This window comes from Acaryochloris sp. 'Moss Beach', assembly GCF_021497025.1.
Lineage (GTDB): Bacteria > Cyanobacteriota > Cyanobacteriia > Thermosynechococcales > Thermosynechococcaceae > Acaryochloris > Acaryochloris marina_A.
Map to the genome: position 1 here is coordinate 57672 of NZ_CP071720.1, position 115343 is coordinate 173014.

Genomic DNA, 115343 nt, shown 5'->3' on the forward strand with positions numbered 1-115343 from the left:
AGGGATCCAACTCAGACATTCACTAGCTACCCCTCTCAGCTTTGACTTCAAGGGGCGAATACCTTCTTCATTAACCGCAGAACAAACCATAGTTTTGTCTATCACCAATGAGGCAAATACTCTCTCAAAGTGTCTGGTGATTGCCCCTGGAATTGGATTGATCCGAGTGGGGAAATATATGGGCTCCTCCACTACAACATTGGCCAGCAACTGCAAAACCTCTACATTATGATTTCTACAATCTCAGAAATTGTGACTACCCATATACCGTTTTCTGCCCAAGACAAGAGAATCCATCAGGTCTCTAATACGTTGAAGAATACTAATAATCAAGGGTTTACTTTGGTTGAGCTACTGGTCGGCATGGTGGTGACCAGCATATTCCTAATCTTTGCAGGGTCAGGGTTAATTTCAATTTTGCAAAGCCATCGCCAATCAGAGGCTGAGGTGGATCAGCATACTAAATTGAATCGTGCCATAGACTTTATTGCTGATGACATCAGAGAGGCTAAGGCAGTGTCTACTACGGCACCGTCAGGTTGGACGGTCCCTACCGACTATAGTGCGATTCTATACCTCACAAAGCCGGATGACACCATAGTTGCTTACTACACATTTGATACTTCTTCTGGATCTGACTGGCAAGGACCACAGGTGATTTACCGAGCAACAGTCTCTAATACCGCAGGCAATCCATTAGTAGATCGAGTGTCTAATGCCTCTCCAGGATGTTCTGGTTCAGGGACATCAGGGTTTGAAGTATCGCCTGCTCCTCTAACGCCGACCAATCGATCCGTCAAATTATGTCTCTTAGGCGATTTACCCAATGGGACCACCGAACTTGCGGAAAGTACAGTGACACTTAGAAGCAATGAGATATAACCGACTCCATAACTTAGATGGGGCAGGGGGATGTAGTTTAAAGAATACTTGTTGTACATTTCTTATACACAAATTTCTTTTGCGAAGACATCATATTAAACATCCATATTCCATAATAGATTTATAAGCTAGATACAAAATATTGACTAGCCATATATTGTGAATTATCTTGAATTTTGCATGACAAATTTTTTATTAATAAACTCAAAATTTTTAATCTTAATTAGCTGCACAAAAATACATCTATACATGTACAGCATTAAGAGCTTGAAACTAATTTAAGTAAAATAATATTTATCAGATTATATATAAGTTTCCTATACCTGGATCGATCTCAATGTTTATAACATTGAGATTTTTTTTAAATATTTGAGATTAATATCAAAGTTAGCATCAAATTTACCTGACTAATTTAGTTAAGTTGTCATGCTCTAAAAATCCTTGGATGACTTATGGATAGATAATTCCACAGTCTATTAGATTTTATGTAGGCTGTCGTTTTTAGATGTTTTAAGGGTTAAGACTCCGAGATGTCATATATCGAGGAGCTGGCCTCCTATATGAAAAAAAAGTAAATCTAGGAAGAAATAGAGAGTTGATCGCGAAGCTAATATATACCTAAAAAAGATATTCTTAGATCTCGCGATATCTGACACTAAATGAAATCTTGAAATTATTAAAATCTTGAAATATTGTCGTGAAAAGAATCTTGAGAGATCAGAAGAAGACATAAGTTTTTCTTATTAAGAAGTTCCTTGACATTCAAGGTAGCTACAACGATTAGTCTGTATTTAAGTTCGAGTCAAAAACAAATCAATTTTTTGCCACACTGCCTAGATGAATTACATCAGATATTACGTGCTCTCCGCTAGAGCATGAATTCTAAATCAATCATCACTGCGATAGCTCTCAAAAAGCTCTTGATATAAATTTGGCAATCCTTTTGGCTTCTTGCCCAAAGCATCAACTTTCAGGGAGAAGCCAGCCACTCTAATTGATAGTGACTGACTTCACCATTCATAAATTTCGTTTACACACAGGAGTGCCATCATGCCTAAGTCCACAACTAAAGGAAACAAAGGTCAATCTAAACTGGGCATGGGACAACCCGATGCTTTAGACCTCACCTCAAACCAAGGAAACTTGGGTTTGACCTCTAATCCCGTTTCCTCACCTAGCAATACAGGCATCGATACCTCTAATTCCACACCAACAACACTATTCCCTGGAAAAGGGAAGGGCTTAGGCTTAGGGAATGGCTTCACTCCTCCTGGACTAGACAAGCCCAAACCTGAAAACTGGCAGCGAGGCCACAGCATCAAAGGCCAAGGGTGGGAAAAGAACTTTGGGGATGGTGTCACCGTTGATGATGATCTCGACACTGGGATTCATCCTGACTCTAAAGCCAACTGGAGCATGGTCTTTAATGATGAATTCAATGGTACAGAGCTAGATCGCACCAAGTGGGACACCGAGTACTACTACGGCAGCCGCACCAACTCCTTCAATAACGAACTGCAATATTACACCGACGGCGGTAACTTCGAATTCAATGACGGTGTAATGTCCATCGTTGCTAAAGAAGAAACCGTCGAAGGAGAGACCTGGTTTGACTCTGGTAAAACCTTTGACTATACCTCAGGCATGATTTCCGGCCATGACAGCATGTCTTTCACCTATGGTTACTTTGAAATCAGTGGCCAATCTCCTACGGGGCAAGGACTATGGCCAGCCTTCTGGATGCTGCCCGAATCTGGTGAGTGGCCCCCCGAAATTGACATCATGGAAATCTTGGGCGACGACACCAGCACAGCCTACACCACTGTTCATTATCAAGATCCCAGTCAGCCCGGTAATCACGGCATGGAAGGTAGCTGGTTTAGTGGCATTGACTTTGCGGATGGCATGCACACCTTTGCAGTGGACTGGCAACCCGGTGAATTGACTTGGTTTATCGATGGCATGGAAGTCTTCAATACGACTGAGAACGTTCCTGACCAACCCATGTATATGTTGGCGAACTTAGCCGTAGGTGGCAACTGGCCCGGATCTCCTGATGATACTACCGAGTTTCCCAGCAGCTTTGATATTGACAATATCCGGGTTTACCAAGATTCAACCTCTGCTGCGAGTGGTTTGACGGGTGGTTCCGCTGATGACACCCTTTCCCGTGTCGGTGAAGGATTCCTAGAAGGTCGTGGGGGAGATGATACCCTCATCGGTGGAACGGGTTCTAACCGCCTAGTGGGTGGTACAGGTAACGATACCCTGATTGATTTAGAAGGGTATGACACCTTCACGGGTGGAATCGGCAATGATCTGTTTGTCTTAGGAGATGCCAGTGGCTCTGCGTATGACTCTCCTGTTTATGATGGATTTGCTGTTTTAACGGACTTCAATGCGGCTGACGATATGATTCAGCTAAGCGGCAATGCCAACAAATACAGCTTAGGAGCAGCCTCTGAAGGTGACGTCTCTGGTGCTGGTATCTATCGTGGCAATGATCTAATTGCCATTGTTGAAAATACAGCTGTGGAATCCCTGAATCTAGATGCATCCTATGTGAGCTATGTCTAATCACTAAGTAGTCAAAAAAGGCCCAAAGTCTCGAAAACAGATTTTTGGGCTTTGAGGGGATCGAGAATTGAGGAACAAGTCATGGACTCTTTTACGGGGAATTTACCCCGACTAGATTCAAACCAATGCCTGCATAGAACAGGCTCAGAATGGCTGATTATCAAGAAGGAAGCGAAATAGTAAATACACTGCCTTGCCCCATCTCACTATCAAGGGCAAGTTGCCCCCGGTGCCGTTGCACAATTGCTTTAGCAATGGCAAGTCCTAACCCCATACCCCCAGTTTTACGAGAGCGATCGCTGTTCACTCGATAAAAGCGTTCAAAAACATGGCTTTGCGCTTCTAGAGGAATGCCAATTCCCGTATCTTTGACGGCAATAGTGGCAATACGATCGTGAGCAGCTAAACACACCATGACCGAACCACCTGGTGGCGTGTACTGAATCGCATTGGCCATCAGGTTAGACACCAGGCGATAGAGTTGCGATTCCTGACCCATGATGCGGATTTCGATATCGGGTATCTGATGATTGAGATGGATTTGGGTTGTGGCAGCTAACTCTGCAAATTCCTCTGTCAAGTCGGCAACGATATCGTTCAAGCAGCAAGGTTGGGGCGGTTGTGCCGTAGTATTTTGCTCCAGACTGGTCAACAAGAGAAGATCGGTCACAAGCTGACTTAAACGATGACCCTGACGCTCCACCGTTTTCAACAACGTTGGCACTTGTTCCGACTGTGTTGGTGGTAGACGGAGAATAGCTTCTACCGTAGCAAGAAGGCTGGCAAGGGGCGACCGCAACTCATGGGCAGCATTGGCGGTAAACTGCTGCTGCTGTCGGTAGGACTGATAAATCGGCTGCATTGCCCTACCCGATAGCCACCAACTCGAAACGGCAACCAACCCCAATGCCAAGGGTAAGCCCCCAATTAAAATCCACTGCAACCGCTGCCGTTCTGCATCAAAAGCGGCAAGGGTCCGTCCCACCTGAAGATATCCCCAGGAGGGAGCTTTGTGAGGTTCCTCATCGAGAGCATGGGTGTGGGCCGCACCGTGAAGAATGGTGGTGAACTGGTGATAGCGTTGGCTATCTTTGGTTTGTAGGGTTTGCCAGGTATCGGGGTTTAGGGTGGAAGACAGCGATTCTGGCTGATTGGGGGAATAGGCCAGCAGGTTTCCCTGGTTATCGAATAGGCGAATGTAATACGTGGTCCGATCGCTAATTCCTAAGGTGTGGCGTTGAATCAGAGATGGATTAGGTTCACAGGGTTGCTCTACTACACACAGATCAGGAAAGATTTGCTGCAGCACCCCTGTCGGGTCTTGTGCAGGGGGCAGCATTGGTTCTAGGCTATCGTGCAACGTCCCCGCACTGGACTCAATTTCACGCTCTAGTGCGGCCCAGTTCGCTTGCACCAGAATGTGGGCCATTCCCGAGCCCAATAGGCCCAAAATCCCTCCCATGACCAGGGCATACCAGGCGGCTAACCGCAGGCGACTCCGACGAAAAAGCTGTTGGCTATTCATGGGGATATCCTAAAGCGATATCCCTGCCCCGGTACTGTTTCGATGGGACAATCGCAGTCATAGCGGTCAAACTTGCGGCGCAACAGGCGGATCTGAGCGGCGACGACATTACTGATGGGTTCTTCGTCAATGTCCCATAACTGGGAGCGTAGCTTACTGCCGGGGATGATACGATCACAATTTTCCATCAGGTAGGCCAACACCTGAAACTCTTTCAGTGTGAGAGGAATCTCCTGGACAGGCTGATCGGGGAGGTCGATTTGAAGCAGCGTGTTAGCATCATCTAGGGTAAAAACACCCACGGTTAACTGTTGGGGCTTTAACTGGGGAGATCGCCGCTGTAAGGCCCGCAGTCGTGCTAACAGTTCCTCCATGACGAAGGGTTTCACCAAATAATCGTCGGCTCCCGCATCCAGCCCAGCGATGCGATTTTCAGGTTGCCCCAAAGCAGTCAGCATCAGCACCGGGAGTGGATTTTGGCGGGCTCTGAGTCGCTGACATAGCTCTAAGCCGGAGAGTTCTGGCAGCAGCCAGTCAAAAATTGCAAGCGTGTAATCCGTCCACTGGCTTTCCAAGCAGTGCCACGCTTGTGCCCCGTCAGTAACCCAGTCCACCACATACTTTTCCCCGACCAGCACTTGCTTAATCGCCAGTCCCAAATCTTCTTCGTCTTCTACCAGTAGAATCCGCATAGCACCGAAGCTATCCACCACGAAGCCGATTCTACCGGAGTCGTGCTCATTTCATCTGATTTTCATCTGCCCTGTGGCATCCTGTTGGGGATTTTGCTGCGTGCTGTCGAAAATTGCGAGGAAATACCATGAAGCAGTTGCCCTTATTGAGTTCTATTCTAGCCTTGAGCCTTGCTATGAGCACACCTGCTGCCATGGCCCACGTGGGTCATGGCGATGAGTTCCAGGCTGAAGGCGGCGTGAATCGTGTCGAGGTCAACACTCAAACCGATTCGTTGCTCGGCATTAAGGTCACCTCTATTGAGCCTGCCGCTGATGCTAGTGGTACTGTCATGATTCCCGTGACTGCTCTGGTCGAAGATAACGGTCGGCAATTGGTATTTGTGCAGTACGAAAATTTCTATGAGCCGGTGCCCGTCACCACAGGAGCAACCAAAGGCGAAATGGTCGAAGTTTTAGAAGGGTTATCGGTTGATGAGCAGCTAGTGACTGAGGGCAGCTTGTCTCTGTATGCTGAGTCTCGCAAAACTCAAGCTACAGAAGCAGCGCCTGCAACCAATGAAGCTCATGCTCAGGCCGACGAGAAAGGCGATATGGTCAAAGGCGATCCCAGTGAAGCTGCCACCGCTGAAAAATCTGGTGGTATGCCTAAGACTCTGCTGGCTGCAGTGGGAGGCGGCATTGGGTTATCTGTCGTGGCGATTGTGTTGATCAGCAACGGTCGTAAAAAGAAAAACACCCTCTCATAAGACACCTATTCCAACAGTTAGGGGAAATTCTCGATAGATGCTGAATGCACTTCTGAATCAAATTCTCAAAAATTCCATTGCTCAGCGATGGTTCATTGTCGCGGGGGCGATCGCGGTCACGATTTGGGGTATCTTCAGCGTCACCCAAATGCCACTGGATGTGTTCCCATCCTTCGCCCCGCCCCAGGTAGATATCCAGGTGGAAGTCATCGGCCTAGCCCCTGAAGAAGTGGAAACTCAGATCACCGTGCCCATTGAGAGTTCGGTCAATGGCTTGCCAGGGGTAACGACGGTGAGATCGTCCTCAAAGGTGGGTCTGTCGATGGTCAGCGTCGTGTTTGATCAAGATGCCGACATCTATCAAGCACGCCAAGCCGTGACTGAACGCTTGCAACAGGTCACCAGCCAACTCCCCGAAAATACTCATCCGCCAGAAATCTCACCGTTGGTGTCACCGTTGGGCACGATTTTGCAGTACGCCTTCACCGTTGATGGTCAAGGACAGACGTCCATGATTGATCTGCGTCGCCTGGTAGATGTCACCCTGAGAAACCAGATTCTCTCAGTCCCAGGCGTTTCCCAGGTGACGATTTATGGGGGTGATGAGCGACAGGAACAGATCCTGATTGATCCTGCAAAGCTGAGGGATCTCAACGTATCCCTCAATGAAGTCACTACTGCTGCTACCGGTGCCAATTCCAATGCGCCAGGTGGCTTCTTGATTGGAGGGGGCCGGGAACTGCTAGTGCGAGGCATGGGGCAAATTCAATCCATTGAGGACTTGCAGGGATCGGTCGTCAAGATACAGAATGACCAGCCGATTTTGCTACGGGATGTGGCCACTGTGCAGACTGGAGCCGCTCTGAAGCGGGGTGATGCCAGCCTGAATGGTCAGCCAGCGGTGGTGTTGATGATTAATAAGCAGCCAGCAGTGGATACACCCACCGTCACTAAAACAGTTGAGGATGTGATCGCTGATTTGCGACCCACCTTCCCAGGAGATGTGCAGGTGACCCGCACGTTTCGGCAGGCTAACTTCATTGATTTGGCTATTCGCAATGTCAGCGGCTCTCTCCTCCAGGGGGTGGTGATCGTATCGGTGATCCTGTTGCTGTTTTTGATGAACTGGCGCACGGCGATTATCACCCTCAGCGCCATTCCTCTATCGCTGCTGATTGGCCTACTGTTCATGAAAGCCTTTGGCCTGGGCATCAACACGATGACCTTGGGGGGGCTCGTAGTTGCCATCGGCTCGGTGGTGGACGATGCAATTGTGGATATGGAGAACTGCTATCGTGGTCTGCGCCAGAATCAGGCCCAGGGCAATCCCAAACCTTCTTTTCAAGTGGTGTTTGATACCTCAGTTCAGGTACGGCTAGCAGTGATTTTTTCCACGGTGATTATTGTCGTCGTGTTTGCTCCTATCTTTAGCTTGACTGGGGTGGAGGGTCGCATCTTTGCCCCAATGGGACTGGCCTATCTGTTCTCAATTCTGGCTTCCACTCTAGTGGCGATGACCTTATCGCCTGCCCTCTGTGCCATTTTGCTAGCAAATCAGAATTTGCCCCAGGAAGGTACGTTCGTGTCACGATTGGCCGAACAGCTCTATCGACCGCTTCTGAGGTTGTCAATGCGAGTCCCTCAGCTTATTCTCGCCCTGGCTCTAGCGGCCTTGGTGGCAGTCGCAGTGATCGTGCCGTCATTGGGGCGGGTGTTTCTGCCAGAGTTTCAGGAAACATCTCTTGTAAATTCAATGGTGCTGTTTCCCGGCATCTCGCTGGATATCACCAATGGTGCGGGCAATGCCCTGGCCAACTCTTTGAAGGACAATCCTCTGTATAAATGGGTTCAGGTAAGGGCTGGTCGTTCTCCGGGCGATGCTGATGGTGCGGGTGTGAACATGGCCCACGTCGATATCGAACTCAGCGACCAAGCCTTGAAGGATCGGGACGCTAGCGTTAAGCAACTGCGAGAAGCATTCCTGAAACTGCCTGGGGTCGCGCCTAACGTGGGTGGGTTTATCTCTCACCGGATGGATGAGGTCCTCTCTGGGGTACGGAGCGCAATTGCGATCAAAATCTTTGGTCCGGACCTGGCCGAACTTCGGAGTATTGGTGAACAGGTACGCGATACCGTCGAACCGATTGCAGGGATAGTGGATTTACAGCTTGAGCCTCAACTGCCCATTCGCCAGGTGCAGATTCAGTACGATCGGAAAGCCGCAGCGGGCTATGGTCTGACGATGGCCCAACTCTCGACCGTGGTGGAAACGGCCCTGAACGGTCGGGTTGTTTCTCAGGTGCCAGAAGATCAGCAGTTGATTGATATTACCGTCACATTGCCCGAATCGGCTCGCAGTAGCTTGGATGCCATCAGTGCCATTCCCCTTTCGACATCAACAGGAGAAGTGATTTCACTAGGTGATGTGGCTAAGGTTGGCTATGGTATGGGGGCAAATGTCGTCAACCGCGAAGATGTGTCTCGCCTGATTGTGGTGTCGGCAAACGTTTCTGATCGAGATCTGGGCAGCGTCGTTAGTGATATCCAAACCCAGATCCAAGAGAAGGTGCAATTGCCCAAAGGCTACTTCATTCAGTATGGTGGGCAGTTCGAGGCAGAGCAAAGCGCCACTAATAATCTGTTGGTGTACAGCATTCTGGCGGCGATTGCGATTGCGGTGCTGATGTTCCTCTCCATCAAATCCCTCCCTGCAACCGTGGCGATCATGATCAACCTACCCCTAGCACTGGTAGGGGGAATCGTCTCTATCCTATTGACAGGTGGTGTTATGTCAGTAGCCTCATTGATCGGTTTCATCACCCTGTTTGGGGTGGCCGTTCGCAATGGTTTATTGCTGGTGGACAATTACAACAGCAAGTTTGCTGAGGGATTGCCACTCCAGAAAGCGGTGTTCCACGGTTCACTAGAACGAGTAAACGCCATTCTGATGACAGCCTTGACCTCAGCCCTGGGGATGTTGCCCCTGGCAATCACCAACGGTGCAGGCAACGAAATCCTCCAGCCATTGGCGATTGTTGTCCTGGGAGGGTTGTTCACCTCCACAGCTCTCACTTTGCTGGTGATTCCGGCCCTCTATGCCCGGTTTGGTCGCTGGTTTATGCCCAAGCCTATCCGGACAGATATAAAGACAGCACAGGCCCATAACAGTGCATCAATATCGAAAGTCATTGACTGATAGTACTCCCGTATTTTGCTGAACTGAGGTCGGGATTGGTTTCAGGCAAGGAGATGTGATTGCGCTTTTCAATGAGCAAGATGACAAGTTTGATCTTTAGATGATTTTTCTTCTGCTGTTTAGGGCAAAATACTGGCTAATTCCAGAGCACTAAATTAACGAGGGTTTTCTTAGCAAATTCCAATATCGCGATCTTGAAGCTATGCAGGAAAAGGATTTCAAGTAAAAGCGCAACTTTCTGTTTAAATGCGCCCGCTGGCCCAACTTACAGCTCTGGAAAAGTACCGCAAAGGTAGTCTCTTACCTTAACTGGTTCTGGGCTTGCATTTTGCCTTTATGTGCTTTTGCAATGGCATTTGCAATCACTAACTCAGAGCCTAAGCCGCTGGTCTCTCCTAGCCCAATCTAGTGACTACTGCTAAGAATTTTGTCGTATTCACGATGGGGACCAATCCAAAACCACACGTAAGCATCATCACGTTTGACTGCTAAGGCCCGGTAATCATCGTTGACCCTTGCCGACCACAGTTTGCTAACGGGTTTGAATCGTAAAGATGGATGTTGTGGATGACGTCGAAGCAGTCGATACTGTTTGCGGGCTTGGCGTTGCAGGTCAGGAGACAGCTTGTTATACAGCTTCCAAAAGGTCTTTGTCGCACGATGCTTCAAGATTGATTGTCTCTCCTGCTTCATCTTCAGCGATAACATCAGCAATGAGCTGATCGAACTGCCCCGCTTCTACATCAGTACGCAGTCGTCGTTCAAAGTCATCATCGCTCTGTTCCAGCCAACCCAAAACAGCCTCCAGCTTCTCTTGAGGCTGTTGCTGTAATAAGTGACTAATCGTTTGCAGCATTTCTTGACGTGTCATGCCCGAATCCTAGCATAGGGGGTACTTCGTTGCCTGGGGAAGGTAAACTCGAAAAGAACAACCTTGACCTAATCGGCTCTGGACCTGGATCTTGCCTCTATGCGCTTTTGCAATCGCCTGAGCAATCGCCAGCCCCAAACCCGAGCCGCCCGTTTGTCGGTTGCGATCGCTATTCACGCGATAAAAGCGGTCAAAGATTTTTGATTGGTATTCAGGGGTAATCCCTACTCCCGTATCTTGCACCTGTATCACCGCCTGCTGGTCTTTCTTCTCTAGCGAAAGTGTGACTTTGCCCCCTTCAGGAGTATGCTGAATCGCATTGATCACCAGATTGAAGACGAGGCGGTACAACTGTGCTTCATCCCCATTAACCCGCAGCGGCTGATCAACCTGAATATCAGTTTGGAGTTGCACCTGTTTATTCAAGGCCAGAGCTGCCAACTCTTCAGCAATATCATTCACCAAATCTTGAAGACAACAGGACTGCTCCGGGCTGGTTTGGGCCTGACGATCCAATCGCGTTAGCAACAGCAAGTCTTGAATCAGTTGTGACAAGCGCTGGTGTTGACGATCCAGAACTTTAAGTGTCTCTCGCGTCTCGGTTTCCGAAAGGTGAGGAGCGTCTAAGACGGATTCTACCGTTGCTTGTGCTGCGGCAATGGGCGTCCGCAACTCATGGGCGGCATCGGCGGTGAACTGCTGCATCTGCTGATAAGACTGATGAATTGGGCGCATCGCCTGCCCTGCTAGCCACCAACTGGCCACTCCCACAAAAGCTAGTGTTAAGGGGAAACCGATAAAAAATGCCAATCTCACGGACGCCAGATATTGGTCAGAGACTTCCAGAGAACTACCCACTTGCAAATATCCCCATAGGGGTACATTTGAATTCTGTAGCGGTAGAGTAATTTGGCGATAGCGGATTTTTGATTGGTCCTTGAGAAATTGCCATGGTTTCGTCGGTGAGGTCATGGGCAACCCCTGAGTCTTGAGTCCAGCCATGGCTAAGAGTTCTTCGGTAGGACTGAGCAGTCGAATGTAGTAGCCACCTTGGAATACCTCTCCAGGTGAGTGATTGGCAACAATAGCCGTTGAGCATTGATGGAAACCAACACAAGAATTTGGTAAGAAACGCTTTGCAGCGTCTGAGATAATACCCGGCTGCTGTAACGTGGGTTCTAGGTTGTCATGTAGTCGGCCTGCAATGGACTTTAATTCTCGATCTGCGGCAATCCGGTGGGCATGATCAATGGCTTCATAAACTCCCAAAGCGCTTAGGGCAAGAATGATGCCCATTACGCCTGCATACCAAGTTGCCAAACGCCAGCGCGTCTGACGAAATAGCTTTATCTCATTCATAGGCTGAGACGATAGCCAACACCATAGATCGTCTCAATGGCATTTTCACAGCCCTGTTCAGAAAGCTTGCGCCGCAGTTGACGCATGAGGGCGGCCACCACATTACTAACAGCATAAGCATCAGCCCCCCAGAGCTGGTTGAGGATCTGATCGCGGGTCACAATCTGCGTTGGATGCTGCATGAAATATTCTAGGAGTTGAAATTCTTTGTGGGTCAGGAGAACACTTTGCGGGACTTGCCCATCTACGTCCGCGATAGAGACGTTGTGAGTCCCATAGTCTAAGGTTAGCCGTCCTACCTGGAGTTGCTGAGGTTGAAAGTAGGGGGAACGTCGCTGCAATGCTCGCAGTCGGGCCAAAAGCTCAATCTTACGAAAAGGCTTGACTAAATAATCGTCGGCTCCCGCATCTAAGCCTTCGGCGGTGTCTTCCGGGCGATCTTTTGCTGTCAACATCAATATAGGTAGGGGGCTATTCTGAGTGCGGAGGCGTTGACACAGCTCCACGCCGGAGAGTCCTGGCAATAGCCAATCAAAAATGGCGAGAGTATATTGTGCCCACTGACTCTCCAGGTAGCCCCAAGCCTCTAAACCATCTTGAACCCAATCAACGATATAGGCTTCTTGGGTGAGAGTGCGCTTGATGGCAGCGCCTAAATCTGGTTCATCTTCGACCAGTAGAACTCGCATAAACGTTACAAGGAAACCGTTGCAATCAGAGGGCAGATATCATCGGTTTGAGGTCGAGGCTGGTTGGTCGCCCAGCGATCTCGATAGTGTTCCAATTCGGATTTAAAGGTGATCATCTGCTGGATTTGATGATCAAGCTGTTCAATCTTATCTTGCAGCAGGGATTGAACCCATTCACAAGGAATATCTCCTTGTTGGTGAATGTTGAGGATTTCCCGAATCTCTTCTAGGGAGAAACCCAAGGTTTGTGCTTTCTTGATAAACTGCACCTGCCGCACAGTCTCTTGGGGATAGTAGCGGTAGCCATTGTCTCCGCGTTCTGAGTGGATTAACGCCAAGCTTTCGTAATATCGCAATGCCCCAACAGCAACCCCAGTTTGCCGTCGAACCTCACCAATTTTCAGGCGTATGGCTGTTATCATCTTTCCGTTTGGTTGAAAACTACCTTCACTTTAAACCCTACAGTTGACTATAGGGTCAAGTTGATAATCCAGGTAAGCGATGTTGGCCCCTTGACTCTCTAGTCAACTGTAGGGTTTAGCTTAAGAATGACTCTAATCGCACAGAGTAGGTGAGTTATGACGACCTTAAACACAACCCAGACAACTGTTAGACTCTATCGAATGTCTACCCCAGACCATGACTGTCCCTGGGGCCTGAAGGCCATCAATTTGCTCAATGAGCAAAGCATTGAGTATGAAGACCACCAATTGCGCTCTATGGAAGAGGTGGAGGCATTTAAAGCAAAATATGACGTTCCCACCACGCCGCAAATTTTTTTTGGAGAGGAACGTATCGGCGGCTATACCGATCTGGCCCAACATTTTGGTGTGGAAGTTGAGTCTGCTGACTACTCCTACACACCTGTGATTGTCCTCTTCTCCACGGCTGGTTTAATTACCCTTGCAACCTCGTTAGGAATGACAGGTTTTATGGGGGTATCACTATCGATGCTGGCATCCCTGAAGCTGATGGATCTAGATGCCTTTGTCGAAGGATTTCAAAAGTATGACCTTATTACCAAAACATTCAAACCCTATGGTAGAACTTACCCCTTTGCGGAACTGCTGATTGGCCTAGGTTTCTTATCTGGAGTGGCACCACTGTTAACCGGAATTAGTTCTCTGTTGATTGGAGTCAATGGTGCTATCTCAGTGTTCAAGGCAGTTTATATCGATAAGCTGGCGTTGAATTGTGCCTGCGTGGGCGGTAATACCAAGACACCACTGGGTATCATCAGCTTTGCTGAAAACGCGCTTATGGCTGGTATGGGAGCGTTCCTGATCTTCGCAGCAACTACTGAAGGTAAGCCAGAATCTACTCGCTTGCCAGAGCCATTACCCTCTGCCATTGTTCAACTTCATAATGAAATAGCTTGACCTGAGACAGTAACAACCCGATCCAGATAATGTTCTTGATTGGTTTGTCACAACCATTTAGTTGATTTGGCCATTGCAAGGGAAACGAACAATCCCCATTAGATTGAGTTTTTTTCTATTGTTTGGATCTCAGCTATCTCATCCTGATTTCATAATTGGTATTTATGCTTGTGTAAGCAAGCGTTTATTCAGTTCAGCTAGGCAAATTCAGTAAAAAAATGCCCCAAGAAAGCGTCGAGCCGAACCAAGCTGAGTCGGAAATATCTGTTTCTTCGCTAGCCAAAGCCAAGGAGACTGAGGCCGATGCGTGCGAGGATAATGACTCTCAGGTCGCCTCGATCAGCCATTCCCTTGGCTTTCGTCCGTTCCGAAGCTTATTGGCGTTGGGCATTTTCATTGTCCTCTCAGGTAGCATCTGGTTTGCTGTCAAACATTTCGGTGGGATGGCGATGTCAGATACAGAGCAGGGAGCAATGGATCATGGGGGTATGTCCCATGATGAGATGATGGCCGTGGATGGGGCATTCAATGCAGTCCCCGTTCAGGTAGAGGAAATCCGTCCCGGTTTGGTTCAGGAAACGGTTCAGTACACAGGCTCGGTATATCCCTATCTTGAAGTCACGGTGTACCCGCGCATCGCGGGGCAGCTCAAGGACTACTCAATTTATCCGGGCGATCGCGTTAAAAAGGGTCAAGTGATTGTCCAACTCGATGCTTTAGAGCGACGAACTGATTTGGTCGAGGCGAAGGCTGAGAGGGACGTCATGCGTGAGATTTTGGTCGCCAACAGTATGCAGTTAGAGGAACAACAACGTGAGATTGACCGTATGGCTGCTGAACTGGATTACATGAAGCTCAAGGCCAAACGTTTTAAAGCTCTGGTCGCAGGTGGGGCCATCTCCCAAAACGACTATGACCTCGTTGCATCAGAGGTGACAGCCAAGGAGTCGGCAATTTCGGGAGCAAGAACCAAGTGGGTGCGAATGAAGGCAGAGCTAGGGCGAGACCGTGCCAAGATCAACCAATTCCAAGCAAAGGCAAACACAGCGGTTGTCATGGAGCGCTATACCAATCTCACCGCTCCCATTAGCGGGATTGTACAGTCTCGGATGGCCGATCCGGGGGTAGTGGTTCAGCCCGGAATGGGAGTGCTCAAAATTGGGGACTATAGCCGGGTAAGGCTACGAGCAAATGTCGCTCAGGCTGATGCGGTCGGCATTGGTAAAGGAACCCGCGTCAAAGCCGTGATTCCGGGTACGAAGATGCCACCGATTACAGGCAAAATCACCAGCATTTTCCCCAGCGCGGATCCCCAAACCCGCACAGTCACAGTGGAAGCAGTGGTGAATAACCCCAGCGATCAACTACTGTCGGGGCAGTTTCTAGAAATGCAGATCATCAAAGCCAGTAAACCCGCAACACTGTCCGTCCCCCAGACGGCTTTGCATCAGTTTCGGGGGCAGCCAGCGGTGTGGGTGGTGCAGGGTAGTGGCGAAGAGGCAGTTGCAGTGCGGCGCAGGATAAAACAGGGACTCGTGAGTGGTGATCGCGTTGAAATATTTAAGGGCTTGAAGTCTGGCGATCGTGTCATTACAACGGGCACTTCGCGATTGTTAGAGGACTCAAAGGTTGCGGTCGTCAACGCGGCTGGTGAGCCCGTGGCTTCATTGTCTACACCGACAGCAGGAAATGTCTCAATTCAGCTGGTCAGTCCCAAGACGAAAACTGTGAAGGCCGGAACCGAGGAGTTGATTTTGCAAGTGGTCGATGCGGCCACTCAATCCCCCTTGGCCGTTAAGCAGCTCGTAGTGGATGTGACGATGCCCATGAAAAATATGGCTCCTATGACTGCCATGGTAGACCTCAAAGCTTTGCCGAAACCGGGTCAGTTCCGGGTTAAGACCCACTTTGGGATGAAGGGAGACTGGGTGATTAAGGCCCAAATCAAGGATGCCGAGCATCAAGGACGCGCCCAGTTCAAGCTAACGGCTCAATAGAGCGCCTTTCGAGGAATTGAATTGACCTCAAACAATATCAACAGCATTCATTATGAGGACTGATATGAAGAAATTATTTTTGGCGATCGCTCTCGTGAGCACATTTCTATTTTCCTGTAGTGCGCAATCAGGAGAACAAGCTACAGAGACACCGGACAGCGCAGAAGCTCCCACAGAGCAGGCAAAATCCAAGTCCGATGGCGATAGGGAAGACATGGGCCACAGCCAAACTTCAGGCACAGAGCAGGCAAAACAGTCCAAGGATATTCATTTGGTGAGTCCTAAATCCGCCGAAATGCCCATGGGCGATGCCGAACTTGTGGTCCACGTTGAAAAGGAGAATCTCACACCAGATGATGTCTCTGTCCAAGTCTCAATGCCTATGGAAGGCGAAGCAGATATGACCTCCCTGGCCATTGTGGAACCCGGAGATAAAGCCCAGGAGTTCAAAATTAAAACCAACTTTGGGATGGCAGGTCCTTGGACAGTTCAGGTGAAGGCCAAGGATGCTGAACCTGCAACCCTAGCCTTTAACATCAAGTAACTTTAGTGAAAGAATTCCTTACCCGCTGGTCTATCAAGCATCCAGTCCTAGTGACTGCATTCTATATCGGCATCTTGATCCTGTCACTACTGGTTTTACTGGGGCTGCCAGTGAGGATGATGCCCTACGTGGAAAGTCCGCTGGTAGCCGTCATTACCCAGGCCCCTGGATCTTCACCGGAGGAAGTGGAAGCCTATATTACCAAACCTCTGGAACAGCGAATGACGGTACTGGAAGATGTCCGGTTCGTGCGTTCAACCTCCCAGCAAAATCTATCCATAGTAACGATCCAGTTTGGCTGGGGCGGCAACATTAACCGGGCAGTGCAGTCCGTCCAAAGCCTTATGAACGCAGCGGAAGGAGATACTGAACTGCAAGGACTTAACGCCCGTTCCTACTGGGTGTTGCCCATTGACCCCTTAAACCGCCCTGTGTTGACCTTGGCCCTGATGGGGGATCAATGGGACCCGGTGCAGTTACGGGAGTTTGCCGATAATACCCTAGTGGATCGACTCACCCAAGTGGAAAATGTCCAGGCAGTTTCGATCCTTGGTGGTTACCGCCGACAGCTCCAAGTGATTGTCGATCGCCAAAAGTTGGGAGCCTATGGGCTATCTATTGTAGAGGTGCGTGATGCTCTGGATCGGAATAATTTGAGTCAAGGCTCTGGCATCCTAACTCAGGGGGACACAGAAATCCTCGTGCGCACTGATGAGCGGGTGCAAAATGCAGCAGCATTGCTGGCCTATCCACTTCTAGAGCGCGATGGCCAAGTGGTCTATCTTCGGGATGTGGCGACGGTTGAGGATACCTTTGAAGAACGGCGCAGCAGTTACCGCTACAACAGCCAAGCGGCCCTCGCTGTGAACATTATTCAAAAGCCGGACTCTAGTTCACCTGCAGTGATTAAACGGGTGCGTGCAGAACTAGAGAAGATTAAACAGGAATATCCAGGATTGGAATTTCAAGAAGCTTATGACAACTCCTTCCTGGTCGATATCATTTTGCAGAGCACGTTTAAGGAATTGCTCATCAGTGTTCTTCTCGCTGGGGGAGTTATTTTACTCTTCCTAGAAGATTTTCGTGCCACAGCATTGATCATGATTTCTATTCCCATGTCGCTGGCGCTTTCAACATTACCCTTTGGCCCCATGCAGATGTCCCTCAACTCTTCGACATTGATTGGCATGATGATGGCGATCGGGAAGTTGGTGGATGACTCCATTATTGTGATTGACGCCATCGAGCAAAAAATCCGCCAGGGATTCCGTCCGCTAGCAGCGGCTATTCGGGGAACTGGTGAAGTCTTTTTAGCCAGTGTTGCAGCCAGCTGTGTGATGGTAGCTGCCTTGCTGCCGAGCATGCTGTCTGGTGGTCTGACAGGACTCATGTTTGTGGGCCTTGTGTGGCCGATGATTTTTGCATTTGTGGCGTCGGTAGTGGTGTCGGTCACGCTGGTACCACTCCTGGCAGCATTCTTTTATCGCACCTGGCCTCCAACCCGTCACAAAACTTGGTTACAAAAACTGCTGACCCCCATTAGCTATAGTTTCCGACAATTAGAACGCGGTTATAGCTGGCTCTTACAGCTAACGCTTCGCAACCGGGAAGTGACTTTGGCCGTCATCGCTTCTACGGTGGTGCTGGCAATCTCGCTCTATCCGCTCGTACCTCAGGAAATGATGCCCCTAGGCGATTCCGGGCAGTTTATGGCTTCACTAGAAATGGAGGCAGGTAGTTCCTTTGCTAAAACCGATTCCAGTACTGCCCAGCTAGAAGCGCTGTTACTCCAACAGCCTGAGGTGGAAAAAGTCTCCTCCCAAGTGGGCTTTGAACTTACCCGAAATAGCACCTACTTCACGGGCTACAGTATGGGCAATGCCAATACTGCCTCGCTCACCGTGACGTTGAAGCTGAATCGTAAGCGTGACATCTGGCAAGTGATGGATGAGGTTCATGCCGAGGCAATGGCAACGATTTCCGGTATCCGACGGCTGGCGCTCAAAGAAATGGGTGTGGATGTAATGGCTACCTCCGCTGCACCCGTTCAGCTAGCGATCTATGGCAATGATCTCGATATCCTCCACAAACTGGCGAACAACGTGTTGCGGATTGCTGAAGAAACACCGGGACTAATGATGGCTCACACCAGCGCAGCCATGACTCAGCCAGAGCTAATGCTAAATATTGATCGCCGCCGTGCCCAGGAGTTGGGTTTGAATGTAGAAGCCATTGCCACCCAAGCCCGATTTGCCCTTAATGGCGGTATGACCCAGCGTTCTTACAACCGACCAAATCTAAGACAAAATTCAATTTTAGTACGCTATGACGAAGTGGATCGGGGAACAGTCCAAGATTTAGAAAGCACCTACCTGACAACATCCTATGGCAAACAGGTTCCCATGAATACACTGGTGCAGCTCGACTATCGTCAAGGACCAACGTTGATTGAACATGTCAACGGCAAGCGGGTGGTTTATGTCAATGGTTACTACCGCCGTCAGGGTCCTGCTTCAATGGATCTGAGTATGGCGATCGCCATGCGTGCTGGAGCTGAGTTAGAGATTCCACCTGGCTATGGGATTGACTCCATGGGTGATATGACCGATATGATGACTGAGTTCACACGCCTGCTCGATGGTCTAGCCATTTCGCTAGTGCTGATTTATATCATTCTGGTCATCCAGTTCAATTCCTTTATTCACCCCTTGGTGATGATGCTATCGGTACCGTTGCAACTCGTGGGTGTCTTTGGTGGGTTGATTCTCGCCAATCAAACGCTGTCCACGGTCTCAATTCTGGGGATTATCATTCTCTCGGGACTGTCTTTGTCAGCAGCAATTTTGCTATTGGAGCTGATTATAACCAAGCGAAAAGAAGGTATTTCCAGAGAGGAGGCGATCTCACAGGCTGGACCAGTACGGCTAAAAGCAATTGTGATGACTACACTGACCACACTAATTGTTGTAGTTCGGCTGGCCTTCTTCCCTGAAATTGGCTCGGATGCCTATTCATCTATTGCAACTGTGATTTTAGGAGGGCTGGTGATTTCGACTCTGCTAACGCTGATTGTGGTGCCGATTGTCTATACGTTTGTGGATGATGCTATAGAGTTCATCAAGGGCTTAACGCAAAGAAGATCTCAGGGAAAGCAACGAAAATCGCTACAAGTGAATAAGCCTTAGAAGTTCCATAGGAAGTTCCTTGAACCGGCCCTGCACACATAAGTCGAGTTTGACTAGGAATTGTTCTCCTCCGGTTTTTCCTGTCAAGCTTAATGAGACGGACGGGTGGAATGTCGGAGCGTTGAGCAAAACGCAACATCAATTACACCACAGAGCATGAAGTTCAAGATCACACTATTAGATCTGTGATTCTTATTCCAGATTTTATAGCGCTACTAAAGCGTGTTAAGACATTCATCGAGCAGAACTATTCGGTTGCCAGCTTCTAAGCATGAAATCCGTCCTAAGCAAAATGCGTAGTGCTATATATAGAAATCTGGAGTAACAATCACCGATCTTATATAGTGATCTTCAAGTTCGTTCTGTGGTCAAATCTATGTCGCGTTTCTCTCAAACTTCCGACATCCCAACCGTCCGTCTGATTGAGTTCGGCACAGAAAAACTAGAGGAGAGCAAACCTGCATCTGAAACGCCCTTGCCTAAGCCAGCGGTGGTGAACTTGCGTCAAGTCAGAATCGAACAGTTCCTCACCCTGAAGAACCTGGCGGCTAACACCCGACGCAACTATGAACGTCATCTACGACAGTTCAGTTTGTGGGTGAACAAGGACTGGCATCAGATTACTATGAACGATCTGAAACGCTACAAGACTTATCTAGAGTCAGGTCAGCAGTTAAAGCAGGGGTCGGTAGGGGCAATATTGACGGCTCTTAAAAGCTTCTTTTCTTGGCTTAAGAAGGCTGGGTATATCGAGGACAATCCCGGTGCGGCCATTAGTATTCCAGTAACGCCAGAGACGGAGGGGAAGAATCTAGAGCTGTTTCAGGTGGAAGCACTGTTTGAGGCACTGGAGAAGCGGAAGACACAGAGACGAGATCGGGCGATCCTCTGTTTGATGGTGTTTGCCGGGATGCGGGCAGAGGAAATCTCTAGTCTCAATGCTGGGGATTATAACGGGGTGGAAATCACTATCCGTCAGGCCAAGCATGGATCCGTGGGTCGGGTGCCTGTCGATGAGCAAACCGATGAAGCACTGCGGGCTAATCTTCGAGTTCGGATGGTGGACGGTGAGGGAGGGATGACAGCGGATGATCCGATGTTTGTCTCTACGAGTCATCGAAATAAGGGTCAACGGTTGGGGTATGAGGGGATCTATAAGATGGTCAAAGCCTTGGCCCAAGATGCAGGCTGGCCTGATATTCATCCCCATAAAGGACGACATACCTATGCGAGTCAATTAATTGAGAATGGCATGGATGCATATTTGGCGATGACGTTGATGCGGCAGCGATCTGTAAAGGCATTCGAGGTCTATTCCCAGAAGGTCCGGTATCGGACGGCTAAAGGAGTGTTCTTAGAAAGTAAAGGGGAAGTGGAACGACAGCCGATGCCGCTGGAGGAGCTGGTGGCTTTTAGTGAGGTGCCAGTGGCTGAAAAGGCAATTGAGCTGAAGGCTATCGTTGATGAGCGTGCGAACTGGCCCAAGATTAGGGTTGTGGATATGCCCTTGAATGCAGTCCAGGTAGGGCTGACTCTTGAGGTTTCAGGGAAGAAGAAGAGTGCGGTCAGGAAAGCGATCGAGGAAAAGGTCTTGAGTTCGTATCAGATGGTCAAACCTAAGAAGAGGGGGAATGAGTATGAGCTGACGGTTTTGGTTGAGGAAGATAATGCGTTGTCTGCTATCACCGATCAGATGAAATGGGATATGGAGCTACTGGCAGAGCTAGATGATTGTGCGGTGAAGGTGGTGTGGTTGGGGATGGCTTGATAGTGAGGGGGCAGCGGGTTGCTCCCGCTGATTCTAAAATACTAGGTCTTCAAGAAATCATTGGATAGCAGTAAAGCCTTGCCAAAATAGTTAAAGAAGGAATCACTAAGTATTAAGTGTATTCATTTGTAGCCACTTTGTCAGGAAACAGCACTAGATAATTTTTTAGGTCAAAGAGTATCTATGGATTTTTCACAAGAATTTAGACGAGCAATTTCTCAAAATTCTCCATTGGAAAGATTTATATCCTTGATTGAAAGAACAACAAGCTGTGACTATATTCTTCAAGAAGAAGTCCCTGAAAGTCCTGTTTATTTAGCATTAATGAGTGATCGATTAGACGTCGTTAAGCTATTAGTACAGAATGGAGCATCAATAGAACCTCTAGAAATATACAAAAAATCAGAAAATACCTATCCTGAGTTTGATGATTTCGGTTTTGAAGATGATGAAGACAGGTTTACCTCAGATCCTTTAATAACTGCTGCTGCTCGTGGGAAACAAGAAGTGTTTAATTTCTTGGCTCCTTTAGCTTCTATAAGCCATCGCAGGAAGGCAACCTTACACTTAGCTGAAGGAATCCAGCATCACTCAATTTCAAGTTCAGATGATGAAGCTACATTTCAACGGACGGTTAATGCTCGTCCAAGCTCAGGCAATCAAGATGATATCGGTCAGTGGCTGACTGATTTAGCTAAGGTAACTATTTTTGAACAAGATCCAATCGATACGATCAGTTCTCTCTCTGTTCAATTTCTGGAAAGGTGCCAAAGCCAAATATCACAAGGTTTAGATATCAATACCTTGTTAGATAATGGATGTACCTTTCTGTGGACTGCTGCTCACAACGGATATGTTAAAGCAACCTCCTCGCTGATTGAATTAGGTGCATCAGTTGATATTCCTAACAAAACAGATGGCTGGACACCATTAATGATAGCTGTTGATGCTCATATCCCTTGGACATTTGGGACAAAGACTGTTTTTGGAGAATCAAAAAGTCGTCAAGTAGAGATTGTCAATCTCTTACTTCAAGCAGGTGCAAATATACATCATCAAGGAATGAAGGGTGAGTCAGCTTTGCTTTTAGCAAGTGACTTTGAGCAGGATAAAGGTTTCGATGAGGAGTTAATTGATATTGCAATTAATGAAATGGAAATGACTTTAGGGAGCGTGGCAAATTGATCGACTCTAGTGCAAAAAATGGATGGGACAAGAACTGATTAGAGCGATTAAAACCGGGGAGTCTCGATATAGCAGAGCACTGACGAAATAAGGAAATCGTCAGATCTAGTTGTTATCCTGTTGTTTGTTGCGATTTTACCCCAGCTAACTCAACAATTCGCCACGGGCAACTTCAGCCCAGTATGTCGTATACCTCGGCGATCGCCACTTGGACTGCATTCGCCAGGTCTGTCACATCTCCCTCACCCGACACCACGAGATCTGCCAATGCAGCACCAGGCGCAACCAGCTCTTTATGAGTAGGCATGACATTAGCCTGCCATTCCTGAATCACATTGGACTCTGACCTCAGCTTCTCCTTGCCATCCCTGACAATCCTCCGATTCATCCGTAGACCATCTGGAGTCTCGACGTAAACCTTGAAGTCCAGACACTCCAGAATTTCGGGCAGGGTCAGCACAAAGATTCCCTCGACAATAATGATCGGATGGGGATGCACTAGCTCAGTTTCTTCTTTTCGGGAATTGCCTATCATGTCATACACAGGCAACTCTGCAGGGTGATCAGACCGCAGTCCCTTCAGATGATCGATCATCAGGTCAGTCTCCAGAGCTTCTGGCAGATCATAGTTACCACAGGGCATATGCCGATAGTACCGATCGTGACTGATGATTAGGGCACTGCCATTACAGCGATCGACTAAAGCATTAGCCAGGGTGGTTTTACCTGAGCCGCTGCCGCCAGCTATGCCGATGATTGTGGGTGTAGTCATGGGTGGGGTGGGATGAAAAGATTAGTGGATCTCATAATCTCTACCTAATCTCGCTGGGTCAATAGCACTTACAATAATGGCTGTCTTCTATTTATAAATTGCCACCTCATGAAGAATTCGAGGAAAGTGAGGATTATCTCATTATTTAACCAAGCTGGTGGGGTTGGAAAAAGTACACTAACTATGAACTTAGGCTATCACTTAGCGATTAGCGATAAAAGAGTATTGTTAATTGATCTTGATCCTCAAGCAAGCCTCACACTTTTTATGGGGTTAGCACCTAACCAGATTGAGAAAACCATCAAGAATTCAATATTGGACAAAGAGCCTCTTCCAATTTGCACTCTGCATGGCATGGATTTAGTACCTTCAAATATTCTTTTTAGTGCCGCTGAACAACAACTCTCATCTATTCTTCGTGGTGAATCTCGGTTGAAGCAAGCTCTTTCTCCGATAAAGAACAATTATGACTTCATACTCATAGATTCACCACCAACTCTAGGAATTTTGAGTATTCTAGGACTAGTTGCATCAGATTATGTCCTCATTCCAAGCCAAACACACTTTAAAAGTACACAAGGAACAGACCTAGTATTGAATTCGATCGCTGAAGTTAGACAAGTACTAGAACATGATTTAAAGATTGCAGGTTTAATTCCAAATTTATATACAAAAGGAACAATACAAGACTTGGAAGCCCTAGAATTCTTAAAATCACAACTTGCTCCTATCACAAAAGTCTATCCACCAATACCTCGTTCAACTGCATTTGCTGATGCTTCACAAGAACGACAACCACTCGCTGTATATAATTCACGTCATCCGGCAGTAACTATATTGGATGGAATTGCAAAAGACTTAGAGGAATTATTGTGACACGACGTAAAGAACGCACCCCATATGAACCTATGAGCGGGGTAAGAGCTTTGATTGAACCTTTACCTAAGAATTCAAGCTCTTTTTATCAACATACTCTGGAAGTATCTAAGATCCAAGCATCAAAAGAGCAACCTCGTCGTTACTTCAATCCTGAAAAGATGAAGGAATTGACGACATCTATACAGACTCATGGAATTTTGGAACCCCTAATCGTGCGTCCTATCTCTGAGGATAGGTATGAGTTAGTCGCAGGAGAGAGAAGATTACGTGCTGCACAATCAGCCGGATTTGAAGAAGTCCCAGTATCAATTCGTGAATTAACTGATGAAGAAGCAATACAACTTGCACTTGTTGAAAATTTACAGAGGGAAGATCTTAATCCAGTTGAAGAAACTGAGGGAATTCTCTATCTGCTGTCTTATCAACTTCAGCAGAAGCGTGACTCCATAATTGCCCTTCTTCAACGGATGGATAATGAAGCAAAGGGTAAAGTTACCCGTAACGTTACGGGTAAACCGGAGGCAGAAATAATAGAAACTATTTTCAAGACAGTAGGTGGCATGACATGGAAATCTTTTGTAAGGAATCGTCTGCCTTTACTGAAATGGCCTACAGATGTCTTAAATGCAGTAAGAGATGGGAAATTAGAATATACTAAAGGAAGTATAATCGCCCGAATTCAAGATAAGCCTAAAAGGCAGCGATTACTAAAGACTGCCATAAAAAATGACTTAACTCTCGCTGAAATTAAACTAAGAGTCCAAGAACTTATCCCAAAAAGCATAAAGCCTAATCAAGGCGGACCTCTTATGCAGGATATTGACCAAGCTTATAAACAAGTTAAAAAGTCAAAGATCTGGAAAAATCCCAAAAAGAAAAAGCAACTGGAAAGACTTCTCTTGCAGTTAACAAGGCTACTTGAGGGTGAGGATTAACCACGATATCCGACGGAAAGCACTTCAAAATTACATTATGTAACTCCAGCAAACATTTTCTGAAGGATTTTCAAGAGTCTGATCTAAATAAGCCAATCTGGTGCAACGCTAGGGTCGAGTCTGCCAAGTTTTGCCGGAATCTGGGATAGAGGAAAGTCTCAGGGAGATTCGCAAATGGGAATGAGGGGTTGTTAGTGAGGATGTTAAGGGAAGAAAAACCGCTCGCCGCAGTGCAGGTTCCGGGGGCTGCTGTTGAGTCGATGATGGGCTTGAGATGATGCGAGAGTGGGTGCCCCAAAACAAGCAAGAGCTTAGCGCACCCTAGATCGGCAATGTCGCCATCGCAAAGCCGTGCCTTTGCTCCGCTCCCTGGCTTTACTTGGAGATGTTGCACTACTGGAGGATTGAGTCTTCCCTGGGTTGAATCACCTGAACTCCTATTTCTTGAATCCACACATAGCTGAAGTCTTCAAAATCTTTCCCAGGTACGGCTACACGTTCCGAGCCTTTCTGCCTAGCAATAAACTTATCTCGCCATCTTTCCCAGACGAGGATAGAGGGATACTCTATATCTGCGCTGAACTTAGCCCATGATTTCTTTTGAAACCGCGAGAAATCAAAATGCATCAGTTTGGACTTAACTTCAATCAAATTTAAATCAATCAGCTTCTGAATAACGGCTGTATATCCAGTTGAGGGTTCACCATGATTGATGATTGGCATTTCACAATACAGTTTAATCGTCTTACCAGGATACTTTTTGGCAAGCCTCACAATCGCTAATTGCTTGAGAGAAAGAGTTGGGATACAAACCATTTGATTAATCCGCGCTAGCAGAATATTAGCACCGCCTCACTCCACTTTCTAAGGTTTGTGCCTATTCAATCGCGTACACATCCATTACTGGAGGCGGATTTTCGACGTAAGAAATAGCAAGCCTTAGATAAAAAAAGGGCACCCTAAATGTATCAGGTGAAGCCATTGTTTACGAGCTTACCTCTATTTTTTATTGGAGAAACAACAAGTGAAAACTGTTTTAGTAGTGGATGATAGTCCGGCTGAACTAAAGCTAATGTGTCTATATTTAAAAGAAGCGGGTTATCTTGTGGTCAGCACAGATGATGCCAAAGATGCGTTGAGCAAAGCTGAAACTCAAAAGCCTGATCTTGTCATTACCGATGTGGTCATGCCGGAAATGAGTGGGTTTGAGTTGTGCCGAAGTCTAAAGAAGAACGAAGCGACTCAGCAATTACCTGTGATTATCTGCACGACTAAGAATCAGGATTTAGATAAGCTCTGGGGTAGAAAGCAAGGGGCAGATGAATACATTACCAAGCCCTACACCCGTGAAGATTTTTTAAAAGCTGTTAAATCTGCTATCTAAGCAATGAGCTGAAAAACAGCTTTCTTTCAATTGGTGAGATTAGGATACCTGACACGATACCCTAACCCCCAGTTCTCTCTAGAGGCTGGGAGTTGGGGTTGCATGGCTAAGACTTTGCGGCCTCTTCCCTCATCATGCTAGACAGCGATGACTCAACTTTCTTCTTAGCAGTCCGACGCTTGCCCCCACCACTAGCCACAACAGGAGTCGGGTTTTGAGGAACACCCAGCTCATCATCCAGCGGGTCAGGGTCGAAGACAAGGACAGGGGATTCCTCAACTTCACTGATAGGCTCCTCCACTTCAGCCACAGATGCAAGCTCCTCCAGGTCTTCCGCAACATCAGGAGCCTGATCCTCAGCATCAACCTCAGAAGTATCCTCAACCGGGCTATCGGCCAGGAATGCCTGAGTCTGGACCTTGAACCAGTCGATAGCCTTATCGTGCAGTTCCCAGTGGGCATCAAGGCGATCCGTGAGCTGGGTCTTGATTAGCCCCTGTACGAACACCGTCTCTTGCTGACAACCTTTGCGGAAAACAGCTACAGTACGTCCTTTGACTTCCTCAAAGATGGGGCCATGCTTTTGTTCTACCTTGGACAATCCCCAAGAGATGAGGGCCGTCAGGTTTTTCCAGCCTTGGATTTCCTTGCGGATGACGAACAGGAAGGCTTTGTTTGCAGCTAGGCCCACTTGGGTAGCAGCAGTGTCGATGACTTCAGTGTGTTCGGCTTGCTTTACTTGAATGCTTGTAATCAATCTCATGAGTGTTGTCCTTTAAGAACGAATAGTGGATAGGCACGACTGGCATGTGCAACCAAGTCGGCCATATTGATATTGAGAAAACGGAAAGGGAGGTCTTTGCCTCTTGGGGAATATACCGCCAGCAAAAATCAGGCTCGATTTGGAGCCGTAGGCGGGTTGGATTTGGAGGAAAAACTTTGGGTGGGTCTGTCCCACTGCCTAGTGACTAGGGTAGTGTGAATGGCTTGGTACTACAATGATTGGGAGATTAGGGTTTCTGATCGGTGGGGGAGGGAGACTAACCTTTGCTGATGTTTAGTGTACTTTTCTCAATCAACTGTGTTGGAAGCGATTAATTTGATGACGACTGAGACAGAACACGAGATTGAGAACAGTATTTTTTCGTCTCCTGTACTGACAAAATGGGCATGTTTTGTCAACTGTGCTGAATTGGCAAATACCTAGCCCAGCAAGAAAACATGGACGAGTTTCTGTGCGAATTTGCACGGTATCACCCAATGAGCGCATCCCACGATCAGATATGCTTCTGGCTCCCCCGTAAAATAATAATCGAGATACACCTTGCATTTGTTCGCCACTTCAAAATACGAGAAACCCAATTTGTAATACAGTGGTGGCTCTTTTTCCAAATTCACAAAGCCCTCAATGGCAACATCTGATAGAACGAAGCGTTGGATCTCAATCTTCAAATTTCCTGGCCCAGATATTTCCAAAGTCTGAAACTCCAGGCCGATTTGAGTCTCAGACTTTAGACCCACTCGCCAACCCTCTATATCTTCACTCAGCATCCACAATCACCTCCATCATCCAAACTCTGGAAATTCCCTCACTCGCAAATCATCAGGCCACTCGTGAATGTCTCCACCCTTCGCAGAACGGAGTTTGGGAACACCCACGGGTTTGCTGCCGAGCTGCTTGATAAACACGGGTATATCTGCGGTCTTGCATTGGTCCCGAATTGAGCGAATCCAGTCCACATCGCAAGGCCGTGCGCCAGGGCCAGATTCACCCCCGGCAATAATCCAATTCGCGGGAGAATCACCAAGATCCAAGGGTTCAAGCAGGGGTTCGCAACTTAGAAAAATCCCACCAACTTTCTTCCGCAACTTTGCTAGCTTGGGAATGACGACATCATATTCATGCTGGGTGCAGATGCTATGGCCCAACCAGACGTTGGGTATTGCTTGTCTGAATTGGAAAAACTTAGCCGCAACATCTACCCGCTTGGTGAGTAGAAGCCAGGTTAGGTTGGGCGTTTTGTCGATGACAGTATCAAACAGATCCAATCGCCAATCGATCAGATCATCTCGGTCCTCAAACACATCGGCTAAAGACGCGCAGAACACAGTTTTAGTGACCCCGAACTTCGCAGCTTTGCGATTCCACTTATGGGGTTGCTTCCAATAGGTTTCTGAGGTGCGCGATCTGGTTCCGTTCTTACCCCACTTCACGCGATGATATCTTTTATCCATCAGGGTTTCGGCGTAGCAATTTGCACAGCCAGGACTGATGTGGGCGCAGCCGATCCAAGGGTTGAAAGTGTATCCAGGTTCCCATGTTCCATCTGGTTTTTGAGTTGCAGTCCACTCAATCTTGCTATTCTCCATTGGTTAACTCCATCAAAATTTTCAGTACATCAGGTCGGACATCCCGGAGTCCCTGGCTCCCGCGATAGGGAATAGGATCAGGCAGTACAACGATGTTTCCTAACTGCCATGCAAAGCGCCCAGGTTGCCAGCACCCCACGGCCAGCTCCAGTTCGGTTTGTCTGCTGATCAGCTTCGAGTCCATCTGGGGACAGTCCACCAGATCCGCAATTGCCACAATGCAACCGAGTGGGTAATCACATGGTTTGCGCGGCACCTTGCCACCCGTCAGATCATTAACTTGGCTCACTATGGCTTGCCCGTCTAAACCGATAGGTCGCTTGGCCGCATGAATCGCTAGCTTGCCTCGGTAGCGAGTGCCCCATGATCGGGTTTCATAGCGCTTGAGGTCCAGGGCAATGAAGGTTGCCCACGGTTGCCAGAGGGTGAGGATTTTCATGGCTATGCCTCCGCTCCCCAGTTCTCCCAGCCTGGACGAGGGCACCGAGAGAACAACTCAATCCGCTGACCACCGAGGGCATCACCTAGCCGATCTGCCATCTGGTAAAACTCTTCTGGCTTCTGAGAGTGCTGACCAAGGGGAGCCTGGAATGCAGTGGGAATATTGGTCAGTCCGAGAGCAGTAAAGGTTTTGGCCTTACCTTTGCGGCCTATGAGAACGTGTTCAGTCGCATTTCGCCCATAGTGTCCTACGCCGAACCGTATACGGGATAGATCTTTCGTGACTTTGACCCACGTATGAAGTGCCTTATATTCAAACCCCCAGGACTCCATGACTCTGAATGCCAAAGGCAGATGGTTGTTTGTCGTCCACAACAACAGATAAGAATCTTGAGCTGCAATCGAACTCACAGGCATCGCCATGATTTCCTCATCGGTCATCGAGGGATAAGGGCACCGCCCCCGATGGGTTTTGTCAGATTCTCTGAGGTGATAGCTCCACGGTGGATCAGCCACGATCAGGGAATAGGTACCCACAGGAAGGGCTGGGGTATTCGGAACAAGGTTGAGCGTAATAGCAAGCTTCTGCTGACCACGCCTACGGTGTACACACAAGTCTGAATTAGACTGTAGTGAAGTCGTATAGAGCATCCTCATAGATATGGAAAATCCTATTTTGGTGCACGAAGAACTGATTAATGGAACTACCTTTGGCGACCTTCGTTTGCTCAAAAGGGGGCTTCATTATTCGATGCCATTCATCACCATCAGAGCGTAAGCATCCGTCAAATCAGCCAAGGTCGCGCAGAGCAAGTGGGCTTCTATCGCTTCTTAGAGAATGAAAACGTGTCCATATCTGAGTTGGTCAAAAGCCTCTGTGACCACTGCCAGCAACAAGTCAAAGGACGACACGTTTTAGCCGTCAGTGATACAAGTGAGGTCAACTTACAATCTCATTCAGGACGCTTAAAGCTAGAAGAGTTGGGTGTTGTCGGCAATGATCGCGATGTGGGCTTTTTTATTCACCCGACTCTCGCCTTAGATGCAGGGACTGGTTTCCCGTTAGGATTGAGTGCACTTCAACTGTGGACTCGGGACCCGAATCGTCCAACTGTCAAAGATAGAGGAGGATATCAAAACCTGCCGATTGAGGAGAAAGAATCCTTCAAATGGTTAGCATCTGCTGAGCGAAGTCAACACTGTCTGAAGACAGGAGGGGGCTAGCCTGGTCACTCATATCGGTGACCGAGAATCGGACTTATATGAAGAGTGGGCAACGGTTCCCGATGCATTCAATCATCTCCTAGTCAGGGTTCGTCAAGACCGTCGTCTGCTAGGTCAATCCAAATCACTCTATGGATATCTCAAATCACGGTGGGGGATTGGATTTACCACGATTACGATTGAGTACGAATCCCGTACTCAGCGAATGGCTAGAGATGCAAAGCTACTGATCCGCTGTGCTCCAGTCAAAATTCAACGACCTGAACATTTGAAGGAATTGGACTATCCACCGAGTATTCAACTGTATGCCATCGAAGCGGTAGAACAGACAACGCCCAAAGGTCAGAACCCGATTCATTGGCGCTTATTGACCACTCACACGGTGGAATCCCTTGAGCAAGCGCTACAAATCCTGGAATGGTACAAATTCAGGTGGAGAATTGAGCGGCTTTTCGCGCAACTCAAGAAGACGGGGTTAGATCTTGAATCGACGCAACTCGAATCGGGTGAAGCAATTCAGCGCCTCACCGTCTTAGCCTTATCGGTTGCGATTGCGACATTGCAAATGGTGGAAGGACGAGACGAGCCACAATGGCCTGCATCTATCACTTTTACCGATGAACAGCAGCAATACCTGAAACAAATTGCCCCCACAGTCCAAGGTAAAACTACAAAGCTACAAAATCCTTATCCGATTAACTCCTTGGCCTGGGCAACTTGGATTGTTGCCCGCCTGGGTGGATGGAAGGGGTATCAGTCTCAAAGACCTCCAGGCACAGCAACGCTAACCCATGGCCTAAAACGGTTTGAGACGATGTTCTTTGCATGGGAAATAGCTCAAAACCGACTTATGTGTACACCGTAGGCTGACCACGCTTGTCAGTGGGGGCATACATGGTTTTGCTCCAAGGTATAGAGAGTTGTATTCAGTCAAATTATTCAAACTAGTGAGAGCTGCTTGACCTTCCCGGTCGCCTCTTGCCAGGTCTGCTCAAAGTAATTCGGTCGATGCACCTTATCTTGAATAAATCCAGGTGCAGCAACCCAGAACCCTTCACAGGTCAGGGACTCATTAGATTTTTTGTGATACTCATAAGCTCTGACGTAGGTCGGGTCTGATGCATCGCAAGCACAGCCGTGTTGCTTGGCAATCACACTGACTTGAGCATCAGCAGCACTGCGATGCATCGGCTCAGACACTCGCGTGACTCGCCTACTGATTTGCTTACCTTGATAAATGCGCTCGACCCGGTAAACCGCCCAGTCAATTGAGTCTAGGTGATTCACTGCCAGCTCCCTGACAGATTGGGGAGCAACCTCCCAGGCAGAACGACTGGCAAAAAGCTTCATTCTGGGGTTGAGGGCAAGCGCCGCAGCTTCCAAAACCAAGGCGTACAGGCCCGCATCCGGTTCAGCTTCCCAGCGCTGTCTCGCCTGTTCGGGCTTACAGAAGGGACAGAAAACACAGGCCGACTTGAGCCAATCTGCCCCGGTCTTTTCACGGATGTAGTCAATGCAGGTCTGTCTATCCCAGCCCCATTCTTGGAGCGGAAATCGATAATCAGACCCCATGCAGGGGTAATCAGCACACTTGGCTGAGCGCTTTTCTTCCCCTTTGCAATAACCCAGATATGGACCGATGGCCTCACCAGAGAGATGATCCGATATCCAGCTATCAATGACGACACCTTTAAACTTCATGGCACAGGTATGGGCACCACTCACAGGTTGGCTTGTGCCTGCAATTTTGAGAGAATGACCGAGAGTGTAATCGCCTTCGATATGGCAGATCTGGGGGTTTCGAGTATCACTCAAGACGGTGTATCCATCTTTTTTAGAGTGACCCGCCTTGGCGACCTGGACAAAGCGAATCTGATGTTGCCTGAGCAAGGGCAAGATGTGTGCTTCGACCAAGTGCTTAGTGGATTGATGTTCGTTACCCGTTTGGGCAGTTATCAATATCAAATCATCAAAACTAGCAAAAGGGCGGGTTTTGGGGCTGTAAATCCAGGAAAGCAAAATTGCGACGGAATCTACGCCCATGCCAAAGTTGAGTACGTGAATCATGGGTAGCTCCTCAAGGCATCATAGAGGAAGAAATAAAGAAACATGCCGAAGTAGAGGGATTGCCAGATGAGCCACCAGACAAGAGTGTAGCTATTCATAATTGCCTCCTAAGTTTTCAAATTCCAGCGAGATTCTGAAATGATTTGTGGTTTCAAAAATTTGAGGATGACAGGGAATCAAGGCAACGTTGCACAATCATCTGCATTACGGGTGGAGTAACGGCGTTGCCAAGCTGTTTAACCTTCTCTCGCTTATTGCCAATCACGACGTAATCTTGAGAAAAGGCCATCGCTGCCTGGATTTCATGAGGTTGCAACATGCGAAAATAGCAGTCTTCAACAGAGATAGAGCGATCCGGTTGCACCAGGGCATGGCGGTCGCCGGCAGTGATGGTGGGAATGGCTTTATCCACTCCACAGACTTGATCTGAGCCACTGTAATAGCTAGCTAGAAAAGGCTGAACTAAACCGTGATGCCCTCCCCCAGCGGTGACCGTACCTAGCGGCTCCTCCAGTGAGTGTGCTTGGTTGTGGTTTCGGAGTGTCACCATAAACGGCTGCACCAGCGAATTATGGTCAACCGTGGTGACTGTGGGCAGTGGCTCACTAATGCTAGCGGCCTGCGCCCCCGTGTAATTCCTGACAATGAACGGCATTGCCAAGGCCATTGTTTGGCGGGCAGTCTGGGTGGGAAGAATCCCCTCCACACTCCGAACCCGATTGCTCGTGTCTTTGCCGTAAGCCGTTTCTACCAGGACAGGATTGTTGAACTTCTCCAATCCCTTACGAATGCGGTCTAGAGTTGCTGGCCTCAGTGGTCTTTTGCGCTCACCCACCTTGATACTGGGATAGCTCCAGTCAATCGCGGTATAGGCTGGGGTATAGTAAGGCTCCACGATCTGAGCGCAACTGGGACAGCGATAAACATACTGATTGCGCTTGCCGTAACGCCCCCATTTTTTGAATGGGTTTTTCCAAGACTGGATGGCCTCGACCTCGCCACATTCGGAGCAATGGGCCAGGGGGGTAAAGCTGAGGTTGGGTTTAGGGTTGTTTTTCCTCCAGAAGACAATGTAAACACGGTCCCTGCTTTGAGGTGCTTCGGCAAACATGCTGTTGAAGAATACCGCCTTATGGTCATATCCCAAGGTGTGCATGGCATTAAGCCAGCTATCGAACAGGATCCAGTGACGCACCTCAACAACGTTCTCCACGATGATGAAGTTGTACCGATGGGCCTCTGAAAATCTGACGACATCCCATAAAATAGCCCTTGATCTTTCATCAGCCGGGTCGATGGTTTGGGGATTAAATAAGTCCATCTGGCCCAGGTTTTTGCGTCTTTTTCCTTTCGCAATCGTATGGTTTGTACACTCGGGCGAACTCAGCAAAATATCCGTACTGGGATAGCGACAAGGGTCGCAAGCGCTGATGTCCAGGCAATCATGGGCGGTATTGGGAAAGTTGGTATTGTGGGTTTCAACGGCCCTTTCCCAGTGGTTGATTGCCATCACGATTTCACAGCCCGCTTGAGCAGCACCACTGCTCGAACCACCACACCCAGCAAATTGGTCGGTGACTGTGATGTAAGATTTTTTCTTCATGTCTAATCTCCTTAAGTCGGTCCTGCGCTCTCCCCAAATGCCCCAGCAGGCAGGGTCCAGGTATTCGGGTCAACGAGGATTGGGGCTGTGTATTCATTGCTCAGGGCAAGTCGAAGCTGATCAGGATGCTGGTGGATGGCAGCGTAAGCCGTTCCCTTATCGGCCATGTCTGGGATGGAAAGCTTGTTGTCGATGGTGTGTTGAAACTCTTGCTCGTACTGGTGCAACCGCTTTGTGCGCTCTGGCGAGATGGCCGCATTAGAAGCCCACTGATTAGGTGAGCCGAAAATGCAGAACTGACAGCTCAGCCGACCCCAGCCGAGGTAGTAGGCAGGATGTGCCAGGACTCCCCAGCGCTGAATCATCTCCCAGACTTGCTCACTCGTATATGAGTGGACGGGTCGCCAGTGGTCAATATGTCGCCTGAGTTTGAGGCTATCCCGCCGATCAGTTCGGTGTGGCTCCAAGGTGAGATACTTTGCTCTAGCGGCACTCTCCTGTGCCCGCTCTCCGGTTACCACCAGAGTTCGAGCATGGTTGAACCGAGATTGATTGGCAATGGCGGTGCTGAGAACATCAATCTTCAGATAGGAAGAACACCACCGAGTTTTGAGGTCAGCGGTCTTTGCTGGGAACTTGCGCCGAGTTCCAGGCTTGCCTTGCCCCCCAGATATTTGCTCACCATTAGGAGTCTGGAAGTGTGTGGGTGCTTTGGGTTGGTCCTTGCGACACATCTCGCGTTCTAGCCCACCTTCTAGCCAGCTCATATACAGAGGAAGGTCGAAGGCTTGGGCAAATTTGCGGCAATAGCTCTCGGTGACAGGCCAGTCGAAAAGGTTGTGGCCCCTTGAATCAACCAAATGATGATGCAATTCAATCCTGTCTTTGGGTACACCCAGTTCGAGCAGCCGCAACAGACAGCAGATAGAATCCTTACCACCGGAGAAGGCAACCAAGATGCGGTCATAGGTGGATAAATCAGGGAGCGTCGAAGCACCGGGCACCTGGAGGGGCAAGGCCATCTGGGTTGCACTCATGATTCTGGCCCTAACAACACAACCTGAGTCGGACAGCGGGGCGCAAATCCGTGATTTTGACTGAGGTGAAGTCTTTGCTCCACTTCCCTGATTTACTCTTGGCAATCATCAGAACGTGCTGCCTGGAAACGGTTGAGAACACCTTGAGACGGGTGCCATTTTGTCTCCTGAGAGTTCCGAGGAAGTACACGAGATGATTCTGAGGCGAGTAGACTAAATCGCGCATGAGAGTTTCCTCCAATATTTAGTTGGCTAATTGGGGTTGTGGCTCCCCTTAAACTTCGATATAGGTGACGGCAATCGCGCCTTCAATATCTGCATTGCATGTCTTAAAGCAGTAGCAATCACTATCGATTTCTAGGGGATATTCCATCCAAAATCCTTGATGAACTTGTTGAGCTTCAACAGGACAATCTGGATTATGTTCAGCGTTAACAGCCTGGATAAAAGCCACTGGATCGTGATGACCGATGGCATAGTAGCCAAACAGGTCACCGCTCCAATCACAACCCACTTCCCGCAGTTCTTGAATCTCGATCGAGGCTGTCAACGGTTTAAGGCACTGCATCATTTACCTCCTGTTTGAGTTATGCGATTTTTATAGAGCTTCGATAGTTGTTCAAAAGTTGATTCTTGGCCTGATATCGGCGTAGATATCCACGTCTTATGTCTTCACCAACACTGACCTCTCACACCTGAGCAAAACCTTCAGTTTCACCTTTGCCTCATCCCCTGCGTCCATCTCTCGAAGATTCTTTAGGTATTCTTGTGTCGGATATAGACCTCGTGACTGTCCACAGTCCTCGCAAAGCCAGCGACGATAGGGGTAGCCAGAGGATTTATGGATCAATACTTGGGATGCGATCGCAAACTTCAGTTGATGACAACTAAAGCAACGACGAACTAACGGCACCTCTAAGGGCCGCACAGATTTTTGCTTGAACATGATAAATTTTTCCTAGTAGTTTTAATTGGTTATTGGCTGAGGCGATCCTTCCTAGAGGGGGATCGCCTCTTTACTTATTCAATTGACTCAGGACAGCCCCAATTGCAAGGGTTCTGGTCGCTTCCACTCTAGATAGGACTTGATAACATCGCAGTGGCAGGACAAGGGAGCGCACCAGCACAACAACTTCACTTCTGACATGGCCTCCAACTTGGCTAGCTCTGCCATGATCTGAGCGCGACTGGGGCGTTTCCACATCCCAGAAACAGTGACGTTGTATTTGTTAGCCAGACCAGGGACCACATCAACAGGATTGGCTCTCAGGTTGGCGACTTCATGAAGGTATTCGCGGAATGCGGCGACCACTGCCGTGCGCTCAGCTTCTTGAAACATATGAAAGGGATTGCCAAGGACGCTGGCACGGTCGCAACGATGACCCTCAACATTGCGATTGTGGCAGAGGTTGATGACGGTTATAGCCATAATGATGCTCCCAAGATTAAGTGGGAATCAAAACTATTGTAATTGTTCTAATTTTTTATAAAGCAGTGTGTTGAACATGCAGAAATGTATAGATAGCAAGGTCTATTTCAATAAGCATGGTAGATTCTTCTGTGAGAAACAGAAGCACAAAATGCTCTAACCAGGGCAATTTTCTTAACTGTGAATTGCCCTTTCACTGAATTCAATGATTCAGCAGCAAAAGATTTTATAAACATCGAACAGATTATTTTGCTGCCGTGGTAAATTCTGATGCGATTGTGAACAGCAATCTCTTTAGGGGCGACACACTACACTCCAGTCGTCCTTTTCCATACTGCTTTGTCATCCTTCGCCTTAATTGGGGCATCCTCAATAATAGAGTTGTGGGAATGGGGATAATTTCACCAACTTCATCTTGGAACATGGATCTCGACAGCTTCGGTAATAAGAAGCTGTCTTTTTTGTCTCAAGCTACCCTCACTTTTGCCCCAACCTCACACCAGGCCATCCAAGATTTCGCCAACTGGCAATCGGTGACATCATCAGGCACCTCTGCCCAGAACAACTCGAAGGCTTGCTGAGCTTGCCAGAAATACTCAAAATAGCCCTCGCGCACCGACCAGTTGCACAGCAACAAATTGCGGAGAAACAGGGCTTGGAAGGGATGAAGGCGACCGGGGTAAACCGGGAAACCCTCATCCTCGCAAAAGCCCTTGATATCTTCCCGGCAGTACTCCGTCAGGGTCTTCAGTGCTTGCCAGTCGATGGTCAGGTTCATATACCAAACTTTTTCTGAGCAGATATGAACAAGGTACTGGCCGCACACTTGATTGTCTCCTCAGCCACTCCAGACTCCCCTAGCGCCCTGGATGCCTGCTTGAAGCAGAACGCATACAGATCGGCCCGACTCGTGATGTAACTTGCGATCGCACTTTTAGTATCCACATCCAACTCCCCAGTATCCAGAGGTGGTGCCTCGACCACCGGGGGCTGACCTGGAGCCGGGGCTTGCTCGACCAGGCTGTACTTGCCTTTCCCATCTTTGGCAATCTGGATAGTTTGGCCTCTGCGGAGAGCAAGCAAAGCTACATCGCCAGGTGGCCCCCATAACTTGGCCTCTTCGCCATTCGCTACCTTGATTTTGGCGTTGAGACGTGGACCGTACTGGGTATCCCATTCTTTAGCCGGGAAAAGGACTTGGGCAGTGAGTACTTGGGTCATGGTTCTGCTCCGTTCAATGCGTCCAATAGAGACAGGATTGGGAGAGTGGAAATTGGCATACGATTATTCCCCAGTAGATACGCGAAACCCCCGACGAATATGCCAGGGGTGCTTTTGAGATGAGTTTTAGGTAGGAAGGGGTTGCTATCCCTATTGATTCCTGCTCCAAGAGTCTTCAAACTTTGTTTTGCCCCCTTCCATACTGTGGGCTTACTGTTCGACCTTGTTCATACGCTTGGTCAACCATGCGGCGACCTCTGTGTTCCCTGCATTCTCTGCATACCAAGCAGCCGTTATTTGGCTATCATCATGGTCACACCGATTAACATCAGCACCAGCTTCTACCAAGCGTTGAACAATTTCCAGATTGCCCATGCCCGCAGCAGTCATGAGTGGGGTGTCATCCTCGTCAGGGCACTCAGGCGGTAGACCATATCGCAGCAAGAGATCCACTGAGCTAAGACTATTCCTCCTAATGGCATTCAGTAGATGGGTCGAAGTTACAGGCATTTTGCGCTCAAGCAATAGCTCCAGCATTCGTGCATTATTGTTCGCTATTTGACACCCTACTAAATCGACGCGAAAACTGGACAAGACCTCAAAGTCGCGATCTGATTTAATCAGTTTTAATGCTTGGTCAACATCACCATAGAAAATCGCACGCGCAAGTTGCCCGATGTATTCACCGTCCTTTCTTGCTCCAAACCGAAGTAACGATGCCTGAATCTTACTCCTTGGGGATTCATCAACTAAAGTGCTTGCCATCCAAGGTGTCCAGCCGTTTTGATCCTCCAGATTAGGATCAGCACCACAGTCCAACAGTTTGTCTACCGCCCTGAATGAGCCTTCATGGATAGCATGGGTTAGCAATGTGCTCCCGGCTCGTACGTATCCCCTTGGAGTGCTGCCTTCAGGACAGATTCCATTCGGGTCTGCACCAGCATCACAAGATTTCTGAATTTGTTCCAGCGCACCTTCTTTTCTAGGTTCCAGAACTGCGCGCAATAATTCCTTATCCGCTTGGGTTGCCATAGGATCAAACCTTGCTCCAATACACCAAACTCAACCCCATCGCCGCAACATACTCCCTAATGACCGACCCAAGGCTTTCCTGGGTTTGGGCTTGCTGGAAATCAATGAGTTGGAACGTGCGGCCATTCCAGACTTCAATCTTGGCAACGTACATCTTCATGGGATTGCCTCCAGGGATTCAGAAGAAAGCCCCCAGTAGTGAACCAGGGGGGCTGCTTGGTGTGGGGATAATTAAGAAAGATAAGAAAAGAAAGAGAAAGGTTTGGGGGGAGGGAGGGGGGATACTGTTGATTGGGTTGCAAGGCTTGGAGATATCCCGCCAATATTTCAGAAGGGAAAACCCCGGACAGTAGAGGCCGGGGGTACAGAAGGGGATACTGAAATGAAAGGATGGGGATTAGCTCAACACTGCGGGAACGATGATGGCAATCACAGCCGTTGCGATCAATCCAAAAGCCAGATTAATCAGCAGCTTCGAGGCTTCCCAGTAGGTATTGGTTCGCTCATTGGCAGCACGAACATCTGTGTCAAGCTTTTCTACCTTGGTATCGATTTGACCAACCTTAGTATCTAATTGGCCAACTTTGGTATCTAGCGCTTGAATTTTCTCTAGAACAGTCTCTAGAGTTCTTTCTATACGGTCATCTCGATCAGGGGATGCTGCGGTCATATCTTTGTCCTTCGTTATTGTCATTGTACCAATCTGAAAGCACCCCAGCTAGGACCAAGGTGCAGCAGGGGAGGGAGTCAGTACTCGCTTGAATGCATCAGAGTCAGAACCCTGGTGGTAACTTTTGGATTACCGGGGTCATTAGAGCCGTACTCCAATTTTTTGTCGAAATAGTCAATCTTCCAGAGATATTGCTCTCCTTTAAACTCGATCCGCCCGTAATCGTGTTCTTGCCACGGGTCATTATCTTCCGTGAACTCATCGAACACACGGACCAGTCGAAAGAGTTCCTGTTGTTCCTCTGACGAAAGACTTTTAACAAGCTGAGTGGTGTAGACCTGGCCTAGAGTATGGTCACCTTGACGGAAGCGGTCATTGAGTTGGGCGATAGTAGGGGTTTGGGTTGCTTCTGTAGTGGTCATAAGATTGTGTCCTCTGAACTTACCTGAGACGAGGCAGGGGCAAGAGATGCCCCTGTTATGGATGGACTAGAATTCATCTTCAGCCAGTAACTGCTGAGTCGTGAATATAGGCTGGACACTGATCAGCCGCCCTGAAGGATAGTTTTCGGCTACCCAGCGTTCGCATTGTTGGCGACTGGTCACATGAGCCTGACTGGGAAGCTCAATGCTCAGGTCAAGTTCTTCACCGCCGCCTCTCACACCAGGGTAGAAGTCAATGGTGATATCGAATTTGACCGTCTTTGGATAGAGAGCAGCGTATCGTTGCTCTGGGGTCAGAAGTGTTACAGTCATGTCGTGAACCTCATAGTTGGTTTGCTCGTAAGAGCCGCTGACGCTCCGGCAAGAATGGCAGCGGCTCTTTTAATGAAAGTTTTGTCTCTATCCTTTGATTGCTTCTTCTAGCTTCTTTACCCAGTCTGGAAGACCTTGTGCTTTGCCTAGAAGATCATGTCTCTGGACTATTTCGGTGGAAGCCTTTTGTGGGGCGCTTTCCTCTCCCTTTGGTATGTAACTATTGTAGTCTATTAGACTTCATATGTCAATCAATAAACTACACTTTTTCAGCCGACTTTGTTTGACGTGTTAGGCTATTTGCCATGATGATTACAGGCATTGATATGAATGTTGCTCTTAAACCTGTGATTCGATGGAAGCTTAGATCGGTTATGGCAGACCGCAAAAAAACCGCCACAGAGTTGGCTCAGCAAATAGGCGTTAACCGTGTTACTGTTAGCGGCTGGGCAAACTCTGACGACATACCAGCGTTTAGGAATCCATCTGACACACTGAATCAACTTTGCTCACTATTGGAATGTGAACCATCTGATCTAATTCACTACACCGCTGATTAATGTTCAACACCCTCTAGCCCCGACCACAAGGGCCAGGGCTGAAGGGCAGAACTACCGAGCTACCGCAATCTCTCGCCAGGTGGACTGAGGCAGGCTCAGCACTTGAGAACCCATCGTCTCTAGCTCCGTTGCCCGGTCGTAGTTCTCGACATCTTGAGATGTTCTGGTGACAGCGTTCATCATGCCGTAAGCCGTCAGGTCACCACCCTGGATCAGGTGAGTGAGAATTCCAGACTTTTCTTCCTGATTGACGTTGAGCTTATCGCCCAACACCTCCACAGCCGTGACGGGGTTACCTTCAATCTTGCGTTCTGTGGCATCGCGCATCTGATTAACAATCTGGGTGAACTTGGCGACATCAGCAGCACCGCGCACCATGTCACGGATTTTGAGCAATAGCGCTCTGTCATCGGCTTGCATCGTCTCATCGCTAAACAGTTCCATAGCGGCATCACTTTCACCGACCTGTCGGCCAACGTGATACTTCTTAAAGCTGTGGTCTTGAGAAATCATACCGTTGGTGCAGACGAGCCTGTATACAAGGGGTTCAACCCGTATCGAACCCAAGCCAATCTCAGAGTTACTGATGACCACCCCAGCTTGAACGGCATCACCTTTTTTCACGTCAAGCTGAACTCTTTCATTGATGGCCTTAATGTATAGGCGTGAGTCGGTCAGGCCAACGCTAACGATTTTCAAGCCGTCACCAAATTCATTCAGGACAGGCAAGACCGTTTCTGCAATCTCAAAGTTATCCACTCTGCGATATCGGTCTGAGAGGAAGGCCCGAGCCGAACCGTCAAGGGTACGAATCATGCGCCGCTCTGGATTGGTGTTGAACCAGTGGTTGACATTCTCAGCCAGGAGGTGGGGGGCAGTAGATTGCATCCGTCGATAGTATTTCAGGGGAATGCTGAGGCGTTGGGAAATCTGGCCGTGAGTGTGTTCAGTGGTGGTAAACGTTTCCTCGACTTCTTCTGACTCGACTGTGATCGAGCCATCAGGGTTCATCTCAAGCGTGCGGGTATCAGCAACAAAATCGCGCTTGGCCTCGGCCTGGTCTTGAATCGCTTGGGCCATTTCAACGAGCGTAAGTCCTTGTTTCATGGTTAAAATCTCCATAGGTGTAAAAAGCCAGCGGAAGAGGAACGGGTGTCAATCGAATCTCTTCCGCTTTGTCTTTGGACTAGTTTTTGAACTTTGAATTTATCCACCGAGGGCATCAGACCGTAATCCAGCGTTACCCCGGTTTTTATCTCGTCTGCGGTATCAGCAGTTTCCAGCACTTCGTAGAACTCACTTATTTAGTTGAGGTGGAAGCCTTTCGGGGCGCTTGCCTCTCCCTTTGGTATATTTACATATTAGTCTAGTTAACTAGACTTGTCAACTACTCTAGTAAGCTAATTTAGTTGGCTGTGTTATGATGTCGAGGTAGTCTATTGACTATGGACATGAAACAGCTCAGAGAAAGACTAAATAAAAGACCTGAAGAAATCGCCGTCGAACTAAATGTGGCGCTTTCGACAGTTCGCAATTGGGAGAGTGGCAGACACGAGCCAAGGCTCCCTATTAGTGAAATTCCCCAGTTCTTGAAGACTTACCAATGCTCACTTGATGAAGCAATCACAGCAGCAACAACAAGTCACCAGAAGTTTCACGAAGAAAAGCAGAAATGATATTCTTTACGCCTTCCAGATCCTTCTTTGAGACAAGAGCTTAAGAAGGATCTAACGGAAGCACAGATCGCATCCACGTCTCACCCATAAACCAAACCACAGCCACGACCCCCAGCCCAATTCTCGGATTTCTCTTAGGAGCATCTAGTGTCTGCCTTTGGCAATTCACCAGGCCCGCAGCTCCCCCGGTGGTGTTTCAGGTGGTGAAGATTTGATGAGAGTTTGGTTTTGGAGTTAGATCAACCAAGAGCTTGATAGTGTACTGCTTGATAGAATGCAAGAAATGAATAAGAAAGTGGTAAATCTTAGGGTGACGAAATTTGGATGAAGTTGCTAAAAAGCTAGCAGAATGGCAATGGACCTATGCTCCACAAGATCCTATTGCCTATGCAGAATTAGAAAAACGAATCGCAAAAATCGGTAAAAGGTCGAGCCTAATAACATACTCTGATTTGGTCAGCGGTATAGAATTTCATTTGCCTAGTGTTGATGATGGAGGGACATATTACATGAACACCTCTGGCTTAACAGGATTAGATAGACATATTATTGGCGATTTTTTAGGGCAAATTTCATGTCGTAGTTATTGTGAACATGGCTTTATGGCAAACGCACTTGTAGTCAATCGCACTGAATATAAACCAAGTAAGATTTTTTTCGATTGGATGGAGTTGCTAAATGTATTGCCTGACAAAAAGGAAGATACTGTTTTAAACTTCTGGACTGAGCAAGTCAATAAAGCCCACAACTGGTATAAATCACAACGAAGGATATCAACTTAAGTTGATTTTTGCCCAGTCTGAATGAAGTGTTTTTTGACTGACTCCAAACCAAGGAAGGAGGATCTGTCTGGAATGAAATCAGGGTGCCGGGTCAGATGGCGATTCTAGAGGGGTTGGCTCTGGTGCTGCCCGTGAAGATGCTGGAAAAAGCGGTGGCTTAGGAACCTCTAGTGTTTGCCTCTGGCATTTCACCATACCCGCAGTTCTTCTGGTGATTGTTCGGGTGGTGAAGGTGTGATGAATAGTGGGTCTTGGGATTACTATTGGAGCCTGTATCACCTGAATTTCCGTGAACTTTCGGATACAGAATGCACAAGAGTCTATTTACTATGGGGAAATAAATAGATATATAGAAATTAGAAATTATGTCACAGCTAGAGACGCAAAATCTTCCCATAGATGAAATAGATGAAAATGATATCTTGCCATCAGTTGATGAGTTAGATATTGTAGTCCTTGATGATCTGCTGAAAGATTTACAACAAGATTGAGGCTTAGAGATATCAATCAAAAAGGCTAACAGGAGTATAGACTTGGGGGGCTTGGGGATAGCGATACCGGAATTGCGATCGCAAATAACAATACCAAGACCAAGACTCCGATCACTCCCACCCCACCAATAACCAAAACCCCAGACACACCAAAGTCCTACCCCCCAGGACAGCCCAGGTCCAGGAAGTTTCCAGGTGAGGGCTTGAGAGGGGCCTCGCACCTAAAACTAGTTTGTACTTCCGTATCCCTTGGCTTATCCTCTGTTCTCACGGTAAATTATCCCTGGACTCAAACAGGGGGTATGACAATGGGTGCATCAGGAGTAGGGAGTTTCGATAACGACGATGCTATGGACTGGGTGGCAGATTTAGAAGGCTACGCTGACGATAGTCCGATTGTTGATGCACTGAATACGGTCATCGATCAGGCGGATGAATACCTGGAAGCCCCGGACTGCAGCAACGCCATCGCCGCCGCCGAGGTCGTTGCTGCACAATTGGGTCATCCCCATGAAGACTGCCCAGAGGAGATTGAGGTATGGGCAGAGGGTCATCCAACCCCCTCAGCAACGAGGATTGCTCAGGCTCGACAGGCGGTTGAGGTGATTCTATAGATCTACAGATAAAGATCCGTGATTAGCTAGGCAGCTTGTGTACCCAAGGTTTTGCAATATTTGCCCATTAAGACAGTAATTTCATTGGGAGTCTGACTAAAGTACAGTAGCCCCTCATCGACCTGCTGAACTAAGTCATCAAATTGCTTGAAGAACCGTAGGTGTGTGCTGCGTTTTTTGAGTTTCTTCCACAAGAATTCAATTGGGTTGAAGTCAGGAGAATATGTGGGTAATTGGAAAGGAGTAAGGCGAGCGGATTGCTGGTCAAAGAACTGCTTAGTTGCTTTACTGGTGTGATATCTAGCCCCGTCCTGAATGAGAATAATATGCTTGTGAGTCTGCTGGAGTACTTGAGTTAGAAAAGCAGTATACCCTTCAGAATTGAAGCGTCCCGTCTGACCTTGATAGAAGAACTGACCAGAATGATAATCAATTAATCCAAACACCTTGTAAGCCTTCCGTTTACCACTGGTGGGCAATGTTGGCTGCTCTCCACGAAGACTCCAGGTGTAGCTTAACGACCCCCACTGCGCAAAACTGGCCTCATCCCCAAATAAAATTAGGGCATCTTTGGCTGCTGATAAACGCAAAATCTCAGGCCATTTGTGTGTCATCCATTCTTGTCGCTTGGCTTCATTGAGATGAGCTGCAACAAACCGTGCTCTTTGAAATGAAAAGCCTAAGTTCCTCAGTAGAGTACTCACATAATGGGGATGATAGGAAACATTGAAGCGTTTCGCAATCAGGTCTTGAACCATTAATGTTTCTATGATGGATTGCATTGCACTCAGTAAGGTGCAAGCCTAAATGCTAGGAATACATTTACTTCTATGATTTGACATCAAGGAGTTCCGTCATGAAGAAAAATACCAAAGCAAGATCATATGTTGGGAAAGAAGTCTTCATTGGGATTGATGTACACAAGAAGACTTATACAGTTGTTGCTAGGTTCGAGGAGGAGGTCGTCAAGAAATGGACAACGAAAGCCTCACCACAATCATTAGCCCAACAACTCCTCAAATATTTTGATGGTGCTACGATCTATAGTGCTTATGAAGCTGGGTTTTCAGGTTTTGTATTGCATCGAGAACTCGAAGCACATGGCATCCAGAATATCGTAGTGAATGCTGCGGGAATTGAAGTTGCTGTAAACAATCGCGTCAAAACAGATAAACGTGATGCTCTCAAGCTGGCAACGCTTTTGGAAGCAAAGCGCTTAAAGGGGATTCGCATTCCTAGCGAGGAAGAAGAAGCACATCGGTTATTGAGTCGGACAAGGAAACAGCTTGTTGGAGATTGCACAAGCGTTAAGAATAAAATCAGGATGAAGTTTCATCAATTTGGTTTAATTGATGCTGATGAAACTCGTGAGATGACTCATAAACTTGTCACAGAAACTCTAGCTAATTCTCCATCAAAAGAATTGGCAATTGTGATTACTGCCTATTGGAGCGTCTGGAAAAAATTTAGAAGAAGAAATCAAGAAAATTGAGCAAGAACTCAAACAGCAAGCCAAAGAAGATCCTAACGAAAAGACCTACCGCTCTGCTCCAGGAGTTGGGCCACAGTCTGCTCGGGTGTTATCGAATGAGCTGGGGAATATGTCTCAGTTTAAGAATGAGCGCCAATTATTTTCCTACACAGGTCTGACCCCCAGTGAACATTCCAGTGGTGAAACGATCCATAGGGGACATATTACTCATCAGGGCAATGTTCAAGTCCGAAGTATCCTAATTCAGATTGCCTGGAGAGCCATTGAAAAAGACCAAGCTTTAGCTCAGTTTTTTAATAGGCTTTTTCCGAGAACAGGAAAGAAGAAGGCTATTGTTGCTGTTGCTCGAAAACTAATTGGACGAATTCGGGCCGCTTTTCAAAAGGGTGAGGAATACCAATTAGGATATCCAGATACCCCCTTGTAAATATCTTAAATAGCCCTATCACAAAGGTAAAATTCAACAGGAAGAAACAACTTACGGAAAGACAGTATCGACAATTTCCTACTACTGTGACCCAGGTTGGAGTGCTGTGAGCAGTATACTGACCACTTACTAATGTATAGGGCACAGACCTTTCTATAACGAACCAGGAATATGTAGCGTAGTTACGACTATGACTTACGAATGACTGCAAGTCGAGGAAGTCCTTTCAATATATTTTCTTCCAAATTAGAGTATTGGAGGTGGTAGATTACAAGGCTAAATATCTAGATTGAACAGAATAGGTATTCCAACTAAATTTACCCATCTTTGTCATTATTTAGAGGTTGGGTTTAGTTCTTGCTGAAATTGAAAGGCATATTTTTACATTCCGGTTGACAATCCACATGACTGCACTCCAACAACCACACTCGTATCCAGCTTTGAGCGGACCTGCTTTAATCCATGACTTGAGCTGTTGTCGTTGCCGTGGAGTGAGTTTGCTGCGACGTCCTTGAGACGCTTTGTATCTAAAGCTAGCGATACCTCGTTTTAGAAATGCATGCAGATAATCCCTGAGCGTTTGTTCGCCTAGTGCCAATGTTTCAGCTACCTGTGCCACTGAACCACCTTGACCAAGCTGCAATAAAGCACTAATACGTTTGACCAGACGTAAATTCTGACTCCCGTATGCCTGCCGCAGTTTAGCTTCAATCTTTTTGCGTGTTGATTGGGTAAAGCGCAGTTTGAATTGTGCGAGCATACTGGATGACCTCTGATAATCTTGAAATCCTTGCCAGAGCTAAGAGTATCAGGAGCTAGTTACTATATTTAATGAAGATGTAGTGTCGCTAAAACCACGGATGCTTTTCTGAAGATCTATAGCTGAGTCAGAACTCAAGGGACTTTGGGAAGATTCGGGTGGTTTGGAAGAATGGCAGGGAGCGATGGAGGAATTGCTGTCTAGGTTGCCATACTGAGTAATGGTTTTTGAACAAAATTAGGCTAATTTGGGTATCCAAGGATATAGCAAGTGAAAGCCTCTACCTCAAATGGATCCTAATACTTTAGCCGTCTGGAAAAACTTAGAAACTCGTCTGAATGTTCCCTTTAGGAACAATATGATGGATCTCCTTTTGGAGATGGCACGAGAACGGGAAGCCGATCCCAAGAAGATTGCCACCTGGATGTTGACCACGTCTGCTTGTATCTGCAATGCCATTTTTGAGAGCGATGATCCTATGCCTTTACTCTCTCTCTACATTCGAGTGTTATTTGATCACTATCCTGACACGATGCATCAAATTGCTCAGATTTATTCTTATGGCAATTTAAGCCGATATGTCCCTGTTATTGCAGATCGCGATGAGTTCATTGGCATCCTCAGTGCAGCAGGCTCAACCTTTGCCAATGGTGAATTGATATTGACCGATGAGCAGATCGATATCAGCCCAAAAGGATTGGAGCGATTTAAGTTGATCTGGAAGGCACCCGCTATAAAGCTTGAGAATCCTGGACCTTCAGTTTTATGGTGATGTCTGATTGATGAAAATGAAAGCTCCCCAAAATTCATGCTGGGGAGCTGTACAAGTGAGGAGGTTCTCAAGTGCTGTTCCAGAGAATCTCGTTGTTGCTGTTAGAGTGCCCATACCCGCTGTGCTTTTCAAGCTCAATTACAATCCTTAAAGATGCTCAGAGCTATAGTGCCTGCAACATTTCAGCCCATTTATTATGAACAAAGACGAATTGCTCGAAGCCATCTCCCCCAAAACCACGACAACCAAGAAGCAAACTGAAACCATCCTCACGGCCCAAGCTGACACCATCATTGATGTCATCAGCCCCAGCGAAAAGGTCACCCCCGTGGGTTTTGACAGCTTTGAAGCTCGGGAACACAAGGCTAAGAGCAGAAATCTACGGATAGGGAAGAAGATCAAAATCTCGGCTGCCAAAGCACCCGTTTTTAGTGCCATCAAGGTCTTCAAAGAATAGGTCAGCGGCTGATAAACTGAAGACAAAATCAAGATTTCACTCCATTCCTACAACTAAATTGGCGCATTTATCTAAACGTATGCCAGTTTTTTTATGCATCGCTTGCCGAACTGCATACCGTTTTATTGACTTGCCACTCAAATGCTTCACCGAGCTGCTCAAGGTCGAGCAAACCATACTGCCATAGAACCATATGAAGTTGACCCCGTGAAGGTTCTTGACATCGCAAAGCCAGGTCTATGGCTTTGTCCGAAACACCTAAATCAGTCTGGAGATACTGAATAAACTGCTGTTGAGATTGAGGACTCATGGCAAGCTCACTCCTGCGACTTCTTCGACGCTCATATTCAGCACACTACACAACTCGGACTGCAGCACCTGTTAATAGACATAGCCAAGATACGAACGCTTGAACAACCCGACTGGCTGCCAGTTCACAGCCAGAGATCAATATTTCAGCGCTCTCTGATAAATACTCCCGCCATTGTCGAATCTCATCCGCATACTCCCAAAGGTTATTTTCACTTAAATGGGTTGTGCCCAATTCAATCCGACCGGGTCCACCTTTGCAAATCAGATGGATACAAGACAAACCCTGAAACTGACTCAAGAGCGTTTTCAGTTGGGCAATCCCGTCGGTTTGAATATCGAGAATATGAATCTCCTTACCCAGGAAGGGACTGGCTAGCAAATACTGGTAATTCTCAATAGCGGCATCAACCACAACCAGGCAGGGGACTCTTTGGGAAGAATTGACTTGAGGCGTTGGATCGGTGCTTACTTTGGCGGTCATAGGGGGTACCTGCTCTACTGTGGCCTAGTTTTCTCTTAAATACAGGAGTCACGCAGAATCAAGATTAAATCTCACTGTATTTAGCCTACTGGGCTTATTCTGGAAAATTGACTCACTTTTGTCTCAGTTTTTCTCAGTTTTGAGTAGATTCAGCAACAAAAAACCCCTGAAGCTATCAGGGGGTAAACACACAAAGTAGTTAATGAGAATTAGTCTAATAAATCTTGTAAGGGTAAGGCTGCTTGTGGCAAAGATAGTCGATTCATTAACCTAACTTCTTCAGTGTGAGTCAAAGAGGTTTGAGAACATGTTTTCAAAAGTGAATATCTTGTATAACTTTTCCATGAGGCAATTGACTATCAGGTAGCGTAATCAAAACTGAAGAGAGAAGAAAACTAAAGGCTGATACAGTAAGAATAAGCTTAACGCTTTAACTCTATTTACTACATCTAGCTGGCTAGAACCCTGAAGGATCTGCCAGTTTTTTGTGGCGATGCCCCCTCGCCATTTCTGGGTCGCTCGATACCACAGCTAGCTTAACCCTTCAGATTCCCACTAAGAATTAGGCCAACAAGACAACTGGATAGTGTGATTAGCCCTAGCATTCCAAACAATTCACCAGCTTCCAAAAGGGCATCTTTGTTGCTTTCTGTCGCCAATCCTATCTGCCTCGTTATAGTGATGGTTAGCGTTGCAGCAGTGAACGCTAGGCCGATAAAAGCTAGCCTGAATTTGTTGCTTACAAAAACATAGCGAATGAAACGTAGCATCATCCCCCCTATATAGCACTGTCAGCCCTTAATAGTTGTCTTCCAAAGTTCTTGTCTGATTATCATCCTCTCCAAAATCTCATGATCAACACTTTGAAAAAGTCTGTCATTGCTTAGGGTGAAAAGCCCCCCTAAGGTAGAGCATCATAGGAGGGCCAGGATATTCCGTTCAGTCCTAATCCAAAAACTAGCAATAGAATATGAGGATAGCTTGAGCATCAATAGCAGGCATCCAATCCGAGATTGCAAACAACAAAACCGAGTATCGGGACAGACGGGAGAGGGGCTTGAGAAAGTCATCCAAGGCAATAGAAGGATTGTTAGACTGGGTAGTGTGTTGCGGTTTCGCTGGACACATTACCCATAACAGCAACTGGCAGACACCCATAACACACTGTCAGTTTTTATTGCCCATGCCCCTTACCAGGGCACAAGATAGCAAGCACCTCTACAACACAGCATCTCCAAGGGGCATTCAGTTAAGAAGTTTTAGGTCATAGATCAGGGAGGCTCTGAGGAAGCCCCGTTCCAAACAGATACATCGAATCTGGGGAATTTCTTGAGCTTGATAGCGCTCTTATTGGTTCATTTGTCTTTCAGTTGTGCTAAAAGTACTCTCTCGCTTTCAGAATCAAGAACTCTTTATGCGCAATAAGTACTTTTTGGTTTATTAGCTGCTTTTTCATCTAGTGCCTTCGCTCTCACCTGACTCATCAAAAAAAGAACTGAATTAGGAGTTCTAAAAAATGAACTATAAAGTTATCCAACCCACTGAATTCATGGACGATAGTAGTGCCAACCAGTTACGCCATGAAATCAGCAATGCAATGGCTGATGGTGTGAAAACGATTCTTGTAGACTTGCGAGATGTCACCTTTATGAATAGTTCCGCAATAGGTGCATTAGTGGCAACCCTTAAACTAGTGCAAGAGAAAGGCGGCACCCTCTCTTTATGTTCACTGAACGAGCAGGTTAGAACCCTCTTTGCTTTGACCAAAATGGACCATGTTTTCGATATTTTTGTAGATCGTCGAGAATTCATGCAAAAAAATGAACTTCCCGCCAGCTAGCCTTTTCAGAATAAGATCAGGCCGCCATCCTCGCTTTGAGTGGCCATCAGGGAGACAAAGCCACCACAGGTTCACTGGGAGTGTGGGTAGTTGGATGAGTTGGTTTGACTTTTTGGTGAAGATTACCGATTTGGTATCAGGATAAGACTGCAAATAAAAATACCTAAAAGACAATCGCCCCCACCCCAACCAGCCACAGTAAAGACTCTAGACACTCCAAAGTTCACTCCCAAGGCAGCCCAGGACAAGGAAGTTCATAGGTGAAGGTGTGGGAGAGGACTTGTGATTATCCCACATGCGTTAGCAAAGTTGCTAGCAAAGATTTAGTAGAGACTCTGGTTGTGAACAACGATGTTGAGCCGTCACTTAACTATATCTGGTGATAATAATGACATTCTCAAACGGTACGCAATTAAATAAGTACTTTTCCTGAACTTCACTGTAATTCAGCAGTTTCCAATCAGAGACAAATTCACTATGGTTGTGGATCTTAGTACTTTGCCTTAGTTCTTGACGTTCGCGTTATAACAATTCAAAAGATTTTGTCATTCAAAAAGCTTGTAATCTTTTCTGAGTAACCGTTACAGTCTCTAGATCTCTCCTGCCAAAAAAGTATCTCTTGTCCGATTGGACTCATAAATCGAACAATTTGATGCAATATTTGGAGGGAAGAAATAGCCTTAGACAAACAGGGCTATTGCTGTATTCACTTACTAGAAAGGATTTCAGGTGAATTTAGGCGATGATTTGTTTCGCTAATTTATTACGCGAACGCCAAGTAGTTGTAATGATGTTCTCTCTGAAAGCAATAGCTGAGAGTTAGGGTAATGAGTACAAGGGCTAATGCCACATTCTGGTTGACTCAAAAGTAATTTTTATACAAAAGTTATACCGACTAACCCCGACTGAAAACCTGTTCTCATACTAGTGCCTGCCATACTTTGAAAATCGACCTGAAAGGCAAGCGGACTAGACCAACTGGACACTTTCGAGTGCACACGAGATCGCTGAGAAAAACTCACTCAATCTACTCGTGCAACAACCAGAATCATGTGCCTACTTTTATAAATAACTGCTCTCAATAGAATAATGCTGCTTAGCGAGAAGTTTCCATATGAACCTGCTTGCAACACAACTTGAAATCTCCTATTTACAGTGCTTTCAGTCTTTCTAATGAGTAGGCATCGATTAAATTTGGTGCGAATATATAATGTGAATATCGTTTTGTCTATAAATTTATTGATATTGTCTATCATTTAGGTATTACACGGGGGGACTTTTACATGAAAGTGGATGAAATTATTGACTGCTATTTACAGAACTATCAATCTACCTTAGCGACTCCTAAGGAATCTTCAACTTGCACTGCCATCATCGAGTCTTGGCTTTGTATTGATGTCGGTAGCAAGGTTGTAATACATGGGCAAATCTACAATCACCCTAAGTACCCAAACGGCAAAGGGATAACAACTTCGCCCGTTCAAGACTATCTCGCCAAAGACGGTCGGGTTTATGTGATGACAAAAAACTCCACGTATGAGCTTTGGATACCCCATCCAGACTGCACTGGAGAGGCTCAACTTATCGGCAACATGGAGACGATGCAGTCGGAGAAACTGACTTATTGGGGAGAGTAACTGTAGCTTTACTCTCGAATTCTGTCTAAGGGAGAGCCGGGTGTCAATCGTTTCACAGATGGATGCCCTTAGCTTGAAATTTTGGTCTACTGATATTCCAGATCATTTACGGCTTACATTACTGAATCTTTTAAGTCTTTACACTCAAGGGGGATTAAAATGAATTTTCAGGATATCTATCATTATTTTCAAAGTCCTCCCCCTAATTACTTGGGGAAGGAAGTAGCGGTCTGCTACATTCTGTCCATTCTGGCTGACAATGGCGACTCCTACGGTTCAGCCTTAATGCGTCACCTCAATACTGAACATCCGCCTTATCAGATGTCAGATACCGTCCTATACGCTGCTCTCAAATTTCTGATGGATGAAGGAATGATTCAGTCCTATTGGAACAAGACACCTGGCAGAGGTAGACCAAGGCGAATGCTTTCAATCCGACCAGAAAAGCTAGATGAAGCCAAACGTTTGGCTCAATTATGGCATCAGTATTTAGGGGCAGATGACAAGCCAGCCATAGCCAAACCCAGGTAGAACTTCTCTGAGATATTCTTAAACAGGATTGTTAGCATATACCCAGATGTAGAACTGGGGAGATATCCAAGATGCCCAGCACCCATGATCTCATTAGAGGCATACCCCTAACCGATAAGCCAGCAGAGACTTCCAGATGCGGGATGTCCAATGCCTCATTGGTTCAGCATCGTATTTCTAATAGATGGTACAGACTTTCAGTTGAAGGGAAAATTCTTGGTTCACCACTGGAATTTGACTTCTACAAGCAGGAGCAGGATACTGCCCAAGGGCAAAGCTCATGGTCTACGGTCAAAACCAAGGCATTATCTAAGGTGTCGTGAGGTCCCGCCACAGGGCACTCTACCTTACTCAGAGTAGCGATAGTTTATTTCTAATCACCTGAGAAGTATTTGCTTTCTCGGATAGACTTGGCAACTTGATCATTAGGAATAATAGCCGTAGAAGTACTACTGCAATAAGGCGGTAAACTTTCTGGATAGCAAGCTTTCCATGCTTCTGCCATAGCCCTAACTGCAGTTTCTAGTGGGAGCTTCTGAAGAGCTTCATAATGGTGGAATTTGAGGCTGATCGCAAGTTGCATTCTTAGGCGAGATATCTCATCTAATCCAACCACTTCACCTGAATCTCTTTGCTTTTCCATGCCCGTTCTCACCTTCACAATGCCTCAAGCTTAGTGTGAACAATATATCTACGAAATTGACTCAATCACTAGATTTCGTCCTACACTCAATAGCAATTATTTTGCTTATCCAATTGGGGGACAGTAGATATGAGGTTTAATGATGCCAAAGAAAACTAAAAAACAAAGCCAGCCTTTAACAGGTCAAGCTCTATTGACTAAAGTTAAAACCCTAAACGACTTGACTCGTGAAGAAAAAGCCAAAGTCTGTGGGTACTACAAAATTGCTAAAAGTGGCACTGAACGCATCAATGTGATGGCCTTCCTCAATGCAGTCTTGGACGCAGAAGGAATGGACCTGGATGCACAAGGTGACAGAAAAAAGAAGCATGGAGGACGTAACCCCACCTTTCGCATCAGCGTACAATCCAACGGCAATCTATTGGTCGGAAGTGCCTACACCAAAAGAATGGAACTGCAACCAGGAGATGAATTTGAAATCGCTCTGGGGCGTAAGCATATTCATTTGAAACTCAAGACTGAAGAGGATTAATCGTTGATACAAAAGACGCCCCTATATTGTCTTGTACGGGGGAGTCGTAAAAGACTTTGTAACTACACTACATGGCAAAAACAGAGGGAGTTATTTCCAACATACGTCTATGGCCCATTGATATTGCCAGGTTCCCAAATAAATCCTACAATCCCTGCTATACAATGCTCATAAGCACTTTGAGGCAAGACCATGAACAAAGGCGAGTTAGTAGACGAGATTGCTGAAAATACTGGGCTGACCAAGAAGCAGGCCGATACCATCCTCACGGCACTAACAGACATCATCATCGAGACTGTCAGCTCTGACGAAAAGGTCATTCTGGTGGGCTTCGGCAGCTTTGAGGCCAGGGACCGCAAGGCCAGAGACGGGCGCAATCCACAGACAGGGAAAAAGCTCAAAATCCCAGCAACGAGGGTGCCTGCTTTTAGTGCGGGCAAGGTCTTCAAGGAGAAGGTCAACGGCTGATAAACTAAAATTATGTCTAATCAATCACTCTAATCCTATCAACCAGGCTGGCGGGTAATCCTTTGACCCATCAGCTTTTTTATTGGGGCTATAGTCTATTCGCAATAGCTACTTTCTCATTCACTTGCCACTCAAAAGCTTTCCAAAGTTGGTCAAGGTCGATCAATCCATGCTGCCATAGGACCATATGCAACGGACCCCGAGATGGCTCTTGACGACGCAAGGCTAGGTCAATCGCTTCTTCTGAAATCTCTAGCTCAGTTTGCAGGTACTGAATAAACTGTTGTTGGGATGGAGAACTCATCGATCAAAGGAAACAGTTGAGAATTGAGCTATTGGATGTTTCTATGGTCTGAAATGAGTAGCAGAATAGCCTGAGTTAGACTACTGAACTATTTTCAGCAATACTCCCGAACTCTGAGAAACTTGTCAATCATTCTTCGATTTTCTTAAGAAATAAAAAATTCTGGCCCCATTGATAGTATTTCGGTGTATTCCTCTACCCATGATGTTTGCAAGGTTCAATGATGGCTACAAACAATGACAGTCTTCATTTATACCTCCAGAAAATGGGCCGTTATCCCCTCTTATCCCATGAAGAAGAAATTGAGCTTGCCAGACAAGCTAAAGCGGGAAGCCTCCGAGCTAAGCAAAGGATGATCGAGTGCAACCTACGCTTGGTTGTCTCTATTGCCAAAAAACATCAGAATCGAGGTTTACCCCTGATGGACTTGATCCAGGAAGGCAGCATTGGATTGAGTAGAGCAGTAGAAAAATTTGACCTGGCTCAGGGCTGTCGCTTCAGTACCTATGCTTATTGGTGGATTTTGCAAGGGGTTACCCGCGCGATCAAACTTAAATCTCGCCCCATCTACTTACCTGACCATCACTGGAATGTTGCCAACAAGATTAGAAAACACCACCAGAAACTAACCCAACAGCTCGGACGTGAACCTACACTTGCTGAATTATCAAAGACGATGGACCTCAAGCCAGAGGTGATAAGGCAAACGCTACAACTGTTCCAAAAAGTAGCGTCTCTCGATAAGCTCGTGGGGGAACAACAAAAAGATTCACTCATTGACTTAATCCAAGAAAAAAATGGTCCAGCACCCTACATAGAGTCACTACAGATGAATGATGAACTCTCTCGATTAATGGTGCATCTAGATGAACGCGAGCAGTTTATTGTCAGCCAACGGTATGGATTAGAAGATGGCGAACCCAAGACAATGAATGAGATTGGTCAACAGCTTGGCGTCAGCCGGGAACGGATTCGACAAATCATCAACAAAGCCATGAAGAAATTACAGAAAAATAGTGACCAAGCTACAAAGGCCAAAACTGCCTAGTCCTCGCCAAGAACAAGGGCAGCAAAAAACCCCCAATAGCACAGCACAGCCAGGGGGTATAAAGTTAAGAAGTTCCACATCATAGAGAAAAGGGACTCTGAGGAAATCCCCACTAAGAACATATCAATCAAATTTGGGGAAATTCGGGGGCAAGACATGAAAATCATTCAAGAAGGGAATAATTCCCCTAGACGCATTAGTTGGTTTATATGACGAATTTCACTAGCCAGACATCAGATATATCTCCAGAAATTGCCGCCTTGAAGATGCAGCTAGCAATCAGCCTAAACTTTCATCATAGAAAGACATTGGAGCGTCTACCCCTAGAAGCAGCCGTGCGAGTGATGGCCGAAGTTTGGGATTCTTGCGACCACAAAAGAAACAGATAAAGTCATGACTCCCACAAAAGCCTTCTACAACGGCACCCCCATCGCCCCACCCTCAAATCATCTGACGAACGAGCAGAGGCTGAATCTGCTGGACTGGCATCCGGTTTTCTCGGGACGATGCCCTAACTGTGAGAGGCCGATCCGGGAGACTATACCACCGAGGGATACCTGGGAGTGTGGGGTTTGTGGGTGGAGGGATGGGTTGGTGAGATGGTTAACTTAACAAAGATAAACTTATTCACCAAAGATTCTATTAAACAAGCTTGAGACCTTACGGAAAGTCTTCGCCCTACTACGTCGGTGCTCTTTCAGTCGTTTATCCAAATCGTCAATCGGTTCGTTATCATGAATAACTTCTGAGAAGCTTTCAGACTCCTCAGTTGGGCTATTTTCTAGTACTGTATCTAATTGCAGTTGATCAAACTCAGATTCTCCTGGGATAGTTTGTATAGCACCCACCTGCGCTATAACATCTAGTGCCATCGGAGTAGAAACATTACTAAGGGCTTCTTCAGCTAGTAAATTTGTTGTGATACAACAAAGCATTCTATAGTTATCTTCTACTAATTTAAATCTGAATATATTACTATTATCTCTTTTTCCAAAGAAAAAATAGCCAAGGCTCAAAATCTTCTTTGCCCTTCAATTTCTTCTTTTTATACTCTTCCTCACAGGTTTGTATATCGTTCACAATAACCCCAACATGAGCATTGGATAAAGATGAGATATCTATCTCAAGAAAAATATCTATAGGTTGATTATTGGCATACATATTTGTTTTAATCGGCAAAAAAAATCTCTGTATCTGTAATTTGCACATACTCGCACATCAGTTGTCCATAATAAATCCTTAAGTCCTGAAAATTATACCCTTTTAAATATTGAATTCTCTGAAATATTTCTCCATAAGTGGATTGTCCAATCACTGGTACTGTCAAAGGCAAATTTCTATCTACTGGATCAGGAAACGCTATAAAGTGTTTAACTAACGTTCGAATCAATGTAGCTGTATAGTTGTGTTCTGGTCGATAACTTCTAGGTTTTGAATAAGCAACTTCACTGCTAGAGTCCATTTCCTCTACGAAAACTAATTTACTAGGATAGGGAACTGGAAAACCATCAGGTGTAGATACTCTCTTTCTCACCTTTCTGTTCAGGAGCTTTTCATACCCACTGATGTCACAACCCAACTCATGAGGAGTTTTTTTAGGCTTCCTAAAATATGGAACCCTTTTATAGTTTGTACCGATAGCACATGGAATCATTTCTACTCTACAAGCAAGGCATGTAAAGTAGAATTCTCTCCGAATATCATCTGCCGTCCACTTGTTACTTTGATCTAAGACTATGTTTAGTAAATCGGCTGCATCCACTCGGAAACTACCATCTCGACATGTAAATAATGCTGATTCCATGAGAACTGTTCCCCCTACTTTTCAGCTCTCATATTAATTTCAATTTCGATTTATACCTAATTTGCTCTCGACACTCGAACATCTCGCCATATCTCGGTGTTCTCTACCTGGACTCCCATCAAATTGGCACCATCAAACATAGCCCCGATCAGGTATGCATCTTTGAGGTTTGCGCTTCTCAGATTAGCCTCAGATAGATCCGCCGACTCAAAACTGACATCGTTGAGGTTCGCATCCTGGAAATTCGCACCTTGTAAAAAGGCTCCCGTAAAATCAGCCCCGGTTAGATCCGCTCCTGCAAAGTTGACTGGCCCCAGCCATGAACCAGAAAAATCAATATCAACCAATCGCATCCTTGGAAAACTCAGCTTTGAGAACGTCAGATCTGCGAAATACCGCTCCCCTGCTTCATATTTTTGCAACACGTAGTCTTGAGTCAGAGGTAGATCATTGAATAGCTCTGGGTGAATGGGGATAACTCCATCTCGCTCAAACTTGAGGTAAAACCAGTTGTTCAGATCCGAGCGGGCAAATCGCCACTGGCCATCCTCTCGCCTCGCCCTCAGACCGCCTTGGCCCAACCCTTGCAGAATCACTTCTATCCCAACACCCAGATACTGCGATGCTTCGGACAACGTAAGAATAATGGATAGACAGGCTGTTGGAGGTGCTGTTGGTTCAGTAGTAATTTTTGACATGATTATGTCCTCAAACTAGTTGAAAAATGAAACACTTTGACTTCACCCATAAAATCGCTGGACAATACCCACCCGGATACTCTCAGCTACCTGCGATTCAGGTGGAAGCAGCGGATTGAACTCAGCCAACCAGGACGAAACCCGGTCTAATACCAATTAGCACCTAAGAGTGTAATTCTAATTATTTGCTAAGCCAACTCAGTATTGGGTTTCACGAGTTTGAGAGTTACACCTTCAGGCACAGCTTGGTATAAGATCTGGTCTGATGGCAGTCCTGATCATGGGTCTAGGTGATGTCCGTAGTCGGTCTGGTGGTCGATCCAGGCTTGCTCGAAGAAGCCGAAGAAGGCGGTTCGTTCCATTGGGGTGACCTCGATATAATTGGAATGATTCGATCTAGCGACCTCTTGGACTGGAAGAGCTGGGGGGTCGTTTTTATTGTGGTTAGGTGTGAAGTCTGGGAGAGGTATTGGGTTTGCGATGAGTTAGGGTCGGTCTTTGACCATCGCAAACCCCAATACCAAGTAATTCACTCTGGCCATTGCATATCCGTATCACCCTGCACCAACTCGACTGCCTCTTGCTTGTTCCCCTGTGATTTATGCGATTGAGCGGCAGTCAATGCCAGCTTCACAAAAGCGAAACGTCCCAGAGCATGAGTGGCTACCACCGTAGGAAAAGACAAAAGCCACAAGGAAAAAAGCTGAGGAAATACCTGGGCAATGGGTTCTCCTTTTGCCAAATAGAAATCTCCCACTGGTGTGGGGATACTTGCCTCCCAGGTCGTGGATTTGACCTCAGACTCTGGCAAGCACTCTGCAAGGGTTACAGGCACATACCAAAACCGAGAGCATTTGCTATCAATCAGATAGGGCGAAACCGTTAACAGGCCAAATACGACACAGCTCACGGATATCCCACCTAGAACAAACTTGAGCGTGGAACCCAACTCTTCTAAAATCCTGGGTTGCCTGGGGACGGTCCTTGTCCCCAATTCAGTTAACATATGTCTTCTCCTGAGTTTTGGTGGAGTGGGTGACAAAGTAATATGCCACCACCCCAATTGGTGAGTTGGGAAGGGGCAGAATAATATGCCACCCTCCCTTGAAATAGGCAGGCAGGAATTACAGCTCCCCCCGGATCTCTTCAATCACGCCATCGCGGATCACAACCTCAACCTGCATCTTGCGAATCAGATGGTCGCCTTGCTTGGCATAAAAGAAGTTATCGACCTGGCCTTGGTCAACTTCCTGGCCCAACTTCAAGGTTTCGATCTGCTCTAGTTGTTGCAAGACCTGAGTCTTCTGCTCCAGCAGTTCACCCTTACGCTCATTGGCCTGGGTCTGGATACTTTGGATCTGGGCTTGGGTCTGAGCTATGGAGCTGCCCTCTGGATGGATTTGGACAGTATGCTGGCTCAGCTCCCCAACCATTTGTTGAACTTGGGCATCCAGTTGGCCTAGTTGTTCATCCAGTTGGTCAGCTTGCGATTGGAGCTGTTGCCGTGCTTCGTCTTTCCAGAGAGGGGTGACGATAGCCTTAATGAGGATGAGGCGTTTGAGAAGAAGTTGATTAGAGGATGGAGACTGAACCCACAATTCTGGTTTGGGCTGGGTGGGGCGGTCTTGGGTAAGCATATTCCTTGCTCCTTAATTTCAAAAGTTGGAACTCTTGATGGGAATATACTGTTTAAATTTTTTGAGGGTCGATGCGAGGGTGAAGATATTGCAGAGTAAAGGTTGTGGGGATTAAGAAGGAATGGATAAAATGTTACTCTAGCATCCTAAAATTTCAACCCCCTCAAGGAAATTAATCATGTCAAATTGTCTTGTTTTAGGTTCAAAGAATTTTTTTGTTCTTCTCTCTTCTACAAACATTGAATTTGGGCACGTCAATCCTTTTAGTTATGTACTGTTACTATCTCTACTGGGGTTAATAGCGTTTCTAGTAGCGGTAGGACGTAAATGAAAGCTGATCGGAGACTATCAAAACTCACACCAGCGGGAATCAGTTCAATCCACGAGCCAGGAATACCCTTAAATCTGGGTCAATTGGAGTGGGGCCATCGTCAGTAAACATTTCTGGATTGTGGAAATCAACTGTCCGGGCTTCCGTATCACTAACCTTGCGCCTAAAGCCACCCTCAATAAAGAATGTGCCGACTGGCATATCCCCAAATCTGGAATATGCCCTATCCTTCACAAGCTGCTCAATCTGAGCAATGAAATCCATATCATCATCTAGCCAACCATCGCTAATAAGAGAAAGCCCTCTATCTTCAAGCATGGCGAGAATTTCCAGAGCTGCTCTTTCTGGAGAATTCTGAGTGATGATTTCAGTGATTTCTTGCCTCAACGTCGCCACGGTCATTACTCCTTAGAATCTTCTGGGGTACATCAGGGACAATTGTAAGCACAGACTGTAACTAGTGAGGTTCACCTCGATCAAGATTCGGGGATGGTATTGGAGTTGCGATCGCAGATCGTATCACTTTGGATTGAACTTGCGATGGCTGAAGTCCGGTCGAAGAGCATCGCAATATGAACTGGTGAGGGATTAGCTGAAATGCAAAATAGCCCTTGGTCAACAAATATAGTGACCAAGGGCTATTACAACTCAATTAACGGGGACCTCTAGAAAGTCTTAGTGGGACTGATGCCACCATAAATACACAATAACCACCCCTAGGACAAACAAACGAGTTATCGGGTGAGACAGCAAAAAACCTATACTGGTCATGACGAGCCATCCAACACAGATCAGGAATAACGGGTGTTTTTCACGGCTGACGTTAATATCACCTTCCCAATTCATTTCTCCAACTCGAATTAAATGGATATTCAGGGAAACTAATCCTATACCAGCCATAAACCAGATAACTAAAAACAAAGGGTTCATTTTGAGTGACTCCCATATCAATAAATTTCCTGTTAGAGGTATAGGCAGATTGTCCAAAAGATCAAAATCAATTTAGAACAGCCTCTCAGCCACCCCCTGAACATCGTTGCCCGACTGCTGCCCAAACCAATACCCCACAGGACCACCCAGCAACGTTGCCCCCAGGACAAACACGGTGATGATCCGTTGCCACTGGCCCCAGACCCGGTCGTGGTAATCCTGGTTTCTTAGCTGCTTCTCGTTGAGAAGTGCATGTTCTTGGCGGTCGTTTACCAATTTATGTTCACGAACCTTTTGCGCTGACTCCATTTGTAGAGCCAGCGCTGTGATGTAGTGAAACACCATATCTTGGACTACCGTGCCATTTATTCCACCAAGCTTGCTTCTAAGGTGTGCGACTTTTCCGGCGTTGTACCCTCAATCAATCGTGCAGCAGCAGCTTTAACATCAGGGTCTTCCATAATGTGGTCCATCGAAGACTTGATCTTAAGATCGACATAGCTCTCCACTTGCCCCTGAAGTCCTTCAAGCTTCTGAAACGAGCTTAAGACCGTTGCCTTGACGGTAGCAGTCATTTTCTCATCTAACAGCTCTCGGATCTCTAGGGGGATAGCATCTATCCCCTGCTCCATAGGCTGGGATTGAGAAAGCTCTGACTCGACAGCCTGGACCGCAGTCTCCCCCCCGGCCACTCTGATGCAGACATTGATGTAAAGCGGTAGGTAGTCTTTGTCCGAGGTCTTGATCTTCGTCGGCTCAATCGCCTTGTGGATTTCCTCAGCATTCACTCCATGTTGCTGGGCCAAGTACAAGCAGTAGCCCTGGCGGTTACTGCTCACCTCCCCAGACTCGCGCATGGTCATCACCGCTTTGAGAGCGTCCAAATCATGGAGGTCTTCCGACATCCCACAAGCTGCTAGCAGATGGGGGAGCTTCTTGTTATCAATATTGAGTTCTTTGATTAGATTAGTCACTGTTAAAAATCTCCATTAACGAAAGTGAGTCATTCTCTTGCTGGGAATATACTGTTGAATTTTCTTCGAGTCGTTGCTCTGCTTCTCCTGATGAATCTACTAAGAGTTGCTGAGGGATGGCAGCAGGCTCAGCATTCACTTCAGGCGAAGGAACAGCAAGCTCATTCGCTAACTCCAAAAGAATCTCAAGCTTGTCCCTGGTAGCCCTGATTTCCCGCTGCACCTCAGCTTGAAAGCCACCATCCAAAGCCATGCTCAACGGCTTAAATGCTGCATATAACGTACTAAAGCACCTGTCCTGGAAGTCTCTCTTGCCGTAATGGTCATAGACCCTAGAGAACACTTGAGCGCGGTCGGTCTGCATCGACCACTCGGTATTGACGATGAATCGAAACGTTTTTTTCTTAGACATGGGTGGCCTCCCTTGTGGGTGGATTCTGTAACTTCAAAACGGGCTTGGCCGATTGCCGCCACACTAAATAGGAGTCAATTAGGCGCAGTTGCAAATCCTTAGTGAGTCCCTTGCCCGCTGTTGCTCTAACTTCCTTGCGGACGCTATCCAAGATGTCGGCCTTACCCGGACATAGCTGGGGCAAATAATTAAACCAGAACACCGCACCACCCCCGGCAATGTAGATCTTGCGCGAGTTCATAAAGTCGGTGTCTATTGAGAGCTGGTCTGCTAACTCTCCCCAGATCAGATCCCTGGCTTCCTCCAATGCCCGGATCTTGGCCTTGCACTCCTTCTCACTCATCATCTTCATGAGGTGCTGAGTCAAACCACCCTTGCCCCATGCTCGCGCTTCTGAAAAAAGAAGCTCTGCCCCCGTCAGCTCATTACTAAAGGCATGAGGGAAGTTCTGCAACAGACGCATCGTTCCCCACCCTCCCCAAGTAAACGCATTGCTAGTGATGTCCGTACCGGGTGACTTGAGGCTAATGCTCGTGATATCCCGATGGCCGAACATCAGAATTGAACAGGGGAATACCGACGCATAACTGGCAATCCCCGCTCCCTCTGGGTGGACATCGACCCGAATCGGAGTGCAAGCTAAACTCTCTATTCCATAGTTGAATTGCCGCAGATGCTTGAAGATTAATTCTTCAGCAGCTCTAAAGTACGCCTTCTCATCAGACGGCAGCAGCAAGTCTATCTCAACCTCCAACCCCGACCCATACTGCCGGACGTAATACCCCACCACACTCAGAATCTTGGCAATCGCATGATGGTTCTTGATCTGATTGGGCTTGGTCTTCAATACCGAGTCCTCAGCATAAGAACCCACCACCCAGCAATGGTTACCAAAAGACAAGTGCGACCCTTGCTTATTGTTTTCCAAATGAAGGTTCTCGTAGTAAGCATCCGTTACCCTTCTAGCCCTGGACACCTGGAAGATGGTTTCCTCAATCCCGGCCTTGCCAGGTCCAATCACTTGAACCCATCCTTTTGTCCCAGAGGCACCCAGGTCAAAACAAAACTTCGCTCTATTTCTCTTCATGACGATTCACCTCGATAACATAAATGTCCTTGTGGCCTATCGGAATGTGAGCAAACCCATCAGTGTTCGGATGGTTTTGCTCATCCTTGATTCGTTTTCGATTCATTTTTGTCAGTCACCTTGAATCCGTCTAATTGGGATATACGGTTTTTTTAAATCCATGTGATTTTTGAAGGAAATCCAAAGGGAAACCCCGCATAATCCCGCACAATCCCGCATGAATTCGCATGGATTCGCACAGGGAAAAGGGATTTGCAAGAATCCCTGGAGTAGTGCTACTTTGAGGGCAGATTCAAGAGGTTCTGGAGGGTCGCTGAGGCTCCCACACCCATCACCACTCCGAGGCACCGGAACGGAATTTCCAAGAATCGGGCAAAAACCGTTTTTTCGTAGTATCACCGAAGTATTTTAGTAACATCACGTAGTACAACCGTAGTTGTTTTGTAACTCCGCTCTGTAGCACTCAGTAGCATCTTTGTAGTTTTTACGAGAACGATCACGTTTGTGGTCGATGGAATCGCTTTTTAAAAATTTCACAGCAGGTATTCCCATGCTTAAAACCTTCTTGTCCAGACTTTGGCAACAAGTCACTCAAGGTTTCGTTCGTTCCCAAGCTAATGATCCAGTCGATGAGGCTGACTCTGATATCGACCGTATGAACACAGTGGTCTGGGTTGGAGCTGGTGCTGAACACCTGAAGCTCGGTCCCTATATCAAGCAGGAGGACTTTAAGGCTCTCAATACAGTGAACTGGCCCAATCTGTCTCAAGACATCTCCGTATCACCCCACTTCGAGAAAAACCTAAAGTTCCGTAAGGCATATCAGAAAGCAGTTGAAGCTTTTCTAAAGCATCTGGGTAGCTAAGACAAAGGCCGATGTCATGAAGACAATGCGGACCATTACCAGCGCTTTGATTGAGTATTACGAGGAAGACGAATCTCTCGTTGATGCTCCAGAGCGCTATTACAGTGAATCCGATGTCATCACTGACATCGACCTCATGACCACGGCTGTTTGGGTCAGCTCGAATGATGTAGTCCAGAAACTAGGTCACTACACCAAACGCGAAGACTTGAAATCCCTCAGTAGAGGGGGCATTCCTGGAACCGCTCAACGAATTCGGGGCAAGAGACCCAACGAAGAAGACGATGAACGCCTTGCTCATGACCTGGTGCTGTCTGCTCCCAAGAGCGTGTCGATGGCACTGCACTTGGAGGGGGATAAGCGACTCTTTGATGCCCACATGGAGGCAGTCCTCGAAACCTTTGAGTTGCTTGAGCGCGAGTATGCCCAGACCCGGATTCAAGTAAATGGAGTACGCTCTGTCGTCAATACGGGCAACATGATTGCGGCGTTGATGCCTCATCACACTTCCCGCGATGGAGACATGCAGCTCCACACCCACATGCTGATCATGAATGGGACACAGGGGCCAGATGGTCAGTGGCGCTCCCTCTCTCATGAAAAGCTGGCTCAGGCTAAGTGGGTGGGCAGCTTCTACCGCCAAAAGCTAGCAGAGAAGGTCCAACGGCTGGGGTATCGCATCTATGAAACTAAGCATGGATTTGAGCTAGAGGGCTACAAACGTTCTGATGTCGAAGTCTTCAGCAAGCGCCATCGGGCCATCGTCAAAGCTGTCCAGAAAGAGGGGCTTGAAGTTACTCCTGAGAACAAGAAGAAGAAAGTACTCACCACTCGCAAGGCGAAGCGGGGTGTCGGTAAAAAGCTGGAGATTATTCAAGACCATTGGCGAGACGAGGCTCATTCTCAAGGGGTGGGGCATCCGCTACTCGCTGAACCTTTGGCGGTTTTACCCACTCCTGATAAAGCCAGGATGGAAGTTGAAAGTGCCATCCGTCATTACGCTGAATGGTCCTCAATCTTTGAGAAGGATGACATCTATGCCTATGTCTTCAAGACCCTCAAACGTCAGGGCATGGCGATGGAACAGGTTGATGAGGCCATTAGCCAAAGCAAAGAGCTGATACCCGTCGATCGGGGATTCACCACCGTCACTGCCGTTGAAGAAGAAGCCCAGATCCATCAGCGCTGGATGGCAGGCCAAGATCAAGCTCAACCAATGGTTGCTAATCCCTCACTCTTAGGGATTGCAGTTGAACTGAATGAAGACCAGGCCAAGGCAGTTCTCAACACCCTCACTAGTACTGACCGCTACCAAATCTGGCAGGGCTTTCCAGGAGTGGGCAAGTCTCGCACCTTGGGGGTACTGAAGACTTTACTGAATGGGTCTGGTCTGACGATTAAGGGATTCAGTCCGACGATTCCAGCAGCGAAGAAACTTCAGGATGAGCTAGGCATTGCCACCAACACTGTTGAGCATCTGGTTCTGCATCAAGTTGATGATGCCCCCAACCAAGTTTGGCTGGTTGATGAAGCGGGCATGATGAGCCGACGACAGATGAAGGTGATTTTGGAGAAGGCAGAACCCATTGGGGCACAAGTCATCTTTGTAGGGGATGCGGGCCAGAACTCTGCGATTGAAGCGGGCAATCCCTTCAAGTTCATGCAGCACAATGGAGCGACCACTCACCGGATTGAGGAGATTGTCAGGCAGAAGGTTGATGTCCAAAAGCAAGCCGTTGAACTCATCGCCAGAGGTCAAGGACTCAAAGCACTGGACCTCCTCAATGCCAAGGGGTATGTGATTGAAGCAGACGATAAGACTGAGATGACCCAAGCCGCAGCAGCTCAGTTCCTTGCCCTCTCTCCCAACGAACAAGACCAAACCCTGATTATTGCTGGGACCAACAAGGAACGACTCGCGGCTGAAAAGGCCATTCGCAGGGGGGAGAAGAAACTTGGGCGACTCGGGGAATCCAGCAAAATTGTTCAGCTCAAATCCAGAAACCTGAGTATTGAGCAAAAACGACGGGTGGATTGGTATCGCAAAGGGGATTACGTTCGCCTACTGCAAACGTCTAAAACGTCATCCATCAAACGAGGACAGCTTTACAAGGTGGAGAAACGCGAAGGGGATGAGCTGGTAGTCTCTTCCTTCGGTGGTCGGCTCTATCGATTCAATCCAGCTAAATACAAGCAAAAGGAGGTCTACAGTGCCCATGAATTTGATGTGGCAGTCGGGGATAAGCTGCGGTGGACGACAACTATCCGGGAAAACAACTGGATTAACGGTCAGCAGCTCACGGTCACCGCCCTCGATAGTTTGAATATGACGGTCAGGGACCATAAGGGAGTCTCCCATGATGTGCCCCTCACTCAACCCTTGGCCTTGGAGTATGACCGGGTATGGACTTCCTACCGCTCCCAGAGTGGCAGCAAGAAACGGACGATTGTCATCACCACCAATGACCGCACCTCCAGCAGAGAGCCGTTCCTAGTCGATATTTCCCGCCAAGAACATGAACTGACCATCTATACCGAAAACCTGGAAAAGCTGAAGAAACGGGTTAAAAAATCCAACGCTCAAGAAAGTGCTTTAGATCTAATTGAGGAAACCTATGGACATCAACGAACAACAACAGCAGATCGTGGACGAGCTTCGAGACCGATTAGCCCCGCTCACGGACGCGATCACCATCCTGACCAATCAAGTCGAAGAAGTCCAAGCTCAGAACCAACACATCCTAGACGAGAACAGAGAACTCAAGTCCCAGGTCAGGGAGCGGATCAACACTATCCCGATGGAGGTCAAAGCCGTTCTCAACCTGTTCATCCAGGAGTTCAAGGACGCAATGGCAGCCAAGAAGCCCTCGGATATGAGCGAGAGTATCAAGCAACTCGCCAAGGCGATGGACAGTCTGAGTACCAAGATCGAGGATTCGAGCGTCTTGCAAATGACGATGAGCGACAAGGTATTGGAAGCCGCAGAGGAGATTATGCAAGTCAAGGACAAGCTCCCTCGACACGCCCCACCCAAGACGGTCGCTCAGAAAAATGGGAGCAAGCCACCTCAGACCTAGCTAATTGGGTGATGCAATGGTCTGAGGAGAATGAGCTATCAACAAGCGGGTTGGATAATCACTTGCTAGCCCTTGCTAAGGATATAGAGTCACTCAGCCAAAGTCTAGAACCTAATTCCTTTGAAGGTTTGGAAGAACTGGCTGAGGTTGTTGCAAATGCAAGGAAACAACAAGACCTCAGCCAGGGCCTAGCTCAGGTTGCCCAATTCATTGACAATTACTCAACCGAATGGCAGTCAGCTTCCTTAGATCTAGCAACACAGGTAAAGGCATGGTCCCAAGAGCAAGCATTAGCTGAGAGTGGACTAGAGTCTCAATTGCTGAGTCTTGCTCAACGGGTTGATGCTTTGCACCAAAGCCTAGAACCTGATTCCTTTGTGGGTCTGGGCGAATTGGTTGATCTTGCAAGGGAGCTGCAAGGACAAACAGCACTCGCCCAGAACCTTACTTATATTTCCCAATCCATAAATCAGATTGATCAAACTATTGATCAGACCTTAAGCCAGCAAAGGATTAGGAGCATTGCCGATGCCGTCACAGAATGGCGAACGGGTCAGGAGCTGGCCGATGCCGTGACTGAGATGGTGGACGTCTTAACTCAAGGTACTGAAGGGTTAGACCGGGCAATCATCCGATTACAAGCTGGCTTGGAAGCGACTCAATCTATTGATGTCAAATTCCCCGCAATGGCTGAGCTGGCTGATGCCGTCCAAGATTGGCAAAACGAGGTGGAGGTTACCGCTGCCATTGGCGAAGTGCAGGACTTGGTTGAGAGTCTGACCAGACCTCAATTTCCTGACATGGGTAACCTAGCTCAGGATGTGCATGACCTCAATGAAGAACAAGCCTTAGCTGAGAGTGGTTTGGTTGAGCAGTTAGCTACACTGACCACTCAAATCAATACCTTGTCTGAACCTCAGCAGATTCAGTTTGAGGGTATGGGGCAGTTGGCTGAAGTGGTGAGCGAACTCCAGCAGGGTCAATCCTTAGCTCAAGTTCAACCTCAACTTCAGGCCATAACCCAACAGATTGAAGCGTTTAACTCCAAGCAACCCAAGCACTCCTTTGCCAGAATTAAGGAACTGGCCGATACCGTCAGTGAGTGGCGGGCACATGAGTCCATTACTCAGCATATTGGTGAACTCAATGATCTGGTGGTGCGCTCTCAGAGAAGTCTGAAGACCTTCCCAGCTATGCGGCAGCTTGCCCAGTCCGTGAAGTCGATGCGCTCAGTTGATGCACTGGTGAATGGGCCAGTCGCAGAACAGCTTAAGGAAGTCGCTCAACAGTTGACGGACAAGGGCATAAGCGTCACTCCCAAGCCGAAGACCATTGATGATCAGGTGTTCTGGAAACCGGACTATGAAGGCGTTGACAAACCTTCAGACATCAATGAGCACACCTGGAAAGAGATGAAGCTATCAGCGATTCATCCTGATCTAGTCAAAGCCAACATCGAAACCATTCAAGGAGACATCATTCTCGAAATGCTGCTAGAGGAGAAATTTCTCTCCCTAGGGGCAGGCCAAGAAATGACCTTCGACATGAAGAAGATGCTCTATGGTCTAACCAAAATTGATGGTCAATGGCAGCGGGTTCCTGAACGCGGCTATGAACGACTAGCAGAACAGGGGGGCTGGTATGGCAAGTCCAGTGTGGATGCTCTCTCGCTACCCCAATTGCAGTCTGGGGAAGAAGCTCCTCTTGGGTCTTTCATTCAGTTCAAAGCCGTTCAACCTCGGATTGACAGTGATGGCGAACCCATCAAGTACGAGTCTCCAGCCGGGGGTGAGCGAGGTCTATTTCTCCCTCATATTCCTGATGATTTAGCCCAGCAGATTTACCAGAAGCATGGCGTTGAACCCACATCAGCAGAACTGAAGACGGGCTTTTGGCATATCGTCCATAAGCACAACCTTCCCATTGTGTTCACGGAGGGATACAAGAAAACCTTAGCGGCTCTGTCCCAAGGGGTCATCACTGTGGGCCTACCGGGAGTGAATGCTCTCTACAGAGCGAATGACAAGTCAAGGCAACCCTTACCCCGCAGGGAACTCTCAATGGCGGGCCAGGTATTTGCCACAAAAGGCAGACAGATTACCTTTGCCTTTGACTCGGATACCAAGCTCAGCTCTATCCTCAATGTGCGTCGAGACATGGTGCGCTCCATTGAACTGCTGGAAGAAAAGGGGTGTGTCATCAAAGTGGCAGACTGGAACCCTCAGCATGGCAAGGGGTTAGATGACCTGATCCACAACAAGGGAGCCGCTGCTTTCTTGAAGGCGTTGCAGTCTGCACAGTCAGGATCTAAATCTAAGCGCAGCCACTACCGCTATGAATACAACAGACTCAATAAATTCTGTGAGAATGACATTGCCATTTACCTGGAGGCTCACAAGCGAGGTGAGGCGATGGATGGTTATCGGGTGATCCTACAGTCAGACACCATGCGGGAGTTGAAGGGTGACAAGGCACGGAAGCGATACATGAAGGCAGTCGTGGATCTAACAGGGCCATACCGTGAAGTGCGAGGGGCTAGGGGGAATACTCAAGGCTTTACCACGATGCTCAACAGAGCAAAACAGCCCCCACAAATGATCAAGGTTGATCGTAAACGCTCTAGGGATCTAGGGAGAGGACGTTAAGGTTAGCTCAACGCAATCAAACAGCCCCGACAGGAAATCAGGGCTGAGATGAATGGAATATTTGGATCTAATCTAGATGTCGGACATTAGTTATGAGTTCATCGGACCTTTAACCACCCGACCTTGATTAAGGCCATTGTTGAAGTCCGTTCCTTGCTGAGGAATAGGACCATTGGCCGACATCGGAATGGTGGTCTTTTGGCCTGTACGCTGATCTTGGAGAGTTACCGGAATATCAGGCTGGGGCTGAACGGGGTAGCCAAGGTCGTTATATCCTGGAATAGCCATAATTGGGTCTCCTTAAATGGGTTAATTGAGTTAATTGGAATATACGGTTTATCTAGACAGTGCCTCTTGACGGTCTTCAGACTTGGGAGCTGTGGGGCGATGGGTCTGGGTCTTGTAAACCATTTTATTAATCAGGTTGGCGGTATCAAGGCCCATCTTTTTCGTGTCAGCAACCAACTTCTTTTGCTCAGGAGTTAGCGCTGCAATTTGTTCTTTGGTTGCTTTCGGAGTCTTCGCATCCAATTCTTGAGATTTCTGAGCGATGCCAAACTTGTCTGGTTGGACAACGCCATCCTTAAGCCGAAAAGCAATCCTTGTACCTACTTTAATCGTTATTTCAGTTCCAGGATGAGCCTTGGGGTTATCTAGAACATCTCTAATGATTTGAGCTTGGTCAGTCGTCAGGCTCGTCTTATCCTCAAGATATGCCCCATCACGCCCCAAGCCGACCACTTGATCGCCATTAAGCTTGATAGACAAATTCTGAAGATCAACAAACTTACTCATCTTCTCTAGGATGTCTTCATTGATCATCCGTCGAGCTTCAAGACTATCTTCTCGCGATCCCGGTTCAGGCTTCTCCACATCAGCAGACTTGGGTCGGTCCTCCCCATCGGGTTCTGGAGAGTTAGCAATCAGTTTACTGATTTCATCAGGGTCGGTAATCCCTTGTTCCTGAGCTTGAACGCCTACCCGCTGATCATAGTCAAACGCAAGATCAGGGTTTTGATTGACACGTTCTTGCACTTCATCCCAAGTCAGATCTGGCTCATCCAGACTATTAGACAATAACTGAATGTACTGCTCTTGAAGCTTGGGGTCGGGAGGCTCAGCGACAGCTCCATTAGACTCAGCCACCGTCTGAGCATCTGGGTCTGGATTCGACTGCTCCCGCTCATCATCTTCTGGGGGTGGGGGTGGCGCAGCTCCATTCGACTCCACTACTGTTTGAGTATCAGGATCGACAGACTGGTTCTGAGTGACGGTAGAATCTACAGACTGATCCTGACTAACCTCTGGGGATGGGTTGTCAATGTTGTATTGCGTCCAAACCGTGTTTGTCGTCTCAGACAAATAGACTGAAACGTCCTGGAGCTGCGTCTCAGACATCTGGGCCACATTCGGACCCTGAGAGATAATTGCCGTCGCTTCATCCAGAGTCTTCCCTTCGTTGAGGGCTTGAAGAACAACCTGCTTGTCATAGTCAGCCCCCACACCTGGCGAGTCCTTGACATCTGTCTGAATCCCCTCGAAGGTCAGGCTTTGATTGTTCTGCTGTTCAGAGAGTATCCTGACGTATTCACCCCGCCGATCCATATCATTCTGGCTAGGACTGGGGTTTATTGATTCTGCCATTGCCGTCGTTCTCCTTTGTATGTTTTCAAGTCCACTACGAACGTTTTGCTGTACTTGTTCAGGCAACTTGCTCAGGGTCTGCTCAAACCATTGCTGCGCTCGGTTGATAGCCTGATTAGTCATTCTCCACAACTGAGTCACGGGACGAGACACCACTGTCGGAATGCCTTGCTTGGCATAGCTAACCGCCAGCTTGCCCGAATCCATCAGACCTTTGCCGATCATCGCGGGAGATGCCCATCCAGTGAGGGGACGTGCCCATACATCCGTCTTTGCCAATAGGTCTGCGGTTCTCGCACTGGCCCAGCCATTAAAGATGCTCTGCCTACCCCAGCCAGGTCGGATCTGACTCGCCATCTCTGCAAAGTCATGACTGATCTGAGCCGCACGTATCCCATGTATCCCTGAGTGCATCCAGTGAGTGGCTTGACCCACCGCACCCGCGACAACAGGGCCGATAACCGGAGCATAGGTCGCAGCCATCGCAATGCCTGGAGAAATCGCTGTGAATTGGATCAGCTTTTTAGCCAATCGCATTTTTGGATCAGCTTGGAAATAGAGTTGTTCTTCCTCCCGAAGCTCTCGGTATTTTTCACCAATAAAGTTTTGATATTTGAGTTCCACTTGTTCTGGTCTCCATATAAGAGTCCTGATCGTTTTCCTAATGCAGCTCCATCTGAAACACAACTAGAGCTGTTGATGTGGATATACTGTTTTTTTGCAGCGCTATCGACTTAGCCCCGGACCATGCCCTCGGCCTTGATCTCTGCGTTGATTCCGTTGTTGCGCTTGTTGGATGGCGGGACCATGTTTCTCAAGGGCCACCTTCCGCTTTGCCCCCTTGAACAGCTTCTCTGCCATCCGCTTTGGGTCCGTGACCAGCTTGGCAAATTTTGAGGTCCGTATCTGGTGCTTCACCACATCAGCAGGAATCTTTTTCCTGATGCCCTCTTTGGCATAAGCGAGGGCTTGTTTGGCCGTCTTAATCTCAATCTTTACCCGTGGCCGTCGCAAAATAGCGGAGCTAATCACGGCATGTTGGATGGCACCGACTACTTTCTCCCCAGCTTGGAGTATTTCTTTTTGGTGTTGTTGTTCTTCAGCCATGATCCATGCCTCGCTGTTGATTGATGTCTTCCTGTTCCTTGGCTTCTATTTCGTCAGCTTCTATCTCATCCGGGAATGGCAGATTCCAGTCCGCTGCTTGGGCGCGATTCTCTTGCAATTCCTCAATCGTGAAAGTTAGGATGTTGCCTTCCTCGTCTTCAACCTGCATATTCTGCTCCAACTTGCGATTGATGACGGGCACCAGATGCTCCTTATACATCTGCTTGCACTCTTTCAGGCGTTGGATATCCGTTCGGTTGCGCCACCACCGACGATATTGGTGGATGACGGGACGATTTTGTATCCCCGCAGACAACAAGACAAACTGACCTTTGCCTAAGCGTTTGAGTCGATGCCTCGATATCAAAGGTTTACGCCTAGGGGCTTCTGACACCGTTCGATTTGTCCCTTGCTTGCCATGACTCCGAGACTTGGTATTACGCTTTAGTTCGTAATCTCCAATGTCTTCTTCTAGCTGCTTACGAGTCTCAAAATCTTCAGTTCTGAAGATGAACTGAGCTGCGGTATTATCAAAGATGGATTTAACGACCTCTGACTTTTGCTTGATGTTCGGCTGGCTGTTGCTCTGGAATGCCGTCACTGCATAGAACCCATAGGAACGATTCAGCGAGACAATCTGCTCAAAGTCAGGAAGGACAATCCGCGCATATTCATCCAGGATGATTCCCAGAGGCCGATCCCGGTCAGAGTGCTCATTCAGGTTGCGACGAATCAGCATGTTCAAAGCTGTCGCCACCAGGGGCGAGGTCTGCTGCATGGCTAAACCATCCAGCTCAAAGAACACAATCTGTCTGCCTTTGAGGTCCAAGGGAATCGTGCTGCCTTCGTGAAAGGGGTAGCTCAAACAGGGGTAGAACTTCCGACTGAGTAAGGGCATCAGTACGTTCATCGCACTGGCTGTAATCCCCGCTTCAGTGTCATGAGTGCCCGCTGTGGACAACAGACCGGACAGCTCCCGCTTCGCCCAAGGGCCAAACCCCGATTCGTCAAAGAAGCCCGCATGGACGGCTGCAACCAGTCGTTTTCCTAGGCTAGGGAGGGCCAAATACTCCCAGACCATCGGTAGGTCCGGCATACTAGAGTCTGGGTGCTTCGACATCATCATCAGAGCAGTCAGGGTGAAGACGGCAAAGCTATCAAAGAAGGCGTTTTTGCCATCAGAAGCAGCAATCACGTTATCGAAAAAGGTGGTGACGGTAGCCCCAGCCGTCAGATCATCGTTGTGGTCTTCCATAAACCCCAGGAAGTCCAGGGAGTCTGAATACTTCTTCCCTGGTGCAAGGATATAGGGCTTATAGGGAATGGGCTGCTTGAGGGCGTAGGGAATAAACTTTTCTTTGAGGGTGCCCTTAACGTCGAACACAAACAGGGTATGGCCTTGCTTGATGGCATCGCAGAGGATTGGCTCGATGACGGTTTCAGTCTTTCCCTCTCCCGCTGCCCCCAAGACTTTGATGAGGGGTTGGTTATCAGGCAAGACGATGGGGTTGTCACTGCCCAGACATAGGCCGACTTTATCCCGTTCACCTTCTCGTCGTTGTTTGAGTCCCTTGCGTTTAGCCTTGCGACGTTCCCCCCAGGTCGCCATTCGAGCATCATCAGGATCTCGACCCGTGCGACTGTCGCCGCAGATGATGTTAAGGACGAACAGGAGAACCAATATGCTGCCACAACCAACGAGGGTATTGGTGAGGATGGCAGGTATGGCGGTTTCTGGATTAGTGGTGGGTTGTTCAGTGTGAGTTTGCATAATCAGCAAATGGTGAGTTTGCTGAGAATATACTGATCTTTTTGTGGGAGGTCTTCAGGCTTGATTGGAGGGAGGTTTCAAGGAAGCCTCTCCTAAGAATAGAGGTGAGAATTAGAGACAATCTGTAATTGAGTTGGGAGTTGATATTGCAACCGCAAGTCTCCGCGATTACAGTCTGACTGGAGCAACCCAGCAGCGCGAGAGGGAGTGCTGAGAGAAGTCAGAGTTTTGTGGTCATAAGCGTGTACATTATCTACAGAGTGAATGGCTGGAGCAACCCAGCAGGTTCTACAACAAATTTTTGAGGTTCAATCTTTAATACGGACATGCGAAGGGATACTGAAACCCAGCTCTTTGTATGCCCAATATGTATGATCGGGTAAAGACTTTAGCCGGGGGTCAATCAGGCTCTTTTGGATGGCATCAAAACCACTATGAGTGACCCGGCGTTTTAACCACTGATAGGCCAATTGTCTAGAAACTGATTGATCAAAAACATCCGTCAGAGGTGGTGTATTTCCCCAATAGGAGGAAGTGTATAAGGGCTTGCATGACCCAGAACCGACAAAAATAACGACCTCGCCTTCAACATCTTCAGCCTGGCCTTCAAATCCGATCACAGTATGATATAGCTTGCCATCCTTGTAAGGCATTTCTCCAATTATATCCATTCGATTAACTTTATATCGCCCTTGAGCTTTTGGCGCACAAGGCTCCAAGAAAGAAAGATCTTCACTGTTCTCTTGTGCAAAAGTTGAAGATGAAAAAGACATCAATAGTACTGATGCCGAGGCAACAAGGCTTAAAGTTTTTTTGAATTTCATCGTAATACCTACCTAGAATTTAAAGTATTTTTCTGGATTAACTTCGTAGCCAGAGTGATGATTTCCTTGAGTGTATCCCTCAATCACTTCAAAGTGGAGGTGCGGTCCTGTACTTAGACCAGTGTTGCCTACTGCTCCGATCTGGTCAGCATTGGTAACCCCTTGACCGTTTCTAACATTAACCTCAGACAAGTGACCGTATAGAGTTGCTGTCCCATTAGAGTGACCTATAACAATGAAGTTTCCCCAGCCATCATCCCAACCTACATGATCAACTGTCCCTCCTTCAGCAGCCAACACTGGAGTACCAGTCGGAGCAGCTAAATCTACTCCTTTATGGGGCTTTCGTCTTTTCGGGTGATTATGAGAGAAGTAATCAGTAAATGTATATGAACCTTCTGGAAGTGGGAGAGAATATTTCCCAGTCGCAACGCCATCCCCTTCTGGTGTGATTCTGCCAACACTCGCCAACCGTGAAGGCTTACAGGGAATCCCACGAGACGCCACAGTAGCAGGCTCATTCGTCGAAGCATCCCCAGTCGGTCCATAGATCTGGAAGTTCTCTGGATTACTCCAAATCTCACTTTGTTCAGGGCCACCCGGCAACGATGTCCATTGCCACGGAGCTAACACCTGATCGGCCAGAGCAAAGTCCCCTCGTTGAATCGCGCCCATCAGATCCACATTCTTCTCAGCCCCAATAATCTTGATCCACTCCACCGCTGCTTGAGCTGCAACAGCCCGGTCCCTTGTCCAGCCATCTATTCCCGTTCTTTGCAAAAGAGACTGCCTAGACTCTGGTGTGAACTGATAAATCCCATAAGCACCCGTCTGAGAATTCGGTATCCAGTTCGTCCCATCAGTACTTTCTCCAATTCTGATGCGAGCAAGATACTGCTTGAGATTATGGTCAGGATCGGCGGGGGTAGAGGTCGTGCTTCCCTGACGACTAACAGCACCAGGCTGACCCGGTATACCCTTCAATTGTGGCGCACCTGTGGCCCCATCAATGGGTTGAAGTACTCCATTGGCTGACGCGCTAGTGCCGTGATTGTGATTATGCCCATCACTAGCCGTATGACTGAACGTTGCCGCTGCCTGATCACTCCCTGCATACCGCCAGTGCCACGGCTCATAGCTCACCCCCTGACTATTGTCTTTAGGAAACGACAGCTCAAACCCATACTTCCCTGCATTCTGCTGCATCCAATCATATTCAGGAGTGTTAGCCCAAGATTCATTCAGATAGGGGTTCGCATTATTCCCTACATCCACGGCTAACCCCGTATGGTGTTCACTATGGCCTGCGGGTGCTGATATCTTCGCCGCTGCCTCTAGAGAGCCGCTCTGCTTAGCGACCTGATCCGAGAACAATTCTTCTTGCAGCTTTCTACTCCGAAAGCCTGACACTGCTCTGATATCCAGTCCTTGAGCCGCAGCAGCTTCCCGCATCTTCTCAAAGGCTGCGGCGGCATCCTTAGTGAGGCCAACAGTGGCCCCATCCACAGCCGCCACATTGTAAAGCTGTTCATCCGTTTCCGTAAAAGCATGATGCCCATACTTCGTATTGGCCGTATTGGCCGATCCCGAATCACTCTGCCCCGTCGAGGCAATAAGCTGATCGGGGTCGCAATACACCCCAGCCGTTAGCGTCTGATTTCTCAGTCTCGCAATATCAGCGGGCAGATTGCGCCGACTCGCTACAAGGAATAGCCCATCCTCCTTGATGACAAACGGCGTCGGAATCACCAGGAAGTGAGGCGTACATTGTTGACCCAGAATAGGAACCGTGACGCAGAACTGAAAGGCTAGACTCAACCTCGCTGTACTCTTCTTGTCGGGATACTCCGTGATTTTCTTGAGGACAAACTTAGTATTAGAAGCCGTGCCAAACGGATGAATCCCTGCTGGCTCCCAACCTCCATTCACCCACTTGAGCAGTCCTTTACCACCTTTAACGCCTTGGCCGTTCTTGCCTCCTGAATCTCCCTGGACCCATTGCTTACCCTCAATGTCACTATCCAGGCCAGCGGTTTCAGCGACTGAATCGATAAACTTCCGCATCTCAAAGTGGGGGCAATTGTCAGCTCGTTGCTTTTCATCCTGACTAACACTGCACTTGATCGGCTTGAACTTCTGATCTTCAGAACCACCCGATAGAGCATGGTTAGTGGAAGGTTCTTCCGGGCCATCCACCCCGCTATAGGCAATATCAAACCTTGCAAACACATCCCCCGCAAAGAAGCTAAAGGCCAGGTCAAACGGCAGCTCATTGATCGGGATATCCTCTAGGCCAGGAATGGAGTTAATGGTTTTGTCCTTAGCACCGGGAATATGCTCAATCGCCAAATCTGCAACTTCAGGCAATGCTTCATCCACTGGTTTATTGAGAACACCCGGAATCGCAGCAATCGGGACATCCTTTAGTTGAGGGAATTCCTTGAGCAGTTCCTTCACTGCAACTTCTGTCCCTTTCTGTTGGGCTAAGGCAATCGCTTTTCGTCGGGCATCTCGCCAATCTCCAGCAATCGCATCACCCACTATCGGGACAATTTGCTTGACGGGGAGTTTTTTCAAGGTGGGACCAATCTTCTCACCAATGCCCGCCAGCTTAATCTGGTCGGCCTTATCAATCACCCCTTCCCAGTTGCCCCGTGCGAGGTCTTGCAACGGGATGCCTTCCAGTGCTGGAATCTTACTGAGCTTATCGAGGGCAACTCGCTCACCCGCTGTTAGGGCAGCATTCTGTAACTGCTGGGGAGCTGAACCAGGATTGAGGAGAACACCAAAGGCAGCTTGGACGGCAGGGGCCGCATCCTTGAGCTTGATTTTCTCGCCATTGTTAATTTTGGTATAGAGGTCATCAACCTGTTGGATGGTCAGGCCATTGAGCAGGGCCACATCCCCCACGGGCACATCCCCAATATTGGTGCCGCTGGATGCCGTCAATTGCCGAACGGAGAGCTTCGTGAAGCCAGCCGTGACAGGGTTTTGCTGTAAATCACCAAACTTGAGAATTTGGTCAGGGGTTGCCCCTTGCGGCCATGCCCTATCCAACAGATAAGGGGTTTTTACACCAGCAGGCAGAGCAGGCACATCCACATACCCCGCTTGCTCTGCACCAGGGAGCTGGCTAAAGGTTGATGAGGGGGCATCTGGGTCATAGTAGAGTCCGGGTAAGCTCACCTCAGTATTCGGGTCTAGGGTCGCTGTGGCTGTGGTTTGGGCGATGGCTGGGGCCACTTGGGTTATGGCGGGGAGAGCGGCCAGCAACGCTGAGAAGAGTCTTCGTTTCATCGAAATGCTTAGTAGCGTCGATGAGGATATACGGTTTTTTAATTTGACGCTCTACAAGGAATACGGAGTATGGGTCAGAAGGGAGGCATGGGTGTCAGGAGCTTTGGCAACCAAGAGAAAACCCCGGCTCCGAAAAACCAGGGTGGACTAAGTTACATGAGGAAAATCAATGTAAAGACGAAGGAATACTAAGAGACCTTCAGATGGGAATATACTGTCGAAAATTAAATCGCTTTTTCTTCGTGGCGATACCAGCGCACTTCATCAAATATCGCTCCAGTGGTATCTGCTCCTGTCAAGTCTGCTCCTACCAAATCCGCACCCGTCAAATCCGCAACCTTTAAACAGGCGTTGCGGAAGTTGGCTTTTCTCAGGTCTACCCCGATCAGAGTGGCATCCGTGAGATCGGCATGGGAGAAATCAGCATTTCGCAAGTCCGACTCAGAGAATTCTGCATTCACCAAGTCGCTGTACTGAAAACATGAATTTCTCAAATCCGATTCCATCAACAAAGCGCTGTCAAGATGGCACCGAGTTAGGTTGATACCCTTGAGCTTGAGTTCGGTTAGATCAACAGCCTCTAGAGCAGATCCCTCAAAATTTCTGATGCCATGCTGATATGCTGCGATCAGCTTATTGGTTGCATCTTCCCCTTCAATCACCAAGGATTCTGTACTGCGATGCCATTGAAGATGAGAAAGGAATTGCCTCAAGGACTCTAGTAAGTGACGGATTGTTGTCTTCCCTCGGTTCAAGGCTTGAATATACATTGTCTTTACCTCACATTTATGGATGAGCTAAATGCACTCAAACTCTGGCTCACTACTCACCATCCGCACATCTAATAATTTCGCATCTTGTACATTGGCCCCTGTCAGATCCGCATCAACCAGATCTGCCCTATCAAAGCAAGCATCTTTGAGTTGGGTATTCGTGAAGTTCGCTCCTTTTAAATTTGTGTCCTGAAACTCAGCGCCCGTTAAATCAGCCCCTGAGAAATCCACACCCCTGCAATCAGAGTCATCAAAAGTGACATTTTGTAGGGTTGCACCAGCAAAACAGGCATCTCGATAAATCCCCTCGCAGAACCACGCATAAAAGGCATTAATCCCTTCTAGGTTCGCCCCTTCTAAATTGGCTTCACCCAGGTGCGCCCCATTCAAGCAAGCGTTTTTCAAGCAGGCATCCTTGAGATTGGCACCCCTCAAATCAGCTTCAATGAAGTTAACCCTAGTCAAATCACTGCCTGAAAGATTGCTCTGACTCAGGTCTGCCCAAATGAATTCTGAGTGGTTCAAATCGCAATTACTAAAGTCTGCGCCCATCAATTTGGTTTCACGCAGATCCACTATAAGTTTCGAGTTTGAGAAGATAATCCCTTGAAGCTCAGCTTGGTAGAGACTTTCCCAATAAATCTCAGAACCAGAGAAGTTCCGTATTCCTCTGGCATAGGCTGACAAGACTTCTTCAACCGCATTGCTGCCACGAACTGGATAAGTTGTTTCCTCTCCTGCCTTCAGCAACAAAGGACTATGACGTTGATTTAATTTCATAGCTTGACTCCATTCAACAATGAACGACCCCGCCCTCAGCAGAACGGGGTTTTCATCTCACTCACTTCAGCAACAAAATCCAGGCAATAATCCCCAAGATCCAACCGATGGGGCCTGCGAGAAACAGGAATGGCGTGAGGGCGATCAGAACTAGGACCAAACAACCTTTCATTACATACCCTCCAAGAAATAAATCTCGACATCCTTCCCTTCAAAGGAGTAGAGGTTACTGCTCTGGCTAAAGCGACTCCGGTCGGGCAGCAGACTATTGACGACATTGCCCGCTCGACTGCCAATCCCCTGATCGCGCAGTTGATCGACGCCAACATTCAGCCCTGCCCTCAGCAGTCTGCTGCCAAAGCCTGACCCACCTGAATTTTTGGCCTTAGCTTGTAGGTAGGGCGCATCCTTGTACTGCACAATCGCAACAGGCTGGGTTCGAGTACTACCGCCTTCTGGGTCATTCAGATTGACGTGTTCAATGGGTTTGCCATTAATTTCTACAATCTGCACTTGAGCAAAATCCCCTTGCACTGACATCACCTCACCAATGGCCGTAGAGCCTTTTTTCGCCACACTTCCCAAGTCGCCTTTCAGTCGGAGCAAGACCCGCTGGCCCGCTGGTGCTTGCTGACCCGCAACCCAAGTCAGGGGATTGGCAAAGGCCGCTTTCACCTTTGTGCCAGCGGGAATAGACCCACGAACTAAGCTCGTCTGAGTTGGTGTCACACCTTCCGTCTCTGGCCTCGTGATAGCATCTGGCCCGCTGGCAGCAGACATATCCTGCATTAAGTCTCCCGTCATGGCGTTAGACGCCACTAGTACCCCAGATTCAGCGGCAGTCAGCTTGGGTTTGATGGGGGGTCTCAGGTTTAATGGGTGTCGCTGAGACTCGGGCGGGCTTATGGGGCAATCGTTTGATTTGGATGGGGCGAGATTGGGGCTGGGCTTGGGGTGGCTCAAACTTCTTAGACAGGGACACTCGATTGACGGGCTGGAGCTTTGGAGGTGCCACTGCTACAGTCTGAGGTCGCGGAGGGGTAGGGGCTGGCTTATACACCACCCGATCTCGATAGACTACTTTGGGCGATGCGGGTCGAGACGGGTGGATAGACCGAGGCACAGAACGACGCACGGGAATGCTTCTGGCGGTGGCCGTTGCAGGTGGGGGAGTCCTCCTCGTGGGCCGATTCACTCTATTGATTGTCCTAGAGCCAATGGCAGGCTTGGGCAGCTTCTTATCCTTGCCCGTCCGTAAATCAATGCGCTTCCCTTGCTGCAACTGCTGAATCGCTAGGTTCTGCTCATTGATAACTCCCAACAGCTCTTGCCGTTCGCTCTCTTCCAAAGGCGCAGCCGCAACCGTTTGCTCTTGCTCTTTTGCCTGGGGTTGAGACATCGTGGTACAGCCCCGCACCAGGGAGAGAAACCCCAACACAAAGGTGCCGAAGAATAGAAACTGGAAGGGGATGGAGCGGCGCACCTTCTTCTTAGGGTTAAACTCATCCGTCATCTCAGGCAGGGCCACACCCTCTAGGGTTAGCTCCGCTGCGGTATCCGTTGCCTCAACCTTGGCCTTTGGCGGTGGGGTCTTCCCCGTGACTTGATGAATCACCTCCAGGGAGGCTTGTTCAGATTGGGTCGTTTTAGTGTCTTTCATTGCTATTTGGCCTCCACGAGTACGATTTTCAATCCTTCTTTGCGCCATCGGTGGATCAAGGCATTGAGGGATTCACTCCCCGTGCCCAGTCCCAAGATGTCGTTCTCTTTGCTATTGCTATGGGGGACGGCCTGGACCGTCAGGGTTACCTTCATCGCTTCCACTTGAGAGGTGCCATCATTCTTGACATGTGCCCGATCCGCGACAACCGTCACTCGCCATAGCCCCTCCTCCACTGCCTGGACCGTGGGGTCTCGGGTCAGCTCAATCACGGCCTCTTGCTTCCCCATCAGGTAGCCATCCAAGGGAAGCTGCTGGGCATAGCGGGTTTTGACTTGCTGCAGCCATCCTTCGCGCATTCCTAAGTCCATTGCAAAGGAAGCGGTCCAAAGCTTGGCGGGATAGGAGTCTGCCCCCACCTTCTTCTCTTTATCTTTACTGTTCCAGGTGTAAGCCGTTTTGAACCACTGCCGCGCATAGGCTTTAACCTGAGCTTCAGAACGATACAGTGGGTCTTTACGCTGAGCGTGAATCGTCTCATTCGGGGTTTGAACGAACAGGGTCGAGCGTTCCTCTCTCAGGGAGGCGAGATTCGCACCAATGCCGAGAACTGCGAGGAACAGGAACACATAGGAGGTGGCAAACCCGATAAACAGCCACGGGATTTTTCGCTGGGTTGGCTGAGCGCTTTCTTGGGCAGGGTGAACTTTGATCATGTCCATGAGTCTTTACCTGTATGTCTGGTGAGAATCTACCGATTTCGGTAGTCGCGCTGTTGGAAGGAGGAGACGGCACTGCCTAACCCCGCTGCAGCGAGGGAGGTGCCCACAGCGATAGTGGCGATAATCTGACCACTCCAGGCATGAACTGCGGCAATCACGCCTCCCGTCACCGCAGCCGTAGAGACTGCTGGAGCGAAGTACCCTAGAAACTGTGCCCAGTATTCAGCCCCGTCATTGGGGGGATTCGCGGAAAGGAAGGAGGCCCCTAAGCCGACAATCAGGACATAGACGATGCGGATCAGGGCAATGATAATAAAGGAGCTGAAGTAGGTGACGGCAATGCCCACCCGACCCGGCAGGGGGAGGGAGCCATACAGGATCATGATCGGGGCAAGGTACGCTGCCAAGTACAGCATGAACTCTTGCCCTGACACAAACCAGTACTGCACCATCAGCGGGCCATCGACCTTGATTACCTCATCAATACGGTCTGAAACCACTTCAGGGGCGACGCCCACCGTCGCTTGAGTGGTTGACCCGATGGCAAAAAGGAAACCTGTAGACAGGTGGCCTTGCACCTTCCTCTCGGCATTAGCCGCCACTTGATCTGCGGTCGTACAGGTGGGACATTTTTGTTTCATATCGGCTCTTCTAGCCTTGATATCGGCTAGTAAGTTTTGAAAACATCCCAATGAGTCATAGGCTCTTGCCTCCAAGGCCGTTAGGCTTCCACCAGGGGTATTAAGGGCCAGATCCTGGGTCGCGGGGTCTATCTTGTTCTCACCAGGGGCTTTGAGTGTGGGAGCGGGCAGGGAGCGACAATACTTAGAGCTACGGCCAAAGTCGTTCCGCAGCTCTAGGCTAAACAGTTGGTCTCCGATGGCTTTCCTGAAATTCACCTCCGTGATTTGGGCTTCCAACAGCAGATCCGTACCTCGGGTCATTAACCCCCTGGTGCCATGAGCGACCGCTTTTGCGGCCAAGCCATTGCCTGCGAGAAACAGGGACAAGATGACGATGGGAATCACAGAGCGGTTAAACCCTTTGATAAAGTCCCCTTTGAAATAGTCATAGCCTGCCCGTGCGAGGAACAGCAGCAGCAACACCAGCAGGAAGGGCAATAAGAAGGTAAACAGGGCATCGCTACTGAGGGAGTTATTCTCTCCCGTCAACATGGTGCTCCAGGTCTTATCCCACCACTGGGAGGTCTTCGCCATATTGGTTTGGGACTTGGACAGCAGTTTCAGCCCCTTTGAATCCACATCCCTGTAGTAAAAAATGGAGGCGTGGGCATTCAACATGCCCACGGCACAAAAGCAGGGGGTTAACAGCAGTGTCAGTGCTGTAATCAGCCTATTGACCTGTTTGCGGCTGAGTCGGGACCAGTCCTGGTATGAGGATGTTGTTGGTGACATTGGCCTGTTTTTCAAGGTTGGCGAAAGCCTTAAACTGTCTCTCATCTTCCTGCTGTCCTAAATCCGCTCGAATTTGCTCTAGAAATACACTCTGGGAGGCTAGCTGGTGATTCCCCACGTCCCGCTGCTGGTAGGCCAAGGCAGAGCTGACGACCAAGGAGGTCGTTGCCTTGTTCTGCTCCCCTTGGGATTGCTGGATATTCCCCAGAATGACGCCGTTCAAGGAGGTCTGCTGAGACTGGATGGCATCTGACCTTGCCAGGGATTTCAATACCGCTTGGGAGCTTTTCAGCTTTTGGGCATGGGTGGATTCTTCCCCTACCGCTTTGGCGAGGTCGCCGTTATGAGCAACGGCTTCAACCGTGCCCCCCGTGAGCTGGACGAGATTGGTAGACGCTTCAATGGTGTTGGTCAACGATTCTTCTAGCTGGCTTGACTGCTGCTCTCGGAGCGTACGGGCATCCTTGCCAAAGACCAACTGCTGCATCAGGGCTGGGACGTACATCCTCCGAGCCACATCATTCTTAGCCTGAATGTAGGATTCATCCGGGGTCTGGGGGTCATCAAAAATCTTGGCAGAGGGGCCATTCCCCCCAACGTCGGCACTGGGGACTTCGTTATTGCCAATCTTGTTGTAGCCATCGAGGAGGACGAGCAGATCATGCTTTAAGACACCATCCGGGTCTTTGATAATCTTGCTGACGGATTGATAGAGGTCTTGGCCTAAACGGTAGGCTTTCAATGCCTTCTGACCATACTCAAAGACTTTGAGAAACTTCCGTTGGGTTTCATTGATCGTGTTCGGGTTGTCATCCCCCAACACTCCGTAAATAACCCCTCCTAACCCCTTGGGAATCTGGGCCGTAGGCACCTCATTCACGGGGGGAGTGGTATAGACATCATCGACGCTGATAATGTCCGGGGTATAGCTGGGGGAGGGGGGTATAGACATCATCGACGCTGATAATGTCCGGGGTGTATCCAGGGGAGTCCTGGGCAAAGGCGGGGGCAAGGGCCACAGCACTTTGCAGAGACAGTATGGTGATAATGAGAAGGCGCTTTTTATGCGGCATCATCTTCAACTCCTATATGAGTGGGTTCAAGTCCTTTAGCATTGGCCTCTGAGAGCTGATTACCGAAGGCGATGAGGCCCTTCACAGGGTCGGTATACTCAGCCATAACCCGGTTCCTTGCCTCCGTCTCCAGCTTGGAATTCGCGCCCACGGCCAGGGTGACGTTATCCGGGGCATATTTGACGAGCAACTCTCGGTCATCTCGCTTCCAGATGAAATAGGACTCCTGAAGCTGCTTATTGGAGTTGTAGGCACTCTTCTTAAACCGCTCCAGGTTCTCAGGCCGAAAGCCAAAATGGTTAATCAGGATCTTGTAGCTATAGTCATTAACCTTGGAGACAAACTTGTTCTGAAGGTTGGTAATCACTTTGGAAGCAGCAGGAGAAGCCGTCAACGGCTCTAGACCCGTAAAGCCCAAGACCACATTGCAGCCCCATTTACGACCGCCATTGCAGATAGACCCAAACATCTTGGCAAACACGGGATGCTCAAACAGTTCACTTCCCTCGTCCATCATCAGCAAGGTCTTTTTCTTGGACATGGCCTTACGTAAGAGCAGGTCAAACCCAGACAGGCCATAGATTAAGGAGTCTCGACTTGAATCCACGTTCGTTAAGGCCAACACCAGCACATCCACGTTGGTGTCAAAGGCCGACAGGCCGTTGATGCAGCGACCCAAGGACCGGGACATCACTCCTTTAAGCAGCAGATATAGAGCATCAAATTGCTGTCTCAGATGCACCTGGACCTGATCCCGTTCGGCATAGGCTTGCAGCCACCCCCGCGCAAAGGTAACGAATTCCTCATAGATGGGCATCTTTGCTGCATCCTCAGATCCAAACGGGGAGAGAGAGGCAATCGCGTAGCGCTCCTCATTCTCTTGGTAAAAGTCCGCGAAGCACATGCTCAAGGCATTCGACATCAGATCCACCTCCAGGCCCGCATGATGCTCCCGGTCTAGTCCCGTGATGGCTTGCAGGATCCGCAGCTTGTTCTCAACGATGTAGGTCAAAGCAGATTCACGGGTGGGTTGCTGGGAGTAGTATCCCGGTTCTCCAGGGGCGGGCAGATCATCAATCCAGGAAATATCAGGCACCCCCATGATGTTGATGATGGTCTTATCCACGGATTGGTAGGTGGCTGAAACCCCCAATCGGTTCCAGGTGGCAACCTGCGGCTCGTAGGTGCTTTGACCATCCGGTGGGGGGAAGTCAAAGATAACCCCGGACTGTTGGGCGTTGACATAGGCTTGGATAGATTTCAGCATAAACAGGCTCTTGCCCGCTCCCGTCTCTCCCGCAATCAGGGTGTGGTTGGGGTTCGTCCAGACGATATCCAAGAAGTAGGGGGTGGGTAACTCTTGGCCGATGAGCATGATCCCCAGATCATCCATCTTGGGAGGCTGGATCTGGGGGATGGTGGTGGTGGCCTTGAGGGATGAGGTCCGATACAGGTAATGACGAGGGCCAGAATAGGCACTCGTGGGAAAGGTCAGCAGGGGGGGCTGAGGAAAGGGCCATTTGGGCAAAGTAGACATAGTTGAATCGGTGCTGGATAATCTCGCAGGAAGTGGAGGAGAACCGTCGAGAGACCGTTCTGAGGTCTTTCTTCAGTTCTTCTTCACTACTGCGGTAGAGGAATAAACACAAGGCCACATTCATGATCTGGTTGCCCTGGTTGAGCCATTCCAGGTTCTGGTCTGCGGCCCGCTTCCGCTCTCGGGCAACAACATCTACATCCTTCTTCATTGCCGCCCGGTCTTCCCGCCGCACGGAGTTACGATAGGTCTGCTCTAGCAGGTATCGACTCCAGAAGGGGGTATCGGGCAGCAGTTCGGTGACTAAGCGGAAGTCCGTAACGGGGGAGTTTCCCGTACACAGCTTGCGGTAGAAGAATTCCAAAAACCCTTTCTCCACGGAGCCATCAACCTTGGGCATCGTCCGTAGGTCGGCAAATCGAATCGCCCCTACCCACTGATTTTTGAGGGGCAGATAAGCACAATCATCCTTGAAAACAGGAACGGAGGGCAGTCCTTCCCTTGGCTCAAACAGGGCATAGAGGGCATGGTTGGCGGGGTCATTAACGATGAGTTCACCCAAGCCGTAATGATCCAGAATTTGGCATTGAGGTACTTTTAGGCCATCATTATGGGTTTCCCCATAGTCCCAATCACACATCTCTTGAGCCGTTAAGGGCCGAGCCGTGAGGCCAAACCCATTCGGTGAGGTGATGGTTTCAAAGGTCTCCTTGTACATGCGGCCATAGGCGTATTTGATGGCCCGCTCCCAGGTCGCTTTGCTGTTGCGCTTCTCTTCCTTGAGAAACTGAGGGACAAAGTTATCCAAATAGTCCAGCAAGACATCAGCGGGAGATTCGGGGGGAGCCTCGGACTCATGCAGCTCTAAACGACACTTGATCTGATAGATAATCCGAGATTTGGCAAGCTTCCCAGATGCTTTGAGGGCCAGTAGCCGATCTGCTTCAGCGGAGAGCTGAGCAATCGTCAAGGGATCCTTGGCCTCCTGGATTTGCTTAGCTATCTGGGCTAAAGGTTCTTCGCAGCTAGAGCGCACATCCCAGATGGACTTTAATTCCACTCCCAGGCTGCATAAACCCGTGTTGGTCCCCTCTAAGTGGGAATGGGCCTCATCCCTTGGCAGGGTCGAGTCATTGCCCTCTACCTCCACATCAAACTCCGCTTTGACGTTATTCTCCCCCCAGTGAAACAAGCGAACCCCTATTTCTTGGCCTGCAATATTAACTTGGGCGTAGGTCTTGAGGGGAAAGTTCTCTTGGATAGAGGCAAGTTGCCCCATGCGCTCAGGGGTCGGGACTTGAGGCATCCCCACGGAGTCATAGAACAGACTACAGTCTTGGTTGGCATACCGCTTGGGCTGGGTCATCCGCTCCAGTTGCTTGGCAGGGTTGCGACCAAAGATCAGCACCAGGGCAGATGGAACGACGACCATATAGATAAAGCCGAACATCAAGCTAATCGTAAAGATGAAGATGATGCCCGTGACGAGGACGAAGACGAAGGCGATTAAATAGGGAATGGGGGCACCATCCGCGACGGTATTGACCCCCAAGATTTCTTTATTTGACTCTCGATTGACTTGTGCAAAATCCATGAATTGCCTCCTATGACAGCTTGGACACGCCAAAGATCAGGGTGCCGAAGATGGCGAGGGTCGCCACGAAGTAGACGATGGCGATGATCGGCTGGCTCATCTCCGACATGTTGAAGCCATGATTAGAGGAGGCGAGGGTGGCTTTTCCCGTCATAAACAGACCCCCCACTAGAGCAGAGGCAACAATTAGACCCCCGATGCCACACATCAAGCCCGCAACAGAAAAGCCCTCGAAATCTAGCCACCCCAATAGCTTGATCGCCGCATCCCCAAAGCCAGGAATAAAGTTGAAGGCGGTACAGATATCTTGAGTGGGCTTGAGCTGGGCATAGGCGTACTGCTGGTAACCCAAGGCCAGACAAAAGACATGGATAGCAAGAAGTTGATGGCCTTTGCCTAGACCTCGGAATTTGACCCACGGGAAGACGGAAGCCATCATCAAGAGCATGGCGAATCCCGTTGCCAGAAAGCCAGGATGGTTGAAGTACAGTCCAACCCCCATAAAGGCTAGGGGGGAGAACCACCAGGGATGCAGGGGGATTCTCTTGTAGAGACTGATCAGTGAATTCATTACTTTAGACTCCTTAGTATTAGGGAACGATAGGTTGGGAAAAACTTACAGTTGGCTGTAGCGGATCAGGGCCATCACTACACTGGCTGGGACACCCGCTTGTTGACTCGCAGCTTTAGGCTTTGACCCTCGACGCATGGCCCGGATCATGCCGTTGACGCGATAGTGCATGTCAGAGCGATAGCCAATCTCGCCCTTGCTGCGGGCAATGTTCAACCCCCTCAATATGGTTGAGGGAGTGATGCTCGTCTCGGACTGGGAGCCGTTAGCAGCAAGGGCGGGCTTAGGTTGATTAGGGAAAGAAGACCGTCGCACTGGGGGGCGCTGAACGGTCTTCGGTGTTGGGGTAGGAATACCTCGATGGCGCGGTGGGGTGCCCGTTAGGTTTAGGGTCAAGGGTTTTCCGGTCGCAACCTTCTGCCCAGTCGGGAAACTCACGGTGGAGGTGAGGGCAGGACGAGGGGCTGTGGAGACAGTTGGCACCACTGGTGACTGGACAATAGAGGTATTGATGTAGGTCACAGGTGACGTTGGAGGGGCATCCACACGACGGATAGAGATTTGAGCGTAGTCTTGAGAGCAGCCTTGGAGGTGCAACTGTAAAAAGACCCCATCGGTATCAGGCTTGGCTTTCCAGCGCAGGGTGATTTTTTGGGTTCTGGGCTGGGGTTGATCTAGGTTGACCTCTAAGTATTGAGCCGCACTCGGATCTCCGAAAAATGCCTTTTCCACTGTGCAGCCCTGGCTCTTGAGGTCCAGGGTATGGGCAGCTTTGGGTGATAGGTTAACGGTTTGCGTGGAGGCAATGGCTGACGATGCTATCGACAGCAAGGCCATTGTCAGTAGAGAAGATTTATACATGGGTTTGGGTGTTACATAGGATGAGTTGGATATAAGAACGGGGATGAGGGACAGCTATTTTTTCAGCTTCTCCTTGACGACATCGCCCACGTCATCGGCAATGTCGCTGACTTCCTCTCCATCGACGATGCGCCCCCAACGGGAAGCATCCACAACACCTGACACATGCAGGGCTGAAGAGAAAAGGAGACCCAAGAAAAAGATGAAAAAATCTCTGATCATGACTAAACCTCCACTATCAAATTCCTTCTGGGTATAGAAACTGAGAGACACGACTCCCCTAGAGGAACTGCGCTCAAAATCAACGATGTTGTTGTGGGCAGCTCCAAAGGAGGTAACTGAAGTTGATACTGAGGTTGAGTCTGCTGAGCTATTGGGTTGTGTAGCGTTGTCGGTGGTTGGCTCAGTGACAGTTGACCGAGTGAAGACTTGTAGGGGATTGCTCAGAACTTCAGCGACCTTCTTCACAGCCCGCTTCGCTTTCCGGGCAACCTGGGCACCAAACCCTAGACCCCTGGTGATGATGGATGCAAGCGGCTTGCTTTCTTCTATCGGTTCACTCTCTGGCTCTACTGGAGTGGAGTCAGCTTCACAGCTTAAGAACTGGATTCGCAGGGCTTCAATCCCTTCCCGCACCACTGCCCCCACTTTATGTATGGGAATGCTGAGTTGCTTGGAGATGACCTTAAAGGTTTCTCCTTCAAGAAAGTGGAGACGGATGACTTCGGCCAGGGTGGAAGGGATAAGTGTGAGCAAATCACCCCAGCGCTGCTCTTGAATGGCAGTGGCAAACTCTAAGGGAATGGCCGACAGCATCTCCTGCATATCACTGACCACTTCTGTGTCGGGGTCAGCAATCCGGTCCACCAGTTTAGTCTGGTAACCCTGCTCAATTACATTCAGGGAAGAAGGTTGGTGAATCTGCAACAGCGTCTCCACTCGTTTGACCTTGAGCCGGGTCTGTTCTGCAATCTCCTCTGTAGTAAGTGGCCCTTCGTGTTGCTGGATAACTTGATGGATCTGCTTGAGTTGATCTCGCACACTTTGAGGGACACGGATGGTGTTGTCCGAATACAGGGAATCATCCGACTGCATGGCCTTGCGAACATGCCAATAAGCGAAGGTTTGGAGTCCGGCCCCACCGTCTGGAGACCATCTCTCTATCGCGTTCGTAAGGCCAATTATTCCTTGATTGAACAGCACCTCATCATCGAGGAGAAGATGGTGAGATTTGTCTTGGCGATATACCCCACCCACTTTGCAGACATAGGCAAAGTTATGACTGATGAGCTTTTGGCGGGACTTGATATCTCCTGACTGCGCGGCCAACAGTAGGCTACGCTCTGTTACTTCGTCCAGTTGTGGATGTTTTTCGATGGCCCGACGAACAGACGAAGATACCCGCAAACCTTCATAGGAAAACAGTCGTGGATCTGCCATGACTACTGATCCCCCCTGAGAAAACTAAAGGGCAATGCAAGCTGGCAAAGATTGAGCTGAGTAGATTGTGCTGGCAGGCTTACGGTCATCGGTCAGACCTCCTACAAGAAGGTGACTGGATTTAGTGAGAGGGTTTGGGTCGGAAGTTAATCTTGAGGTGGCTGGGCGTTTTGAATAGGTCATCGAGCAGTTTTGAGGCTACAAGAACTGATTTGCCACCACCCGTTTTGTCCAATATCTGGGTGTGGCTTGGAATTTGGTTCAGCTTAAAAATATTTCCTGAAGAGTTCTTATCAGTCATGGCTCATCCTCCGTGCAAGGCTGAAGAGAGTGGACTTTATGCAGTTGGATTCTTAAAGTGCAGCTTTCAGCTTTTCCCAGGCAACGGGAAAGCGCTCAGGGAATGACCTCAGAGCTTCTAATCCTTCCCGAGCGAAGTCCCAGGTTTTGGCTTCTTCACAGGGAACGCCATCACCACTCCAAAAGTCTTGGCCTACTACGTTGAATACCTGGAATGAGTGAGCATTATAGAAGTTGGCGGTTTTTGACTGGGCGAACTCTATCAAGACATATTCATCCCAACGGGCACAGGCATTTCTGGATTTCGCCCGCCATTCTCCATCAATGGGCCAAGGGGTTTTTTCGCTCATACCGCTCCAATACAGATTGTCGTCCGCAATCCGAACATCGATTTGGATCTGGGCAGCTATCCGAGTCGCAGGGTCTGGGGCAAGGTCGTTCCACCATTGGCAGATAAATTTGATGGCTGGATGCTGTTCGGAATCGTTAAAGTAGGTGGCCTCTTCAGGAACGATGACCTCTCGGGCTAGTCTAATGGCGTTGTATAAATCTGCCGCCAAGATCTCGCAGCAGGCATTATTATGGTGGGCTTCTTTGTAGGTAGTGAACTGGGTGGCAGGTTCAATATCTCGCTCTAGAACCAAGTCCTCAATCCCAGTGCAAATTAGGTCTGACCAAGCACAGGAATTCAGGTTTAAAGTTTGGTGAAAAGACAAACCATGTATATGGCTTTGTCGATAGGCAATAAAAGACTCGTCCCCTTTCGTAAATTCAGGGGTGGCATCCTCTCTTTTAATAAAGCTAATTGAACGAGCATTCTGATCGTAAAACGTACTGGTCTGATCCATCGAGAACACCCGCCCCTGCTGGGTAAGGTTGAACTCCAAAACAAACCGATGGTGGATAGCCAGAGTTTCTTGCCCTGAATCCGAAGGGAGTTGTACCTCCCACTTCAGATCAAGCCATCTGGGAGGTGCATCTAAATCAATGGGCACCTCCCAGCCCATCTTTCGAGCTGATGTGCCTGCAACACAGTAGCTTGCACTTGGGTACGGTTGTCTGATAACTACGTCTTTTGGCAGTACAGATACAGATACAGGACTAGTCGAATCATGGGGGGCTAAGGTGGCTGTGACGAGAGTAATATGGCTCAAGCCTATCTCTCGGTAAGGGTTAAATAGTTCTGGCAGGATGTGGAGAACGGGACTACCACTATCTTTGTGAGGCAAGGGCTTACCGTCTGGAGTAATGAGGAGATGGGTGTCTCCAATTTTTTGTATTGCAGTCTGCATTCTCAGTCTCCTTGTGGCGTGAATGCGGCTTTGATATTGAATTGATGCTGAATTTTCAGAGGCCAGATGCCCCCAGTTAACAAATCGAACTATGCGGCAGTTGTGGGAGTTGATTCAGTTTGGACTAACTTCAGAGGTGAGGGAGCTGACGGGGCAATGGCTAATCGCTGACGAATGTAGCCCCTAGCACCGCTCTCAGACATACAGTGGTCCAGCATCTGCGCTTGAATGTAGGGACCGTAAAGCAGAATGTTGATCTGATCGTCTTTGGAGTACCCACACAGCCGCAGCTCATAGCTCACCAAAGCATCAATTCGTTCGCTTAACTTCGGGTGATCGCTACCGAGCCTATAAAGCTTGTCATAGGTATAGATAACGGGCATCGATAACAAGTCTTGAACCTTCCAAGCAATCTGGAGATAAATTTCTCGATACTCCTGAATCACCTGTGGATCAGACTGATCAGAGCTTTGAAGGTCGCTGTCGTTTCCAGGGGATTTCCCTGATTTTTTATTAGTGGCTAACATAGAAGATGCTCCTGTTCTAGGAGTCGAGGATCACGGCTTGTCTTTGGTGGTACTTAGTGCAGGCCGTGGTTTGCAAATTTAACTAGAGAATATTTCTGTGCATTACAGAAAAGAGCAGAACTCCTGTCAAGGATTCCCGTTAGAATTGGCTTTTAAAAATAGACTAGGCAAAGGCTAGACCTTTGCTGTTTCTTGTAGGCAGTGGCAGAAATACAAAAAGAGTAAACTTGGGTGCGAAAACATTCGCTTCAATCACTTGGCTGTACTGTAACCCTAACTAATGAGCGAAGTCAAAGCTGAACGTTACAAATAGCAATAGTTCTCAACTCCGAACAAGTTAACTAACAAAGGATAAACCACAGAAGTACTTCTATAGTTAGACTTTAGGAGTCTCTGGCATCTAAATACTCTATCCAGAAACTGTACTCTCTAGCCTGGATAGGCAACTATATCAACTGTGAAACAAAAGCGAATTGCTATTGTTTTAAGTCATAAAAATGCATGACTGATTATCGAATTTTTAAAATAATATTGAAGCTCCAGTATCTACCAATATTTGGTATCAAGTGATACCAAGCACTACCCTCACGCCACCAGCTCTGGCACCGCTCCCTCCAACATCTTCACGGGCAGCGTCATTGCTAACCCTTCTAGAATCGCCATCTGACCTGATGCGCTGATTTCACTCCAGACAGACCCCCATTCCTTGGGTTTGAGCCAGTCAAAGAACACTTCGTTCAGGCTCGGCAGCAACTCATTGATGGGCAGATCCGCCAACTTATCTAATACACCAGCAATCGCTTGATGGGTTTCTTGGTCTGGATTTAGCCCATTACTTAAATTGTTCATTTTGCTATTTAAACTTTCTAATAGCGAAGTGAACAAACGCCAGTATCGCGCAATTGTACCTCTTGGGATTTGGGTCATGCCCGCAACGATCTGCTGGGTGATTTTCTCGCCTTTAGCCTGCAACTGGAGAATCGCGGATTTGATAGCGATTTGCACTCGCTCAGTTTTCTTTGCGGCTTCAATCGTTAGATCCTTGGCTTGGACTATCTGAATAGGGGTATCCATTTCAATGTTGGAAATCAGCACCACTTGTAGAGATTCCCCAGAACGCCGATGTGCCCTGAGTCGCCCAATGGCTTGGTGAATCTCTGCGAGGATAGAACGGTCTATAAATGCGGTGAACTCTGGATCATCGTCTTCTGGGTAATATCCACAGACGATTGCAAACTCAGCAGCGAGGTCATTGAGATTGCGGCAGGGAGTGCCCACGAGGACTAGGGTCTGGACTGTAAGAAAATCATTAACCCCTCGGCTATCCCGCCACCAGGCCCCATCCTTCTCAAACTTCTTGAAGTCAATTGTTCGGGTATTCACTGCATCCAAGTCTTGGTAATGCTGAGCTAAGGCACCGATGCGCTTAGTCTGATCGCCACCCCGACTCATGCCCACTCGCCCCATGTCCTTCACCTGAATTACTTCCAGGTTTCCGGTATCTGGGACGGCTTGCTGCACGACTAGAATTTCGTCAGGAGAGCAACCCAGCTTTAAGGCCAGGTCTTCACGGGATAAGGTGGCATCCAGGAACACATTGGCTTGGGCAGCTTGAGCTAAGGCTCGATGTCGAGGGGTTGGGGTGTTCAGAACAAGGCCATAGTGACTAACCTGGACACATCCTGCTCCACCTTGCAGTATGCGGATTAGGGGAACCAGCCATTGCTTAACGATCCCATTCCTAGCCTGCTCTGCCATCTCGGAGTCTCGTTCAGAGAATGCCTTTCTGAGTTGCTTGGGCAAATCCGCAAGGTCCACCCCATAGTCTGATGTGGTGTTGAGAAAGCCTAGGTTAGGGGATAGTAGCAGAGCAATTTCACCAAGCTTTACCCCTGTCATATCGGGGAGTTTCCTTTTCACCTCCAGATGCTTCAGGCCATACTTGCCCAGGTTTTCGGACCCATCTAATAGGGGTAGCAGTGCCACTAGTAAAGGTTGCACTAAGGCGAACACTTCAGGATAAAGAATGAGGGTTGAGATTGTTTGCTGCAAGTCGTTGAAGGTGACAACTACAGACTGCTTAACCTGAAAGTTCTGCCCTGGTTCATCCCAGATCAACATCGAGTTTTCCAGGGGGTAATCCTCTGGGTCAGGCAGTGAGTCAGGATGTGCCCTTAGTAGGGGTGAACCCAGGACATTACGCCGCTGGTTCAAATACCCATACCCTGGACCTTCCGCATTGATGCAAGCTTCTCTTGCCACGCAAGTTCCACAGATGAGATTGGCAGTATCCGCACCAGGGATATTCTTATCTCGCAGAGCATTGAGAACTCCGATCCGACTACAGTTAGCGGGTACGGCGTAGGCTTCTCCCTTGGCAGAACGCTGAAGCCGATTCTTGACCCGACTTAGCCCTCCATGCCTTGCTTCCAGGTCACACCAGCCGTTGCCCCGTTCTAAGGTTGATACGGTGGGATTCCGGTGTTGATCTGAGAGATAAATGACCTGCTCGACTCCAAAGTTAATTGGGGCAACGTTCCCAGAGTCATAGCTTTTGCCAGTACCCGGTTGGGACTGGTCGAGGATATAGGGAAAACCCGATGAGATGAGGGATTGCCAAGTCTGGAGTCGTTGGCCTGGTTCGTACTCGTGGACTAGAGGCGTTGTTGTATTGAGAGTCCCGTGATTTCCAGGGCTGCTTTGTAAGCTGCTGTGTCCAGGGCTTTTGGATTGTGCAGAACGTCTTCTAATGCGTCTTCGATAGTTTTCCAATCGAAGTCTTGAAAGATACCCATGTCTACGATGAGTTGCAAGGAGTCGTGCAGTGCGGGGATGGGATCGTCTAGCTCGACGGCTTGTTGCAGGGAAATGTGAAGCACATTGGTCATCTGTTGCAGTTCGCTTCGTTCTGCGAGGGTTAGAGGTTTGGGTTTGTTGTTCATGGGGAGTCGCAAACCCTTGAGCGGGCGATGAAGGACGGGTAAACGTTGTGAGAACGTTTTGGAGCTTGTGTAAGAGTTGGTTACACTGAGCTGCTATCCTATTGAACCCATCTGTGGATAGATACTGAATCTGGCTAAAGTCGTCTAGCTCATCGATGTCGGCGTGGATACGCTTATCCGTCTGCTTCCACCAGGCAACGGTGACAGTGTAGCCCCAGTCCTTCAGCAGTGCCCAAGTTGCCCGATACTGCCGCAACACGGATTTGTTCTGAATGGCACCAGCATCGGGGTAGAACTCAATGGTTGTTGCGCCAAGCTGAGCTAGCGTTGCTTTCAGGGTTTCAGCAGATGCCGCGAACAATCCCCCTGCTGCGCCTATTGTGACTTGGCCTAACTGCTGAGCAAGGAGATGAGGTTTAGCCCCTGTCCCTTCAACGAGTGCAATTGCATCTCTGGTGATTTGCTCTGGTTGATGGATGGCTAGGGGTAATTCGCCAGTAGGCAGGTGGGGTGTGGGACCATTCGGGCGTTTTCGGGTTTTGCCTGTGAGCCAGTAATAGCGACCCCCTTCAGAGCTGCGGGATCTAACTTGAAAGCCGACGATCTGACCGTCTGCATCCACGATGGGGCAGAGATACCCTGACCTTGGAGTGTTGAGTGACTTCCCATCCAGGTTTACCCCTGGCAAGGTATGAGGCATTTCACCAGAGAACGGTTGCCACTGCTCGACCGACTTCACACCCCAGTCTTCGATTTGCTCATTGGTGAACCCTCGACGTTGCAAGTCAGCCCGATCCGCAGGGTGCAGGGTGAGTTGACCTAGGAGTTGGCGGTAGAGTCGATCTCTTTCTGGTGCGGGCAGGGATTGGGCGTGACGTTGGGCTTCAGCTTGGGCACGTTGCTCTCTGAGTATGCGTTGCTCTTGCCATCGGCGTTCCCGGTCTTCCTGGCTGAGATCTTGCCCGTCATCGAGGACATACTTACCCCAGAGGCCATCTTTGGACTGTCCCAGATAGCGATAGCCAGCAATCTGGCCTGAGAGCGTCATGCAGAGGTTGAGGTTGTCGGCCCTTCTGCACTTGCCTTTGGTATCCCCGCAGAGGTCGCAGGGGTTGGAACGGTTGGTTGCGAGAATTTTACTCGCAGAGCTGTGAAAGCTAGACATGGGCTAGCTCCCATGCACAAAGCTGGGTGCTGGAAAGATAGTTCATTGACGAACTCCCTGAAGTTTATATATGTAGCGGAAGGGAGCCGTGGCTTGACTTTCACAACACGGTTGCCAATTCAAGCAACATAGGATTAAAATCAAGGCACAGCAAAGCCAGGTACCCAATTGCCCGCGACCAAACAAGCTTTTCGGTTCCCGCTGTATCCCAAGTTAAAATGTGACTTTCAACCCCTACTTGTAGAAGTTGGGGTTTTGTCACTTATTGGGCCATAAATTACCTCCTCAATGGTTACGCATTAGACTTTAAATACACTGAAACCCGTGATCGATCAAGGGTTCAGCCTATTTAATTAAGGAGATACACAACCCATACCTAGTAGGGATGTGTAAAGTTATATTTCTTGAGTTGGGTCTCAAGACAGATTTGGGGACTGTAATAGGTGTTACTACTGCTGATTATAGAGAAAGCTAATCAAAGCTTAGATGATTTCTGATAACGCCAGTCTTGTGGCTAGGAGCCAAAGTAGAGGCTGGCTGAAAAAGATTTCCTTGTAGTAGAAAAATGCTTACCGCGATCATACAACAAATTCTCAATGGGTGATCGACAGAGTATCCAGAGACAACTATATTGTTTTCGGAGGTTTTTCAGGACATATAACTTTCGGTTAGTTGGATAATCTTTTCACTGTCTGGTTGATTGCTGCCCAAGCAGTAAGAGCGTCAGTACAACGCTGAGGATCTGGTTCAGCACAGTAGCAGAGGCAATATAGACTCTCCATCAATATAAACAATGAAGGATCTGGGAGGTTAAAAACAATGACAGAATCATTAGCTTCTGTAGTGGTTGACAGGCAATTTTCAATAATTAGTCTAAGATTTCTTAGATCTATATCTTCTCCATAGGAAGTGTAAAATGATAATGTATTGAGTACGTTTTCTGGCTTCTCTTGTAGCCAAGGCTTTGTTTTACGTGGAAAAAACAGCAGGAGTGCAATCTCAGAAGGTAAAAGTTTCTGAAATTCTGAGGACTCAGGATCTCCACAAAATAAATAGTGAAATTTGCCTAGCTTCCATATGTCTCCTGTTACAACTTTCTTGGATTCAGTGATACGAGGTTCTTTAGTATGTGCATTAACTTGTTTTCTAGTTCGTTGCCGTTTGGGGACTTTGCTGGGGGGTTCATTGCTAGTGGAGCTTTGACCGATATTTGTAGTGTTAACAGGGAATGTTTTTCCACTTCTGTTTACAGTACGTATCGCAAAATCTGAATCTGATGAATTGCTATATATTTCAGCTCTTAATTTACTGACGAAAGGTTGGCTGACGAAAGCTTGCCTTGCAATTTCGTTATCACTCCACCTTTTCCACTCATGATCACGTAATAACCTTTCTACTGCTCTACGTTTGTCTGCATTAGTACGTCTTAACCCATGTGCTGCATTAGCTCCGACAGCATACAGGACGGCGTCACGTTGTGTTCCAAGAAAAACTTCGGCAGTAATTTCTTTGGCCCCAGTAGCTTCTTTAGCCCTAACTCTATGAAAGCCATCAGCTAACCAATACTCTTCCCCATCGAAGTAAATTATCACTGGAGGAAAGGTTGCCCCTTGCTGCATATTCTCATAATATTCGTCTACTACTTCTGAAAATAATTGCGCACGAGGTTGTGTACCGCCATCCATGCGAATCTTAGAAATTGCAATGGATTGAATAGAAGATTCGCTTGTTTTTACTTTTAGCGGCATCTAGAGTTTGTGATAGACGACATAATACCGCTATAAAACCATGTAAGCCTTTAGGCAACAAGCTTTTCGAGAAATTACGAGTCTTTTGTCAATTTAAGTTAAGTGTAGATTGCTCGATTTCACCTTCTCAGTTCAACGAAGATATCTGTTCTACAAGCTCTCAGGTTCTGTCCTAGCTTGATCTTGTATATGCTCAGTGGATTAAATTGATTGTTTCTCGGTTCAAGATCAATCTTTTGTGGCAGTGGATTTACAACCAATATTTGATACGTTCATAGTTTGAACCTTACCATTTCGCCGAATTAAGCGTTGAGTAGAATGTAGAGATTTATTCGTAGACCCTTTTCTCTTAAAACCGTTATAAGAGAGAAGTGTTTTTCGCAGTTTACCGACAAATGGCTGACTGACGCCAACCTTCCTAGCAATCTCATTGTCAGACCATCTAGACCATTCATTATCATTCAGTAACCATTCGACAACTCTATGTTTATCTGCATTGGTACGCTGAAAACCATGTGTTGAGTTTGCCCCTGCTGCAAAAAGTATTGCATCACGACGAGAGCCACATCGTACTGCTGTAAGTAATTTACTTTCACCAATAGACTCTTTTGCCTTAAAACGATGGAATCCGTCAGCCAACAAATGTCTGGAGCCATCAAAAAAGACAATCACGGGTGGAAACATGACCCCTTTCTTCATTGCTTTTGCATATTCAGCAATTACTTTAATGTTGAGTCGCTGTCGGGAGTGAACTCTACCATCAAGGGTAATTTTAGATAAATCAAGATAAATCACAGAACTTTTAGTTACTTTTTTGTACATTATTTAGACTCCAGCAAAATAAAATATCATTTTTTCCATAAGCTCCTGTTTTCATTAAAAGTAAGGGCGTGATGTTTGCTCCTAATTGAGTTAAATGATTCAAAACTATGTATCTGGGAATGGAGTTAGTAGGGAGTTCGACATGGATATTTACCACTAGTAGGGGTATCAGCAAAAAAGTAATTGAATAGCGATGCATTAGAAAGTTGATTACAGAATAAGCCTAGATAACTACCCTGATGTCATAAAAAATTAAAATACCTTAAGCCTTGTAGAACAAAAGGTATAACTTCTAGTAGTCTTTAAACTTCGGGGTTCCCCTGAAGTTTTTATAGATTATTTCCTTATATGATGTTCCGGTCAATATCAAATGAAATTATCTTTAGGAGAAGTACCACGGATACGTACTAAGCGAGTTCTGACTGTCCTGCTTGGTTTTGCTAATAGGGACGTGCAGGATTATATTCAAAGCTACTGTTTAAGAGATATCCAGATAGTCAAGAGTGGTCAAAAGCAGTTGACGATAAAGGCCACTCTCAAGCAATTGGTAGCATTAGTAAGCTACTTTAATGAATTCCACGGTGAGAGTAATCCTGATTTGCTTAGCCAATGGAGTTTACAGGAAGCTTTAGAGCATTTGAGACTTACACTTGAGGTGTTTTCTGATATCCGTCAGAAACGCCAAGGTTCTAAGTACTGGATTTTTTCGTCTTGACTTGTGGTTTGCTGTCGAAGACCAAGTAGGAAATTTAGCAGCATTCGATCGCAAATGGGAGAATAAGAAAAATTTAATATTATCTAATACAACATATAAGTCGCAATTTAATAATCAGGTTCCTTTTCAAGTTCTTCTTGATATACAAACCTTTGTTGGTCGTGAAGCAGAGCTTAAAAGTCTTGAAAAATTCTTAGTTATTGATAAAGCTGGAATAGAAATTGTTGGTATCTATGGTATGGGAGGAGTTGGTAAAAGCACTCTTGCTAAGCATTTTGCCCATCAATATCGAAAATCATTTCCTGATGGTGTTCTGTTTGCTGATCTCCGTATTCAAGAACCTGCAGCACTTTTAGAGAGTTTTGCTAGAGCTTATGATTGTGATCTCAGTTCAGCAAAGAATATTTTGGATAAAGCAGAGTTAGTTCGTACAATCTTGTCTCAGAAGCGTTCTCTGTTGATACTTGACAATGCTAATGATTCGGAGTTCCTTACTTATCTACTACCAACACTTGGACAATGTTCAGTAATCGTCACTGCTCGTGACAAGGATATTGCTCCGCTTCAAGGGTTTCAAGAGCTAGTACTGGAACCATTCAATATGTCTGAGTCAATAGAGTTATTAACAAAAAATAGTAGGTAGGAATACAATTCTATCTGAAAGTAATGAAGCAGTAAAAATCACTAAAATGTGTGGAAACTTACCACTAGCTATCAATATTTCAGGAAGCTTAATTAAATTTTCTTCTTGTCGTTTAAGTGATTATATATCGCATTTTAAAAATGAGCAAAAAAAATTGGATGTTTTTGAATGGCGTTCTCGATCATTAAGATCTTCATTCAATATTACATGGAATTTCTTAAATGAGACATTGAGGAAACTATTATCTACGATTTCAATTTTTGGAGGTTCAAATATTGACATTAATGCACTGTCTGCCATACTTGAGAAACAACCGATTAAATTGCAAATGGAGATGGGAAGTCTAATTGCAGTATCGCTAGTATATATTAATAAATCCAAACAGTATCAACTACATCCACTAGTTAAAGAATTTGCAACTGAGAAGCTATTTGAAGTGGAGCCTAATGAAGTAAATACTTTACATCATAATTTGGCTGCTTATTATCTTACGTCTCTTCAATCTGACAAGCTAACGTATGATAGTATCAATGAAAATTATGGAAATATTATTGAGATAATATCTTGGACATTCAAGAATTCTCTCTTTAAGGAAGTTATAGAGTTTGGTAAAGTCATTGTAGACTTTCTTCTGTTCAAAGGTTATTGGCATGATGGTAGTAAAATTCTAAGAAATACAGTTTTTGCTTGTCAGCAGTTAGGTGATACTCAGACTGAGTTTGTAATTCGCTTAAAGTTGAGTGAACTTGCTAGGGAACAAGCTGATTATGATCAAGCTCAAGAACAATACAAAGCTTGTGAGAGCTTTTTTGAACAGTCAGGTCAAAAATTACAATTAGCAAGTGTATTTCGTGAATTAGGTGAACTTACACGAGTGCGGCGTAATTATTATCAAGCTCGTAAACTACATCAAAAAAGTCTTGATTTAAATAGAGAATTAGGTAATAAGAAAGGAGAAGCACAGAGCCTTCATGATTTGGGGCTAATAGAACGTATATTAGGAAATTATAAACAGGCTATACAGCTTTTAGAAGATAGTTTAGCAATTCATAAATATCTTGGTGCCATGGTAGGTATATCGTATAATTATTTAGAACTTGGGATTATTGCTCGTATACAAAAAAGATAAAAAAGCTATAAGGTTTCTTAGAATAAGTTGTTCTGAATTTGAAAAATTTGGAGATAAACGTGGCCTAGCATATGTATTTCGTGAACTTGGTGAGATAGCTGTAGATAACAATAATTATGATGAGGCTGATAAGTTCCACCATAAAAGTCTGCAACTGAGACAAGAACTTGGAGATCAACGGGGTAAAGCTATTAGCCTTTATAGGTTGGGACGGCTTAATCAGCTTCAGGAAAACTATGAATTATCAAAGCAATACTATTTAGAAAGTCTTACTATTGCTAAAAAATCTAGATGATAAGCTTCATAAAGCTTTTAACTTAGTTCGATTAGGTGAGCTTGCTAATCTTTCAGGGGATAAGTTCTCAGCTAAATCTAATTGGAAACAAAGCTTGGAAATGTTTAATGAAATGCATGTTGCAGATCCTGAAGTAAGTGAAGTTCAAGCATTGTTAATGAGCTGATCTAAATGATATTTTAATACTTCAAGTTCATATTAGACCTCTTGCAATATTTGTTTCATGATGTGTTAATCACTCAATTTATGCCGCAATCTGACATGAATTTTTAGTCATCTACCATATCGGTAGATGAATTATGCAAGAGGTCTATTATTTTCTGGCTGTTACAAGTATTCGATTCTGAGTTGTTGCAAACCCCTGATCAGTCATATGGTGATTTGCTATTTTATCTAGTATATGAAGATCTTTTTTTCGATCAAAAGCTCGTATTGTAGGAGTCTGCTCTAATAGTAAAATAAGACCTTCAAAAGAGTAGTATGTTTTCCAAAACCCATTCTTTGTCGAGGTTTTTGTGAATAAGTGAGAAAACTCTTCTCTAAATTCAATCTCTCGTTTACCTTCATCATAATTGCAAAATTGTCCTCTTAAACCTTTACTATCTTGACCAAATAAAACTTTTAAGTTCCATTTATCTCTATCCCCGATTTTTTCGATGATTGCATGACCACCTGGCTTAAGCACTCTATGAACTTCACTTGTATTGTGAGGAGCAACCATTGCAGTAACGACATCAAATATATGATCATCAAAAGGAAGATTCTCTGCTGATCCATTAACGATAGAAATATTATCTAAATTTGAGAGCTTAACGTTCTCTTTAGCCTTGAAGCGCATTCTTTCGTTTGGTTCGATCCCTATTATCTCTTGGTAGTTAGTAATTGAAGCTAACTGAATTAACTTAGTTGCAGTTCCACAACCAATATCTAATAGTTTGTGGGGAGATTTCAGTACCTTCTTAATCTCACTAAATAAATTCCATGGACGATCTTCACTAATTCCTCTTAATATCTCTCTTTCATATGATTCAGTGTAAGGCATAAGTGTTATTGACTTAATAAAATTATTTTTTAATAAGATCTTATATCTAATTCTATTTCAGAATAGATTCAATTGATATATGTATTAAGTAAATTATTTTACTTATATAATAAGTACTAGAGATATTGATATTCTATATTTAATATGCTAATTAGCTGTGAAATCATGGAGGATAAAAAAATATAAGTAATTCATTATATTATTTATTAAAAACTAAAATTTTTTAGATTTAGAGATAGCTATTAGAAATCAAATTTCACCTATTTTTTAAGCTTAGCTTTTTTAATTTAAATAATTTTTTATCGATATTTGATTTCTCTCATCACTCTAGCATAAGATTTTTTTGAAGCTATTATGTTGATTGCTTTTCAGTAAAGTAACCATCTCAACGAAAAATTCCGAGATCGCACGTCTTTCCTGAGTATATCGCAGGGATTTTTCTAGGAGTATTCCTTGGAAAGCTCAACTATTCATAATGTCTATGATCTTAAGTATGGGCATGGGTTGTATGACGTTTCCTGGCAAGAAACCTAAATTTCACCCAAAGCCTCACTTCATACCCTAGAATAGCTGCAAGTCTGTCCCTAGTGAGGTTTCCTATGCCCTCTGCAACTATCGACAAGCTCAACCAACTCAAAGTTCAGCTTGAGCAGTGCAACAACGAAACTGCTGCCCTTCTCCTAAAACGAACGATTGCGAAACTCGAATCTCAGCTCCAGATAGAACAACTCACAACAGGTTCTGCCAAAGCACCATCAAAAGAAATACCAAAAGCCTCTCAGGCTAATACTAAGCGTCAACCTACCGACCAAGATCAAGCCAAGGGAAACCCCAAAACAACACCCCAACAACAGCAGGCCACAACAACTCCCCAGGCAAAATCTAAGCAGCGAAAGCAGCGAAATAAGAGACAGCCTCTGCTCTCTGGCAATGGCACCCATCGGGCCTGGTGCCGACTTCCGGGAATCATCCGGGCTCAGGAGGTTGAGGGGGAGAAGGAACGACCCAATTACTTTCTAGAGCTTGACGGTCATCAGATTCCCTTGAGAGTAAAGCATCGATTCGCAAAATTTACTAAAGCCGCCTTGGATAGACCCTTGATGGTCAAATGTTATCCCCAGATTATTGATGGTCAAATACTCTTCACACAATTCGCAGGGGCGATTGAGGTAACCCCTGAGAAGCCTGAAGCTTGGGTGTTGATCGGAGTGTGGAATGCACACAAGCAAAGAGTCTTGGTCCAGCGTGATCAGAAGGTGGATAACAATAGGAGGATTCTTCAGCACTCACCTCTGATCAGTGAGGAGTGCTTGGAGAAGTTGGAGGATAGAAAACTCTATCGTTTTGAGTGTCAGCGAAAAGGAGTCACGGTCACGGTGGTGGGTGTGGAAGCTGTTATGAGTGAAGCGGAGAAATCTGATCAGGTAATCTCATAGCCCTAAAGCGATTGAGCTATGACATCAGATTCCATTAATTCAAATTAGCTCTACCAGCGATTACCACCACCACCTCTATTTTCACGGGGCTTTGCCTTATTCACTTTCAGGGTACGTCCCATCCATTCAGCCCCCTCTAGTTCATCGATGGCTTTAGCTTCTTCGGTATCATCACCCATCTCGACAAAACCAAATCCTCTAATCCGCCCTGTTTCGCGGTCAGTCGGAAGCTTGGCACTTTTTACGGTTCCATATTCAGCAAAAACTGAGCCTAGGTCTTTCTCCGTAACGTCATAGGAAAGGTTACCAACGTAAATAGACATGAATTAATTCCCAAAATCAATAATGTGTAGAGATATAGATTTCGGTGCGTGGCCTTGAAAATTGAACTGGAAAAAATCAAGCAATTCTGAAAACTAACGGGAACCCGATACTAACTATCTCAGTGAATATGCTAACCGATCCCCATATTAGATGTTGGTTGAAGCAGAAATCTTTACAGAGACTCTGGTTTATGATGAATGACTATTTGTGAGTAACTCAATTAGATTGCTTTATTGAGAAAAGCATTGTGAGTTCTCCACAGGTTAGCCACAATATATCTAAAGTTCTCCACAGTCTACAGGCTGTTTTCCACAAGTTCCAACGGCAGGATAAGGTTTTTGGCTTTTTCTGTGGAAAATCATATAAGTTTGAATCAGTCTAATCCATTAGTGTGTATAGGTTAGAGTTCAATTCAATTTCCTCAAAATGAATTTGACATTCACGCATGTTGATCGCAAGATGGTGTTCCCAGGCTTAAGTGCGTGCGCTCAATATTGAGCAAGCTATAGGGCCGAAGAACGTTCTTCGACACTGACTTGTTTGATAAAAGAGGGCATCTATTTGCGTGCTTAATTTTTTGGTTTTTAGACCATCACTACCGACCTCACTGTTGTTCAAGGATGACCGAATTTATGTCCACAACAATAAGTATTCTGGCCGATATCCCTGAAGAGCTTCATGATGCCTTGAAAGGTTATCTAGACACCCATCCTGACTGGGATCAAGATCGGGTTTTTTCTGCGGCACTATCGCTATTTCTGATGCAGTACGGGCAATCAGACCGCAGAACAGCTCGTATTTACTTAGATAGTCTGTTTAAGAAAGATTTGCCAACTGCTTGTTAATGCCTACCCCCTAGCTAACCCTCAGTCTGTCCATCTGCCTAACCCAGGATCACCTTGGATTCCTCGCCTACACATATCCCAACGATGACCCTGAAGACGCCCTGATCAAGCTCCTAGATCGTGCCAGGAGCCGAGCCATCCGTAGAGCTAAGCAATAGGTGAGGGTCTTGTACCCAGGCCAGGAGGAACCCGTGAGCTTGGCTGGTGGTGTGGTGGAGAATCCGATTGGGGCATTGCAGGAGTTATGCCAGCGTCAGCAAATCTCTATGCCCAGATATGAGTTTGAGGTGATACCGGAAGGATTTCGATGTGCAGTGCGGGCGATGGGACTGGAGGGAGTTGGTGAGGGTTTGTCTAAGAAACAGGTGAAGGTGGAGGCTGCGGTAGGGGTGTTGGAGAGCAATCGGAAGTCAAAATTAAGAGCCATACGATAGTGGGTCGATCTTGAGCTGTTGAAGGATAGCTATACTTAAGGCGATGCAGTTGCCCATCTTCATAAGCACTTAACCTTGAATAAACAAAATCTGTCCAGCAGTAATTTAGTACCGCTTATTAGTGTGGCATTAGTCACTCTGGTTATTGGGTTGAGTAGTTTTTTTTGTGATCAATCCCGGTCAAGCTGGAGTTGTCAGTATCTTAGGGAAAGCAAGGGATATCGGATTTTTGGAAGGGATTCACTTCAAGCCTCCGTTAATATCCACTGTAGATATCTATGACCTGACGGTGCAGAAGTTTGAAGTACCAGCACAAAGTTCAACCAAAGACCTGCAAGATTTGAATGCCCGTTTCGCGATCAATTTTCGGCTTGATCCGATTCAAGTGGTGGAAATTCGTAGAAAGCAAGGCACTTTAGAAAATATTGTAACCAAAATCATCGCCCCCCAAACCCAGGAATCCTTCAAAATTGCTGCATCAAGGAAAACCGTTGAAGAAGCGATTACCCAGAGAACGGAGCTGAAACAAGACTTTGATGATGTGTTAGGTGAACGGCTAGGTAAATACGGCATCATAGTTCTAGATACCAGCGTGGTTGATTTAGATTTCTCACCTGAATTTGCCAAATCTGTCGAAGATAAGCAAATCGCTGAACAACGAGCAAAAAAGGCGGTTTATATCGCTCAAGAAGCAGAACAGGAAGCGCAGGCAGAAATTAACCGAGCTAAGGGGAAAGCAGAAGCACAAAGACTACTCGCTGAAACCTTAAAGCTCAAGGTGGTGAGTTGGTGTTGCAAAAAGAAGCCATTCAAGCTTGGAGAGAGGGAGGGTCCCAAATGCCAAGAGTGTTAGTTAGTGGAGGAAAAGATCAATCTAGTATTCCCTTTCTTTTGAATACAAAGTAAATGAGGATTGTCACTACTCAATCTCAGCGGGAAAAAATTTAATATTGTCAAGTAGCCTTGCTCAATATTATCGGAAGTTGCTTCCAGCGAACTCGCTTTAAGCCTTCCATAATCCAGTCATCATCACTAGTATCCAGAGTATCCATCAAATGTTGGACAAGTTGTTGAAGGGTGTGAGTCTGATCTTCTTTTAGGGTGGTTTTCAAAGCTGGAGCAAATAACAAGGACGGGTGTAGCTTTGATTGATAAATCAAAATGGGTTGATCGACTTTCTGTATGGATTTAGAGCAATTGGGACAAGGATGTGTCTGAAAACTGCCCTCAATTATGCTCTGGATCGAGTCTGGTTGAGAACCCTGGTCCAAAATCAACCAGACATCAACTGTCACCATCTGGTTGCAATGAGGACAATGTACTTCAGTAGGTCTGGAATAAGAGTAGTCCACCAAACTCTCCTCAAATAGTGAGTATATTAACCATAAACAGATGTGTTTATGTCAGTACCCGGTAGTTTGAGGTTAACTGAGGTAATAGGGTAAACGAGTATAACAATAGAAAAATTATCGTACCCTGGTTTCACTGGACCAGGGTACGATAGCTGAGTTTGCCTATCTACGATCAGGTCTTCTTGCGAGACTTCTGACCCTTGGTTGTATTTGAGTTCGTAGGGCCAACATTTGTACTGGGATCGTAGACATAGCACATTTTCTTTTTAGGTACTTTGTTCCAACGATTCTGATCAACACCTCGATACATAGTGGTTTTCATCCTTGCCCGCTCAGCTTGATGTTGCTCTGGGGTCAACTTACCAAACAATATCAAGCTCAAGTCATCGGTATGCATGACTTTACCAGGATTCTCCTGCAGGATCTGAGCAATGGCTTTAGTCTTGTTCATCTGGTCATAAGGTTTGTTCATCTTCAGAGGACTAGATGAAGACTGGCTCGGTTTTTTCTGATTCTTCTTTTTAGCCTCTGTCTGGGATGCAGCTTTCTTGGAGGCCGAAGACTGTTTCTGTGAAGACGAGCGTGAAGCTTTTGGAGCAGCTGTCTTGGCATTAGCTTCAGCTTTGGGCTCTACCTTTTTAGTATCTTTTGGAGCTGAGGCTGATCTTTTGGATGTTGGAGATTTTCTCTTCCCGGATGAGGGAGAAGCTTTTGGGGCAACTTTCTTTGGGGTAGCTTCAGCTTTAGATTCTACGGTTCCCTTTGTCTTTGCAGTTGAAGCTGGCTTCTTAGGAGTTGCAGACTTTTTCTTTGAAGCAGCTTTTGGAGCAGTATTCTTGGGTTTAGTTGCAGCTTCAGATTTTACAGTATCAGCCACTTTTGAGGCTGGAGCTTCTGGTGGTATTGAATCTGCTTCACCCTGCAGGATTGAAAGGATATCTGAGCCTAACAATGGATCTTCAATCAACGTATCTAGAGACGTGATTTTGGTCTTGAGTTGATTTGTTTGAGCTTCAAGTTCAGCCAGTGTTTGTTGGTAGTGGGTCTTTAACTCAAGAAGTACTTCAGAATATTTGTTGTCAGTGGCCATAGGTTGTCGGAGATCAATATAGTTTCAGCAAAGTGTAAGAATGCTATGAGTTAGCATTCCCAGAGTATGATTCACTTGATCTAATCATTAATGGGACTATCTTGGCGATTTTTGGAGCGTTTTGACCCTCTCGGACCGCTTTGATATCCAATATTAAGAAAAGGCCAATAAGTATCTACTGTATTGAGTTCACAATTATCCTGATAGAAGTTGGTTGGGGGGTTTCATTGTTGAACTGAGAGCAGGATTGTGGCCAAACGAAAAACCAAGCAACGTCAAAGGTCAGCGTCAACGAGCCCATCTTCCAAATTTGAGAAGCTAGAGAGGCAGCTGCAAACGCAAGTTCAACGTCAAAACTATCGCCAAGCCTTAGACAAGCTGAAGCAAATTCACCGTTCCTATCCCGAAGCACAGATTAGTCAGTCAGAATCCCAACTATGGCTGCTGCAGGGTCAGCAGGAATATGACCAAGGCGACTATTCTCAAGCTGAAGTTTCTTTGCGGAAGGCACTCACTCTTGGTCATGCTGGTGAGGGACATTATTGGCTAGCCAAATGCCTTTTAGCCTCAGATCAGATAGAGGCTGCATTAGCCCTTATTCAGAAAGCCTTTGAGGAGAAAGTATTACCTAAAAACTATGCAGGGTGCTATTTGAAACTCTTATTCCTCAATGAGGATATTGAAGCAATTCAAGACCTGATCACCCATCAATCCAAACGGTTCTATGCTGCTCAATTGCATTGGGCCAGAGGGGTGTTAGCCTTAGCTGCTGAAGATCCTCAAAAAGCGATCACGTCTTTCAAGAAAATGGATCGCAGAGCCGTAACTCCGGGAGATAATCAGTCCGTTTGGATTGCCTACACCCAGCAGCAGTTAGGTCACTGGGAAATCTCAGAGAGTATCTTAGGACTGAAGCCGTATTCTCCCTTCAGTGCCCTACGATTCAATTCAGGTATAACTCCTCAGCACCCCGCCCTTGAACGACTTGCCATCAGGCAAGCGTTAGATCAACAACAATCCCTTCTCCCTTTAATTGAGCGAGATGGTAACCTTCATTCGGATCGGTCCTTAGCCATTGTCCTTGAAGCCCTCTATCTGATTGACCAATCTGACTACCATGAAGCTGCCCATCTAATTCAGCGATTGCCACAACCCTGCTTAGACTATCCTGATGTCGATATTCTTAGACGACCACTATTGCTGCTAGCAGGGGAACAAGCCCTCCAGAATCGTCAACCCCAATGTACGATCACCTTTTGGGAAGACCTGATTGAATCAGACCCCTTTGACCCCAAATTAGCCCTAAAGCTCCATCTGGTCTATCAAGAGACTGAACGCTTCCCTCAACGTCAGCATCTACTCAGTCGCCTCTTAGATTGGGTTAAGACCACTGCCCGAGCAGACTCCCAAGCTTGGCCCGAAACTCGTACTCAACCCATACTGGCGAAACTTTATTGCTGGCAGACGGATTTATGGATGGAGATGGGGAATTCCAAACAGGGGATACGAACGCTGAAACAAGCTGAACAGATGTCTCCCACATCTGCAGAGGTCATGGGTCGCCAAGGCTTAATGGCATTTGCGAAGAATCAACTCGACCAAGCTATTCCTTTGCTAACGGAAGCCTTAAGTGAGGGATGTACCTATGGCGATGTCTATTTTGCCCTGATTGAATCCCTCGAAGAACAAGGAGAAGACCCAAGCCATTCGCGAAGCCCGTCAACAGTTTGGTAAACCCTTTGGGGATCTAGAGATCGAGCCAGAGCTAGGCATTCCCTGGTGGCAAGAAGCCCTGTCCACCCAAAATTATCGGGTCTTTGCCCAGCTCGTGATGTCCAGAGAAGCCAGTCAAAGACCCCGCATTGCAAGCCTGCCAGATTTTTTGTAGAATCCGTTGAGGACGAACCCAACGCTGCGGGTCGGGTCACATTAGTCCAATCATCCGCTACCCCAAAATGGGCTCGTTTGTTAAAAACATCATCCCCTCAAGAGCAGATTCAGCCCCTGCAAGCGATTTTTCTTAGTCTTAAGCTCTTTGCCAAGCGACTCAAAGGGATTGCTGCCTTGGAGAGCCAGTATTTGCAGCAACACTTTGCCCTAGGCGAGCAGTATCCAGAAGTACAAGAGGCTCATCTTGTTCTCCTAGTTGTCAAAGGATTAGCTGCAGAACGCTTACATATGGCCCTTCAACTCTATCTAAATCAGTCCCCCCCCCCAACCTGGAACAGCCTTAGCCCGTATCCAGCTGCAAGCTCGGTACTATACCCAAACAGACGTCCTCCGTCCTCTGATTGACACGGCCCTCAGCCAAGACGCCCAGAATCCTCAATTACTCCTAGCGAAAGCGACGACCTTTGACATTGAGAGTCAAGCTTACCAAAACTGGCATAAGCAAGGGTTTGAACTGGCTCGACGGTTACAAGATGCTCCGGCACTGCAAGCCTATCGTGCCGAAGAAGCTTTTCAGTCAGGGATGATGGCCCAAGCCGTCTTTCCCGACTTGACCAATTTCAGTGAATCCGGCGAAATAGACCTGACAGATATGATGCGTAAGATGGCGCAGCAAATGTTTGGCTCAGAAATTCCACCCGAACTCTTGGAAAGGATGTTGCCAGAATTAGTAGATCGGATGATGGATGATCTCCCTGATTTTGGGGATGAAGATGATGATTACTTCTTTGAGCCAGATCCCCTGAATGCAGGCTTACCCTTTGGTCGGTCGCGCTCCAAGAGCAAGCCGAAAAAGACAAAACGTGGATTTCAATTCTAAGAACTTGGCGAGGATAACCAACGATGCAAGACCACTATGACCTCTTAGGCTTGGCAGTTGGGGCAACCCCAACTGAGATCAAGTCCGCCTATCATGCCAAATTACGGGAATTTCCCGCCCATAAACATCCTCAAGAATTCAAAGCAATTCGGGCAGCCTATGAAGCCCTGCGCCAGGGAGAACAGCAACCTGAACAAGATTTCTTTGAACTCCAACCGTGTCAGCAGGAGTTGGATGCGCCAGTCGTCACCCAGCTGCGAGCACGAGCTACCGCTCAAGCGCAAGTGACCTTAACAGAATTAGTGCGGCTAACATTCTAAAGTGACCAGGAGATGGACCCTAGAACATCATGACCCAATCCCCCCGAGAGCTAGCCACCCAAACTGCCAAAAACCGACGAGACCAAGAACGTCTCCTGCAAGATTTGCTGGGTATTTTAGATGCCTTAGATCATGCATGTGAGCATTGGCATCAAGCGGAACAGGACCATTTGCAGACCTTAGCAACACCTCTTTCTCAATCCCAAGTATCCTCTGCTGCTTCCTCATCCTCTTTTTTCCAAAAATGTCAGCAGTGGTTGATGTTCTGGCGAACAGAATCCCCTACATCAGTTGGCCCTGATCCATCAGAATTAGACTTTTCCCAGGAGGCGGATGGTACCCATGAGATTATTGGTAGTGCGAAAGAAGGGGTTGAACTGATCCGCCGCTCAATGCTCGATATCCTCCAGCAGCGACAGGTCGTACCCATTGAAGTGAACGGTCAACCCTTTGATCCAGAACAGATGTATGCACTAGGTCGGCAAGAAAGTGCAGAAGTAGAAGAGAATACCGTTATTCAAGAAGTGGTTAAGGGGTACTTATGGCAGAATCGGATCTTGCGTGAAGCTCAAGTGATGGTGGCTTCTAAACCCTCAGATCCAGACGAGCGATAGTTCAAGAACTTACAAAGGATAGACGATATGGGTACAGCAGTCGGGATTGATCTAGGAACGACGAATTCGGTTGTGGCTGCCATTGATAATGGCCAACCTTGGGCCATCCCAGACGAGAATGGGGGAAACCCTGTTGCCGTCATGTGTGGGAATCACAACAAAGGGCAAACTCCTCATAGGCAGAGAAGCGCTTAGGCAATATGCAGCTGCTCCTGAACAGACCGTGAAATCTATCAAACGGCAGATGGGAACGGATCATAAGACGGTACTGGGAGAGAAAACCTATTCACCCCAAGAAATCTCTGCTATTCTCCTCCGTACCTTGAAGCAACGAGCGGAAGATGCCTTTGGTGAAGCAGTTACCCAAGCAGTCATTACCGTGCCCGCCTTCTTTACAGATGCTCAACGACAAGCCACGAAGGAGGCTGGAGAAATTGCTGGCTTAGAAGTACTGCAAGTGCTCAATGAACCCACGGCTGCTGCTTTAACCTATGATTTTCGCAGTGAGGAAACAGAGCAGGTGCTAGTTTATGACCTTGGCGGCGGCACATTCGATGTTTCAATCGTCGAGATTACCGGAGATGTGACCGAAGTCTTGGCCAGCCATGGGAACAATCGTCTTGGTGGGGATGACTTTGACCGACGGTTGCAGCTGTACCTCACAGAGCAGTTTCGGCAAAGTCATGACACAGAGGTTCCTGCAGATCCCACCGTCCACGCCCGATTGCTCCGGGCTGCGGAAAAAGTCAAGATTGACTTGAGTGAACATGCCTTTGCGACAGCGCGTGAACCCTATTTAGTCAGCCAGGGGAAGACCGCACTGCACCTGGAAGTGGAATTAGCACGGGAGTCCTTTGAAGACCTCATTCAACCCCTGATTGAAGAAACATTGGAGGCGATAGACCGAGCTTTAGCGGATGCAAAGCTGGACAAGCAAGATTTGGATCGGGTGATTCTGGTGGGAGGCTCTACTCGTATTCCGTTAGTCCAAAAGATGATTACAGCCCATCTAGAACAAGCTCCCATTGACGGTATCCAGCCCGACTTATGTGTGAGCTTAGGGGCTGGCATTCAAGCGGGCGTACTATCGGGTGCCTCCGTCGACGCTATTTTGGTGGATGTTATTCCCCATTCCTTGGGTATTGCCGCAGCGATGAGTACCGCATTTGGCACCATGCCAGGGATGTTTAGCAGGATCATTGCTCGCAACAGTGTCATTCCCATCTCCCGTTCAGAAGTCTATTCCACCCTCTCAAATGGCCAGGAAACGGTGGAGATTGAGGTTTTCCAAGGAGAGAATGCAGTAGCAAGAGAGAATGTCCCGCTTGGGTCATTTCGGGTGGAGGGGCTGCCGCCTCGACCTGCAGGGGGTGTCCAAGTTGAAGTGCATTTTGATTTTGACCACAATGGTATTTTGACCGTGACGGCAACGGAGAAAGGGAAGGGTCAGCAGAGTACATTGATTGTTGATGATGCAGGGACGAGCCGTCTGTCTAGTCATGAGCTCACTCAATCTAGAGCTGAAATTGAATCATTGTTCGCCCAAGGTGCAGGCATTGAAATCGATGCTGATGACTCCATGCCTACTCAGACGGAGTTAATCGATCACGCCCATCGACTCTTAGAATCCATGGAGGGTGATGAAGCGGAATCGTTGCGGGAAATGCTTAACCAAGTCGAGGCGATCACCCCTGAGGATGACCCGGAATCAGTTTTAGATGTGCGCACCGCTCTAGATCTGAAACTACAGAGGTACGATCAGGTA

119 protein-coding genes and 4 pseudogenes (2 of these 123 cut by a window edge) are annotated in these 115343 nt (G+C 47.5%); 47 read left to right on the forward strand and 76 right to left on the reverse strand.

What is annotated here, in order from left to right; all coding sequences use genetic code 11:
• The 3 genes from HRE53_RS30050 to HRE53_RS30060 all read left to right on the forward strand — a co-directional run.
• Window positions 1-232, forward strand: partial view of a Tfp pilus assembly protein FimT/FimU gene (locus HRE53_RS30050; protein ID WP_235112191.1) — the final stretch only. The gene continues 290 nt to the left of window position 1, outside the view; the window shows 232 of its 522 coding nt (coding positions 291-522); its start codon lies off the left edge, out of view; it ends in the stop codon at window positions 230-232.
• Window positions 229-882: a prepilin-type N-terminal cleavage/methylation domain-containing protein gene (locus HRE53_RS30055; protein WP_235112192.1), complete on the forward strand. Its 654-nt coding sequence runs from the start codon at window positions 229-231 to the stop codon at window positions 880-882. Before HRE53_RS30050 ends, HRE53_RS30055 begins: the two co-directional genes overlap by 4 nt.
• A gap of 1050 nt (window positions 883-1932) precedes the next feature.
• Window positions 1933-3459 carry a family 16 glycosylhydrolase gene (locus tag HRE53_RS30060; protein WP_212666850.1) on the forward strand — a complete coding sequence of 509 codons (1527 nt, stop codon included), beginning with the start codon at window positions 1933-1935 and terminating at the stop codon, window positions 3457-3459.
• Window positions 3460-3619: 160 nt separating this feature from the next.
• Here HRE53_RS30060 and rppB (HRE53_RS30065) read toward each other — a convergent pair whose 3' ends face one another.
• A complete protein-coding gene (rppB, locus tag HRE53_RS30065) occupies window positions 3620-4984 on the reverse strand; it encodes a two-component system sensor histidine kinase RppB (protein ID WP_235112193.1) in 1365 nt (454 codons plus the stop codon).
• Window positions 4981-5676, reverse strand: coding sequence for a two-component system response regulator RppA (gene rppA, locus HRE53_RS30070; protein WP_235112219.1), 696 nt, complete (start codon window positions 5674-5676; stop codon window positions 4981-4983). The genes rppB (HRE53_RS30065) and rppA (HRE53_RS30070) overlap by 4 nt, the downstream gene beginning before the upstream one ends.
• 128 nt (window positions 5677-5804) lie before the next feature.
• Here rppA (HRE53_RS30070) and HRE53_RS30075 point away from each other — a divergent pair, with 128 nt between their 5' ends.
• Both HRE53_RS30075 and HRE53_RS30080 read left to right on the forward strand, forming a co-directional pair.
• Window positions 5805-6425, forward strand: coding sequence for a cobalt transporter (locus HRE53_RS30075; protein ID WP_235112195.1), 621 nt, complete (start codon window positions 5805-5807; stop codon window positions 6423-6425).
• Between the two features lie 37 nt (window positions 6426-6462).
• Window positions 6463-9621, forward strand: a complete 3159-nt coding sequence (locus HRE53_RS30080) for an efflux RND transporter permease subunit (RefSeq protein ID WP_235112197.1) — start codon at window positions 6463-6465, stop codon at window positions 9619-9621.
• Between the two features lie 405 nt (window positions 9622-10026).
• On the opposite strand, the gene HRE53_RS30085 is transcribed toward HRE53_RS30080, so the two are convergent.
• The 5 genes from HRE53_RS30085 to HRE53_RS30105 are packed head-to-tail and all read right to left on the reverse strand — an operon-like array spanning window position 10027 to window position 12962.
• Entirely contained in the window at window positions 10027-10290 is a 264-nt protein-coding gene (locus HRE53_RS30085) for a hypothetical protein (RefSeq protein ID WP_212666845.1), read from the reverse strand.
• Complete coding sequence (locus HRE53_RS30090) at window positions 10250-10492, reverse strand: hypothetical protein (protein WP_212666844.1); 243 nt, start codon at window positions 10490-10492, stop codon at window positions 10250-10252. Before HRE53_RS30090 ends, HRE53_RS30085 begins: the two co-directional genes overlap by 41 nt.
• 9 nt (window positions 10493-10501) lie before the next feature.
• Complete coding sequence (rppB, locus tag HRE53_RS30095) at window positions 10502-11851, reverse strand: two-component system sensor histidine kinase RppB (RefSeq protein WP_235112198.1); 1350 nt, start codon at window positions 11849-11851, stop codon at window positions 10502-10504.
• On the reverse strand, window positions 11848-12540 hold the full coding sequence (gene rppA / locus HRE53_RS30100; RefSeq protein ID WP_235112199.1) for a two-component system response regulator RppA: 693 nt from the start codon (window positions 12538-12540) through the stop codon (window positions 11848-11850). The genes rppB (HRE53_RS30095) and rppA (HRE53_RS30100) overlap by 4 nt, the downstream gene beginning before the upstream one ends.
• A 5-nt stretch (window positions 12541-12545) precedes the next feature.
• Entirely contained in the window at window positions 12546-12962 is a 417-nt protein-coding gene (locus tag HRE53_RS30105; protein WP_235112200.1) for a heavy metal-responsive transcriptional regulator, read from the reverse strand.
• 156 nt (window positions 12963-13118) lie between these two features.
• Here HRE53_RS30105 and HRE53_RS30110 point away from each other — a divergent pair, with 156 nt between their 5' ends.
• The 6 genes from HRE53_RS30110 (at window position 13119) to HRE53_RS30135 (ending at window position 22598) form a co-directional block, all read left to right on the forward strand.
• Window positions 13119-13919 carry a glutaredoxin gene (locus HRE53_RS30110; RefSeq protein ID WP_235112201.1) on the forward strand — a complete coding sequence of 267 codons (801 nt, stop codon included), beginning with the start codon at window positions 13119-13121 and terminating at the stop codon, window positions 13917-13919.
• 218 nt (window positions 13920-14137) lie between these two features.
• Complete coding sequence (locus HRE53_RS30115; RefSeq protein ID WP_235112202.1) at window positions 14138-15916, forward strand: efflux RND transporter periplasmic adaptor subunit; 1779 nt, start codon at window positions 14138-14140, stop codon at window positions 15914-15916.
• 64 nt (window positions 15917-15980) lie between these two features.
• A complete protein-coding gene (locus tag HRE53_RS30120) occupies window positions 15981-16460 on the forward strand; it encodes a FixH family protein (RefSeq protein ID WP_235112206.1) in 480 nt (159 codons plus the stop codon).
• Window positions 16461-16465: 5 nt separating this feature from the next.
• Window positions 16466-19645 (forward strand): efflux RND transporter permease subunit, encoded by a 3180-nt coding sequence (locus tag HRE53_RS30125; RefSeq protein WP_235112207.1) that lies wholly within the window; start codon window positions 16466-16468, stop codon window positions 19643-19645.
• 376 nt (window positions 19646-20021) lie between these two features.
• Complete coding sequence (locus tag HRE53_RS30130) at window positions 20022-21413, forward strand: tyrosine-type recombinase/integrase (RefSeq protein WP_235112208.1); 1392 nt, start codon at window positions 20022-20024, stop codon at window positions 21411-21413.
• Window positions 21414-21596: 183 nt separating this feature from the next.
• Window positions 21597-22598 (forward strand): ankyrin repeat domain-containing protein, encoded by a 1002-nt coding sequence (locus tag HRE53_RS30135; RefSeq protein WP_212666834.1) that lies wholly within the window; start codon window positions 21597-21599, stop codon window positions 22596-22598.
• Window positions 22599-22742: 144 nt separating this feature from the next.
• On the opposite strand, the gene HRE53_RS35425 is transcribed toward HRE53_RS30135, so the two are convergent.
• Window positions 22743-22817 carry a DUF4113 domain-containing protein gene (locus tag HRE53_RS35425; protein ID WP_249370308.1) on the reverse strand — a complete coding sequence of 25 codons (75 nt, stop codon included), beginning with the start codon at window positions 22815-22817 and terminating at the stop codon, window positions 22743-22745.
• Window positions 22818-22857: 40 nt separating this feature from the next.
• Window positions 22858-23370, reverse strand: a pseudogene (locus HRE53_RS30140) (uridine kinase); the annotation flags it as partial.
• Window positions 23371-23478: 108 nt separating this feature from the next.
• Here HRE53_RS30140 and HRE53_RS30145 point away from each other — a divergent pair.
• Window positions 23479-24246, forward strand: coding sequence for a ParA family protein (locus HRE53_RS30145; RefSeq protein ID WP_212666832.1), 768 nt, complete (start codon window positions 23479-23481; stop codon window positions 24244-24246).
• Window positions 24243-25184, forward strand: a complete 942-nt coding sequence (locus tag HRE53_RS30150; RefSeq protein ID WP_235112210.1) for a ParB/RepB/Spo0J family partition protein — start codon at window positions 24243-24245, stop codon at window positions 25182-25184. Before HRE53_RS30145 ends, HRE53_RS30150 begins: the two co-directional genes overlap by 4 nt.
• 70 nt (window positions 25185-25254) lie before the next feature.
• On the opposite strand, the gene HRE53_RS30155 is transcribed toward HRE53_RS30150, so the two are convergent.
• Complete coding sequence (locus HRE53_RS30155) at window positions 25255-25578, reverse strand: hypothetical protein (RefSeq protein ID WP_212666831.1); 324 nt, start codon at window positions 25576-25578, stop codon at window positions 25255-25257.
• A complete protein-coding gene (locus HRE53_RS30160; protein ID WP_212666830.1) occupies window positions 25578-26000 on the reverse strand; it encodes a hypothetical protein in 423 nt (140 codons plus the stop codon). Before HRE53_RS30160 ends, HRE53_RS30155 begins: the two co-directional genes overlap by 1 nt.
• A gap of 208 nt (window positions 26001-26208) precedes the next feature.
• Here HRE53_RS30160 and HRE53_RS30165 point away from each other — a divergent pair, with 208 nt between their 5' ends.
• Window positions 26209-26568, forward strand: coding sequence for a PleD family two-component system response regulator (locus HRE53_RS30165; protein ID WP_212666931.1), 360 nt, complete (start codon window positions 26209-26211; stop codon window positions 26566-26568).
• A gap of 106 nt (window positions 26569-26674) precedes the next feature.
• Here the strand turns inward: HRE53_RS30165 and HRE53_RS30170 are convergent, their stop codons facing one another.
• The 5 genes from HRE53_RS30170 to HRE53_RS30190 form a co-directional block, all read right to left on the reverse strand.
• Window positions 26675-27331 carry a hypothetical protein gene (locus HRE53_RS30170; protein ID WP_212666829.1) on the reverse strand — a complete coding sequence of 219 codons (657 nt, stop codon included), beginning with the start codon at window positions 27329-27331 and terminating at the stop codon, window positions 26675-26677.
• Window positions 27332-27771: 440 nt separating this feature from the next.
• Window positions 27772-28119: a hypothetical protein gene (locus tag HRE53_RS30175; RefSeq protein ID WP_212666828.1), complete on the reverse strand. Its 348-nt coding sequence runs from the start codon at window positions 28117-28119 to the stop codon at window positions 27772-27774.
• A gap of 15 nt (window positions 28120-28134) precedes the next feature.
• Window positions 28135-28938: a DUF5131 family protein gene (locus HRE53_RS30180; RefSeq protein WP_212666827.1), complete on the reverse strand. Its 804-nt coding sequence runs from the start codon at window positions 28936-28938 to the stop codon at window positions 28135-28137.
• The gene (locus tag HRE53_RS30185; protein WP_212666826.1) at window positions 28928-29377 is read right to left on the reverse strand and encodes an ASCH domain-containing protein; all 450 of its coding nucleotides are present in this window, start codon (window positions 29375-29377) and stop codon (window positions 28928-28930) included. Before HRE53_RS30185 ends, HRE53_RS30180 begins: the two co-directional genes overlap by 11 nt.
• Before the next feature lie 2 nt (window positions 29378-29379).
• Window positions 29380-29916 (reverse strand): MT-A70 family methyltransferase, encoded by a 537-nt coding sequence (locus HRE53_RS30190; protein WP_235112211.1) that lies wholly within the window; start codon window positions 29914-29916, stop codon window positions 29380-29382.
• Window positions 29917-30135: 219 nt separating this feature from the next.
• Between HRE53_RS30190 and HRE53_RS30195 the strand changes: the two are divergent.
• Window positions 30136-31468 (forward strand): annotated as a pseudogene (locus HRE53_RS30195) (IS4 family transposase).
• 74 nt (window positions 31469-31542) lie between these two features.
• Here the strand turns inward: HRE53_RS30195 and HRE53_RS30200 are convergent.
• From HRE53_RS30200 to HRE53_RS30265, 14 genes are all read right to left on the reverse strand, one after another.
• Entirely contained in the window at window positions 31543-32670 is a 1128-nt protein-coding gene (locus HRE53_RS30200; protein ID WP_212666824.1) for a hypothetical protein, read from the reverse strand.
• A 151-nt stretch (window positions 32671-32821) separates the two neighbouring features.
• Entirely contained in the window at window positions 32822-34273 is a 1452-nt protein-coding gene (locus HRE53_RS30205) for a DNA cytosine methyltransferase (RefSeq protein ID WP_212666823.1), read from the reverse strand.
• A gap of 11 nt (window positions 34274-34284) precedes the next feature.
• Entirely contained in the window at window positions 34285-35310 is a 1026-nt protein-coding gene (locus tag HRE53_RS30210; RefSeq protein ID WP_235112215.1) for a phosphoadenosine phosphosulfate reductase family protein, read from the reverse strand.
• A gap of 10 nt (window positions 35311-35320) precedes the next feature.
• Window positions 35321-35536: a hypothetical protein gene (locus tag HRE53_RS30215; protein ID WP_235112216.1), complete on the reverse strand. Its 216-nt coding sequence runs from the start codon at window positions 35534-35536 to the stop codon at window positions 35321-35323.
• Between the two features lie 48 nt (window positions 35537-35584).
• Window positions 35585-35881, reverse strand: coding sequence for a hypothetical protein (locus HRE53_RS30220; RefSeq protein ID WP_235112217.1), 297 nt, complete (start codon window positions 35879-35881; stop codon window positions 35585-35587).
• 93 nt (window positions 35882-35974) lie between these two features.
• Window positions 35975-36256 (reverse strand): hypothetical protein, encoded by a 282-nt coding sequence (locus tag HRE53_RS30225; protein ID WP_235111974.1) that lies wholly within the window; start codon window positions 36254-36256, stop codon window positions 35975-35977.
• A gap of 87 nt (window positions 36257-36343) precedes the next feature.
• Entirely contained in the window at window positions 36344-36739 is a 396-nt protein-coding gene (locus HRE53_RS30230) for a DUF4326 domain-containing protein (protein ID WP_235111976.1), read from the reverse strand.
• Window positions 36740-37205: 466 nt separating this feature from the next.
• A complete protein-coding gene (locus tag HRE53_RS30235) occupies window positions 37206-37517 on the reverse strand; it encodes a hypothetical protein (RefSeq protein ID WP_235111977.1) in 312 nt (103 codons plus the stop codon).
• On the reverse strand, window positions 37514-37960 hold the full coding sequence (locus HRE53_RS30240) for a hypothetical protein (RefSeq protein WP_235111978.1): 447 nt from the start codon (window positions 37958-37960) through the stop codon (window positions 37514-37516). The genes HRE53_RS30235 and HRE53_RS30240 overlap by 4 nt, the downstream gene beginning before the upstream one ends.
• Before the next feature lie 210 nt (window positions 37961-38170).
• The gene (locus HRE53_RS30245) at window positions 38171-38992 is read right to left on the reverse strand and encodes an ankyrin repeat domain-containing protein (protein WP_235111979.1); all 822 of its coding nucleotides are present in this window, start codon (window positions 38990-38992) and stop codon (window positions 38171-38173) included.
• A gap of 4 nt (window positions 38993-38996) precedes the next feature.
• Window positions 38997-39152: a hypothetical protein gene (locus HRE53_RS30250; RefSeq protein WP_235111984.1), complete on the reverse strand. Its 156-nt coding sequence runs from the start codon at window positions 39150-39152 to the stop codon at window positions 38997-38999.
• Window positions 39153-39389: 237 nt separating this feature from the next.
• Window positions 39390-39662: a hypothetical protein gene (locus HRE53_RS30255; RefSeq protein WP_235111985.1), complete on the reverse strand. Its 273-nt coding sequence runs from the start codon at window positions 39660-39662 to the stop codon at window positions 39390-39392.
• 77 nt (window positions 39663-39739) lie between these two features.
• Window positions 39740-40084, reverse strand: coding sequence for a DUF3768 domain-containing protein (locus HRE53_RS30260; RefSeq protein ID WP_235111986.1), 345 nt, complete (start codon window positions 40082-40084; stop codon window positions 39740-39742).
• A gap of 66 nt (window positions 40085-40150) precedes the next feature.
• Window positions 40151-40417 (reverse strand): hypothetical protein, encoded by a 267-nt coding sequence (locus HRE53_RS30265; protein WP_235111987.1) that lies wholly within the window; start codon window positions 40415-40417, stop codon window positions 40151-40153.
• A 305-nt stretch (window positions 40418-40722) separates the two neighbouring features.
• Between HRE53_RS30265 and HRE53_RS30270 the strand changes: the two genes are divergently transcribed.
• On the forward strand, window positions 40723-40977 hold the full coding sequence (locus HRE53_RS30270; protein WP_235111988.1) for a helix-turn-helix transcriptional regulator: 255 nt from the start codon (window positions 40723-40725) through the stop codon (window positions 40975-40977).
• Between the two features lie 51 nt (window positions 40978-41028).
• Here the strand turns inward: HRE53_RS30270 and HRE53_RS30275 are convergent, their stop codons facing one another.
• Window positions 41029-42084 carry a DUF932 domain-containing protein gene (locus tag HRE53_RS30275; RefSeq protein WP_235111989.1) on the reverse strand — a complete coding sequence of 352 codons (1056 nt, stop codon included), beginning with the start codon at window positions 42082-42084 and terminating at the stop codon, window positions 41029-41031.
• Between the two features lie 338 nt (window positions 42085-42422).
• Here HRE53_RS30275 and HRE53_RS30280 point away from each other — a divergent pair, with 338 nt between their 5' ends.
• The 4 genes from HRE53_RS30280 to HRE53_RS30290 all read left to right on the forward strand — a co-directional run bounded on the left by HRE53_RS30280 (window position 42423) and on the right by HRE53_RS30290 (window position 44540).
• Window positions 42423-42653: a DNA-binding transcriptional regulator gene (locus HRE53_RS30280; RefSeq protein WP_235111990.1), complete on the forward strand. Its 231-nt coding sequence runs from the start codon at window positions 42423-42425 to the stop codon at window positions 42651-42653.
• Window positions 42654-42973: 320 nt separating this feature from the next.
• The gene (locus tag HRE53_RS30285; RefSeq protein WP_235111991.1) at window positions 42974-43435 is read left to right on the forward strand and encodes a hypothetical protein; all 462 of its coding nucleotides are present in this window, start codon (window positions 42974-42976) and stop codon (window positions 43433-43435) included.
• 365 nt (window positions 43436-43800) lie between these two features.
• Window positions 43801-43926, forward strand: a complete 126-nt coding sequence (locus HRE53_RS34720) for a hypothetical protein (RefSeq protein WP_255801602.1) — start codon at window positions 43801-43803, stop codon at window positions 43924-43926.
• 308 nt (window positions 43927-44234) lie between these two features.
• A complete protein-coding gene (locus HRE53_RS30290) occupies window positions 44235-44540 on the forward strand; it encodes a DUF4259 domain-containing protein (RefSeq protein ID WP_235111993.1) in 306 nt (101 codons plus the stop codon).
• Between the two features lie 26 nt (window positions 44541-44566).
• Here HRE53_RS30290 and HRE53_RS30295 read toward each other — a convergent pair whose 3' ends face one another.
• The gene (locus HRE53_RS30295) at window positions 44567-45322 is read right to left on the reverse strand and encodes an IS630 family transposase (protein WP_235111995.1); all 756 of its coding nucleotides are present in this window, start codon (window positions 45320-45322) and stop codon (window positions 44567-44569) included.
• A 74-nt stretch (window positions 45323-45396) separates the two neighbouring features.
• Between HRE53_RS30295 and HRE53_RS30300 the strand changes: the two genes are divergently transcribed.
• Both HRE53_RS30300 and HRE53_RS30305 read left to right on the forward strand, forming a co-directional pair.
• The gene (locus tag HRE53_RS30300; RefSeq protein ID WP_235112000.1) at window positions 45397-46032 is read left to right on the forward strand and encodes a transposase; all 636 of its coding nucleotides are present in this window, start codon (window positions 45397-45399) and stop codon (window positions 46030-46032) included.
• A gap of 109 nt (window positions 46033-46141) precedes the next feature.
• The gene (locus HRE53_RS30305; protein WP_235112002.1) at window positions 46142-46459 is read left to right on the forward strand and encodes a transposase; all 318 of its coding nucleotides are present in this window, start codon (window positions 46142-46144) and stop codon (window positions 46457-46459) included.
• A 337-nt stretch (window positions 46460-46796) separates the two neighbouring features.
• Here HRE53_RS30305 and HRE53_RS30310 read toward each other — a convergent pair whose 3' ends face one another.
• Window positions 46797-47219, reverse strand: a complete 423-nt coding sequence (locus HRE53_RS30310) for a helix-turn-helix domain-containing protein (protein ID WP_235112004.1) — start codon at window positions 47217-47219, stop codon at window positions 46797-46799.
• Window positions 47220-47508: 289 nt separating this feature from the next.
• Between HRE53_RS30310 and HRE53_RS30315 the strand changes: the two genes are divergently transcribed.
• On the forward strand, window positions 47509-47991 hold the full coding sequence (locus HRE53_RS30315; RefSeq protein WP_235112006.1) for a hypothetical protein: 483 nt from the start codon (window positions 47509-47511) through the stop codon (window positions 47989-47991).
• Window positions 47992-48187: 196 nt separating this feature from the next.
• Window positions 48188-48448: an HU family DNA-binding protein gene (locus HRE53_RS30320; RefSeq protein ID WP_235112008.1), complete on the forward strand. Its 261-nt coding sequence runs from the start codon at window positions 48188-48190 to the stop codon at window positions 48446-48448.
• 91 nt (window positions 48449-48539) lie between these two features.
• Here HRE53_RS30320 and HRE53_RS30325 read toward each other — a convergent pair whose 3' ends face one another.
• Together HRE53_RS30325 and HRE53_RS30330 are read right to left on the reverse strand one after the other, a co-directional pair.
• A complete protein-coding gene (locus tag HRE53_RS30325; protein ID WP_235112010.1) occupies window positions 48540-48758 on the reverse strand; it encodes a DUF2949 domain-containing protein in 219 nt (72 codons plus the stop codon).
• A 45-nt stretch (window positions 48759-48803) separates the two neighbouring features.
• Window positions 48804-49241, reverse strand: a complete 438-nt coding sequence (locus HRE53_RS30330; protein WP_235112012.1) for a DUF4347 domain-containing protein — start codon at window positions 49239-49241, stop codon at window positions 48804-48806.
• 1516 nt (window positions 49242-50757) lie between these two features.
• Between HRE53_RS30330 and HRE53_RS30335 the strand changes: the two genes are divergently transcribed.
• The 3 genes from HRE53_RS30335 (at window position 50758) to HRE53_RS30345 (ending at window position 53249) form a co-directional block, all read left to right on the forward strand.
• The gene (locus HRE53_RS30335; RefSeq protein ID WP_235112013.1) at window positions 50758-51081 is read left to right on the forward strand and encodes an STAS domain-containing protein; all 324 of its coding nucleotides are present in this window, start codon (window positions 50758-50760) and stop codon (window positions 51079-51081) included.
• Window positions 51082-52364: 1283 nt separating this feature from the next.
• Window positions 52365-52718 carry a hypothetical protein gene (locus HRE53_RS30340; protein WP_235112015.1) on the forward strand — a complete coding sequence of 118 codons (354 nt, stop codon included), beginning with the start codon at window positions 52365-52367 and terminating at the stop codon, window positions 52716-52718.
• Window positions 52719-52877: 159 nt separating this feature from the next.
• Entirely contained in the window at window positions 52878-53249 is a 372-nt protein-coding gene (locus HRE53_RS30345; RefSeq protein WP_235112017.1) for a PadR family transcriptional regulator, read from the forward strand.
• A gap of 373 nt (window positions 53250-53622) precedes the next feature.
• Here HRE53_RS30345 and HRE53_RS30350 read toward each other — a convergent pair whose 3' ends face one another.
• On the reverse strand, window positions 53623-53892 hold the full coding sequence (locus tag HRE53_RS30350; protein WP_235112019.1) for a hypothetical protein: 270 nt from the start codon (window positions 53890-53892) through the stop codon (window positions 53623-53625).
• 142 nt (window positions 53893-54034) lie between these two features.
• Here HRE53_RS30350 and HRE53_RS30355 point away from each other — a divergent pair, with 142 nt between their 5' ends.
• A complete protein-coding gene (locus HRE53_RS30355) occupies window positions 54035-54424 on the forward strand; it encodes an AbrB family transcriptional regulator (RefSeq protein WP_235112220.1) in 390 nt (129 codons plus the stop codon).
• Window positions 54425-54616: 192 nt separating this feature from the next.
• Complete coding sequence (locus HRE53_RS30360; protein ID WP_235112021.1) at window positions 54617-54892, forward strand: HU family DNA-binding protein; 276 nt, start codon at window positions 54617-54619, stop codon at window positions 54890-54892.
• 88 nt (window positions 54893-54980) lie between these two features.
• Here HRE53_RS30360 and HRE53_RS30365 read toward each other — a convergent pair whose 3' ends face one another.
• Window positions 54981-55196 (reverse strand): DUF2949 domain-containing protein, encoded by a 216-nt coding sequence (locus HRE53_RS30365; protein WP_235112022.1) that lies wholly within the window; start codon window positions 55194-55196, stop codon window positions 54981-54983.
• Window positions 55197-55419: 223 nt separating this feature from the next.
• Here HRE53_RS30365 and HRE53_RS30370 point away from each other — a divergent pair, with 223 nt between their 5' ends.
• Entirely contained in the window at window positions 55420-56244 is an 825-nt protein-coding gene (locus tag HRE53_RS30370; RefSeq protein WP_235112221.1) for an RNA polymerase sigma factor RpoD/SigA, read from the forward strand.
• Between the two features lie 623 nt (window positions 56245-56867).
• Here HRE53_RS30370 and HRE53_RS30375 read toward each other — a convergent pair.
• The 11 genes from HRE53_RS30375 to HRE53_RS30425 all read right to left on the reverse strand — a co-directional run bounded on the left by HRE53_RS30375 (window position 56868) and on the right by HRE53_RS30425 (window position 64117).
• Entirely contained in the window at window positions 56868-57260 is a 393-nt protein-coding gene (locus HRE53_RS30375; protein WP_235112024.1) for a hypothetical protein, read from the reverse strand.
• Window positions 57223-57423 (reverse strand): hypothetical protein, encoded by a 201-nt coding sequence (locus tag HRE53_RS30380; RefSeq protein WP_235112026.1) that lies wholly within the window; start codon window positions 57421-57423, stop codon window positions 57223-57225. Before HRE53_RS30380 ends, HRE53_RS30375 begins: the two co-directional genes overlap by 38 nt.
• Window positions 57413-58048 (reverse strand): hypothetical protein, encoded by a 636-nt coding sequence (locus tag HRE53_RS30385; protein ID WP_235112027.1) that lies wholly within the window; start codon window positions 58046-58048, stop codon window positions 57413-57415. The genes HRE53_RS30380 and HRE53_RS30385 overlap by 11 nt, the downstream gene beginning before the upstream one ends.
• Before the next feature lie 56 nt (window positions 58049-58104).
• The gene (locus tag HRE53_RS30390; protein ID WP_235112030.1) at window positions 58105-58746 is read right to left on the reverse strand and encodes a pentapeptide repeat-containing protein; all 642 of its coding nucleotides are present in this window, start codon (window positions 58744-58746) and stop codon (window positions 58105-58107) included.
• Between the two features lie 529 nt (window positions 58747-59275).
• The gene (locus tag HRE53_RS30395; protein WP_235112031.1) at window positions 59276-59752 is read right to left on the reverse strand and encodes a hypothetical protein; all 477 of its coding nucleotides are present in this window, start codon (window positions 59750-59752) and stop codon (window positions 59276-59278) included.
• 118 nt (window positions 59753-59870) lie between these two features.
• Window positions 59871-60383, reverse strand: coding sequence for a YlqD family protein (locus HRE53_RS30400; protein WP_235112032.1), 513 nt, complete (start codon window positions 60381-60383; stop codon window positions 59871-59873).
• A gap of 370 nt (window positions 60384-60753) precedes the next feature.
• A complete protein-coding gene (locus HRE53_RS30405; RefSeq protein WP_235112034.1) occupies window positions 60754-61110 on the reverse strand; it encodes a hypothetical protein in 357 nt (118 codons plus the stop codon).
• Window positions 61111-61716: 606 nt separating this feature from the next.
• On the reverse strand, window positions 61717-61920 hold the full coding sequence (locus tag HRE53_RS30410; protein WP_235112036.1) for a hypothetical protein: 204 nt from the start codon (window positions 61918-61920) through the stop codon (window positions 61717-61719).
• 89 nt (window positions 61921-62009) lie between these two features.
• Window positions 62010-62618, reverse strand: a complete 609-nt coding sequence (locus HRE53_RS30415; protein ID WP_235112038.1) for a hypothetical protein — start codon at window positions 62616-62618, stop codon at window positions 62010-62012.
• Complete coding sequence (locus HRE53_RS30420) at window positions 62611-63030, reverse strand: hypothetical protein (protein ID WP_235112040.1); 420 nt, start codon at window positions 63028-63030, stop codon at window positions 62611-62613. The genes HRE53_RS30415 and HRE53_RS30420 overlap by 8 nt, the downstream gene beginning before the upstream one ends.
• Complete coding sequence (locus HRE53_RS30425) at window positions 63023-64117, reverse strand: hypothetical protein (protein WP_235112043.1); 1095 nt, start codon at window positions 64115-64117, stop codon at window positions 63023-63025. The genes HRE53_RS30420 and HRE53_RS30425 overlap by 8 nt, the downstream gene beginning before the upstream one ends.
• A 550-nt stretch (window positions 64118-64667) precedes the next feature.
• Here HRE53_RS30425 and HRE53_RS30430 point away from each other — a divergent pair.
• Entirely contained in the window at window positions 64668-64982 is a 315-nt protein-coding gene (locus HRE53_RS30430) for a hypothetical protein (protein ID WP_235112044.1), read from the forward strand.
• Between the two features lie 16 nt (window positions 64983-64998).
• Entirely contained in the window at window positions 64999-70704 is a 5706-nt protein-coding gene (gene mobF, locus HRE53_RS30435) for a MobF family relaxase (protein WP_396133507.1), read from the forward strand.
• Window positions 70705-70794: 90 nt separating this feature from the next.
• Here mobF and HRE53_RS30440 read toward each other — a convergent pair whose 3' ends face one another.
• From HRE53_RS30440 to HRE53_RS30475, 8 genes are all read right to left on the reverse strand, one after another.
• Window positions 70795-70992, reverse strand: a complete 198-nt coding sequence (locus tag HRE53_RS30440; RefSeq protein ID WP_235112049.1) for a hypothetical protein — start codon at window positions 70990-70992, stop codon at window positions 70795-70797.
• Between the two features lie 48 nt (window positions 70993-71040).
• The gene (locus HRE53_RS30445) at window positions 71041-72972 is read right to left on the reverse strand and encodes a hypothetical protein (RefSeq protein ID WP_235112051.1); all 1932 of its coding nucleotides are present in this window, start codon (window positions 72970-72972) and stop codon (window positions 71041-71043) included.
• Window positions 72973-73074: 102 nt separating this feature from the next.
• Window positions 73075-73455: a hypothetical protein gene (locus tag HRE53_RS30450; RefSeq protein WP_235112052.1), complete on the reverse strand. Its 381-nt coding sequence runs from the start codon at window positions 73453-73455 to the stop codon at window positions 73075-73077.
• Entirely contained in the window at window positions 73448-75226 is a 1779-nt protein-coding gene (locus HRE53_RS30455; protein WP_235112056.1) for a type IV secretory system conjugative DNA transfer family protein, read from the reverse strand. Before HRE53_RS30455 ends, HRE53_RS30450 begins: the two co-directional genes overlap by 8 nt.
• 308 nt (window positions 75227-75534) lie before the next feature.
• A complete protein-coding gene (locus HRE53_RS30460; RefSeq protein WP_235112057.1) occupies window positions 75535-76050 on the reverse strand; it encodes a hypothetical protein in 516 nt (171 codons plus the stop codon).
• A 12-nt stretch (window positions 76051-76062) separates the two neighbouring features.
• On the reverse strand, window positions 76063-79347 hold the full coding sequence (locus tag HRE53_RS30465; protein WP_235112060.1) for a D-alanyl-D-alanine carboxypeptidase family protein: 3285 nt from the start codon (window positions 79345-79347) through the stop codon (window positions 76063-76065).
• A gap of 224 nt (window positions 79348-79571) precedes the next feature.
• A complete protein-coding gene (locus tag HRE53_RS30470) occupies window positions 79572-80117 on the reverse strand; it encodes a pentapeptide repeat-containing protein (RefSeq protein WP_235112062.1) in 546 nt (181 codons plus the stop codon).
• A gap of 27 nt (window positions 80118-80144) precedes the next feature.
• Window positions 80145-80900, reverse strand: a complete 756-nt coding sequence (locus tag HRE53_RS30475) for a pentapeptide repeat-containing protein (RefSeq protein WP_235112064.1) — start codon at window positions 80898-80900, stop codon at window positions 80145-80147.
• A gap of 19 nt (window positions 80901-80919) precedes the next feature.
• Here HRE53_RS30475 and HRE53_RS34725 point away from each other — a divergent pair, with 19 nt between their 5' ends.
• On the forward strand, window positions 80920-81054 hold the full coding sequence (locus tag HRE53_RS34725) for a hypothetical protein (protein ID WP_255801605.1): 135 nt from the start codon (window positions 80920-80922) through the stop codon (window positions 81052-81054).
• 17 nt (window positions 81055-81071) lie between these two features.
• Here HRE53_RS34725 and HRE53_RS30480 read toward each other — a convergent pair whose 3' ends face one another.
• The 16 genes from HRE53_RS30480 to HRE53_RS30555 all read right to left on the reverse strand — a co-directional run bounded on the left by HRE53_RS30480 (window position 81072) and on the right by HRE53_RS30555 (window position 100569).
• Window positions 81072-81719, reverse strand: coding sequence for a hypothetical protein (locus HRE53_RS30480; protein ID WP_235112065.1), 648 nt, complete (start codon window positions 81717-81719; stop codon window positions 81072-81074).
• 13 nt (window positions 81720-81732) lie between these two features.
• Window positions 81733-82560, reverse strand: coding sequence for a hypothetical protein (locus tag HRE53_RS30485; protein WP_235112066.1), 828 nt, complete (start codon window positions 82558-82560; stop codon window positions 81733-81735).
• A gap of 2 nt (window positions 82561-82562) precedes the next feature.
• Window positions 82563-83282, reverse strand: a complete 720-nt coding sequence (locus tag HRE53_RS30490; RefSeq protein WP_235112067.1) for a hypothetical protein — start codon at window positions 83280-83282, stop codon at window positions 82563-82565.
• Between the two features lie 29 nt (window positions 83283-83311).
• Window positions 83312-84697, reverse strand: coding sequence for a hypothetical protein (locus tag HRE53_RS30495; RefSeq protein ID WP_235112068.1), 1386 nt, complete (start codon window positions 84695-84697; stop codon window positions 83312-83314).
• Window positions 84636-85652 carry a hypothetical protein gene (locus tag HRE53_RS30500; RefSeq protein WP_235112069.1) on the reverse strand — a complete coding sequence of 339 codons (1017 nt, stop codon included), beginning with the start codon at window positions 85650-85652 and terminating at the stop codon, window positions 84636-84638. The genes HRE53_RS30495 and HRE53_RS30500 overlap by 62 nt, the downstream gene beginning before the upstream one ends.
• Window positions 85597-85773, reverse strand: a complete 177-nt coding sequence (locus tag HRE53_RS30505) for a hypothetical protein (RefSeq protein ID WP_235112070.1) — start codon at window positions 85771-85773, stop codon at window positions 85597-85599. The genes HRE53_RS30500 and HRE53_RS30505 overlap by 56 nt, the downstream gene beginning before the upstream one ends.
• A 1382-nt stretch (window positions 85774-87155) precedes the next feature.
• Complete coding sequence (locus HRE53_RS30510; protein ID WP_235112071.1) at window positions 87156-88901, reverse strand: hypothetical protein; 1746 nt, start codon at window positions 88899-88901, stop codon at window positions 87156-87158.
• A gap of 10 nt (window positions 88902-88911) precedes the next feature.
• Complete coding sequence (locus HRE53_RS30515; protein WP_235112073.1) at window positions 88912-89472, reverse strand: hypothetical protein; 561 nt, start codon at window positions 89470-89472, stop codon at window positions 88912-88914.
• A gap of 45 nt (window positions 89473-89517) precedes the next feature.
• Entirely contained in the window at window positions 89518-90333 is an 816-nt protein-coding gene (locus tag HRE53_RS30520; protein WP_235112074.1) for a hypothetical protein, read from the reverse strand.
• 54 nt (window positions 90334-90387) lie between these two features.
• Complete coding sequence (locus tag HRE53_RS30525) at window positions 90388-91773, reverse strand: sigma-70 family RNA polymerase sigma factor (protein ID WP_235112075.1); 1386 nt, start codon at window positions 91771-91773, stop codon at window positions 90388-90390.
• Between the two features lie 121 nt (window positions 91774-91894).
• Entirely contained in the window at window positions 91895-92074 is a 180-nt protein-coding gene (locus HRE53_RS30530; protein ID WP_235112076.1) for a hypothetical protein, read from the reverse strand.
• Between the two features lie 52 nt (window positions 92075-92126).
• Entirely contained in the window at window positions 92127-93365 is a 1239-nt protein-coding gene (locus HRE53_RS30535; protein WP_235112077.1) for a hypothetical protein, read from the reverse strand.
• A gap of 89 nt (window positions 93366-93454) precedes the next feature.
• Window positions 93455-93892: a hypothetical protein gene (locus tag HRE53_RS30540; protein ID WP_235112078.1), complete on the reverse strand. Its 438-nt coding sequence runs from the start codon at window positions 93890-93892 to the stop codon at window positions 93455-93457.
• Window positions 93893-94477: 585 nt separating this feature from the next.
• Complete coding sequence (locus HRE53_RS30545) at window positions 94478-97882, reverse strand: hypothetical protein (RefSeq protein ID WP_315876827.1); 3405 nt, start codon at window positions 97880-97882, stop codon at window positions 94478-94480.
• 785 nt (window positions 97883-98667) lie between these two features.
• Window positions 98668-99747: a streptomycin biosynthesis regulator gene (locus HRE53_RS30550; RefSeq protein ID WP_235112080.1), complete on the reverse strand. Its 1080-nt coding sequence runs from the start codon at window positions 99745-99747 to the stop codon at window positions 98668-98670.
• Window positions 99748-99975: 228 nt separating this feature from the next.
• Window positions 99976-100569, reverse strand: a complete 594-nt coding sequence (locus tag HRE53_RS30555; protein WP_235112081.1) for a hypothetical protein — start codon at window positions 100567-100569, stop codon at window positions 99976-99978.
• 370 nt (window positions 100570-100939) lie between these two features.
• Here HRE53_RS30555 and HRE53_RS30560 point away from each other — a divergent pair, with 370 nt between their 5' ends.
• The 4 genes from HRE53_RS30560 to HRE53_RS30575 are packed head-to-tail and all read left to right on the forward strand — an operon-like array spanning window position 100940 to window position 103351.
• Window positions 100940-101284, forward strand: a complete 345-nt coding sequence (locus tag HRE53_RS30560; RefSeq protein WP_235112082.1) for a hypothetical protein — start codon at window positions 100940-100942, stop codon at window positions 101282-101284.
• Window position 101285: 1 nt separating this feature from the next.
• A complete protein-coding gene (locus HRE53_RS30565; protein WP_235112083.1) occupies window positions 101286-101927 on the forward strand; it encodes an NB-ARC domain-containing protein in 642 nt (213 codons plus the stop codon).
• Window positions 101928-101973: 46 nt separating this feature from the next.
• A complete protein-coding gene (locus HRE53_RS30570) occupies window positions 101974-103056 on the forward strand; it encodes a tetratricopeptide repeat protein (RefSeq protein ID WP_235112085.1) in 1083 nt (360 codons plus the stop codon).
• Window positions 103025-103351, forward strand: a complete 327-nt coding sequence (locus HRE53_RS30575; protein ID WP_235112087.1) for a tetratricopeptide repeat protein — start codon at window positions 103025-103027, stop codon at window positions 103349-103351. Before HRE53_RS30570 ends, HRE53_RS30575 begins: the two co-directional genes overlap by 32 nt.
• A 313-nt stretch (window positions 103352-103664) precedes the next feature.
• On the opposite strand, the gene HRE53_RS30580 is transcribed toward HRE53_RS30575, so the two are convergent.
• Window positions 103665-104393 carry a class I SAM-dependent methyltransferase gene (locus HRE53_RS30580; RefSeq protein ID WP_235112089.1) on the reverse strand — a complete coding sequence of 243 codons (729 nt, stop codon included), beginning with the start codon at window positions 104391-104393 and terminating at the stop codon, window positions 103665-103667.
• Between the two features lie 599 nt (window positions 104394-104992).
• Between HRE53_RS30580 and HRE53_RS30585 the strand changes: the two genes are divergently transcribed.
• A complete protein-coding gene (locus HRE53_RS30585) occupies window positions 104993-105829 on the forward strand; it encodes a hypothetical protein (RefSeq protein WP_235112091.1) in 837 nt (278 codons plus the stop codon).
• Between the two features lie 50 nt (window positions 105830-105879).
• Here the strand turns inward: HRE53_RS30585 and HRE53_RS30590 are convergent, their stop codons facing one another.
• Complete coding sequence (locus HRE53_RS30590; RefSeq protein ID WP_212661526.1) at window positions 105880-106152, reverse strand: RNA-binding protein; 273 nt, start codon at window positions 106150-106152, stop codon at window positions 105880-105882.
• Between the two features lie 633 nt (window positions 106153-106785).
• Between HRE53_RS30590 and HRE53_RS30595 the strand changes: the two genes are divergently transcribed.
• The 3 genes and pseudogenes from HRE53_RS30595 (at window position 106786) to HRE53_RS30605 (ending at window position 108338) form a co-directional block, all read left to right on the forward strand.
• Window positions 106786-106998, forward strand: coding sequence for a DUF2811 domain-containing protein (locus HRE53_RS30595; protein WP_212661525.1), 213 nt, complete (start codon window positions 106786-106788; stop codon window positions 106996-106998).
• 191 nt (window positions 106999-107189) lie between these two features.
• Entirely contained in the window at window positions 107190-107432 is a 243-nt protein-coding gene (locus HRE53_RS35045) for a hypothetical protein (RefSeq protein WP_315876820.1), read from the forward strand.
• Between the two features lie 117 nt (window positions 107433-107549).
• A pseudogene (locus HRE53_RS30605) lies at window positions 107550-108338 on the forward strand (prohibitin family protein).
• Between the two features lie 47 nt (window positions 108339-108385).
• Here the strand turns inward: HRE53_RS30605 and HRE53_RS30610 are convergent.
• Entirely contained in the window at window positions 108386-108784 is a 399-nt protein-coding gene (locus tag HRE53_RS30610) for a CpXC domain-containing protein (protein WP_255801608.1), read from the reverse strand.
• Between the two features lie 172 nt (window positions 108785-108956).
• A complete protein-coding gene (locus tag HRE53_RS30615; protein ID WP_235112093.1) occupies window positions 108957-109874 on the reverse strand; it encodes a hypothetical protein in 918 nt (305 codons plus the stop codon).
• A gap of 249 nt (window positions 109875-110123) precedes the next feature.
• Here HRE53_RS30615 and HRE53_RS30620 point away from each other — a divergent pair, with 249 nt between their 5' ends.
• The 6 genes and pseudogenes from HRE53_RS30620 to HRE53_RS30645 form a co-directional block, all read left to right on the forward strand.
• Entirely contained in the window at window positions 110124-111608 is a 1485-nt protein-coding gene (locus tag HRE53_RS30620; protein WP_235112095.1) for a tetratricopeptide repeat protein, read from the forward strand.
• 45 nt (window positions 111609-111653) lie between these two features.
• Window positions 111654-112169 (forward strand): hypothetical protein, encoded by a 516-nt coding sequence (locus HRE53_RS30625; RefSeq protein WP_235112098.1) that lies wholly within the window; start codon window positions 111654-111656, stop codon window positions 112167-112169.
• 178 nt (window positions 112170-112347) lie between these two features.
• Window positions 112348-112644: a hypothetical protein gene (locus HRE53_RS30630; RefSeq protein ID WP_235111528.1), complete on the forward strand. Its 297-nt coding sequence runs from the start codon at window positions 112348-112350 to the stop codon at window positions 112642-112644.
• Between the two features lie 23 nt (window positions 112645-112667).
• A complete protein-coding gene (locus HRE53_RS30635) occupies window positions 112668-112964 on the forward strand; it encodes a DnaJ domain-containing protein (protein ID WP_235112100.1) in 297 nt (98 codons plus the stop codon).
• A gap of 29 nt (window positions 112965-112993) precedes the next feature.
• Window positions 112994-113578, forward strand: coding sequence for a nucleotide exchange factor GrpE (locus HRE53_RS30640; protein ID WP_212661613.1), 585 nt, complete (start codon window positions 112994-112996; stop codon window positions 113576-113578).
• Window positions 113579-113605: 27 nt separating this feature from the next.
• Window positions 113606-115343: pseudogene (locus HRE53_RS30645) on the forward strand (Hsp70 family protein) (it continues 9 nt past the right edge of the window).

Bases quoted from the DNA above. Each gene is read 5' to 3' on its own strand.
- HRE53_RS30055 (WP_235112192.1), top strand. From the start codon at position 229: ATGATTTCTACAATCTCAGAAATTGTGACTACCCATATACCGTTTTCT.
- HRE53_RS30060 (WP_212666850.1), top strand. From the start codon at position 1,933: ATGCCTAAGTCCACAACTAAAGGAAACAAAGGTCAATCTAAACTGGGC.
- rppB (WP_235112193.1), bottom strand. From the start codon at position 4,984: ATGAATAGCCAACAGCTTTTTCGTCGGAGTCGCCTGCGGTTAGCCGCC.
- rppA (WP_235112219.1), bottom strand. From the start codon at position 5,676: ATGCGGATTCTACTGGTAGAAGACGAAGAAGATTTGGGACTGGCGATT.
- HRE53_RS30075 (WP_235112195.1), top strand. From the start codon at position 5,805: ATGAAGCAGTTGCCCTTATTGAGTTCTATTCTAGCCTTGAGCCTTGCT.
- HRE53_RS30080 (WP_235112197.1), top strand. From the start codon at position 6,463: ATGCTGAATGCACTTCTGAATCAAATTCTCAAAAATTCCATTGCTCAG.
- HRE53_RS30090 (WP_212666844.1), bottom strand. From the start codon at position 10,492: ATGACACGTCAAGAAATGCTGCAAACGATTAGTCACTTATTACAGCAA.
- rppB (WP_235112198.1), bottom strand. From the start codon at position 11,851: ATGAATGAGATAAAGCTATTTCGTCAGACGCGCTGGCGTTTGGCAACT.
- rppA (WP_235112199.1), bottom strand. From the start codon at position 12,540: ATGCGAGTTCTACTGGTCGAAGATGAACCAGATTTAGGCGCTGCCATC.
- HRE53_RS30105 (WP_235112200.1), bottom strand. From the start codon at position 12,962: ATGATAACAGCCATACGCCTGAAAATTGGTGAGGTTCGACGGCAAACT.
- HRE53_RS30110 (WP_235112201.1), top strand. From the start codon at position 13,119: ATGACGACCTTAAACACAACCCAGACAACTGTTAGACTCTATCGAATG.
- HRE53_RS30115 (WP_235112202.1), top strand. From the start codon at position 14,138: ATGCCCCAAGAAAGCGTCGAGCCGAACCAAGCTGAGTCGGAAATATCT.
- HRE53_RS30120 (WP_235112206.1), top strand. From the start codon at position 15,981: ATGAAGAAATTATTTTTGGCGATCGCTCTCGTGAGCACATTTCTATTT.
- HRE53_RS30130 (WP_235112208.1), top strand. From the start codon at position 20,022: ATGTCGCGTTTCTCTCAAACTTCCGACATCCCAACCGTCCGTCTGATT.
- HRE53_RS30135 (WP_212666834.1), top strand. From the start codon at position 21,597: ATGGATTTTTCACAAGAATTTAGACGAGCAATTTCTCAAAATTCTCCA.
- HRE53_RS30145 (WP_212666832.1), top strand. From the start codon at position 23,479: ATGAAGAATTCGAGGAAAGTGAGGATTATCTCATTATTTAACCAAGCT.
- HRE53_RS30160 (WP_212666830.1), bottom strand. From the start codon at position 26,000: ATGGTTTGTATCCCAACTCTTTCTCTCAAGCAATTAGCGATTGTGAGG.
- HRE53_RS30170 (WP_212666829.1), bottom strand. From the start codon at position 27,331: ATGAGATTGATTACAAGCATTCAAGTAAAGCAAGCCGAACACACTGAA.
- HRE53_RS30175 (WP_212666828.1), bottom strand. From the start codon at position 28,119: ATGCTGAGTGAAGATATAGAGGGTTGGCGAGTGGGTCTAAAGTCTGAG.
- HRE53_RS30180 (WP_212666827.1), bottom strand. From the start codon at position 28,938: ATGGAGAATAGCAAGATTGAGTGGACTGCAACTCAAAAACCAGATGGA.
- HRE53_RS30185 (WP_212666826.1), bottom strand. From the start codon at position 29,377: ATGAAAATCCTCACCCTCTGGCAACCGTGGGCAACCTTCATTGCCCTG.
- HRE53_RS30200 (WP_212666824.1), bottom strand. From the start codon at position 32,670: ATGATTCACGTACTCAACTTTGGCATGGGCGTAGATTCCGTCGCAATT.
- HRE53_RS30205 (WP_212666823.1), bottom strand. From the start codon at position 34,273: ATGAAGAAAAAATCTTACATCACAGTCACCGACCAATTTGCTGGGTGT.
- HRE53_RS30210 (WP_235112215.1), bottom strand. From the start codon at position 35,310: ATGAGTGCAACCCAGATGGCCTTGCCCCTCCAGGTGCCCGGTGCTTCG.
- HRE53_RS30215 (WP_235112216.1), bottom strand. From the start codon at position 35,536: ATGCGCGATTTAGTCTACTCGCCTCAGAATCATCTCGTGTACTTCCTC.
- HRE53_RS30220 (WP_235112217.1), bottom strand. From the start codon at position 35,881: ATGATGCAGTGCCTTAAACCGTTGACAGCCTCGATCGAGATTCAAGAA.
- HRE53_RS30225 (WP_235111974.1), bottom strand. From the start codon at position 36,256: ATGTTCAAGCAAAAATCTGTGCGGCCCTTAGAGGTGCCGTTAGTTCGT.
- HRE53_RS30230 (WP_235111976.1), bottom strand. From the start codon at position 36,739: ATGGCTATAACCGTCATCAACCTCTGCCACAATCGCAATGTTGAGGGT.
- HRE53_RS30235 (WP_235111977.1), bottom strand. From the start codon at position 37,517: ATGAACCTGACCATCGACTGGCAAGCACTGAAGACCCTGACGGAGTAC.
- HRE53_RS30240 (WP_235111978.1), bottom strand. From the start codon at position 37,960: ATGACCCAAGTACTCACTGCCCAAGTCCTTTTCCCGGCTAAAGAATGG.
- HRE53_RS30245 (WP_235111979.1), bottom strand. From the start codon at position 38,992: ATGGCAACCCAAGCGGATAAGGAATTATTGCGCGCAGTTCTGGAACCT.
- HRE53_RS30250 (WP_235111984.1), bottom strand. From the start codon at position 39,152: ATGAAGATGTACGTTGCCAAGATTGAAGTCTGGAATGGCCGCACGTTC.
- HRE53_RS30255 (WP_235111985.1), bottom strand. From the start codon at position 39,662: ATGACCGCAGCATCCCCTGATCGAGATGACCGTATAGAAAGAACTCTA.
- HRE53_RS30260 (WP_235111986.1), bottom strand. From the start codon at position 40,084: ATGACCACTACAGAAGCAACCCAAACCCCTACTATCGCCCAACTCAAT.
- HRE53_RS30265 (WP_235111987.1), bottom strand. From the start codon at position 40,417: ATGACTGTAACACTTCTGACCCCAGAGCAACGATACGCTGCTCTCTAT.
- HRE53_RS30270 (WP_235111988.1), top strand. From the start codon at position 40,723: ATGATGATTACAGGCATTGATATGAATGTTGCTCTTAAACCTGTGATT.
- HRE53_RS30275 (WP_235111989.1), bottom strand. From the start codon at position 42,084: ATGAAACAAGGACTTACGCTCGTTGAAATGGCCCAAGCGATTCAAGAC.
- HRE53_RS30280 (WP_235111990.1), top strand. From the start codon at position 42,423: ATGGACATGAAACAGCTCAGAGAAAGACTAAATAAAAGACCTGAAGAA.
- HRE53_RS34720 (WP_255801602.1), top strand. From the start codon at position 43,801: ATGTCACAGCTAGAGACGCAAAATCTTCCCATAGATGAAATAGATGAA.
- HRE53_RS30290 (WP_235111993.1), top strand. From the start codon at position 44,235: ATGGGTGCATCAGGAGTAGGGAGTTTCGATAACGACGATGCTATGGAC.
- HRE53_RS30295 (WP_235111995.1), bottom strand. From the start codon at position 45,322: ATGCAATCCATCATAGAAACATTAATGGTTCAAGACCTGATTGCGAAA.
- HRE53_RS30300 (WP_235112000.1), top strand. From the start codon at position 45,397: ATGAAGAAAAATACCAAAGCAAGATCATATGTTGGGAAAGAAGTCTTC.
- HRE53_RS30305 (WP_235112002.1), top strand. From the start codon at position 46,142: ATGTCTCAGTTTAAGAATGAGCGCCAATTATTTTCCTACACAGGTCTG.
- HRE53_RS30310 (WP_235112004.1), bottom strand. From the start codon at position 47,219: ATGCTCGCACAATTCAAACTGCGCTTTACCCAATCAACACGCAAAAAG.
- HRE53_RS30315 (WP_235112006.1), top strand. From the start codon at position 47,509: ATGGATCCTAATACTTTAGCCGTCTGGAAAAACTTAGAAACTCGTCTG.
- HRE53_RS30320 (WP_235112008.1), top strand. From the start codon at position 48,188: ATGAACAAAGACGAATTGCTCGAAGCCATCTCCCCCAAAACCACGACA.
- HRE53_RS30325 (WP_235112010.1), bottom strand. From the start codon at position 48,758: ATGAGTCCTCAATCTCAACAGCAGTTTATTCAGTATCTCCAGACTGAT.
- HRE53_RS30330 (WP_235112012.1), bottom strand. From the start codon at position 49,241: ATGACCGCCAAAGTAAGCACCGATCCAACGCCTCAAGTCAATTCTTCC.
- HRE53_RS30335 (WP_235112013.1), top strand. From the start codon at position 50,758: ATGAACTATAAAGTTATCCAACCCACTGAATTCATGGACGATAGTAGT.
- HRE53_RS30340 (WP_235112015.1), top strand. From the start codon at position 52,365: ATGAAAGTGGATGAAATTATTGACTGCTATTTACAGAACTATCAATCT.
- HRE53_RS30345 (WP_235112017.1), top strand. From the start codon at position 52,878: ATGAATTTTCAGGATATCTATCATTATTTTCAAAGTCCTCCCCCTAAT.
- HRE53_RS30350 (WP_235112019.1), bottom strand. From the start codon at position 53,892: ATGGAAAAGCAAAGAGATTCAGGTGAAGTGGTTGGATTAGATGAGATA.
- HRE53_RS30355 (WP_235112220.1), top strand. From the start codon at position 54,035: ATGCCAAAGAAAACTAAAAAACAAAGCCAGCCTTTAACAGGTCAAGCT.
- HRE53_RS30360 (WP_235112021.1), top strand. From the start codon at position 54,617: ATGAACAAAGGCGAGTTAGTAGACGAGATTGCTGAAAATACTGGGCTG.
- HRE53_RS30365 (WP_235112022.1), bottom strand. From the start codon at position 55,196: ATGAGTTCTCCATCCCAACAACAGTTTATTCAGTACCTGCAAACTGAG.
- HRE53_RS30370 (WP_235112221.1), top strand. From the start codon at position 55,420: ATGGCTACAAACAATGACAGTCTTCATTTATACCTCCAGAAAATGGGC.
- HRE53_RS30385 (WP_235112027.1), bottom strand. From the start codon at position 58,048: ATGGAATCAGCATTATTTACATGTCGAGATGGTAGTTTCCGAGTGGAT.
- HRE53_RS30390 (WP_235112030.1), bottom strand. From the start codon at position 58,746: ATGTCAAAAATTACTACTGAACCAACAGCACCTCCAACAGCCTGTCTA.
- HRE53_RS30395 (WP_235112031.1), bottom strand. From the start codon at position 59,752: ATGTTAACTGAATTGGGGACAAGGACCGTCCCCAGGCAACCCAGGATT.
- HRE53_RS30400 (WP_235112032.1), bottom strand. From the start codon at position 60,383: ATGCTTACCCAAGACCGCCCCACCCAGCCCAAACCAGAATTGTGGGTT.
- HRE53_RS30420 (WP_235112040.1), bottom strand. From the start codon at position 63,030: ATGTCTAAGAAAAAAACGTTTCGATTCATCGTCAATACCGAGTGGTCG.
- HRE53_RS30425 (WP_235112043.1), bottom strand. From the start codon at position 64,117: ATGAAGAGAAATAGAGCGAAGTTTTGTTTTGACCTGGGTGCCTCTGGG.
- HRE53_RS30430 (WP_235112044.1), top strand. From the start codon at position 64,668: ATGCTTAAAACCTTCTTGTCCAGACTTTGGCAACAAGTCACTCAAGGT.
- mobF (WP_396133507.1), top strand. From the start codon at position 64,999: ATGAAGACAATGCGGACCATTACCAGCGCTTTGATTGAGTATTACGAG.
- HRE53_RS30440 (WP_235112049.1), bottom strand. From the start codon at position 70,992: ATGGCTATTCCAGGATATAACGACCTTGGCTACCCCGTTCAGCCCCAG.
- HRE53_RS30450 (WP_235112052.1), bottom strand. From the start codon at position 73,455: ATGGCTGAAGAACAACAACACCAAAAAGAAATACTCCAAGCTGGGGAG.
- HRE53_RS30455 (WP_235112056.1), bottom strand. From the start codon at position 75,226: ATGCAAACTCACACTGAACAACCCACCACTAATCCAGAAACCGCCATA.
- HRE53_RS30460 (WP_235112057.1), bottom strand. From the start codon at position 76,050: ATGAAATTCAAAAAAACTTTAAGCCTTGTTGCCTCGGCATCAGTACTA.
- HRE53_RS30465 (WP_235112060.1), bottom strand. From the start codon at position 79,347: ATGAAACGAAGACTCTTCTCAGCGTTGCTGGCCGCTCTCCCCGCCATA.
- HRE53_RS30470 (WP_235112062.1), bottom strand. From the start codon at position 80,117: ATGTATATTCAAGCCTTGAACCGAGGGAAGACAACAATCCGTCACTTA.
- HRE53_RS30475 (WP_235112064.1), bottom strand. From the start codon at position 80,900: ATGAAATTAAATCAACGTCATAGTCCTTTGTTGCTGAAGGCAGGAGAG.
- HRE53_RS34725 (WP_255801605.1), top strand. From the start codon at position 80,920: ATGAACGACCCCGCCCTCAGCAGAACGGGGTTTTCATCTCACTCACTT.
- HRE53_RS30485 (WP_235112066.1), bottom strand. From the start codon at position 82,560: ATGAAAGACACTAAAACGACCCAATCTGAACAAGCCTCCCTGGAGGTG.
- HRE53_RS30490 (WP_235112067.1), bottom strand. From the start codon at position 83,282: ATGGACATGATCAAAGTTCACCCTGCCCAAGAAAGCGCTCAGCCAACC.
- HRE53_RS30495 (WP_235112068.1), bottom strand. From the start codon at position 84,697: ATGTCACCAACAACATCCTCATACCAGGACTGGTCCCGACTCAGCCGC.
- HRE53_RS30500 (WP_235112069.1), bottom strand. From the start codon at position 85,652: ATGATGTCTATACCCCCCTCCCCCAGCTATACCCCGGACATTATCAGC.
- HRE53_RS30505 (WP_235112070.1), bottom strand. From the start codon at position 85,773: ATGATGCCGCATAAAAAGCGCCTTCTCATTATCACCATACTGTCTCTG.
- HRE53_RS30510 (WP_235112071.1), bottom strand. From the start codon at position 88,901: ATGGATTTTGCACAAGTCAATCGAGAGTCAAATAAAGAAATCTTGGGG.
- HRE53_RS30515 (WP_235112073.1), bottom strand. From the start codon at position 89,472: ATGAATTCACTGATCAGTCTCTACAAGAGAATCCCCCTGCATCCCTGG.
- HRE53_RS30520 (WP_235112074.1), bottom strand. From the start codon at position 90,333: ATGTATAAATCTTCTCTACTGACAATGGCCTTGCTGTCGATAGCATCG.
- HRE53_RS30525 (WP_235112075.1), bottom strand. From the start codon at position 91,773: ATGGCAGATCCACGACTGTTTTCCTATGAAGGTTTGCGGGTATCTTCG.
- HRE53_RS30530 (WP_235112076.1), bottom strand. From the start codon at position 92,074: ATGACTGATAAGAACTCTTCAGGAAATATTTTTAAGCTGAACCAAATT.
- HRE53_RS30535 (WP_235112077.1), bottom strand. From the start codon at position 93,365: ATGCAGACTGCAATACAAAAAATTGGAGACACCCATCTCCTCATTACT.
- HRE53_RS30540 (WP_235112078.1), bottom strand. From the start codon at position 93,892: ATGTTAGCCACTAATAAAAAATCAGGGAAATCCCCTGGAAACGACAGC.
- HRE53_RS30545 (WP_315876827.1), bottom strand. From the start codon at position 97,882: ATGACGCTCTCAGGCCAGATTGCTGGCTATCGCTATCTGGGACAGTCC.
- HRE53_RS30550 (WP_235112080.1), bottom strand. From the start codon at position 99,747: ATGCCGCTAAAAGTAAAAACAAGCGAATCTTCTATTCAATCCATTGCA.
- HRE53_RS30555 (WP_235112081.1), bottom strand. From the start codon at position 100,569: ATGTACAAAAAAGTAACTAAAAGTTCTGTGATTTATCTTGATTTATCT.
- HRE53_RS30560 (WP_235112082.1), top strand. From the start codon at position 100,940: ATGAAATTATCTTTAGGAGAAGTACCACGGATACGTACTAAGCGAGTT.
- HRE53_RS30570 (WP_235112085.1), top strand. From the start codon at position 101,974: ATGTGTGGAAACTTACCACTAGCTATCAATATTTCAGGAAGCTTAATT.
- HRE53_RS30580 (WP_235112089.1), bottom strand. From the start codon at position 104,393: ATGCCTTACACTGAATCATATGAAAGAGAGATATTAAGAGGAATTAGT.
- HRE53_RS30585 (WP_235112091.1), top strand. From the start codon at position 104,993: ATGCCCTCTGCAACTATCGACAAGCTCAACCAACTCAAAGTTCAGCTT.
- HRE53_RS30590 (WP_212661526.1), bottom strand. From the start codon at position 106,152: ATGTCTATTTACGTTGGTAACCTTTCCTATGACGTTACGGAGAAAGAC.
- HRE53_RS30595 (WP_212661525.1), top strand. From the start codon at position 106,786: ATGTCCACAACAATAAGTATTCTGGCCGATATCCCTGAAGAGCTTCAT.
- HRE53_RS30615 (WP_235112093.1), bottom strand. From the start codon at position 109,874: ATGGCCACTGACAACAAATATTCTGAAGTACTTCTTGAGTTAAAGACC.
- HRE53_RS30630 (WP_235111528.1), top strand. From the start codon at position 112,348: ATGATGGCCCAAGCCGTCTTTCCCGACTTGACCAATTTCAGTGAATCC.
- HRE53_RS30635 (WP_235112100.1), top strand. From the start codon at position 112,668: ATGCAAGACCACTATGACCTCTTAGGCTTGGCAGTTGGGGCAACCCCA.
- HRE53_RS30640 (WP_212661613.1), top strand. From the start codon at position 112,994: ATGACCCAATCCCCCCGAGAGCTAGCCACCCAAACTGCCAAAAACCGA.